The following is a 114,593-nucleotide window of genomic DNA, read 5'->3' as shown; positions in this document are numbered from 1 at the left end:
GACCAGGTTATCAGGCTCGATTGCAAACGCGCCAAGCCTGACGATCGCGAACAGTTTGCCCGCGCAGTCGCAAGGATCAAAGACCGCATCAGCTCGGTAACCACCGAGGGTGAGGTCCGAACCTACTCTTTTATCCGTTAAATTTTTCCATTTAGCCATTATTGATAACCCTGGGTTGTTAACCAACGATTTTAAAAGACCCGGCGTTAATTATCCCTGCGGGACCTGTCCCTTTGGGATAAGTTTCGCCTTACAGGAGAATGCATATCATGGGTGAGTCAGTAAAGATTACCGATGCTAATATAATCCACCCAAAGATCACCGCCCGAGCGGTGACCTTTAACGAGCTTCATAAAAACAGCACGCTGGCTCAGGTGCTTTCCTCCTTTGCTCGACACCGCATTGTTTTTAAGTATGCCCAGGCGCTTAGCGAAGATTATCACGGCGACTTATGGCAAACATGGCTGCTATCGAACGGCGGGTGGTTTATGACCCCCAAAACTCAGCAGAATTATCATGTGTGCGTGCCGGGTAATTATTACGATGGCGCCATGACCGCTGAAACTTTTGGCATCACTATCTCGCTGTATGCCCAGGGAGAGATTTGCTGGACCACCGAGCGTGACGTTGATGTAGATGCCTATCATGCCCTGCGTGATTTTGCATTGGAGCATGTCGAGGCGGCGGCAATTTTGGCCGCCATCGACTAATCGAAAACCGATGATAGGGCAATAATCCTCATCTTTTAACGTCTGCTGGCATTATTTTTGCCGGCAATCATTATCCACCCTGAACGGGAGTTGTCCCGTCAGGGGATGACTCCCTTTTTTCATAGAAGGAGCATCATCATGAATCACTCGACAACATTGGCCAAACCCCCTAAACGCCATAAATCTTCTCGCCGGCCATCGGCTCGGGAGGATTTATACCAAACGGTAACCGACAAAATCATCGCCGCCCTGGAAAAGGGTACCGTGCCTTGGCGTAAGCCATGGCGATCGGCAGAAAAGCAGGTCGGCAGTTCGCTGCCGGCGAATGCAATCACGGGACGTGCGTACAGTGGGGTGAATATCCCGCTGTTGTGGATGGCCGCCGAGGAGCGTGGTTTTCGCTCCGATCGCTGGCTTACCTACAACCAGGCACAACAGGCCGGTGGCCAGGTGCTTAAAGGTGAGACCAGCAGCCTTGCCGTGGTGTTTAAGCCGTTTGAAAAACAGGCTGAAGATAACAACGGCAACAAGCTGTTTGATGACAAAGGCAAACCGCTAATGGAATCTCGCGCCATGCTGAGGTCTCTTCAGCTGTTCAATACGGAACAATGCGAAGGCCTGCCGGAGCAGATGGCGGGGCAACCGGCCAAACACATGACGCAGGAGGAAACCGACACGCTCAGTGCGCCGGTGATGAACCGGGTGTTGGCCATATTCAACGCCAGCGGCGTGAAGTCCACCTCGCTGAGACAAAATCGGGCGTATTACTGGCCGGCAAGGGACGAAATTGTGATGCCCATGCCCAGCCAGTTTTTTACCGAAGCGGATTATTGGTCCACCTTGCTTCACGAACTGGTCCACGCCAGTGGCCATGAGACACGTCTCAACCGCGAAGGCATCACGTCCTCAACGCGAAAGTTTGGCGATCCGATTTATTGCGTCGAGGAGTTGATAGCGGAAATGGGCAGCGCGTTTCTTTGTGCCGAGCTCGGCGTGTACGGCGAGGTGCAACATGACAGTTACGTTGCCGGTTGGCTCAAGCATCTCCAAGCGGACAAAAAGGCGTTGTTCCGGGCCTGCCGACAGGCGCGCGAGGCCACAGAGTTCCTTCTTAACCCACAGACCGATGCGGGTCAGGTATTGCCGGCCGCAAAAGTGGCCTGACATCAGCGGCATTTTTTCACCTGAATAAGGCGATAAGCTGATTGCCGCCCGGCAGGCTGGCACAACTTTAACGAGAGCCAGCCACCTGGAGTGCGGGTGCTAGTCATCCTGTAACAACATTACCCATCGGGGGAGACCTGCCCCCGGTGGGCGGCTCCCTCTTTTTTATGTCCAAAAGAGGAGCAGTAACTATGTTTGAATGGTGCAAAAATCGTCTGGAAATCACCGGTCGTTCTGTTTTTGTTGATGTCATGCAGCAGTGGGTGACGGGACAGGAAATACCTCAGTACCGCCATGCGGTCCAACAGAGTATTCGGCTGTTTCTGGCCGGCGCGGCGGGGATACTAAAACCGGTGAAACCGATGGAGTATCGCCCTTTCCCTGGGCTGGTTTCTCACGGTACCGGCTCGGCGGTGGCGCAGAACCAGGCGTTTCAATACTGGCTGGAGTTGCTGCAACAGGATCCAGCGTTCAATGCGGAGGTTATCCGCCAGATTGATCGCATCTACCTGCAGTCGGGTATCGCGTCGGTAAAATGGGAGTCTCTTCCCGTCGACGCGCGCCAGGTAATGACGCAGCTCATGGTGCGTCAATACGCTGACTGGTTTGGTGTGGCCAACTGGTCATATTACATCGATGGCAGCGCGTGCTGGGAGCGACTGGGGATAATGCCGGAATGTGCCTGCAACTGCGACATGTTGATGGTGCTTCCTTCACGCCTGGCCGCAGAGCTAAACGGCAATGGCCGGCTGTTGGCCGGAATACCCACCACCGGCAGTCTTTATAGCCAACTTTATGGTACCGAGTGGCCGTCAGGCCACAACGTTCTCTGGTATCGAGACCGGATCAACAGCCTGCGGCTGGAGTTTGATACGCCGTCATACCCGCCGTCCAGCGAAGTGATGGGGGAGCTTTCGGCCGTTTTCGACTGTGAAATCCGTCATTGGTACCAAGAGCCGGTCAATGGCATTCGTGGCTATGACTGTTTTGACCGCGGGGACCATGTAGATAGCGCAGAGTATGGCGCCGGTCCGTTATCTAACGCGCTGAGTCCTTACCCTGCTGAATCCACGTTGGTTGCCGAACAGGGAAGTCTGTTGCTCAGCAAGGAGGCGTAACGTGATAGCTGGCCATCCTGCCTTATATCCCGTGGCAAAATGTGACATTCAACCGGAAGAGATTTATCGGTATGTCGTGTGCAGTACGGCTCACCTGACTGAACTTGACGGCGAGTTGTTGCACTGGTTGAGTCACCAACGGTGCGAGTGGGGCGACGCCGAATGGATACACTTCACCGGCACCGGTTATCTGATCCGTTTAAGCGCCTTTAGCTACCCGCTGCTGGTACTTAAGCGCCGAGGATTATCCCGTTCGGCACGCAGGGTGATCTCGGTGCTGATGACGCGGTTCGGCGTCTCACTGGTGCACTTCGACTGCTGTGGCGAGGTGTTAAGCGGGTTTGAGATCCATGACTGGTAACTATTCCATTCTGCGAGACTGAAACGTAAACCACCCCCGGGGGAAATGTATCCCCGGGTGATTTTCCCTTTGTCATCGTGAGGGGAAAATCATCATCGGCAGTTGTCTTTCATCTGCCACATACCGGGACGTTGTCCCGTCATTAAACCAGCCTGAAAGGGGGAATACCCCCTTCAGGGCGTATTTCCCCTATGGAGATGCGTTATGGCCATATTGGTCAACTACAAAAATCGATTTATTTCATTGTTTAATGAAACCGCCCGCTACCATCATCGGCTGCGGGTTTTTCGTGATTTTATTACCCTGGCGGCAGCATCGATTCATAACGGTATTCGTTTCGATGAGATGCTTGAGCAGGAATACAGGGAGACCATCCGCCACTATGAGGCAACAGATGCCGATCGCATGGCGCAACTGTTGGCTGAGGTCGTTATGGGGCTTGAAAACGAAGGCGGCGATTTTCTGGGTTCACTTTTTATGCAGCTAGAACTCGGCGACGCAGGGCGCGGCCAATTTTTTACCCCGATGTCCGTTTCAAGAATGATGGCAGAAATACAGATGGCTGACGTCGAGAAATTGCTTGAGGAAAAGCCGTATATTACCGTTTACGAGCCAGCCTGTGGTTCTGCCGGCATGCTCCTGGCTATTGCTGAAGTGATTAAGGACAAAGGCTTTAACCCCGCCAGATGTCTCTGGGTGTCCTGTACGGATATCGATTCGGTGGCCTCCGGGATGGCCTATATCCAGCTTTCCCTTATGGGGATTGCCGGGGAAGTGGTCACCGGGAATGCGTTAAGCGGAGAACGTCGACGCATAATGTATACGCCGGTGCATTGGCTTGAGAACTGGCCAATGCGTTTTAAAAGTTCTCTTCAAACATCAGTATAATTTACTGCCTCCGCTGTGCGGAGGCTTTTTTATCGATTTGCTGAGGTGGAAAAATTAACGGGAAGATAGCATCAAATTTTTATATTTGAAACATGTTGTGCCTTGGCATATTTCATCGAGATTTATCGTCTCGGTTCCCAAGGTCGCTTTACTATGACGTAATTCCATATTGCCGGCTGCGGGTGTGATAAGTTTTCCCACGGTAAATCCAGCTTTTTCTGTCATGATTTCAGTGCGCGTGGATTCAAAAAAGCCATCATAGGTCTTGGCTGAAACGACCTTACCCAAATCTTCTTTACTGACAACAGTGATTGTTGCCTTTTTCATAAATGATTTATCTAATTCATTTTCATAAAAACCAAACAAAAATATAAATAAAAAAAGAAGCATATACAAACCAAAAATACTCTCTAATAGAGATAATCGAAAATTTAACATTTTAAGTTCCTTTAGACATAATAAGGTTGATTGTTCAAATTATTAATTGCATGCACTCGCCCATTAGTTGTTGTCCTGTCGTCCCTCAGATATCCCTCAGCCTTTTAAAAATCGCCGCTTCCAGGCGTAGTGCGGTCAACGTTACGGGTTTTAGCGATTCCGGCGTGGTGTTGTACTGGCGCCGCGTCAGGTGCATGTGTTCGGCCTTGGTGATGAGTATCAAGTTATCGGGGAAGACATTCTGCTTATTGCCGTCGATGAACCGCACGACCATTCCGCGCGGCCGGGGGCCATTAGCTGCTTCCCATACGAGATGATGCTTGAACGCCCAGGTATTTGGCTCAGCGGTCTTTACCTGGATGTAGCCGTCTACATCAGTGATTTCGGTACCAACAGGCTTCCAGTTCGCCGGCCGTTGGCCTTTTTTGAAGGTGCCGGCATTATGTGTACCCTTCTGCGCGCCCGAGCCCGGATCGCGAACGTGCCCCTTTTCAAAACACCCGGTGCGCCCGGTCTTGAGACCGAAACGCAGGCACGCGCGTTTGATCATTTCTGCCGTGATATCGGTGCCAAAGTGTTCGTTGAACATCCTAGCCAGCTCGGCGCGCGGTAATGCGGAATGCCATTTGAGCCAAAGCTTTTGCTCAGCCGTGTAGACCTGGGCCGGGCGTTTCATTTGTTGCCAACTCTGAGCACGTCCGGTTTATCCTCCGGTTTGATTCCGCCCATCGCTTCCTGCGCATCCAATACCAGACGCGCGTTCGCGATGATTTCCTTCGATACCGCCGTGACGGCCTTGGTCCGACAAATTTCCTCTTTAAGTTTTTCGCCTGCCAGCGATTCTTCCGACAGGCGTTCAAGCTGTGCGAACAGGTGATTGTTTAAGTCTGACAGGCTGTTTTTCATATAAGCCCTCTCTACAGTGAAGTGATATTCCCCGCAGGATCTTCATGCGGGGGCATTATTTAAAAGGTGTAGGTCAGCTGTGCGACGACACCGTAGGTGCGGCCACTGCCAACCAGGCCGGTAAGGTCGAGATGAACCACATCGAACGGTGACAGGCCGATACCGGCGGTGAAGGCATTGTTGTCGCTATTGCGCATATCGGCACGATAGCCGGCACGCAGTTGGGCCCATGACCAGGCGTTCAATTCGGCGCCGATGCCGGCATACTGGCTTTTTTCCTCCGAGGCAAAACCGCTGGCCGGGGTCAGGTCAATATCCAGGGCGGTCGTCACGATGCCATTGCTCCATGCTGTACCGACGGTGGCCTGGGGCCTGACTTTAAAGCTGTCCTTGATACCATTGATTTCCTTGGTTTCCACGCTGCGCGCCACCAGGTTCTGCGCCACCAGGCCCACCGTCCATTCGGATGAGAGGTTAGTGGCCAATCCCACATCGACATTGCCGCCGGTCTCACTGCGTTCATAATCGCCGCCACGAAAATCAGACGTGCTGAAGTTGTTGATGGCGACGTTGTAGTTATAGGTCGAGACGCGTTGAACCTTGGGCGTGACCCCCACCGAAACCGGATGCCCGGCCAGGTCGAATTGATGCGCTACCGAAACACCGTATTCTGTGACCAAGGCGGCCAGACCCTCTGCGCGCGAGGTCAGCTTATCGAGATCTGCCTGGGTGGGTTGAATGGCGCCGGAGCCCACGGCATCGAGATAGGCGAGGTCGCTTTGGGTAACCGTTGCTTTGGCATTGGCGGTGCCCCATCCTTTGGCCACAAAAGCAAAGGGTAACGTGGCGTTCGGTACGGCGATCGCCGCTGAGGCGGCGGCTTCGGCTTTTCCCTGGTGCCCGGAAATGTCCTGCAGTTTTTGTTTCAGGTTCGTGGCCGAGCTGTCGGCACCGGTTCCGTCGCCGGCTTGGGCGTCGAAGGCGTCCCAGGCTGATTTGACGTCATCAAAGCCGTCGACAAGATTGTCCGGATCCGACACGCGAGCACCCACCGACGGCAGAATGATGCTGAGGTCATCTTTTGGGCCGAATTGGGTTAACAGGGCAGGGTTGACCAGGGGAGCCGAACCATAATGGGCGGATGCCACGCCGGTTCCGCCCATGGCGTCGTTGCGCGCCTCGGCCCAGGTGCCAGCCGCCAGTGCGGACGCGGAAAGCGTCAACAGGCCGGTGGAAAACAGACTGCGGGTAATCAAATTTGCTTTCATCATCTATTCCTTATTGCATGATTAATATTATTTAGGCAAAAGAATGCCCCGATGCTGGAGCACCATTAATTGAAACTTTATTTACTGAATGACAGAGTTAATTATTCAAAGTTGTTTTTTATCTGTGAGAGCCATTCCTCGGTTGCATATTTTTCAGGTAGCAGGATGGGCTGTATTTCTTCCGTCTGCCAATTGAGCGCTGTGGGTTCGCTGTTTATTTTATCCACTGCCATAATGGGCAGTGTTTTCCCATAAGAAAGCAGGTTGAATACGCCGGAACCGATCGCCTGAGTTCGGATGTGTGCCGTTCCATTTTTAAATAAATATCCGCAAAAGGTCATAAAATCCAGAAAAGGGTGTTGGTGTATCTCCGCAATAGATTGCTCGCCAAAACATTGCGCGACGCGCAGGGTAAAACCATTGATGACCCGATAATAAATAAGGATCACGCCTACCCAGGTGTCGGTTGAAAACATATCCACGGGTGGCGTCAAATCACCGCGATATAACATAATTTCTGGCGTATAGCCGGCTGCATTTTCGGCGATTTTATCGCGTAACGCGAACGCCAGTTCATGCCAATCGGTAATAGAGCAGGGCGTCACTATCTGGTGAGTCGCCTCTCCCCGCAGCCAGCCTAGACTGACGGAGAACCAGGCCGATATCGCCGTGAGGATCTCGGTGGTCAGATAGTCCAGGGTGCGCTCGCGGCTTTCCAACACGCTAAGACCAATATTCCAAGGAGACAGCAGGGTGGCCACGTCGGTCACGCTTAAGCCGTGGGCATCCATCACCAACTGGAAACGTTCAAGCACCTGCGTGGCCCGGGTTTGGAACGGCGACAGGGTTTGGCGAATAACGCCCTCAATCAGGATATTGATAAACTCGGACGATGAAATGCCGAGTTTTGCCGACACATGCGCGACATATTCACGAATACCCGGTTTGAACCTTACCGCGAGCGGAGCCCCGGATTTATTGCTTTCTTTTGCGGCGAGACTCAGTAACGCGTTGAGCTTATCGTCCTGCTCAAGGGCCAGGCGCGACAGCACTGATGTAACGGTAAGATCCATTTGTTTCCTCGAAAATAGACTAAAATGATGATTTAACTGATATTTTATGTTCTGTATTCACTGTGAATACGATAACGATTGATGACCCAGTTGTATAACGCACAATTTCGATCGTTCAGATCGACGCTGTTTATGTAGTTATTGTGAATACCGGTCGGTAAGGGCGGTAGAGTTAATTATTTATCCGTCGGTGATAATTCTTTTCGTCGGCGGATAACGACTACCGCACCACGTTCGGCAGGGGTAAACCAGCGCCATTCTCTCAACCAGGTATCGATTTGCAGTCCAACTCGCTCAGTACGTCCCACTGGCCGTTTAATGACATGAAACAGATAGTGCCTGGCGGGGAAATAGCGTCGTAGCCTGGCGATACGGTTTGGCCCGAACAGATGGGAGGACATGACTACAGGTAGAGCGCTGTCATCAAGTGACAGCCTGATCGTTGCGAGCAGCGACTGCCAGAGCAGACTAAGGCATCTGAGGCTCGGCCGGCCGGTGCTAAGCCAGGGATTAAGATGCAGCCAGTAACGATTTCGCTTTTTTATTAGCAGAAACACCGGCTTTCTGAACCGCGACATCATGCAGGACACTGGACGTAGCAGCAGCGGGGCCAAAAATAAAATGCTCAGGATAAGTAAACTTTGCAGGGTAAAGAAAGAAGAGGTGATGGTCGTTGCAAGAACGGCACATAGCGCCGCCCAGCAGACAGTGGTTAGCGCCGTAATGCCCGTATCGTTTTTCATGCCTGAGGCCCTCGTTAACGAAAAACGCATTCACGCACAACGTCGAACTGAGCGCCTGTAAAAACTCTTCATGCAGATCTGAAAAATAGATCAAGGATTTTATCGGCAAAACGGATAGCGAGTTTCCCCTTGCTGAACAGGCGCTACAACATGGCGTAATGTCTCTTTCCTGATGATTGGGGTGGAGGCACCCATGCTAAAATGGATGGCCGGCAAACTGAACTTGGCCAAGGACGGGCTGCCGCCGGCAGCGCCGATATCCAACTGTGCCGGGTCCGGTGGTGGGTATCCCCCGTTAAACGCGGACGACCTGCTCGCCGTGGGCAGCCGCAAACGATCGCTGCAGCAACTGTGGGACAACAGTCCGTTTTCGCGCCCGGTGTTTGACGCGTTCTGGTTAACGCCGGTCAGGGCGTTGGCCGTCAGGCTGCAGCAGCTCCCAGCCGCGCAAAGCGGCCCTTATGCCCGCGAGGGTGGGATGCTGGATGAAGCCCTCGACGTGGGGCTGTGCGCCGTGCGGTTGTCACGCGGCTGGATGCTGCCGCCCGGCGCCGCGCCAGAGGAGCAGGCCGCGCAGGGCGCCGCCTGGTGCACGGCGATCTTCTGGGCCGCGTTGCTGCATGATGTAGGTGCCCTCAATGCAATGGCGGCCTTTTATGACGACGGCACCCGCTGGTATCCGGGGATAGCTGTCCCTTCCGCGCCCTGGCGGCTCAGGTTTAGCCAGGATAACCAGGAGGGCGCCGTGCGTGCTGCCCTGGTTGCTTATCGTCTGCTGCCTGACGAAGGTCTGCGCTGGTTAGCGCGTTGGCCTGCGGTAGTGGATATGCTGCTGGTGTATTTGTCGGGGAATAAGCCGGCGGGTAAGATACTGCACGCCGCCGTGAATGAAGCTCGTCAAAAATGTGGCCTGCTGGCACCAGAGCTTGTTCCGTCACCCGCGCTGGCGCCAGTGGAAACGACTGACGCCATACCTCAGAATGAGGCAAAATCTTTTCCTGAACATGCGCTGCCAAATCCAACTCAGTCTCCTGTTGCAACGTTTACAAAGAGTTATTCTCATTCTCAAGCTTCGGATATCGCTTCAAGCGCGCCGGCGCTGGTCTCTGCTATTGAGCAAAATGAACCAGCAAACGATGCTGAAAATGAACTTACCAGGGCACAGGAAACCGGATGTACTCCTGGGGAACTGCTGAACATACTGGATCAACTGACGATTGAAGGGGGCGGGGTTTCCCAGGGAAATATGTCGACACCCGACACCACCGCGCTGATGGTGTCGTCTGATGACGCGCAGTGTCCCCCATCTCCTACGGTGGCGACGTTATCGCCGGGTGAACAGTTCTGGCAATGGCTGGTGTCGTCGGTGGCCGACGCTAGCTTGACCGTCAATGCCTCAGACAGCTTGCTACATGTGATGGTGCAGTATGTTTTTGTTCAGTCGCCGGAATGCTTTTACCGATATTTAGCCGCAGAGCACCGCACTGAAACGGGGAAGAATGATATTCAGAAAAACTTTGAAGCGTTAAACCACCATTATTCACGAAACGGTAAAGGTCTTTATATTTATCGACGCTATGAGAACGAAAAGAGGGAAGGCCGTTTTACCAAAATATCCGGCTATATGATCCCGCTGAGGCTTATTTTTACCCAGGAGGTTAACCTCTCCGACAGCCCTTGGCTGTCACCTAACAAATAAACATCTAATGCCTTTAATCATATTAATAGGAGTTGAAATGAATCAAATCAATTATGACGATATCCTTAAGGATTATTTTTTTAGTAAGTCTTTACGGCCGGCCACCGAGTGGAGTTATCTCAAAGTGACGAATTCTTTCAGGCGGTATACCGGTGACACGATGCTACCGGGGGAAGTGAATCGTACAACCGTACTGAACTGGCGCAGGCATGTGTTAACTGAGCAGGGGCTGTCGTCGAGAACCTGGAATAATAAGGTGGCTCATATGCGCGCCATTTTTAACCACGCGTTGTCGCAGGATTTTGTGTCACAGAAAGATAATCCATTTAATGGCGTTATCGCCCGACCGGACGTTAAGCGTAAAAAAACGCTGTCTGAGGCTGAAATCAAAAAAATATATCTGGTCATGGAAGCGAGAGAAAGCGGGGAGAATGTCGGTATTATTGAAAAATTACGCAGCGCCCTGCGCCCTTCATGGTTCTGGCTGACGGTGGTGGATACGCTGCGCTATACGGGCATGCGGCAAAATCAGTTGCTGCATGTCCGCCTGGGCGATGTCAACCTGGAAGAAGGATGGATAAACCTGCGGCCCGAGGCATCAAAAAATCATAAAGAACATCGGGTGCCCATTGTGTCCGCCCTGCGCCCCAGGCTGGAACGGTTAATTACCGCATCGTTGGCGCGGGGAGCGGAGCAGGGGGACCAGCTGTTTCACGTCGGCCGTTTTGACGGCAGAAAGGATGAAGTGACGGAAAATATGGACTATCCGCCGCTGCGCTCCTTCTTTCGGCGGCTCTCGGTGGAATGCCGCTGTACGGTCAGCCCGCACCGGTTTCGGCATACCATCGCCACGGAAATGATGAAATCCCCCGACCGCAATCTTAAAGCGGTGCAGACCCTGTTAGGGCATTCCAGCGTGGCGGTGACCATGGAGTACGTTGAAGGCAACATAGACAGTCTGCGGGTGGCGCTGGAGGAGACATTTTCAGGGCGAGTGTGACTTAAACCAAATCCACATGATTGAAAGCAAAAAAAGGGGATTTTTATTTACAGAAGATTGACATAGAGGAGTTGGATCGGTAAATATTCATTTCGGCAAGACGAGAGAAGTCCGAAGAGTGCTCAAATCACTCTCCGGACTCTTAGTCCCGTATGTTCAACCACAGTTGTGTATCAGGCTACAACAACTCGGTTTCAAATATGGGAACCATTTTTCATGCCCGTTAAGTTCTCATCTCTTAACGAACAGGCTCTGAAGACATGGTGCCCGGACTCGGAATCGAACCAAGGACACGGGGATTTTCAATCCCCTGCTCTACCGACTGAGCTATCCGGGCAACGGGGCGCATTAAACCGTATTGGCCGCATGACGTCAACGGCTTTATCACTTTTACCGGTTCGGTTGCCGAGATTTCGTCCGTTTGCGAAAATTCCCGCCCAACAGGCATAAATCCCTGGAATAAGCCCCTATTGGTATAATAAGTTATGTCATAATCTAACAAAACTAAATAATTTATATGTTTATCATTAGGTTGGGTGATTTTTATATTTTATTTATCACGCGATTTTTGCTTGAACCTGAGGGGAAAAAATGCAATTATTGCGCAAATTTCTCTAATTTCTACTGCAAGGTCTTTGGGAGCCGCCGGTATGAAACATTCCATGCTGCTGCGTAATAGCGTCGGGCATATATGCCTGGTGTTATCCTATCTTTGCCCAAACAACCTCGACCCCCGATGTACGCCCCTGCTCGCCATGCGGTGAGGTTATCTCCTGGCTCCCTGTTAAGCAGTCGTAAAAACAGAGGTTTGCTCTGCTTTTACTGATGCTTATCGGCTGCTGTTAATACCAGTATTTCCGATAGATTACCGTATCCACCGACGGAAGCGGTGATGACATCTTATGCGGGATGATTTGTTGTTCTCCCATCGCGTGCTCTCAGGCACATACACTCATCCTTAACCTTTGGGATTGGTGACATGAAATTATTAAAAATAGCAGCCAGCGCGGCCCTAGCGAATCGTTTGTTTACCGAACGGGAAATCGTATTGCTGGATAATACCGATTTTACCGATGTCGCAGCCTTGGTGGTGACCGTCGCCGATGCCCGGGCGGGCTTGCTCAGCGTCTTGCGTAACACCGGGCTGTCGTTACCGGCGTTTATCGCCGTGGACGCTCCGGCGCAAGCGGCCGACGTGACCCTGCCGCCGCAGACCGAACTGCTGATCCTGAGCGGCGCCGAACCCCATGGACCGATACTGGAAGCCGCCGCCGCCGGCTACCAGCAAAACCTGCTGCCGCCTTTTTTTGATACCCTGACCCAATATGTCGCCATGGGCAACAGCACCTTTGCGTGCCCGGGCCACCAGGGCGGCCAGTTTTTCCGCAAGCATCCCGCCGGCCGCCAATTTTATGAATTCTTCGGTGAGAACATGTTTCGCGCCGATATGTGCAATGCCGATGTAAAACTGGGCGACCTGCTGATCCATGAAGGTTCTGCCAAAGAAGCGCAAAAATTTGCCGCCAGGGTATTTAACGCCGATAAAACCTATTTTGTGCTTAACGGCACATCGTCGGCCAATAAAGTGGTCACCAACGCGTTGCTCACCCGTGGCGATTTAGTGCTCTTCGATCGCAATAACCATAAATCCGTTCATCACGGCGCATTGATCCAGGCGGGTGCGACCCCCGTCTATCTTGAAACCGCCCGCAATCCGTTTGGGCTTATCGGCGGTATCGACGCCCATTGCTTTGATGACCGCTACCTGCGCCGCCAGGTAGAGGAAATCGCCCCCTGGCGCGCCGAACAGCAGCGGCCGTTTCGCCTGGCGGTCATCCAGCTCGGCACCTATGACGGTACGATCTATAACGCCCGCCAGGTGGTGGATAAAATCGGCCATTTGTGCGATTACATCCTGTTCGATTCCGCCTGGGTTGGCTATGAACAGTTTATCCCAATGATGGAGCAGTGCTCGCCGTTGCTGCTCGACCTGAATGAACATGATCCGGGTATTTTTGTGACCCAATCGGTGCATAAACAGCAGGCCGGCTTCTCGCAAACCTCCCAGATCCATAAAAAAGACGCGCATATCAAAGGTCAAAAGCGCTTTTGTAATCATAAACGCTTCAATAATGCCTTTATGCTTCATGCGTCCACCAGTCCCTTTTATCCGTTATTCGCCGCGCTGGAAATCAATGCCAAAATGCATGAAGGGCCCGCAGGGCGACGCCTGTGGCTGGACTGCGTTAAATTGGGCATTGATACCCGCAAGGACATGCTGGCGCAGTGCCGCCTGATCCGGCCCTTTATCCCCGATCGCGTCGGCGGCAAGCGCTGGCAGGATCATGACACCGACGCCATGGCCCATGACGTCCGGTTCTTTAATTTCGTGCCGGGGGAGCCATGGCACGCGTTTAGCGGTTATACCCAAAATCAATACTTTGTCGATCCCTGCAAGCTGCTGCTGACTACCCCCGGCATTGACCGGGTGAGCGGCAATTATTCGGCGTTCGGCATTCCGGCCACCATCCTCGCCACCTACCTGCGTGAAAATAATATCGTGCCGGAAAAATGCGATCTGAATTCGATTTTGTTCCTGCTCACGCCGGCGGAAGACGAGCCAAAGATGCGTCGGCTGACGGCGGCGCTGGTGCGGTTCGAGCGTTATATCGAGCAGGATGCGCCGGTAAGTGAAGTGCTGCCCAGCATCTATGAGAAATATAACGCGCGTTACCGGGGCTATACGTTGCGTCGCCTGTGCCAGGAGATGCACGACCTGTACGTCAGCTTCGATGTGAAGCAGTTGCAGCGTGAGATGTTCCGCCGTGATCACCTGCCGCAGGTGGCGATGAACCCGCAGGAAGCCAATATGGCCTTTGTGCGCGGCGATGTGGAACTGGTTGCCGTCAGCAAGGCGGAAGGCCGTATCGCGGCGGAAGGCGCGCTACCCTATCCTCCGGGCGTGCTGTGCGTGGTCCCCGGCGAAGTATGGGGCGGGGCGGCGCAACGTTATTTCCTGGCGCTGGAAGAGGGGTTAAACCTGCTGCCGGGCTTTTCACCGGAATTACAGGGGGTATACGCGGTGCGGGAAGCGGATGGTGTACAACGGCTGTACGGCCACGTTATCGGTCATTAACCCGCTCCGGTAATAACAAAAACGGCCCCGGTATGCGGGGCCGTCAGGCTGCTGACAACATTGCCCGCCGGCACGCCTTGCCGGCAAACTCACCGTCCCGTTTAACAGGGCGGCGAGACGATGGCGAAGACCGTCAGCGGTAGTTTTTCTGCAAACTGCTTACCTTGTACAGGTACCGACGCGACTCGGCTGACGGGTGTTTGGTGGTCAGCTTCTCGTAAACCTCACCCGGATCCAGATCGTTGATCACCGAGAACGCCCGGTTCTTGTCGCTGGAGAATACCCGCAATACGCTGCCCGCGCCGCCGTTATAAGCGGTAATCACCGCGTAACGCCGGGAGGTCGGGTTAACGATCCCCGCCAGGTAGCTGGACTGCAGCAGCGCCAGGTAAGCGGTGCCCGTATCGATATTATTTTCCGGATCGAACAGGTAACTGCGGCTCGGCTGGCCCCATTTGCCCTTCATCTTGAACACGTCCCGCCCGGCGCTGTGCTGGACCACCTGCATCAGGCCCAGCGCGTCGGAGTGGCTGACCGCATAAGGGTTGAAGCTGGATTCGGTTTGCATGATCGCCAGGATCAGCGACTGGTCCACGCCGTATTTCAGCGACGCGCTACGCACCATCGGCAGATATTTATGGGCGCGTTTATCCAGGTGGTTAGCCACCAGCTGGATGGTCACCGACCAGATCTGGCGCAGGCCGGACGTGCGCTGTTGCAGCCGGGTTTGCAGCAGGTAGTCGGCGAAGTGGGCGGCGCGCCATTCCCAGCGGATGGCATCGCCGTTATTGTCCACCACCTGGCCGTACAGGAAGGGCTGCTTGCTGATCTTGATATCATTGACGTCGGAATACAGATCGATGGAGCCGGGGTTGTCACCCATCAGCAGCGTGCTGATGATCGCCTGGCGCAAATGCGCCGCCGGATCGCCGGCAATGGTCTCGATGGTAATGGTCCCGGCGTCAAAGTTGATATGGCTACGGGTTTGGTATTGATCGGTATATTTAACGTAATCCTTCGGTCCGGCAATCAGGACCTCGTTTATGCCCCAAATATTCTCGATGTTATTGGCGAACTGCCCCATCAGGATATCAAAACCATTAGTGTCTTTAATGTAGGCTTCGTTGTCCTCGCCCTTATGGCTGGAACAAGAAAACAACAAGGGCGCTATCAACAGCAAAGCTAAAATTTTCTTCATCTTACGGGCCGTGTCAGGACGAGATAGGCATAGGGGGCCGGTAACGGCCCAGATAAAAAATCATGGTTTTGGCGGGGTATACCCTTCGACGTGCACGTCCTGGCCTTCAAACAGAAACTTAATCATTTCCTGTTCCAATATCTTACGGTCGGCGACATTCATCATGCTGAGCTTTTTCTCGTTAATCAGCATGGTTTGCCGGGTCTGCCACTGCGCCCAGGCTTCCTTGGAAATATTGTCAAAGATGCGCTTGCCCAATTCGCCGGGATAGAACTGGAAATCCTGCCCTTCGGCCTCTCGTTTCAGAAAGGTACAATAGATGGTTCTGCTCATTGTTATTCCTCTTGGTTGCCAGGGCGACCCATGACCGGTTGACGCGGTTTGCCGGTTGGCGGTTTACCCACCTGCAATAATAAACGTTCGACCGGCGCGGCCAATCCCACTGAAGGCGGCTGCGCTAAGTTATACCAGAGTCCGGCGGCTTCATCCATGCAGCGCTGCGTGCCGTTCGTATTTAGCAGCACCGGGACGATATCCAGGTGGAAGTGGCTAAAGGTATGACGAAACGCCGTCATCTGCTCACCCCGGCTGATGTCCAGGCCGCGGCTTTGCAGCCAGCTTGCCAGCTCCTCGCGTTGCGCAAACTGCGGGAAGCAGAATAATCCGCCCCACAGGCCGACTCCCGGGCGCTGCTCCAGCCAAATCCGCTGCCCTGACTGCAGCAGCACGAACCAGGCGGTTCTTTCCGGCAGGACCTGACGGGGTTTCTTGCCGGGGTAAAGTGCCCAGCTGTGCGTGGCGTACGCCTCGCAGCCGGTATGCAGCGGGCACAGCTCGCATTTCGGCCGCGCGCGGGTGCAGACCAGCGCGCCCAGGTCCATCATGGCCTGGTTGAACTGCCCGACGCCCTCGGAGGGGGTCATCTCGGCGCTGAGGCGCCAGAGCCGCTGTTCGACCTCTTTTTTGCCCGGCCAGCCGGCCACGGCAAAATAGCGCGCCAGGACACGCTTCACATTGCCATCAAGGATAGGATAATGTTGGCCAAGCGCCAGTGATAATACCGCGCCGGCGGTGGAACGGCCGATGCCGGGCAGGGCGGTGACGTCGTCAAAGGCTGTGGGGAACTCGCCGCCGTGCCGTTCGGCGATAAGCTGCGCCGCCTTGTGCAGGTTGCGCCCGCGGGCATAATAGCCCAACCCGGTCCACAGATGCAGCACTTCATCCTGCGCCGCCGCCGCAAGCGATCCGACCGTGGGAAATTTGGCCATAAAGCGCTGGTAATAGGGGATCACCGTGGCGACCTGGGTCTGCTGCAACATGATTTCCGATAGCCAGACCTTATACGGCGTCTTGTCCAGCTGCCAGGGAAGGGTTTTGCGCCCGAAGCGCCGGTACCAGTCCAGCACTTGTTGCGCGAACGGTTGCGCTTGTCTCATCTGTGGGGTATTACTCTCCGGCGGGTCTTAGGGTCAAAATATCAGGCAGCGATTCCAGCACAGAGTTGTCATACTGTAAACAGGAACTTTCCGGCGCCGCCTACTTGCTAATCAACGCTATCTTTGCATAATGCGCGATTGCCAATCAATTTGTATAAAATGAAACTACTATGAGCAATGACGTTATCTCTCATGAATTTGACGACCAGGGGCGGCCGCTCCGGCGCATACGCAGTTTTGTCCGCCGCCAGGGCCGGCTGACCAAGGGCCAGCAGTTGGCGCTGGATACCCTGTGGCCGGCCATGGGCCTTGAGTACCAGCCCGCGCCGGTCTCGCTGGCTACGCTGTTCGGCCGCGAGGCCCCGGTAACCCTGGAGATTGGTTTTGGCATGGGCGCGTCATTGGTGGAGATGGCGGCGGCGCATCCGGAACAGGATTTTTTGGGTATCGAAGTGCATCTGCCGGGCGTTGGCGCCTGTTTGCTCAGCGCTCGTGACGCAGGCATCAGTAACCTGCGGGTCATGTGCCACGACGCGATTGAAGTGCTGGAACATATGATCCCGGACGAAAGCCTGGCCCTGGTACAGCTCTTCTTCCCCGATCCGTGGCATAAGGCCCGTCATAATAAGCGGCGCATCGTGCAGACGCCGTTTGCCGAACTGGTTCGCGGCAAGCTGAACGCCGGCGGCATATTCCACATGGCCACCGATTGGCAGCCCTACGCCGAGCATATGCTGGCGGTAATGAGCGAGGTGGGGCATTTCCGCAATCTGTCCGCACAGCAGGATTATGTGCCGCGTCCCGAATTCCGGCCGTTGACCAAGTTCGAACAGCGGGGCCAGCGATTAGGCCATGGCGTTTGGGATTTAATGTTCGAAAAAAGTGTCTGATACAGGTCACTTATCTTCAGGAGAGAATATGTTGCGCAAAGCAGTTCTGGGTATCTTGATGTTAACCGCCTGGCAGGCGCAGGCGGATTATCAGTGCCAGGTAAAACCGCAGGACGATATTTTCATCACCGCGCAGTCCGTGCAGGTGGTGGGCGCCAGCGGCAATGTGGCCATCGACCGTAACGGCGACGTGGTGCGTAACGGCCGGCAGGTGAGCCTGGACGCGCGCGCGCGGCGGCAGGCGGTGGATTACCAGGCGGAGATACGTCAACAGCTGCCCTGGATTGATAACGGCGCCCAGGCGCATCTGGAGAAGGGGCGCGTGGCGCTGGACCGGGTTATCGTGCAGCAGTTGGGCAGCGACAGCAACGTGCGCAACCGGCTGACCACGCTTGATAAACAGCTTAAGCAGCAGATGAACCGCATCCTGGAGCATCGCAGCGAAGGCCTGGCTTTCCATCATCAGGCCATTGATCAGGTGGAGCAGGACGGCCAGCGCATCGTGCAGCAAAGCATGGGCGGCGTGGTGCAGGACAGCCTGAACGAAATGGGCGTCAAGCAGACGGTGGACGCCGCAACGGGCAATAGCCCGCTGCAGTCGGTAATGGGTAACCTGGGTAATTTGCAAAAGGCGATCCAGGCTGAGTGGAGTAACCAGGAGCAGGAATTCAAGCAATTCGGCGACCAGGTGTGCCAACGGGTGACCAACCTGGAGCGGCAGCGCAGCGAACTGCTGAAATCTCTGCCGCAATAACGCGCTCAGTCCATAAACAGTTCCAGTAGCGGATTAAGGAACAGCTTTCCTTTTTCCGTCACCTGCCAGTCGGACGGGCTTTCAGTGATATACCCACCGGCCAGCGCGCGATCCAGCGCGCGGCGCGCCGTGCTTTCATCCAGCCCGGTGAAGGCGCCATACTCGCGGCGCGGCGTCGGTTCCAGTAACCGGAACCGATTCATGAAAAACTCAAACGGCAAATCATCCGGCTCCACCACATGACGCTTATCCAGGTATTTACCTTGCATATACCCCCGGGGATGACGCACTTTCACCGTGCGCAGCACGCGCCCGCCGGGCTGGGTTAATTTGCCGTGGGCGCCGCAGCCGATGCCCAGGTAATCGCCAAAGCGCCAGTAATTCAGGTTGTGCCGGCACTCGAAACCGGGCTTGGCATAGGCCGAGGTTTCATATTGCCGGTAGCCCGCCGCGCCAAGCAGCTCATTGCCCTGCTGGTAGATATCCCATAGCGCGTCGTCATCGGGTAATACCGGCGGCCTGGAGCCGAACAGCGTATTGGGTTCGATGGTCAGCTGATACCACGAAAGATGCGGCGGCTCGAGCAGTATGGCCTGGCGCAGGTCGTCCAGGGCCTGTGCCAGCGTTTGATCGGGCAGGCCGTGCATCAGGTCGAGATTAAAGCTGCGCAACCCCAGCCCGGCGGCCAGGCCGGCCGCGCGCCGCGCCTCCTCCGGTCCGTGGATGCGGCCCAGGCGCACCAGCTTTTCCGGCTGGAAGCTTTGTATCCCGATGGAGATGCGGTTAACCCCCGCCTGCTGGTAGCCGCGAAAGCGATCGGCCTCGACGGTGCCGGGGTTGGCTTCCATGGTGATTTCAGCCGTGGCGCTCACCGGCAGCCGCGCGCGCGCGCCGTCGAGCAGCTGTTGCATGGCCCGCGCGCTCAGCAGGCTGGGCGTGCCGCCGCCGATAAAAATAGTGCCGATTTCCCGCCCGCCGGTGTAGTCCTTGTCCAGATCCAGATCCGCGAGCAGATGGTCGACGTACTCTTCGTGCGGCACGTCGCCTTTCAACGCATGGGAATTGAAATCACAATAGGGACATTTTTGTACGCACCATGGAATATGGATGTACAGGCTGAGCGGCGGTAAATTATGCATGGCGCAGGGCGTTCAGCAGCAGCGACAGGGCCTGGCCGCGGTGGGATACGCGTTGCTTTTCCGCACGGCTCAGCCCGGCGGCGGTGCGCCCCTCGGCCGGCAGGTAAAATACCGGATCATAGCCAAAACCGCCCGTACCCGACGCTGCGCGGGCGATGACGCCGCGCCAACTGCCGTGGCAGACCAGCGGCGTGGGATCAAGCGCGTGGCGCAGGTAGACCAGCACGCAGTGAAAACTGGCCCCGCGCTGGTTATCCGGCACGTCCCTGACGGCGTCGAGCAGTTTTACCAGGTTCTGCGTATCGTCCGCGCCCGCGCCCGCATAACGGGCGGAATAAATTCCCGGCGCGCCGCCAAGGCAGTCCACCGCCAGGCCGGAGTCGTCGGCGATGGCCGGTAAGCCGGTAACGGCGGACGCGTGGCGCGCCTTGAGAATGGCGTTTTCGATAAAGGTCAGGCCGGTTTCCTCGGCGGAATCCACGCCCAGGGATGTTTGCGCCACCACGTCCAGGCCGAAGTCCGCCAATAGTTCCGCCAGCTCGGCCACTTTGCCGGCGTTACCGGTGGCCAGTACTACTTTTTGCATATCGTCTATCCGCAATAAGGGATGTTTCAGGTTCAGGCGGGGGGGAACCCCGCGCCGCCGATGCCGGGGCATGCCTCAGGCATCGGCGTTGTCGTCCGCCAGCAGCTGCGCGATAAGCGCGGGCAGCCGTTGTGGCTCGGCTATCCGCAGTTGCTTATGGCGGCCCAGTTCGCCTTTCTCGATAGTGACCCGGCTCCTGGCCACGCCGAACTGCCTGGCGATGAATCGGGTAAGATGTTCATTTGCCTGGCCGTCCACCGGCGGCGCGGTGATTGCGATCTTTATCTCGTCGCCGTGCGGGCCGACTATCCGATCGCCGCTGGCTTTCGGCTGGATATAAAGTCGCAGCACCACGTCGCCCGCGTCATGCCAGGCATAGATCACAGCCGGTACCACAGGGTCGGGAACAGGTCCATGCCCAGGTAGTTGAATACATACAGGATCAGGATCACCACCATGGCCGAGAAATCAATGCCGCCCATGGCGGGGATGATACGGCGCACCGGCGCCATCAGCGGTTCGCTAAGCTGGTATAACACCTGATCCATCGGGCTGCGCCCCTGGCTGACCCAGCTCATTAACGAACGGATGATAATGACCCAGAAAATCAGCTGCCCGGCGGATTTTACCAGCGTCAGCAGTCCGACCAGCAGATACAGGGGATCGGGCGACACGCCGCCAAGCTGGATCAGCATTTCCAACGGGAATTTCAGCGTGGCCAGGATAAATGCCAACAGCAGCGACGCCGTGTCGATAGGGCCCATCGAAGGAATAACCCGACGCAGGGGTTTGATCACCGGCTGGGTGATTTTAACAATAAATTGTGAAAACGGGTTATAAAAGTCGCAACGGGTCCACTGCATCCAAATCCGCAGCAGCAGCACCATGATATAAAAATCAAATAGCGTCTTGACCAGAAACGTCAGCGTCAGCATAAGAGGGTAATGTCCTTAATAACGTTAAAATGCACGATTACGGCAAAAATCAGAATAATTTTTCCATCTCTTCAGCACGCGCAACCGCGGCTTGCATGGCATCGGCTACGGTCTGCGCCAGCCGATGCTGTTCGAATACCTGTAATGCGGCGGCGGTGGTGCCCCCTTTAGACGTCACATTTTGCCTGAGCGTCGCAAAAGGCGTTTCGCTATTGGCTTCGGCCAGGGCGGCGGCGCCGGCGGCGGCCTGTCTTACCAGCAGGCCCGCCGTCTCCTGGTCAAATCCCATCCTGACCGCTTCCCGCTGCATGGCTTCCATAAACAGGAAAAAATAGGCCGGCGCGCTGCCCGCCGCCGCGATCACGCTGTTAATGCCGTTTTCCTGATCCACCCAGCAGACTTTACCCACCGCGCCCATCAGATCGGCGGTAAAGTTGCGATCCGCCCCGCCGACCTGGTCCGGCGCATAAAGACCGCTCATGCCCTTGCCGACCAGCGACGGGGTATTGGGCATTATGCGCACGATATTCAACGGCTCGCCGAGCAGGGCGTAAAACCGGCTCACGTTAACACCGGCGGCGATGGAAAGCACCAGTTTGCCGGAAAAATCCACCGCCGGGCGGAGCTGTCCGCAGACCTCGGCCATCAGCTGTGGTTTTACCGCCAGCACCACGACATCCGCCTGGCGCGCGCCGGCCAGGTTATCGGCGCTCTCGTGCACGCCCAGGCGTGCGGCCAGGGCGTTACGGTTAACCTCCGACGGGGCGCAGACGGTAATCAAACCGGCGGGATAGCCGGTGGAGACCAAACCGGCGACGATGGCCTGGGCCATGTTGCCCGCGCCGATAAAGGTAATTTTACGCTGTTGCATGCTATTCCTCATGGTAATGGTTATGCCGTCGGGGCCTGATAATCCCTTGCGCCGAAAATAGCGGTGCCGATACGCACCAGGGTACTGCCGGCGACTATCGCCGCCGGCATATCATCGGTCATTCCCAACGACAGCGTGTCGACGCCGGGATGACGCCGGCGCAGATCCCCGAATATTGCCGCCATCTTTTGGAACACCGCCAACTGCCGTTGATAATCCGCCTGCGGGGCGGGAATGGCCATCAGGCCGCGCAGCCGGAGCCGGGGCAGCTCCGCGACCTGGGCGGCCAGCTCCGCCAGGCCGGCCGGCAAAATCCCCGACTTGCTGTCTTCGCCGCTGATATTGATTTGAATCAGCACGTTGAGCGGCGCAAGCGCTTGCGGACGTTGGTTGTTGAGGCGTTGCGCCAGTTGCCGGCGATCCAGGGTATGCAACCAGTCAAAATGCTCCGCCACAAGCCGGCTTTTATTCGACTGTAGTGGGCCGATAAAGTGCCAGCTCAACGGCGTGGTAACCGCTTTTTGCTGAAAATAGCTGATTTTTTCTATGCCTTCCTGAACGTAATTTTCACCAAAGGCGGTTTGCCCCGCCCTGATGGCTTCTTCGATCACCGTCACAGGTTTGGTTTTACTTACGGCGAGCAGGGTGATTTCTTGCGGATCGCGGCCGCATTGACGCGCCGTCGATGAGATTCGCTCGGTTACCTGCTGTAGATTCTGCTCGATAGTACTCATGGTTTCAGGAGGTCATATGGATATTGATGAACTGGTGGCCCTTAGTGTAAAGCATAATGCATCCGATCTGCACCTTTGTCCCGGCCAGGTGCCAATCCTGCGTGTCGACGGCGGCCTGTGCTGCCTGGACAGGCTGCCGCCGGTGTGTGAGGCGTGGGTTATCGCCTGTAGCGATCGACTGCTGGATGCGCGCGGGCGCGGGCAGCTCAAGCTTGACGGGCAGGCGGACTGCGCGGCCACCTTATATGGCAGCCAGCGGCTGCGCTGCCATTTTTTCCGCCAGCGCACCGGGATGTCGGCCACTTTTCGCCTTATACCGTCACGGAGCCCGTCGCTGGCCGATCTGGGCATTCCGTCGGTTATTACGGGGCTGCTGAAGCAGCCGCAGGGCCTGCTGCTGGTGACCGGCGCTACCGGCAGCGGCAAATCAAGCTCCCTGGCGGCCATGGTGGACTACCTTAACCAGCACCGCCGGGAGCATATTATCACGCTTGAAGATCCCATCGAGTACATCCACTCGTCCGGCCGCAGCCTGATCCAGCAACGGGAGATCGGCGACCACTGCCTGGATTTCAGCGCCGGGCTGCGGGCCGCCATGCGCGCGGACCCGGATGTGATCCTGCTGGGGGAATTGCGCGATGAAGCGGGCATCCGGCTGGCCCTGAGCGCCGCCGAGACCGGCCATCTGGTGCTGGCAACGCTGCATGCCCGCCACGCCGCCCAGGCGGTGGATCGGCTGGTGGATGTGTTTCCCCCCCAGGAGCGCGCCTTTGTCCGCGGCCAACTGGCCGGCAGCCTGCTGGGGGTCATGGCGCAAAAGCTGGTCGCCAGGGAGCAGGGCGGGCGCATGGGGCTGTTTGAACTGATGATCGCCACTCCCGCAGTGCGCAATCTTATCCGCGACGGCAAAACCCATTTGCTGCCGGGGCTGCTGCAGACCGGCAAGGAGCAGGGCATGCAGACCTTTGAACAAAGTTACCGGCGCACTCTTTCCGGCAAATACCTCTATCAGTAAAAATATGTGATGCCGGCGTAACGACAAAAGCATAACGATTGCAAACGCGGGGAGGTAGTATAAAATCGCCGAAAAAGGGCGCGTATGGCAGGTTATACCCCAAAATATGCGTTTAGGAACGTCAATTCACGGAAAAAGATGAGAAAATTAACCTGGGTATTTATCCTGATTGCGCTGGCGGTATGGTACTTCACTTCAAAATGATAGCTATTTGTTGCAGGCAAATGCGCCTACCTCTCTGAAATTTAAGGCGGGTAGGGTGGAGCGCGGTATGGTCATTTAACCTGGATTTATCACCCTGCTTTTTTTAACGCCGCCGCCGCTATCTGCCAGGCAGAACAAGGGCATTTTCCGCCGTAGCGGGCTTTTTCCGCTCCTGGTTTTTCTGGAACCGCTGGCGATATTCCCGTGGCGAAACGCCGAAGGATTGGTTAAACACCACGGAGAAATAGTTACTGTCGTCAAAACCACAGCGTGACGCCACCTCGCCAATGGTCTGTTGCCCATGCCGCAGCAGATCCATGGCTTTGCACAGCCTTAGCTGGCGTAAATATTGATTAACGCCGATGCCGGTCTGTTGTTTGAACAACGTCTTCAGGCTACGGGCGTTAAGCTGGTGACGCCGGCAAAAATCATCCAGCCGGAAGGGCTGATCGATGCTGACGCGCAGCGCCATCAACAGTAAATCCAGCTGCTCGGCGTCGGAAAGCAACGGGCTGTCGGGTGCATGACGGAACCGCATCAACAGCAATGCCACCTGCAGGAACAATGTTTCGCTAAGCTGAATCGACAGCGGATCGGTTTTCATGCATTCCCGCGCCAGCGCGTCCACCACGTGGCGCAAAGCCGACATGCCGGGGGTGCTTAGCCGCCAGTAGCGCTTTTCCTGCACCACCTCTTCGCCCGGCAACAGCGCGTTCCAATCCGCGGATAAGGTCAGGCGCCGGCGGCTATATAAAATATTATCCAGCTCCAGTTCATTCACCGACTCATAGCTGTGGCGATCGCGCGCATTAACATAAAACAGATCGCCACAGGTAATGGCATAAGGCACATCATTAAGAATGTGCAGTCCGTTGCCGCGCCAGACAATCACCAACTCGTCAAAATCATGGAAATGAGTGGGGAATATCGGCTGCGGATGACGATCCGCCACGGTGATGGCGTTTTTATCCGTCAGGAAATAATCGGTGGTGCTCAGCTTCAGGTTAGACACCATCAGCCCCCTCAGCATGTGGGCAAGAGAGGAATAATGGCACGAACGGAAGATTAAAAGTTTGAGACTGGCGGCAGTTGTCATATTTTTGCGCCTGCTACCGGCGATCAGTGCTCGCCATTGCGCAGCATTTTGGGCGAATGGGAAAATTCGCGCCGGAATTGGGTGGAAAAATGATTGCTGTCGCTAAAGCCGCAGGCGTGGGCAATCTCGGTAATGGTTTTGTCGCTTTGCTGCAGACGCTTGCGGGCTTCCAACAGGCGCAGCCGGTTAAGATAACGTTGGGGCGTCATGCCGGTCTGCTGTTTTAACTGACGATGCAGCGTGCGCAGCGGCAGCGAAAACTGCTCGGCCAGCACCAGCCAGTCGACGTCATTGCAGAAATTATGCTGTAGCCAGCGCAGCAGATCGCGCAGGCGTTGCTCGCGATCCCCTTCGCCCTTGGTTTGAAAACAACCGTGGCGCAGCATAATCAATAACTGTAAAAACTGTCCTTCGCTGGCGGCAATGCCTTCGGGAGAAGTGTCCTTCGTCAGGTCGGAGAGCGTCTGGATAAAGCGTTTGGCCTGCTGCATGCCCGCATGGCTGATTTGCCAGTTGACCTGGCTGTCCGGCAGGTTTTGGGTCGGCAAAAAACGGCTGATATCGGTTAAAAAGCGAAAGCCGTGCGGCGAACGATAGAGCACATTGGTCATGATCAGATCATCGACATTTTCAAATAGATGATGATCGTCCGCGCGAATAAAACACACGGTACCGCTATTCAATACATAAGGCTGATCGTTGAAAACATGGATGCCGGAGCCTTTTTCCACCAGCACGATTTCCCAGAAATCGTGATAGTGCTCGGGGAAAGCCGCCTGGGGCACGCGGGGCTCAATGGTGACCGTCGCGTCTTTGGAAATAAAAAATTCATCACCACAAAGTAGCGTCATCTTCAGCACCTCGCCGTTATTCCGGGATTAATAGTATGGCGTTTGAATTATGATTCACCTTGAATAAATGACCGGCAACGCTGGCATTCCGGTTATTTTTTTAAGATCCGCCGGGCAATATGCAAAATTGCGGTCAAGATCACAGGCGGGTGGTCAATAATTTATTTCGCTGCGCGCGTTAATATCCTGTTATCAAGCCAATGCTATTTTTGTGATCGATTTCACATTCATCTTTACTATTCTGCCACCAGCCCTTCCATGTTGGCATTCACCGGAAGGTGGCGCCGCCTTATTCTACATACACTGCCGGTCATGGAATGAAAGAGGAACATTCACTATGGCCGTACGAAATATTGTAGCTGTCGACCTCGGTGCTTCCAGTGGACGGGTCATGCTGGCTCAATGGCATTCGGCAACGCAAAAAATAACGCTGCAACAGGTACACCGGTTTCCCAACACCTTTATTTCACAGGATGGCCAGGATTGCTGGGATCTGGACCGGCTTGAACGGGAGATCCTGTCGGGACTGACCACCCTGGATAACGCCGGCACGATTATCGACGGTATCGGTATCGATACCTGGGGCGTGGATTACGTATTACTGGACGAGCGGGGCGGGCGCGTAACCTGCCCGGTGTCGTATCGCGATCACCGTACCGACGGCATCATGGCCGGCGTGGCACGCGATTTGGGACGCGAGCATATTTACCAGCTTACCGGCATTCAGTTTTTATCTTTTAATACCCTGTATCAGCTGAAGGCCTGGCGCCGCCAGCAGCCCGAACGGCTGGGTCAGGTGGCCCATTTGCTGATGATCGCGGATTATTTTTACTTTCGGCTCACAGGAACGCTGAACTGGGAATATACCAACGCCAGTACCACCCAATTACTCAATCTGGCCACCCGCGACTGGGATCAATCGTTGCTGGATTACCTGGATATTCCCAGGGGCTGGTTGGGTAAACCCACGCCGCCCGGCAATATGCTGGGGCATTGGATCAGCCCGGGCGGCCGTGCCGTGCCGGCCATCGCCGTGGCGACCCACGATACCGCCAGCGCCGTGGTTGGCGCACCACTGCATGACGACGGCTGCGCCTACCTTAGCTCCGGCACCTGGTCGCTGATAGGACTGGACAGCGACCGGCCGTTTAACGACGCCGCGGCGTTGGCGATGAATATCACCAACGAAGGCGGCGTCGACGGACGCTACCGGGTACTGAAAAACATCATGGGGTTATGGCTGCTGCAGCGCGTCTGCGCGGAGCTGGCGGTGCCGGATCTCGAGGCGTTGCTGGCCGACGCCGCCGGTCGTCCGGCGTGCGCCAGTCTTATCAATCCCAACGATGAACGTTTTATCAACCCCCGCTCGATGGTGGACGCCATCCGGCAGGCCTGCCGGGAACACCAACAGCCGGTGCCGGAGGATGCCGCTTCGCTTGCGCGCTGTATTTTCGACAGCCTGGCCATGCTCTACCGGCAGGCGCTGCTTGAGCTGGGTATGCTGCGCGGCGCGGCGCTGACCCGGCTGTATATCGTCGGCGGCGGCTGCCGGAACCATTTGCTCAACCAGCTTTGTGCCGACAGTTGCCGGATACCGGTGACCGCCGGGCCGGTGGAAGCGTCGACGCTCGGCAATATCGGCTGCCAGCTGATGGCGCTTGGCGAGGTGACCGACGTCGCCCACTGGCGCGGCGCGGTGGAGGCGAATTTTCCGTTACGCCATTACAGCCCTGACCCCGATCCCCATTTTGCCACGCACTGGCAACGTTTTTTGGCGCTCTGCCATCTGAAAGAGGAAATCTTGTAATGAGTCAATCCATTGAACAAGCCTGGCTACTGGCAAAACAGCGGTTTGCGGATATTAACGTTAACGTCGAGGGCGCCCTGGAATTACTGGATACCCTGCCGGTATCCATGCACTGCTGGCAGGGCGACGATGTGGCCGGATTTGAAAATACGGGCGGCTCGCTGACCGGCGGTATCCAGGCTACCGGCAACTACCCCGGCAAGGCGCATAACGCCCAGGAGCTGCGCGCCGATCTGGAGCAGGCGTTCAGCCTGATTCCGGGGCCTAAACGGCTGAACCTGCACGCCATCTACCTGGAGGCCGACGGCAAGGTGGAACGTAATGAAATCGAGCCGCAGCATTTTGCCCGGTGGGTCAGCTGGGCGCGGGAGCAGCGCCTGGGCCTGGATTTCAATCCGACCTGCTTTTCCCATCCGCTGAGCGCCGACGGTTTTACCCTTTCCCATGCCGACGACGGCATCCGCCAGTTCTGGATTGAGCATTGCCAGGCCAGCCGCCGCGTCTCGGCCTATTTCGGCCGCGAGCTGGGCACGCCGTCGGTGATGAATATCTGGATCCCGGACGGCATGAAGGATCTCACCATCGATCGCCTGGCCCCCCGCCAGCGGCTGCTGGAGGCGCTGGACGCGGTAATGGCGGAAAAGCTGGACCGCAACCACCATATCGATGCGGTGGAAAGTAAATTATTCGGCATCGGCGCGGAAAGCTACACCGTCGGCTCCAGCGAATTTTATCTCGGTTATGCCACCAGCCGCGGCACCGCGCTGTGCCTTGACGCCGGGCATTTCCATCCCACCGAGGTGATTTCCGACAAAATTTCCAGCGCCATTTTGTTCGTGCCCCGCCTGCTGCTGCACGTCAGCCGCCCGGTGCGCTGGGATAGCGATCATGTGGTGCTGCTGGACGACGAAACCCAGGCCATCGCCACGGAAATCGTGCGCCAGAAGCTGTTCAACCGCGTTCATATCGGCCTGGATTTCTTTGATGCCTCCATCAATCGCATCGCCGCCTGGGTGATTGGCACCCGCAATATGAAAAAAGCGCTGCTCAGGGCGCTGCTGGAGCCTACCGAGCAATTACGCCAGTTGGAACAGCACGGCGACTATACGGCGCGCCTGGCGCTGCTGGAGGAGCAAAAATCACTGCCCTGGCAGGCGGTATGGGACAAGTATTGCCAGTTGCACAATGTACCGGTGGGTGGCGATTGGCTACAGGCGGTGCGTGAGTATGAAACCTCAATATTAAAAACACGCAAAGGATAACAAGCTATGCAGACAATACTTTCTTCCTGGTTCGTGCAGGGAATGGTGAAAGCGACCACCGACATGTGGCTGAAAGGGTGGGATGAGCGCAATGGCGGCAACGTCAGCCTACGCCTGGCTCCGGAGGATGTGGCGCCCTACCATGGGGAATTCGCCTCCCGTCCGCGCACCGAGGCGCTGACCCAGCCGGTGCCGGAATTAGCCAACACCTATTTCCTGGTCACCGGCTCAGGCAAGTTTTTCCGCAATGTCCAGCTATCGCCGTCGGATAACCTGGTGCTGCTGCAGGTGAACGCCGCCGGCAGCGCCTACAGCATCCTGTGGGGCCTGGCCGCCGGCGGCCTGCCGACCTCGGAACTGGCATCGCATTTCCAGTCCCATGTGGTGCGCAAACAGGTCACCCAGGATGCCAACCGGGTGATTATGCATTGCCACGCCACCAACCTGATTGCGCTGAGTTTTGTGCTGGAGCTGGACAGCGCGCGCTTTACCCGCGAACTGTGGGAAGGCAGTACCGAATGCCTGGTGGTATTCCCGGATGGGGTGGGCATCGTGCCCTGGATGGTGCCCGGCACCGACGGCATCGGCGCCGCGACGTCGGAGCAAATGCATTCCCATTCGCTGGTGTTATGGCCCTTCCACGGTATTTTTGCCAGCGGCCCGACCCTGGACGACGCCTTCGGCCTGATTGATACCGCGGAAAAATCGGCGGAAATCATGGTCAAGGTCCGGTCGATGGGCGGTAAAAGGCAGACCATCAGCCGCGACGAGCTGATTGCCCTGGGACAGCGCTTCGGCGTTATGCCGATGGCCTCGGCGCTGGACGTTGAGTGAGGCAATGATCATGATCAGGAAGGCTTTTGTCATGCAGGTCAATCCCGACGCCCACGAGGAGTACCGGCGGCGTCATAACCCGATTTGGCCGGAGCTGGAACAAATCCTTAAGGCCCATGGCGCCCATCACTACAGTATCTTTTTGGACGAGCGGCGCCATTTGCTGTTTGCCAGCGTGGAGATTGAGTCGGAGGCGCGCTGGGACGAGGTGGCCGGTACCGAGGTATGCCGGCGCTGGTGGAAACATATGACCGACGTGATGCCGGCCAATGCGGATAACAGCCCGGTCAGCGAGGCGCTGCGGCCGGTGTTTTACCTGGAATAAGCCATCTGGAAACGTATTGGGGATAAGTTGCCTGGAGTGAATTACCTGGCGTTAGGATGGCGCACGGCCAGCAGCTGTTCAAACCAGCTTTCCAGTATGACCACCGCGGAGCCGGCGTCGACCCGCCCTTTGCTTAGCGCGCGGTAGCCGCCGCGCTCGAACAAATCGGCGCGCGCCTCGACGGTGCTCAGGCGTTCATCGTGCAGCACCACATCAAAACCGAAACGACCGTGCAGCCGGTTGGCGAACTTGCGCGCCCGCACCGTGAGCGGCTGCTCGGTGCCGTCCATATTCAGCGGCAGCCCCACGACGATCACGTCCGGCTGCCATTCCCGCAATAATTTTTCCACCTGTTGCCAGTCGGGAACGCCTTCCTGGGCCTTAAACGCCGCCAGCGGACGGGCGGTGCAGGTGATCTCCTGGCCGATCGCCACGCCGATGCTTTTAGTGCCGAAATCAAACGCCATCATGGTACGGTTGGTCATCAGGCGTGGCCCGCTTCGTTGGCGATATTGTGGATATCGATACCCAGCTTTCTGGCCGCGTCCCGCCAGCGCGACGCGATGGGCGTGCGAAACAGGATATCGCCATCGGCCGGGATGGTCAGCCAGGCGTTTTCCAGCAGTTCCTGTTCCAGCTGTCCTTTGTCCCAGCCGGCGTAACCCAGCGCCACCAGCACATCCTGCGGCTGCTGCGCGGTGCCGAGCGTTTCCAGCACGTCCTTGGACGTGGTGATCATGGTTTCGTCGGAGATGCCGATGCTCGAGCCAAATCCTTCGCAGGGCGTATGCAGGATAAAGCCCCGATCGTCCGCCAGCGGACCGCCGGCAAACACCGGTTTATCCAGGCGGATCGCCGGATCGCGTTCGGCGGGCATGATCTTGAGCTTGAGCAGCACGGTTTCGACGGTGAACTGCTCAACCGGCTTGTTGATGACAAGCCCCATGGCCCCGTCATCGTTATGCTCGCAGATATAAATCACCGAGCGTTTAAACATGGGGTCTTGTAGCGAGGGCATGGCGATAAGAAAGTGATGCTGTAAATTCATGCTGTCTTTTTTTAAGGTAATTAGTTTAATAAATAGGCGAACAGCAGTATGCGGCTAAACGAAAGATATGTCACTGGCTGCAAGCGAAATCCGCCCGCAGCCGGCGCAAAATCAGTTTTTGCCCGGATGTCCCAGGCGTTTCTCGATGGCGTCCATCAGCATACCGGTTATGGAGACGGGGAAGGCGGCTTCGATCTCCCGTACGCAGGTCGGGCTGGTGACGTTGATTTCCGTCAGCTTGTCGCCGATGATATCCAGGCCGACAAAAATCAGGCCCTTTTCTTTTAGCACCGGACCGACATCGCGGGCGATTTTCCAGTCGCTTTCGGTCAGCGGCCGCGCTTCGCCACGGCCGCCGGCCGCCAGGTTGCCGCGCGTTTCGCCCGTTTTCGGAATACGCGCCAGGCAGTAGGGCACCGGTTCGCCGTCTACCACCAGCACCCGTTTGTCGCCATCCTTGATTTCCGGCAGGAAGTTTTGCGCCATGCAGAAATGCTGGCCGTAGCCGGTCAGGGTTTCAATGATAACCGACAGGTTGGGATCCTCTTTTTTTACCCGGAATATCGAGGTGCCGCCCATGCCGTCCAGCGGTTTGAGGATGATGTCGCCGTGCTCGCGCCAGAAGGCGCGGATATGATCGTCGCGGCGGCTGACCAGCGTATCGGGAGTGTGGTGGGCAAACCAGGCGGTAAACAGCTTTTCGTTGCAATCGCGCAGGCTGCGCGGCTTATTGACGATAAGCGCGCCTTTATCTTCCGCCCGCTCAAGGATGTAGGTGGCGTAGATAAATTCGGTATCGAACGGCGGATCCTTGCGCATCAGGATAACGTCCAGGGAGCCCAGCTCAATGTCCTGCTCGCCGTGGAAGCTATACCACTCGTCATAGTCCTGTTTGACGGCCAGCAGGCGGGTGGAGGCGCGGGCTTCGCCGCCGCGCAGGTAGAGCGAGCTCATTTCCATGTAATGAATTTGCCATCCACGGCGTTGCGCTTCGAGCAGCATGGCGAAACTGGTGTCTTTTTTGATATTGATGGAGGAAATAGGGTCCATCACAATGCCGAGCTTTAACATTTGTTCTCCTTTACCCCAGATCGCCGAAACGCACCTGCAGTGCGGTGATGGCGGTGAGAGCTGTGGTTTCAGTGCGCAAAACACGGGGCCCCAGCTGGATTTCGGTGAATCCGTGGCGTGAGGTCATGGCAATTTCCGCGGAGGACAGGCCGCCCTCCGGACCAATCAGCAGCCGCACCTTCTCGACCGGCAGCGGCAGCGTATTAATACTGTGCGCGGCGCGCGGGTGCAGATTAAGCTTTAACCCCTCGTCCCGCTCCGCGCACCATTCTTCAAGTTCCATGGCTTCCCGGATAAGCGGCAAGCTGTTACGGCCGCACTGTTCGCAGGCGCCGATGGCGATTTTCTGCCATTGCTGGATTTTTTTGGCCAGCCGTTCGTTATCCAGCTTGACCCCGCAGCGCTCGGAAAACAATGGCGTGATCACATTAACCCCTAATTCAATGGATTTTTGAATCGTGAACTCCATCTTCTCACCCCGGGACATCACCTGGCCTAAATGCAACTGCAACGGAGATTCAATGTTTGCCGGGCGCGAGGCGATAATATTTACGGTGACGTTTTTTTTGCCGGCGGCGGCAATTTCCGCTTCGAAAATATGATTGCCGCCGTCGAACAGATGCAACGGCTGGCCTTCGGACATGCGCAGCACGCGGGTCAAATGATGCGCGGCATCGTCGTTCAGGGCCACGCTACCGTTGGCCGGGAGTGGTCCGGGATGATAAATACGCGGTATTCGCATGTTGGTATCGTTTTTATCCTGGTTGGACACGGCGCGCACCATGAGAAACAAAGTCATGCAAGCCGGTGTGCAAATTTGTCGGCAGTCCGCGGCGCGCATCTGATATCAAATTGAACCGGTACCGATTTTCATGGCCCTATAGTAGGCAGCCGTTTTACGACTGGCAAGCCCGCTGAATATAGGGGTTGGCATTGCCCTGTACCTTTTCGATGCGCCGGTTGCGCTCGCACTCCCAGGCGGTGACCGGATACTGCCGATCCCAAACCTCGAACAGCTGGGTTTGCTGGTTCGACAGCCTGAGGTGATAGCGGTCGCGCATATAAAAATAGGTCCGGGCAATGGCGCCGCGGGCGCGGGCGGGCGGTTCGGCCTGTTTATTTTTAAAGTCGATTTTCATGGCGCACTGGCCGTACTGGCCCTCGCCGCCGCGCCACTGGCTGTACTGGAAATTGCCCCGATCGCCGTTGACTTCACCTATCGCCGGCTGCAGGTTATGCAGATCGGTTTCCATCTGGCGATAGCCGGCGTCCCCGGCGCAGTTTTTGCGGCCGCCGTCCTGCCAGCACTGGTGCTGGTGGCCGAATTCCCAGGCCGGCACCACGTGCTCCCATTCGATACGGTTGGCGCGCAGGGCGCTTTTACGCACCTGGTAGCCGCATGACTCCAGGTCCGGCGTGCCTTTTTTTCCTTGCCAGCTTATCTTGCAACCACAGTAAAACGAACCCGGCGCATCCTGGTTGATTTTCACCGCCGCTGCTTTTGCCTGGCTGAAATTATTGATGTTTTGCGCCAGCGTGGCGCCGGAGGCCAGCATAAGGAAAAAAGAAAGGAACCAAATTATCGTACGCGGCATCGTCGGGTATTCACTAAAAGGAAAAACGCAGGGTAGCGAATCCCGGCGCTCCAGGCAAATCGAAGCGGCAAAAATGCCCAGGCAAGGCTTTTTTTTCGGAACTGGATGATAAAGCGATAGTACTTGATTAGGGAATGATCATTTCCTATATTGGTTGCTGGTGTAGCGCGATATGGAGAAATGATATGACCGACCCGAAACAAGCATCGGCATCGAAGAACGATCTGAGGGTGGCCGGGGCCGCGCCCGCTGCCCGCGCGGTGCGTGACCTGGCGGGATTTGAGCATCGGTTTGCCATCGTGGCGGGCACCAGGCTGCACTATGTTAGTAACGGAAGTGTCGTTAACGGAGATGTCGTTAACGGAGATGTCGGTAGCGGCAGTATTTCCCTCGGAAAGGCGGCTGGCGGGGATGGCAATGGCGTAACTATTCCCGGCGGGGAAACGTCCGCTGGAGATGACCGCGCCGTGCTGGTGCTGCTGGCGGGGTTCCCCGAAAGCTGGTTTGCCTGGCGTAAAGTCATGCCGCTGCTGGCGCAAACCTACCGGGTTATCGCCCTCGACTTGCCCGGGCAGGGGGACTCGGATCGGCCGCAGGGTGGTTACGACACCGAAAGCCTGGCCAACGCGGTGCACGGCTTGCTAAGACAATTGGATATCCGGCAATATTTCCTTGCCGGCCATGATGTCGGCGCCTGGGTGGCCTACCCCTACGCGGCATTGTTCGGCGACGAAGTGCGCGCGCTGGCGCTGCTGGATGCCGGCATCCCGGGCATAACGTTGCCCGACATGCTGCCCACGGCGCCGGAGCGGGCCTGGCGCACCTGGCATTTCGCCTTTCACGCCATTGCGGATCTGCCGGAAGTCTTGATCAGCGGGCGCGAACGGGAGTACCTCGACTGGTTCTTGCGGCGCAAGACCGCCAACCCCCAGGCTTTCAGCACTACGGATATCGACGAATACCTGCGCATCTTTAAACAAGACGGCGCGCTGCGCGCCGGATTGGCCTATTACCGGGAGGCGGCCGTCTCCGCCGCGCAGAACCGGCGGCTGAGCACGGGCGGCAAGCTGACGATGCCGGTGTTGGCAATGAGCGCCGACTATGGCTCCATTGCCGATATGGCCGCGCCCCTACGGGCTTTTGCCGTCAACGTCCAGGGCGTGATGATGCCGCATTGCGGGCATTTCCTGCCGGAGGAGCAGCCCGAGGCGGTGGCCCGCGAACTGGCCGGGTTCTTTGCCGCCGGGTGAGGGCGGCGCGGCGCCGTCATTCCACGACGTTTTCGGGATTATTATCCCCGGCAAAACGCAGCACATCGCCGCATTGGCGGCAGCGATACAAGGATTCGCCGCGCATGATGCGGTTATGGCGGCGCACCGTCAGTTCATGGCGCTGGCATCCGCACAGATAATGAAAAGTAGTGGTGCGCACCGTCGCCAGGTCAAAGCCGTGGGTGCGGTGGGGCTCGGTATGCAGCACGTTTTCCATCATCCAGCGCCATTGCTTGCCATGGGGCGCCACGCGGCCGAACTGGCGAAACACCAGCAGATGGGCCAATTCGTGCGGGATGACTTCGTCGATAAAGGTGTCCCGGTTGGCCAGCAGCAATACCGGATTGAGCCGGATTTCCCATTTGTCCAGCCAGGCGGTGCCCGCCGAGGTGCCGCGTTGCTGATAGTTCAGCACCGGTTCGGGAAAAGTGGTGTTGAAATAGTCCCCGGCCTGACGCAGCTTGGCGCGCAGGCATGACATAACGGCCTGGTGAAGGGCGATGGGGATGCGGTTCGGTTTCATATCGGCAAGATTAACCGGCCGGGTAAACAGATGCAAGTGACGCAATACGTTGGGGGAATATCAGGATGCGCGGTAAAGGAGCCGGGTATGCCGCCGGAAATGGAGGGCGGTTCTTGAGGGAGAGTAGCGGTGTGCCGATGAGCGTTGGGGCGGCGCAAGCCGCCCCGGCCCCGCCAACCGGCTATTGCGCCGGCTGGACAGGCTGGCGATTATTTGTCGCCGATGTCGCGCAGGCGTTTGCCGGTCATCAGATTGCGCTCGATATGTTCGAGCGAAATGTTCTTGGTTTCCGGAATCAGCCAGTAAGTCAGCAGGATAAACAGGATATTCAGCCCGCCATAGACCCAGAACGTATTGGCGTTACCCAGTACGTCAAGCATGCTAAGGAAGGTGGCGCCGACAATCATATTGGCGATCCAGTTAGTGGCGGTGGAGACGGTGATGCCAAAATCGCGGCCTTTCAACGGCTGGATTTCAGAGCACAGTACCCAAATCAGCGGACCGGCGCTCATCGCGAAACCAACGATAAACATCATCAGCATGATAACGGCGAAGTATTTGCGGAAGTCGGTTTCAACGCCGATATGCAGCAATGCGCCAAGTACGCCCATGCCTATCGCCATCACCAGGAAGCCCAGCTTAAGGGTCGGTTTACGGCCCCAGCGGTCAACCAGTCCGATAGCGATAAAGGTGGCCAGTACGTTGACCAGTCCGACGATCACCGTGCCCCACATTTGATCCGTGGTGCTGGAGAAACCGGCGATGCCGAATATTTTCGGCGCATAGTACATGATGACGTTCATACCGGTGAACTGCTGCATAACCTGCAGCAGGATGCCGAGATAAACCACCCGGCGGAAGTTGCTGTTATTGGTAAACAATGACCAGCCGCTTTGTTTCACCTTCAGGCTTTCACGAATTTCTTCCAGTTCTTTCTTGGCCTGCTCGGACGTATCGCGCAGCATGTTCAGAACTTTCTGCGCTTCGATATAGCGTCCTTTCGCCGCCAGCCAACGCGGGCTGCCGGGCAGGAACAGCACGCCGATAAACAACAGTACCGCCGGGATGGTAATGATGCCCAGCATCCAGCGCCAGGAGCCGCTATAGCTAAACGCGGTATCCGACAGGTAGGCCGCCAGTATGCCGATGGTGATCATCAGCTGATACATGGAGATCATGCTGCCGCGAATTTTTTCCGGCGCGATCTCAGACAGATACAGCGGCGCGGTGTATGAAGCGACACCCACGGCCAGGCCCAGGATGATCCTGGCGACCACCAGCAGTTCCACGTTCGGGGAAAAGGCGGAGCATAACGAGCCGATGACGAATAACAATGCGCCAATCAGCAAACTGTATTTACGCCCGAGCTTGGCGGAAAGCCAGCCTGAACCTACCGCGCCGACGGCGGCGCCGAACATCATGGAACTGACCACCCATTCCTGTTGATGGGCGGTAATTTGCAGCTCATCGGCCAGGAACGGCAATGCCCCGGCAATCACGCCGATATCCAGGCCGAACAGCAGGCCGGCAAGCGCCGCCATGAAACAGACAAAAAAGGTGATGCGGGCATGAGAGCTACCGGATCGGGGTTTGGCAGCGCTTATATTGGCAGTACTCATAGTACCTCCCTAAAAACTACTTAATTATTAATTATGAATGTTAAGTAAATGTATGAGGATATAGTGTGCGCTGGATCACAACTATGTAATCGTTTACACAGACTTATCCAGGTTTCACAGTATTTAAATCCGTAGCCCAGCCGCTTGCCAATCTAAAATTATGTTTTAGAAAGCTGTTGCGCGTCTAACCGGACAATATCTAACATATAGCTGAAAACGAAGCGGTAGCAAGATTATTTTTCAAATATTAAAGCTATTAACTCGATGATAATATTGATTTTATTTTCTTGTAATCGCTTTCAGAGAGTATAAAAAAAAACGGCGATCCTGAGATCACCGTATATTAGTGTAGACGAAGAAATGTCTGGTTGTGCGACTTATCTCACGCGGGTTTTAATCCGGCGGCGTCGCGCAGCAGCGCGGCTTTATCGGTTTTTTCCCACGGGAAATGTTCGCGGCCGAAGTGGCCGTAGGCCGCCGTTTCACGATAGATCGGCTGCAGCAGATCCAGCATGGTGATAAGGCCGTGCGGACGCAGGTCGAAGAACTCGCGTACCAGCTGGGTCAGTTTTTCAATGGAAACTTTGCCGGTGCCGAAGGTTTCGATAGTAATGGATGTGGGTTCCGCCACGCCGATGGCGTACGAGACCTGGATTTCACAGCGGTCGGCCAGGCCGGCGGCGACAATATTTTTCGCCACATAGCGGGCGGCGTAGGCCGCGGAACGGTCGACCTTGGACGGATCCTTGCCCGAAAACGCGCCGCCGCCGTGGCGCGCCATGCCGCCGTAGGTATCAACGATGATTTTGCGTCCGGTCAGGCCGCAGTCGCCCATGGGGCCGCCAATGACAAACCGGCCGGTGGGGTTGATAAAATACTTGGTGGTGGGCGACAGCCACTCGGCGGGCAGGACCGGTTTGATGATCTCTTCCATTACCGCTTCCTGCAGGGAACTAAGCGACACGTCCTCGGAATGCTGGGTGGAGAGCACCACCGCGTCGATGCCGACGATTTTGTCGTTATCGTAGGCAAAGGTGATCTGGCTTTTGGCATCCGGGCGCAGCCAGGGCAGGGCGCCGCTTTTGCGCACCTGGGACTGGCGCGCCACCAGGCGGTGGGCGTAGGTGATCGGCGCCGGCATCAGCACTTCGGTTTCATTGGTGGCGTAGCCGAACATCAGCCCCTGGTCGCCGGCGCCCTGCTCGAGCGGATCGCTGCGATCCACACCCTGGTTGATATCGGGCGACTGCTTGCCGATGGCGCTGAGCACGGCGCAAGAGTTGGCGTCGAAACCCATATCCGAATTGATATAGCCGATTTCGCGGATGGTGCTGCGAGTCAGTTCTTCTATATCCACCCACGCGCTGGTGGTGATTTCACCGCCGACCAGCACCATACCGGTTTTTACAAATGTTTCGCAGGCCACGCGCGCCTTGGGATCCTGGGCCAGGATCGCGTCAAGCACGGCATCGGAAATCTGGTCCGCGATTTTATCAGGATGTCCTTCTGAAACGGATTCGGACGTAAATAGGTGTTTAGCCATCGGTCTCTTTACCTTAACATACGGGTTAGGAATGACTGCGTAGCGCTGGGATTGAGCCATCAGGGAAAAGCGATTTTCTGATGATGGCGTTACGCGTCCTGCAACGTCCCGCGGAAAACGTCGTTAGCAGTAAGTAATAACATTAAGTAATAAATAGTTAAGTTACCCAGTTTAGATGGATTAACTTCTGGATGGCTATTCTAGGACACCCGCTTGCCGAATTACCAGCAATTTTTTTGCGTTGTCGCCCAAGCGCAGGCCGTACCGGCACCCGATCGTGCGGTATACTGCCCGGCATTGATTTAAATTTTGCTTTTTTGCGGGGCAGGCTGTATAAATTCGCGCGCATGAACCGCGGTATGTGAAGGTCTTTCATTTACATCCGGTAACTTTTTATCTGTCCCGGCACGGCATAACCCGTCGGCAGTCGGAATTTGTGGGAGGTGGCACAGTTAATGATTTGTAATTCTCCGGTCATTCCTGACCGCACTCTTGCCTGCCCGGCATGTCCGGCGCACCCTGTTTCTCCAGCATTCCCGCTATTTCCACGCCGATGTTGCCCGCCAGGCTGTCGACATCCGGGCGCGACCCAGGATTCCAGGGCCGGCCGATCGTTTACCCTAAACTGAATCAGGGCTATTCGGCCTTTCATGCGGACCCCGATTAGGGGTATCCACCACCCTGTCTCACGGAGTTCATCAAGGTGTTTTACAATTACTGTACCGATGTACCGGATGCAGATTGCGTCCGGCGGCGTTTATTGCCGTTGGCAGGCTGCGGGCTAGCGCATAACAACCATGCCACCGACGGTGGTGTCCACGCTCTAACATTGATGAACGGGAACGCCAACGTGAACCCCGGGAGAGATTTACATCATGTCTGATGATCAAAAGTACCAAGGGTCGCACCGGGCCGGACCCCATGAAAACTTGCGTTCCATGCAGGAGGTAGCCATGAATGACAGCGATGCCAGCAAAATGATGCGCACCTACAATGTCGCGTATTGGGGCAACAACTATTTTGATGTCAATGAACTGGGCCATATCAGCGTTTGCCCCGATCCCGATTTTCCCGAGGCGCGGGTCGACCTGGCGGAACTGGTCAAGGAACGGCAAAACGACGGGCAACGGTTGCCGGCGCTGTTTTGCTTTCCGCAGATCCTGCAACACCGGCTGCGTTCCATTAACGGCGCCTTTAAGCGCGCCCGTGAATCCTTTGGTTACCAGGGCGACTATTTCCTGGTTTATCCCATTAAGGTAAACCAACATCGCCGGGTGATTGAATCCCTGGTGAATTCCGGCGAGCCGCTGGGGCTGGAGGCCGGTTCCAAGGCGGAACTGATGGCGGTGCTGGCCCATGCCGGCATGACCCGTACCGTGATCGTCTGTAATGGTTATAAAGACCGTGAATATATCCGTCTGGCGCTGATCGGCGAAAAACTGGGCCATAAGGTCTATCTGGTAATTGAAAAACTCACTGAAATCAAGCTGGTGCTGGAAGAAGCCGAGCGCCTGAACGTGGTGCCCCGCCTGGGCGTGCGCGCTCGCCTGGCTTCGCAGGGCTCCGGCAAATGGCAATCCAGCGGCGGCGAAAAATCCAAATTCGGGCTGGCGGCGGTCCAGGTACTGCAACTGGTGGAGCTGCTGCGCAGCAAGGGGCGTCTTGACAGCCTGCAGCTGCTGCATTTCCATTTGGGTTCCCAATTGTCCAATATCCGCGATATCGCCTCGGGCGTGCGGGAATCGGCGCGCTTTTATGTGGAACTGCACCGTCTGGGCGTCAATATCGAATGTTTTGACGTCGGCGGCGGTCTGGGGGTCGATTACGAAGGCACCCGCTCGCAGTCCGACTGCTCGGCCAACTACGGCCTGAACGAATACGCCAACAACGTGATTTGGGGCATCGGCGACGCCTGCAACGAATACAACCTGCCGCATCCGACGGTGATTACCGAGTCCGGCCGCGCGGTGACCGCCCACCATACGGTACTGGTGTCGAATGTCATCGGCGTGGAGCGCAACGAGTTCAGTGAACCGCTGCCGCCCGCCGAAGACGCGCCGCGCCCGCTGGAAAGCATGTGGCAGACCTGGCAGGAAATGCAGGAACCGAAAAACCGGCGCTCGCTGCGCGAATGGCTGCACGACAGCCAGATGGACCTGCACGACGTCCATACCCAATATACCCACGGCATGCTGGATCTGACCCAGCGCGCCTGGGCCGAGCAGCTCTACCTGAATATCTGCCGCATGATCCAGACGCAGCTGGATCCGAGCAACCGGGCGCACCGGCCGATTATCGACGAACTGCAGGAGCGCATGGCCGATAAGCTGTACGTCAACTTCTCGCTGTTCCAGTCGATGCCGGACGCCTGGGGTATCGATCAGCTGTTCCCGGTGCTGCCGCTGGAAGGGCTGGATAAACCGCCGGAAGGCCGCGCCGTGCTGCTGGATATTACCTGTGATTCCGACGGCACCATCGATCATTACATCGACGGCGACGGCATCGCCACCACCATGCCGATGCCGCCGTATGATGTCGACAACCCGCCGCTGCTGGGCTTCTTTATGGTGGGCGCCTACCAGGAAATCCTCGGCAATATGCATAATCTGTTCGGCGACACCGCCGCGGTGGACGTTTTTGTCTTCAAGGACGGCAGCGTGGAACTGAACGAATCCGACGAAGGCGATTCGGTGGCCGATATGCTGCAGTATGTTCAGCTGGATCCGGCGGTGCTGTTGACCCGTTTCCGCGATCAGGTCAAAGAAACCGATCTGGACGCCGCGCTGCAGGCGGAATTCCTCGAAGAGTTCGAGGCCGGCCTGTACGGTTACACTTACCTTGAAGATGAATAAGAAAGGACCGACTATGAGCACCCTGGGCCATCAATACGATAATTCCCTGGTTTCCAATGCCTTTGGCTTTTTGCGTTTGCCTTTGGAATTTAACCCCTACGACAGCGATGCCGATTGGGTGATTACCGGCATTCCCTTCGATATGGCCACCTCCGGCCGCTCCGGCGGCCGCCACGGCCCCGCGGCGATCCGCCAGGTGTCCACCAACCTGGCCTGGGAAGGCTGCCGCTGGCCGTGGGACTTCGACGTGCGCCAGCGTTTAAAGGTGGTCGACTGCGGCGACGTGGTATTTGATTTCGGCGATGCGCAGGACCTGAGCGATAAGCTGCAGCAGCATGCGGAGCGGCTGCTGGCGGCGGGCAAACGCCTGCTCTCCTTCGGCGGCGATCACTACGTTACATTGCCGCTGCTGCGCGCCCACGCCAAGCATTTCGGCAAGATGGCGCTGGTGCATTTCGACGCCCATACCGATACCTACAGCAACGGCAGCAGGTTCGATCACGGCACCATGTTCTATCATGCGCCCAATGAAGGCCTGATCGATCCCGCCCGTTCGGTGCAGATCGGCATTCGCACGGAATACGATCGCGATAACGGCTTTACGGTACTGGACGCGGCGCAGGTCAACGACCGTGGCGTCGACGATATCCTGGCCCAGGTGAAACAGATCGTCGGCGATATGCCGGTTTACCTGACCTTTGATATCGACTGCCTGGATCCGGCGTTCGCGCCCGGCACCGGCACGCCGGTGATCGGCGGCCTGACAACCGATCGGGCGCTGAAGCTGTTGCGCGGCCTGCAGCCGCTCAACATCGTCGGCATGGATCTGGTGGAAGTGGCGCCGGCCTACGATCATTCGCAGATAACCGCCCTGGCCGCCGCCACCCTGGCGCTGGAAATGCTGTATATCCAGGCGGCCAAAAAAGCGCGGTAAACCCTGAGCGGGCAGATGGGATACCCTTTAGGGTTCCGCCAGCCATGCCCGCGGATCCGGAGATCCTCCTCCGGACCCGCATCGGCTCCCCGGCATCAACCCGCCCGCATTCCCGCTATCCGCGCGCCTGAAAGACCGTCTTTATTCCCTCAGGCGTTGCGCGCCAACGGCCTTGCCCGGGTTTATCTGCCCGCCGCGATACGATCGCGAATGTGCTGCGCCCGCGCCTCGGACGTCGGGTGGGAATCAAACATGCCGCCCCCCTGGCCCTTTTCCAGGCTGGCCAGCTTTTCGAAGCTGGTCACCAGGCCCTGCGGGTCGATATGGCGTTTTTTCAGTAAATCGAACGAGTAGTCATCCGCTTCGCTTTCCTGGCGCTGGGAAAACTGCGCGCCCACCAATGCCTGCCCAAGCTCGCCCAACTGCGACTGCGATAACGCCGCCGTGACGCCGCCCACCGACGTGGCGGCGGTGCGCGCCGCGGTGGTGGCATAGGCCAACTGCATTGCCTTGCGGCTATGGCCCAGGGCGACATGGCCCATCTCATGGCCGACCACCGCCTCCACCTCATTATCCGTCATCAGATCCATCAGCCCGCTGTAGATCCGGATGCAGCCGTTGGCCATGGCCCAGGCGTTAACGTCTTTGGTCAGGTAAACCTTATAGTCGGCCGGCGTGCCGGCGATATTATCGCCCAGCGCGGCGGCAACGGTATTCAGGCGTTGGGCATAGGGACTGCCGGCGGGGGCGATTTGCGCTTTCTGGTCCATCTGCGCGCAGGATTCGGCGCTCAGCGTCTTGACCTGGCTATCGCTCAGGGTGGCCGCCACGAACGCCTGGCCGCCGGATTGCATCAGGGTATTTTGGTCGATGTTTTCACAACCGGTAAGCAGGCTGATGGCGATTATTCCCGCGCCGGCCCAGGGCATTAAAGATGAGGTCATTTTTTGTTTTCCCATAAGATATTAAGAAAAATTGTGAGACTGTTAACAGATTTTATTGCCGGGGCGATGCCTTTTTCCCCGTCGGTCCGTGTTGCCGCTCAGTCAGCGGATTATCACCTATTTATCGCGCATTCCCACATATACAATTATGGCCGTTTTAAGGTACATTTATCGATATTTTTCAGAGTCTCTGAAGTTAAGTGATTGATTTTATGATGGCTTGGTCAACGAGACACTATTCAATCCGAAACGGAGTAATTCATGACATCCCGAAAAGAGCTGGCGAATGCCATCCGCGCGTTAAGCATGGACGCGGTACAAAAAGCCAAATCCGGTCATCCCGGCGCCCCCATGGGCATGGCGGACATTGCCGAAGTGCTGTGGCGCGACTATCTTAACCATAATCCGTCCAATCCCAAATGGGCCGATCGCGACCGCTTTATCCTCTCCAACGGCCACGGCTCGATGCTGCTCTACAGCCTGCTGCACCTGACCGGCTACAACCTGCCGATCGAGGAGTTGAAGAACTTCCGCCAGCTGCATTCCAAGACCCCGGGCCACCCTGAATACGGTTATACCGACGGCGTGGAAACTACTACCGGCCCGTTGGGCCAGGGTATCGCCAACGCGGTGGGCATGGCGATAGCCGAGCGCACCCTGGCGGCGCAGTTCAACCGTCCGGGCCATGAGATCGTCGACCACCACACCTATGTGTTTATGGGCGACGGCTGCATGATGGAGGGCATCTCCCACGAAGTCTGCTCGCTGGCCGGCACCATGCGGCTCGGCAAGCTGATGGCGTTCTACGACGACAACGGCATTTCCATCGACGGGCATGTGGAAGGTTGGTTCAGCGACGACACCGCCAAACGCTTTGAAGCCTACGGCTGGCACGTGGTGCGCGGCGTTGACGGCCACGACGGCGATGCGTTGAAAGCGGCCATCGACGACGCGCGCGCCGTGACTGATAAACCGTCGCTGCTGATGTGCAAGACGGTGATTGGCTTCGGCTCGCCGAACAAGGCCGGTTCCCATGAAGCGCACGGCGCGCCGCTGGGCGAGGCGGAAGTGGCCGCCACCCGCGTGCAACTGGGCTGGAACTACCCGGCGTTCGAGATCCCGCGGGATATTTATGCCCAATGGGATGCCAAAGAAGCCGGCGCGGCCAAAGAGTCCGCCTGGAATGATAAATTCGTCGCCTACCAGCAAGCCTTCCCGGCGCTGGCGGCGGAATTCATCCGTCGGGCCGAAGGCCGCCTGCCGGCCGACTGGCGGGCGAAGAGCCAGGCGTATATCGAAAAACTGCAGGCCAATCCGGCCAATATCGCCAGCCGCAAAGCCTCGCAAAACGCCCTGGACGCCTTTGGCCCCGACCTGCCGGAGCTGCTGGGCGGCTCCGCCGACCTGGCGCCGAGCAACCTGACGATGTGGGCCAAATCCGTCTCCCTGGGCGATGATCAGGCGGGCAACTACATCCACTACGGCGTGCGCGAGTTCGGCATGACGGCGATAGCCAACGGCATCGCGGTGCACGGCGGTTTTGTGCCCTATACCGCCACCTTCCTGATGTTCGTGGAGTATGCCCGCAACGCGGCGCGCATGGCGGCGCTGATGAAAATCCGCTCCATCTATGTCTATACCCATGACTCGATCGGCCTGGGCGAGGACGGCCCGACGCACCAGCCGGTGGAACAGCTGGCTAGCCTGCGGCTGACGCCGAACATGCGCACCTGGCGCCCGTGCGACCAGGTGGAATCCGCCGTGGCCTGGCAGCAGGCCGTGGAGCATGCCACCGGCCCGAGCACGCTGGTGTTCTCGCGCCAGAACCTGGCGCAGCAGACGCGTAGCGCGCGGCAGCTGGCCGATATCGCCCGCGGCGGTTACGTGCTCAAGCAGTGCGATGGCCAGCCGGAGCTGCTGATTATCGCCACCGGTTCGGAAGTGGCGCTGGCGGTGTCGGCGTGGGAAACGCTGAGCGCCGAAGGCCGCCGGGTGCGGGTGGTGTCGCTGCCGTCGCCGGAGGTGTTCGACCTGCAGGACGCGGCGTACCGTGAAGCGGTGCTGCCGAAGGCGGTGAGCGCGCGGCTGGCCATCGAGGCCGGCATCGCCGATTACTGGTACAAGTATGTGGGCCTGAACGGCGCCATCGTCGGCATGACCAGCTTCGGTGAATCGGCCCCGGCCGAGGAGCTGTTTGCGCTGTTCGGTTTTACCGCCGAAAACGTGTTGGACAAGGCGCGCACGCTGCTGGCGTAAGCCATAAAGGCCGTCTTGCCCGTCATGAGCGCAAGCACGACTTTTACATCCATTAAGTCACTCTGCGGAGTGCTCAAGTTTGCTCTCGAGCCCCATGTTCCCCATGGGGCTTATTGTTAAGCGACCGAAGGTCGCGTTCGCGGTGGGTAAAGCGCTTGCTTCAACCTGCCGCTCATACTTTTCGCTGCCAGCCAGCCACGACGGATTTACCTGCCGCAGCGCCTGCAATTGCGAATCCGCCAGCGTGGAGGTCAATGGCGCCACCGATGCCATCAGGCTGTCCCGGTCCGGGTTGGTATCCAGCGAATAATGCCCCCACAACAGCAGGCCGCCCGCCAGTAAACTCATCATTACGCCGGCCGAGAACGCTTTCCACGCCGTAGCGGGTGCCGGCTGTGCAGCGATCGCCGCCACCTTTGCCCCGGGGACCGGCGGGACGACATACACCCACTTTGTACCGACCTGTTGCGGCGTCCCTTTGGCCAGATTATTCGCGCGAAATTCTGTCCTGGCCACCAGATGCGGCGAGCAGGCGGATAGCGCGACACCCGCTCCGGTACCTGCGGCATTAGGGTCTGCCGGGTCACTGTTTTCCAGTTTTATCGCGGCGTTATGCAGTTGGTGACGCAGTTCGTCCATCCGGCTTGCGTGTTTCAGGTCCAGGCGCTGCAATACCCTTCCAAGCGAGGCGAGATAGTGTTCCGCCTGATAAAGGTGAGCCAGGTCGGCATGGCTGAACGTAAAGGCGCGCATCACCTGCTGCAGGCGTTTACTCAGGCCGCTGATGATTTCCATGCGCGCATCTACCTGTTGCGGCCATACCGCCGGCCACTGATGAGTCAACAGCGCTTCCAGTATCGCCAAGCCTTCATTCAGTCCATGCAATGCGTCCAAATGGGTGCGCGCAAGTGTGTACCAGGCGGCGGTCTGTAATTCCGCGCCGTTTTGCGCAAATAACGACAGGCAGTTTTTTTCGGCGTGATGCCAGTTTACGTCCGGCCGCGCTGGATGCGTCAGTTTATTCAGCTCAGCGCGCAGTGCGGCATAATCGGGCAACGCGCGCGGGTCGCCGCCGGTTTTCAGTCGGCGTTCAGGTAAATGGGGCATGGGTAAAGGTTTTCCCGGAAACGGCCTGGTGTCGGCCTTTTTAATAATGTTGTGCCTGGTTCATAAAATTCTGTTGTTTCAGGTGATGGATAAGCACCCGGCCTTCAGGCATAAATTGCGTGCCGTAGCGGACCAGTCCCACGCCTTTCAGTTCGGCATCAATGGCATAGCGCAGTTCTCCCGGCATGCTCTGTTCAAGCAAAATCACCTCGATGCGCTTCAGGCGCGGTTCATATTTAAGCAGCACGCCGGAGAGCGCGCGCATCAGCTGATGCGCCGTTCCCGGCATCCCCTGCAGGATCCGGGTCATATCGGGCAGGCCGTAATCCGGCAGGTGGGCCAGGGTTCCGGCGCGGGCGTTAAGAATACGCTGCATATTATCCAGCACGGAGAGCACGACCTGCTCTTCCCCGCTGACCGCGTGCACTTCCAGCCCGCCGGTAAAATTCCCGAACAACGTCTCGTAGAGCGACGGGCTATGGTGATGGTCGGCCATGGCATCAGTCCTTTTCCGGTAACAACGTCAATACCTGCGCGTTCAGTTCAATCCGCCGCGGCGTATCGGGGGTAAGGTCTTCGCGCGCGAGCACCACGCGCCAGCTGTTATTAGCGGTATCCGGCGCCAGGAACATCGCCGCCACCGCCACGAATTGCGCGCTTTCTTCCATCGGCATATCCACCGCCACCGACTCGCCGGGGCGTACCCGGATATCTTTCTGCGCGACCAGATCGGATTTTAACGCCTGGCTGTCGTTGGCGAATAGCGAGGGATAATCACTGCTGTCCAGGGTTTTCCGGTCCTTCAGCTGATAAATACGCACCACGGTGGAAAGCGCCGCGCCGCCGTCGTTGTTGTTTACCGCCTCCCGGGCGCTGATATCCAGGTGCAGGGTTTTCACCTGCTGATAAAAAATGGCTTTGGCCACGGCCGCCGTGCCGTCGGTGACTTTCTGCGTCAGGCCGCAGCCGGCCAGGGTGGTGGTCAAAAACAGCGCCGGCAGGGCGCTGCGGTATTTACCAGCGATAATCGCCATACTCATCGGTTTCTCTCCGGTGAAAGTTTTCCTGAACACGCTGATAACGCCCCAGGCTGATAATAATGAAGTCATGGTCATGCTGACGAGGGATGAGAGCCTGACGACGCATGACGGCGGTGCGTCCCAGCCGCGCGCCGCTGAGCCCGGGCCGGCAGGACAGCGATGCGTCCGGCAGCAGCGAGCGGCGCAGGATTAACTGCAGCCGGAGATGCAGGCGGGCCCCCAGATAAACCTGGAGCAGCGCCAGCAGGTCCGTATGCAGTTGCCCGCCTGGCAACCATGCACGGGCTTCGTCCGGACCATCCGTGCTCAGCCGCAGCAGCGCCTGGCTATTGACCTCGGTTGCACAGGCGCCCATTACCGGACGTTGGGCGAGGCTGGCCGGTGACCGCGCATCCATCGTCAGCGGCCGGCGCAGTGGAATACGCAGCGGGTCATGGGGTATCACCTCCGCCCGGGTATCCGGCGCCAGCAGGCCAACCAGCGAGGCGATGCCCTCGGCCGTACGTCCGGGCAGGCGCATCGTGCCGGCCAGCGCCAGGAAGCGTGAGACCGGAGTGGCGATATTATCGGCGCACCCCGGGATGCCCAGGCCTGTCAGGCTCAGCAGGTATTGCGAGGTGGCATCCGTGCCGCCCGGCGCAAAGGTGGCCGGCCAGGAGTATTTACGCCAGATCCGGTAAAACTGGGTAATCAGCCGGTGGTTGAAGATATCCAGGAAGTCGCTGACGGCTTCATGGCCTTCGCGCCGCTGCGCGATATCATCGGTATAGGCCGTCGGCAGGGGGGATTGCACTCCGTAGAGCCCCATAAAGGTGACCCGGACCGTTGGCGGCTGATGGGGGTGTTCCGGCGGCTGCAGGGATTTCAGCTCGCCGGCCGGAAACCCCATGCCCGGATGTGGACGAAAGCGTACCGGTTCATGGCGAACCTGCCAGTCGCTGCCCGGCACCGGTTTATCCGGCCGGGTTTGTTCCAGTAACTGGCAGAAGCGGTAAAAATTAACGTACGGCAGCCGGTCGCCCAGTTGCGCCATCAGCCTGGCAGGCGTTGACTGTGATTTTCTTTCCACCGGATGCATTTTCCTTCAGGCTGGACAATCAGGGAGAGCTGGTTAAACAGATGGATGTCGGCGTACAGGGTAAAAAAACGGTTGAGCATTTCCCCGAACAGGTAGGTGTCCCCCTCGCCGGTAAACCCGTTCCCGTCAAGGGTGACTTCAATATCGATCCCCCGCAGCAGGAAACCTTTCTCAAACCGCTGTATCTGGTGATGCCGTACCTCCAGGATTGCGTCGAGCCGGCGGTTATTGAGTTCATCGCCTTGCCAGTTGTACAGTTCCAGCGTGCCGCGCAGCACCTCCGCGCTGTCCATCATATTGAGAAAGCTGGTGCCGAGGTGGCTCAGTACCCGCCAATGGAAACGGTCTTCCGCCGGCGGATAGGCCGGCAGGGTCGGCTTGCATAAATTGCGCACCTCAAGCGGGGTACGCAAAATTTGTTCGCAGCGATCCAGCAGCGTACTTTGCAACGCCCGACGCGGCAGCTGACCGTTGGTGCCGGTGACTCTCAGCGACAGGGTCTCATGCTCAACGCCGCGTTCCGCGTCCCACAGCCGGCCGCCGAGGATAAGCCAGGTATCGTGCAGGCCCGTTACGCCGCGCCGTACGCGCGTATGGTAATAACGTTCGGGGGCATGGCGGCGCTGCATCCCGCCTTGGTGGCGGAAACTGGTGAACGGCGCATACGCCGCGTCGCCGGTGCGCTGCGAGCCGGTCACGTTATCCACCGAATAAATTTCGGTATGCCCGTCCTGCAGGCGTCTGGGGCGCAGCAGATATTCGCTTTCCAGGCCGCTTATCACCAGCGGGTCGGCTTCGAGGGTAAAGAGATTAATCACCGGCACGCAGTGCAGGCGCAGGTCATCGTCGGTCACCGGTAAATCGCTTTGCCAGGGCGTGCTGAATACCACCTCCAGATCAAAATGGCTGATACCCGGCGGCAGCGTTACGCGCTCCAGTCCGTTGAGGTGCAGGAACATAAATTTTTCGCGGAAGGTGAAATATTCGAGCAGCAGCTGATAACCGCTGAACGCGCTTTCCCCTTGCGGCCACAGGCGGTCGTCCGCGTCAAAGCCCGCCGGGGAAAACCAGCCGTCAATCCGGCTTCTGTCCGCCTGGCCGGCCGGACGCAGGTAGATCGCGGCCTGCCGTCTGGTCAGCATCAGATGCAGGGCGCTGGAGACCGGCGCGTGCGCCGCCAGATACAGACTAAGACGATGTAAATTGACCTCCGGCCGGTCGCCCAGCCCGCCACAGGCAAAGCGGATGCGCAGCATGGAACGGCCGTCCGGCTCCGTCGTCATCATCACCCTAGCTATTTTCAGCGGATTCAGCACCGTCTCCCGGGTGGTGCGGTACTGGCAGACGGTGTTTTTCGGCCCCACCGGCTGTGAATAGACTTCCAGCCCGGCCGGTACGGCTTCAGCCATTTTCATGGCGGCCACCTCCGGCAGCAGCTCCACTACCGCCAGCGACGGGATGGTACGCAGGTAATGCGGCCAGAGCTGGCTGACCAGCCCTTCAGTGAACTCCGGCAGGTCATCATCAATCTTTTCACGCAGCCGCCCCACCGAGAAGGCAAAACCTTCAAACAAGCGCTCAACGTAAGGGTCCGGCGTGCCGGCCTTATCCAGATCCAGCGCCGCCGCCCGGTCAGGGTGGGTTTGCGCGAACTCTTTTGCCGCCTCGCGCAGATAGCGCATTTCGGCATCGAAATAGCGCAGGGTTAAATCGTCCATATCTTCCTGTTTCTGATGATGTTTTTTATTAACCGCATAGCACCATCGCCCGTGCCGGATCAATGGCGATTAATCCCGCGAGCAGCTGCTCCATGTCGGGCAGCAGGCGGGTTTTATCCGCTTCGCTGCGCCCGGCTTTTATGCGCAGCATCTTCAGGCGGCGGGCTTTGACCTCAAACAATAACGCCGGCTCCCAGCGCGCCAGCGTAAGCGAAGCGGCGTTATCGTCCAGTTCGTCCAGCAGATGGAGCGCCAGGTCATTACGGCCGTATTGCTCGGCCACGCGCGCCATCAGCAGCCTTATCAGCCATTGGTTGCGCGGCGTGGCGGCGCCGGGCCGCCGCTGCAGCCAGCCCAGCGCGGCCTCGGGGCCGTCGCTGTCGGCAAGCGCGATCGCTTCCGGCTCCAGTTGCATGATGTCGTTGTCTTCGTTTGTGGCGGCCGGGGCGACGCTATCATCGCCCCAGCCGATCCGGCTATCCAGCACTTGCCGGTTAATCCAGTTCAGAGTCACCTCATCGGCGAAGGGCGTGCCGTCGTTAAATGCCAGCGTTTCCAGCCCGGGCAGGCGCGTCAGCAGCCCCTTCAGGTTTTGCGCGATGATATCGGCCCACGTGTCGTGCGGGGGAGCTGCCCGGCTCAGGGCCTGGTGAAGGTACCATTGCAAATCCAGCCAGAGATGACAGGCGCCGCGTGAAAACAGGCTGTCGCCCTGCTCCAGCAGTTCCAGCCAGCTTTGCTGCAGGTACAGGCGTTTAAGCAGCGCGCGCTGGTCCGGTTTTGGTGGCTCGATCCGGGTACGCCCGTCCGCCGCCAGCGGCGGCAACTGGTGCAGGGTGTCGTGACGCACGCTTTTCATCAGATGATGGGCTGCCAGCCAGCCGTCCGGCTGACCGCGCAGATATTTGGCCAGCCCGCGAACCTGTTCAAGCAATTCCCGTCCCGAGGTGATGGCGGCGGCGCCGTTTTTACCGGCGGATGACTGACCGCCGTCGGCGCCGGCATTCTGCGGCACCACCGCATCCGGGCCGCCGGATCTTTCCAGCCGGATTTCCAGGGCGCCGTATAGCCCCCCCAGACAGGGCCGGGTACCATCTTCGGACCCTGCGGTTATCCGTTCGATTAACAGCAGCGCGCCGACAATGCGCGCCAGGTCATCCCCGGCCACTTCCGGATAAAGAGACAGGCTGTCCAGTACCCGCTGTCCCGCCAGCCACTCCAGTGCCGCCCTGCGGCTGCGGCTGCGCCGCGGATGCAGGGCGCCGCCAAAATGCTCCAGCAGCCCGGCCAGCAGTTCCAGCCCGTCGGCCAGTCCGTTTTCGCCATCGCGCCGCAACCGGGCCCAGATGTAATACGTGGCGACACGGATATCCTTGGTGGTGCCGGTGAGCAGCTTTTCCGCCAGCCGGCAGATAAGATCGGTATCCGCGCCGGAGAGCTTATTCACCTCCTCGCGCATTTGCTGGAAGTTGTCGTCATAGCCGGGGTCCTCGCCGGTGGGGGATGACGTGGCAATGGGCCTGAGCCAGTTTTCCCACCGGGCGATTTGCCGCCGCGCGGTATGTTGCAGAGCCTCGGCGTCCGTATGGCAGGCCAAAAGCAGGGATTGCAATGTCGCCATCAGTCGTCGAACTCCCCATGGTCTGTGGCTGCCTCTGCCGCGTTATTCACGCGGAATATCCGCGCGGGAAGCGTGAAGTTGCGCAGTTTAAGCAGGGCCAGCGGGCCTTCGCCGGCTTCGGTGCGCAGGGTGTAGTTAAGCGAGCGTCCATCCGGCGCTTTCCAGGCGAGGCTGAAGCTGCTGCCCACGCCCGGATAGGGCGTGACGCCGGCTTTATCCAATAAGCGTATCCAGCCCCAGGCGCCCGGCAGGTCCGCAAACTGGCGCGTTCCCGCCTGCGTGCTTACCCAGCTTAAACTGGCGCCCGGCGCTTCGGTATCCGCCGGCCAGGCAAAACGCTGCCATGCCGGTATCTGGTTAACATAGGTAAGTTTACGGCCATCGACGGTCAGCTTGGTTTCCATAACGCCCGCCGCCGTGCCCGGGCGTAGTTCAAAATGCAGGCCGGCTTCGCCGGTGGTGAATACCACATCGGCAAGGTGGCTGAGCAAATTGACGGCATTCAGGAATGCCGGATCAAAAGCCAGGCCCTGGGCGTTAATGCTGTCCGGTACCCAGCGGCTTCCCTCTTTATGCAGCACGCCGCCCAGCCGGGTCTGCAAAAAGCGTGTAATGCGTCCGCTGTCGGCATTCAGGTATTGGGCCAGCAGAGGCAATGAAGCTTCACTGCCGACGTTCTTAAACGGATAGCGTCCACCGAAGGTACTGTTCCAGTCTTCCACGATGGCGGCCCGCCATTGCGCGTTAAGGCTGGCGGCGGCGGGCAACAGCACTTTCTGCCATGACTGTTCCATCGGCTGCACAAATACCGTCTGGCCGAACCCGCTCCACTCCTGCCCGAGGCTGGCCGCCACCAGACTGCCATAATCCCGGGTGGCGGTTAAATCCACCGATTTTCCCTGGAATACCGTTTGCGCCAGCGCCTGCGTCATCGCCTGCGGGTCAGCGCCGCCTGTCGCCTGCTGCAGCCGCAGGCGCACCTGGGTTACCCGCGTCAGGAACGTCCGCAGGCTGAGCGTGGTGCTTTCCTGGCCATCCATCAGGGCCAGCAGCGGCCCGAAGGTTGCATCCATGGGGCCGCGCGCTTCGGCCTGCTGGTCTATCGCGGGCTGCGCATCACGGTTAAACAGCTCTTTCGCCGACTTCACCAGCGAGTCCGCCAGCGCGCGGCCGGTCTGGCCGGCGCGGCCCTGGAAACTTAACGTGTTCATCAGCGCCACCAGGGGTGACTGGCGCACGTCGGCCATCAGCGTCAGCTGGTCAACGGCGTCGGAAAGGGTGACCGCCCGCCGCCAGCGCAGGCTGTTAAGAAAACCCAGCCAACTGCCGGCGAAGTCGGCAAAATAGCGCTCCGTTAACCGCGCCCTTAGCGCCTCCGGCGAGGTTTGCTGTGCCGCCGGCTGGGCGTGGTCGCTCAGTACCCAGTCCATCTCTTCCCGGCGATCGGCGACCGTTTTATCGATGGCGGGCTGAACGGCTTCCTCCCAGGCCTGGCGGGTAAACATCCCCGGCACCACCTCATCGGTGGTGAACAGGCGCGCGGCGTCGGTATCGCCGGTCATGTCGCGCAGCCGCATGTCGGCGTACTGATTTGCTATCCGCGCCAGCATTTTCTGGTAGAGGGAGGCGTCGCTGTTGCGCATGCCCATCTGGCGCACCAGCAGGGTACGCGCCTGGGACACCAGATTGTCGTCCGCCCGCAGGCGCCACTCCGGATGCCGCGCCAGATTGGCGGCATAAAACGCCAGCAGGGCCGGTCCCTGGCCCTGCCAGGCGCCGTCCGGCACGCCGTCGCGTCGCGGCCAGTCTTTCAGCAGCGCGGAAGCAAACCACCCGGCTTCCATGCGCCCGGAGCGCGTGAGCATCAGATACAGTTTCAGCTGGTTGTAGGCAGGATTAAGCAACAGGGCGCGTAGCGGACTGTCCGGCGGGAGCTGTATCAGCGCATTCAACCGTTGCGCAAGACGTTCCGCCGCCGCGTCCCGCAGCAACGGCAGGGCGCCGCGCCCATAACGCGGCCACAGCGCCGCCAGCAGAGGCTCATTTTGACTCAGTCCGAAACGGGCATGCCAGGGCACGCCATGCTGTGAACGGTACTGAAGCCGATCCAGGGTTTGCTGGAGAACAAGCAGTGATTCCAGCCGCATGGGCAGGGGCAGCTGCGCGCTGGCCGCCTGCCGCGCCTGTTCCCGCGCATTCTCGACCATATGGCGGTTCACCAGAAAAGACATCGCCATGCCGGCCGCCCACAGTACCATTAGCGCAACCGCCGCCACCCGCAGCGCCCGCCCCCAGGCAAACCCCGTTTTCCGGGCTTTCAGCCCGGGGGGTAAAGACGGCAGGGCGCGCAGCAACAGATCCCAGCGGTTGTCCCGCCCCCAGTGATGTTGCACGCTGCGGGCCGCGCCGGCGCTGGCGGGGCTGAACATCACCCCCGCCAGCGCCAGCGGACGGTACGGGTTGAGCAATATAGCAAGCGGCTCCGTCATGCCGTCGGGTCGCCGCGTCAGCTGGTCCGCCAGGCTTAGCAGAAAAAGATGCCGGGAATTATCGCAGGCCTGCTGCGTTCCCTGGGCGGCCAGAGCGGGGATCAGCTCCGCCAGGAGACGCGCCATTGCCTGTGGCCGGCAGCCTGGCGGCAGCAGGCAGCCCACCGGCTGGGTTATACGTCCCGGCTGCCCGCCCGCGCCGGCGTGCAGCGACCAGACAAACAGCGGCAAACGCGCGCCCAGCGCTTCGCAACGCACGCTCAGTGCATGGGCGAGACGGTCCATGGCATCGGCGCAAAGCGTGGGCGCGTTTTCCGGCACGCCCAGAGACAACGGCCGGTCAAGCGTCGCGGTCACCCATACCAGGCCATCCAGGGGACGACGGCGCAGTTTACGCAGCGCGCCCAGCCAGGCGGCATCGGCGTCCTCGTCCGGATCGCCGCCCCACAGCAGCACGGTGCCCCGATCTTCCTGCCAGTACTGGGTGGTCAGACCCGGGGCCAGTTGCTCCACCTCGGCGGTGCGACCGGTCAGCAGCAGGAAGCGGGCGTTAAGGGGCCATAGGAGACCGTAGTGGTGGCGCAGCGTCTGGCGCAGTGCATTAATAGAAGCATGATGTTTTGGCATGGGGGCAGAGACTGTTTTTGGCAATTCTGGCTGAAGCGGTTGCTGTCTTTTATTTTGTTGCCAACGCCACCAGAACGGCATTACGGTCAAGGTAATAAGCGCTATTGCAAATATTACCCCCCATAAGGACCAGATAACAGATGACGGTAGTCCACGGCTGTTCAGATGTGCCATATTCATATACAGGATAAAGGCAGAGAGTCCTGCCATTCCCGCGATAAGCACAAAATAACCCCAAAAACCAAAATGGGGTATATGCGATGTTTTACCGGTATTCATGAAAACAATTCCCTGGTGATTAAACACATCCATCCTGATGGTTGTGGCATTTGACTGATGATTAATTGATCCTTGGATGTTAAGTCGGCCGCTTCCGCCAGCATTGCCAGCGTTATGGCAAAAGACAGCTCTCCCGGCGGTCCGAAAGTGAGATCAATATAATGAAACGGCTGCTTTAGGGGAAGACGCCAGTGCCGTTTGTAAGCAAACTGTGCAATCACGGGCTGTGTTCCCTCTATTTCACCTGACAGCCAGACATATTCTGGCGGCCTTGTGTCCAGTCCGTTATAATTAAATAACATCTTTAGTTCTTCGTTAAGATTTTTGTGTTCAAGAGGCATCATGCGGCCTAGTCCGGCTAGGCATTGCAACTTATGCTGAGAAACATATTCTGGCGACGTAATGAGCTGGGCTGAAATCAGCTCACTGGATTTTCGTGGGATATGGCCAGGCCAGTGCTGTAAGCAAAGGATCATAGCAATGCTATTTTTATCTTGAATATCGAACAGATCGGATATAAAACTGACATCTGTCATGAACTCCGGTATTAAATGCCACTGTTTGTAAACAGCAGAAGCGACAGATTTCTGGTTAGATTCAGCAGATAATAAAACATAAATCGTATTAAGATGATTCCGATATCCAGGAAACTGTTTTTTTAGTAATAAATCAATATCAACTAAATACCCATCTACTTCCTGAGGCATTCCGGCAAGTTGTCTGCCCCTTTTGGGAAACATCGATATATCAGCCGGGTTTCCGATTAATAACTGCATGCCAGCTGATTCAGGGGACAATAAAACGTTACCGGCTATAGCCAGTTGCCTCCGGCTCCATTGTTTCCACCGTGTTTGGGTATGTTCTGTTTCACTTTTCCAGTATTGGGCTGCGACCCTGGATTGTTCAAAACGATTTAAAGTCACGCCGAACGCACACATCCATAATAATAGACCCGGAAGCACCCCATATGACAATATTTGCCAATAATCAGTGAGCTTACCGATAAATAGGGCAGTTAACGCTCCCGCGGTCAGCAATAGCAATAGAATAATAACCCAAAGGCTATAGCGAGGTGGCGATATAGGCGGTTGCGGAGGAATTTCAGGAACAGGCCAGGCCATAATTATGCCTCGATACTTTCTTCGGGCCTGGAGCTGATCACCCGGCAGCCACATTCACACCGACAATCATTCACTACAACGGCTCTCCCCTCATCAAACGTTGTGAGCGATCCTTCCGTAATGGCATTTGTGCCATGTTCAGGACAGGAAACCAGATCGCCCACCAGCGCTGCGTTTATACCGTTAAAAGACAGGGTGGATGAAGCTGTTTTCACATTTCCACCGTGAGTAGTTGCATCACCTAAACAAACAATACCAGACATAGTTCCTCCTGGGTTTTATTAGCAGAATAAAGCGACCGGAGATGTAAAAGCAGCAGGATTAATCAGAACGCGTTTGGCCGCAGACGAAATGTTCTGGTAATACGTTCCCAGATATCCACCAGTTGGGCGGTGTTGTATGTATCTGACACCAGGCTCGCATTATGCAGTTGAACAGAAAGCAGAGGGTGATGATAATCTGCTATTGTTTCATTTGCATTAAAAATGAAGCGATATCCATCAACTATATTGCCACGTACTTCTTGCTTACCTTTTATTAACCATTCCTCTGCATCCATATCAGGCAATGACACTTTTCCTTTGTGTAACGTATGGGAGTGGAGCTTATTAAGGACAGGCTCAATATCCCTGCGTCCCCAATCCAGAAGACTTTCATTTCTTTTTAAGTAATTATTGGTTTTAGCATAGATAATGATGCCAGACTGCTGAAAAAAAAGAGTGCTATCTTCCTTGCCTTTGCCTTTTCCATCAGCAATAAACCCATCAGGAATGCAGGTTCCGGGCTGTACGGGGATGCTATCATCTTCGCGCCCGCTCAGGCGGGAGATCAAATCATGCATCTCAGCCAGATTTTGGGGTTTGGTATTCGCCGTCGCTGGGTTGGCCTCATCACGCAAAAAAAAATCGCGTTCTTTAGTAAAACGCTCATCTGAATAATCTGTAATCTCGCTATGCATGATAAAAGCTACATCATTGGAAAATAAATGCCCCTCCAAAATACGGCCAAAACCCGGGACGCTTTCATTTTCATTGCGGTCAAATATGATGGCATTGTCCTTTAACCGATAAACCTGCTTAAGGAAAGGCTGATCTATTACTCTCACGGTATGGCCTTTTGCCAGCTCCTGTTCGCGCAGGCGAATACGCTGTTCAAATGCCGGACGGCTGATGCGTTTACTGGTAATACGCATCTCGTTAATTTTTGCCGAGTCATGGCGGGTATTAATAAACGAATCGGGCACCTCAAAGATATAACGGCCGACGCACTGCGCTTTGGTTTTGGTAAATAAAAAATCAATCATATTTTTTTCCTCGGCAGTCAGGGGTTGCACCGACGTATTGCGATATAAAAACCAGCACACAATGCCGGCAATACTTACTATGCCAATCAGTGCAAGCAGGTCCTTTAGCCGCATGGCGGCACCTCCCGCACCATTTTTACAACAGAATAAAGAGTGAATTTCATGGCAACGGAGAGCGTGCCTCCCATGGCAATATTGCCGGCGTTATAGGCGCCCTCGTGGTCAACATCGGTCGCCAGCGATCCACGCAGCTGGTGTAAAGCTATCTTACCGCCCTTAACCGGCACGGTACCGTCCCCGGGACTACCCGATGAGGTCAGTTCAAACGTTTTCCCGGTTGCCTGACGGTAAGTGGGAAACTGCAAAATAGGACGACCATACACCGGCCTTTGAAACTGGCGTTCCCGCCATATCAGATATTCGTCGGAGGGTTTTTTTTCGCTGGCGCCGTAAAAAATCCAGGTTTGGGGATGGTATTTATTGCTTAAACCTTCAATAAAATTCTTAACTTTGTTGGTAATTATTTTTTCAAATTTATTCCACTCTACCTCCGGCCTTCCACCTGAAATACCGGCATCATACAGTCGCCACCAATCGTTTTTATTTAAATAGATTTCAGAATAGGGATCGGACACCGGCCAGCTCTCAATTTTATTCCCGTTTTGTATTTTCAGCCAGCCGGGGCCATATGCCGTGCCCGGCAGTAATTGTAATGGCCCCGGCGATTGCGCCAGCACCGGCATCAGGGCCTCTGCGTTCGGGCCAATAACCGCGCCGACGATGCCACGTTCACCGGTTTTCATCCGCCGATAGGTGGCGGGTGAGCCAAGGTCGGGCATTACGCCATGCACGATACCCAGGATATTTTCCCGGCCCCCCATATTTTCAGAATAATGACGGGCGACCAGGCCCCCCATGGAGTGGGTTATCAGTATAACTTTTTCCATGGCCAGGCGCCCATGGTACATCCCCAAAACCTGGGCGATATAATCCCCTAAACGCGTTGCCGACTCCGCATTGGACTGCAGCCAGTTATAGCCGAATACATGCAGCGGGAATAAAAAATCGTAACTGTGCCTGACTTCAGGTTCAGTCAGACACTGTTCTTCCTTTTGAGCCTGTTCTACTCCCAGCTTTTCACCGATAAGCTGCTGGCGGGTGGTTAATCGCCGTGTTCCGTGAAAAAGATTATCGAGAAGGATATGCCCATCGTTAAGCATCAACTGCAGAATATGCAGCGATTCGCCATAGTTTTTGAAAAGAGCCGTTCCCCAGCCGCGCTGCTCCCTTGATGGGAACATGGTGCCTTCTTGTTCGTTAAAGTGGATGAACCCGTCGTTATCGATATCAGTATTTGCCGGATCGAGCAGCAGCTTTCTTTCTACGGCACCTTTTTTTATCCATTTTAACGCATCTACTCCCTGATAAAGATTAGCATGCCATATTCTTTTATCCTTCCCGTTTTTCAAGTTTGTACCCATTACCCCCGGCAAAAAAATCACCGGAATAACCTTATCCGCGACTTTTGGACAAACAGCCACCAGGTTATGGTCTGCCCTGGCATTGGGTATGTTATAATAAGGCCGCCCCTGCGTGTCATATTCTGGCAGGACTACCACTTCATTTTCGGTTAGCAGGGTCATGGTTTAGTCCTTATCGCTAAATTTTAGTTGACTGATTTCCACGCCCGCCTGTTTTTGCAATGTGCCTTTCCCATCCCGATCGGCTGATAATTGACGCTCACCGGCGTCGTCGGACTGTAAAAACATTTTCTGATTGGCTAAGGCAGACCCATCGTAGGGATGCACAGCTTTTGGCGTTACGCTAAAAGCGGCTTTTTCCCATTTTTGTGCCATTTCACTGGCGCTCTGACCGCCAAATTTTTGCCACACCGCCCCGCGCTGGATAATTTTGTCCGGCGCGCCGCTCTCGACTTCGCCATTACCTATGCGGATGTATCCACCACCGCTGACCAGCAGGATTTCCTGCTTAGCGCTTATTACTACTTTTCCTTCGCTGCTGCTGATACGTAGATCTTTGAGTGCATCGAGCGCCATTTCATCTCCCTGCGCCTGTATTTCTACTTTGCCCCTAGCCGCAAACAGCTTTATTCCCAGCTTTTGGGCAAACAAGCTAATCACGTCGCCCGCCGCTACGGTAAATTTCTTCAGAACGCTGAAATCGCTGTTCCCGCCGCTATTTACCATCAGGCTCCCACCCGCCGCCAGCTGGATATGTTGCGGCGTGCTCCCGGCAATACCCGCTGGGGCCGACAGCAAAAGGGCTGGATTTTTCAGCTCTTTAAGCGTGTCCGCCAGCATGTTTTTTTGGGTCTGTAAGTCAGCCAGCTCAGCTTTTGCCGTTTCGGCGGCGTTACATAATGCTTCAGTGAGTGCTCTGGCTTTTTCCAGTTGTGATAAGGCTTCGCTCATCGCCAGCATCCCACCCCCCGCGCCCGGCTGTTTATCCGCCGTGATAAACACCCCCGCCCCGCCCCGGATGGCGATATGCCTGTCGGTGCGCAGCTCCGCGCCTTCCCCCCGCAGCGTGCGGTCAGCGTCCACATTGTGGCCGAGGTTGAGCTGGGTCTTGCCGCCGTATTCGGTGCCGAGCTTGATATGCTCCTCGCCGCGTTTATCCTCCATGCGCAGCTTGTTGTTGGCCGGCGTGCGCACCACGTTGCGGGTGCTGTTGTCCTGCGTTACCGGGTCCGGATGGCGCGAGTCGTGCAGCGCGTGGGCGATATAGGGCCGGTCCGGGTCGCCCTCATGGAAGGCGACGGCCACTTCGGTGCCCTGTATCAGCGGGAAGTGCAGGCCGCAGGCGTCGCCGCCGTAGGGTTTGGCCAGGCGCAGCGGCATGCTCTCCTGGCCCGGCGTTTTATCGTCCCGGTCGGCGTCGAACTTGACCCGGTACAGCCCGGCCGCATCCTGCCAGGCGTAGATATCATGTTCTCTGGCGCTGGTGATACGCGCCGTCAGGGTGCCGGCGACGGTCGGGCGCGGCTGCAGCGGCGGGCGCCAGCAGCGGGTTTCACTGTAGGGCGCGGCGGTAAGGCCGACCCGCAGCGCTTCCCGGCGGCTGGCGGTCAGGGTTAGGCCCAGGGTCACCAGCGGCGAGCGCAGCAGCTCCGGCAGGGTGGAGGGCAGGCTGTTATCGGTGATGGTCAGCACCTGCCCCGGGCGCAGCGTGGCGTCGGCGCTGGTGCCGGTGACCAGGGTTTGCTGCGATAAAAAACGCTCATGGTCGAGGCGGGCGAAGAAGTTGGCGCTCTCGGTTTCAGGCGCGAATTTATCGCCGGTGGCGCGGTGGCGGGCCTGATGGTGATAGACCTCGCCGTAGGTGATGCCCTCGCCGTCGCCGCGGGTCATGTCCGCCGGCGCGGAATCCAGCCTGTTTTGCGCTTCGCGGTGGTTATAGTCCCCGGCCGTGACCGAAGCCGCCGCCACGTTATGGCGAATGCCGAGCGCCCAGATCGCCTCGGCGCCGCCGTCGTTCATGCCGGACGGGCTGTTGAGGCTAAGCGTTTTGCCAAACGGCCACGCGCCCTGGCGGTCGGCGAAATGCACCACTTCGCCCCGGGTGTCCGGCTGCAGGGTGAAGAAATAAAATATCCCCACCTCCGCCAGGAGGCGCTGGATAAAACGCAGGTCGCTTTCCCGGTACTGGTTAATCTGCTCGCGCTGCGGATAGTCCGCCTGCAGTAAAAACTCATACTGCCAGCCCTTGAGGCCGTGTTCGTCCAGTATCCGCGCCACCACTTCCGGCACCGAGAGATTGACAAAAAAACGGTGGGTGCGGAACTGACGGTCCAGCAGGGCCAGGAACGGCTGCAGGGTGAGTTCATACAGCGTCTGGTCGCGGGAGCAGGCCAGTCGCTGAAAGGCGGTCGCCACGCCGGTGACGGTTTTTACGGTGACCGGCGCGCGCAGGGCGCCCAGGACCGTCTCCGGCAGGGTGCGCAGGGTGAGGACGGTGGTTTTGCGCAGCACCCGCCGTGCCTGGATATCGGGGTCGGGACTGGTAAAACGGATGGTGTAGCGGTAGGGCTCGCTTAAGGCCTCATGGCCGGCGAAGTCTTCCACATCCAGCGGCGCGGCGCATTCCTCAATCGCCAGATGGTAGCGGTTCAGGGTGGGGCCGGCGGTCGCCAGGCTGTTCAGGGTGTCCGTGATGCTCATGCTGTTGTTTCCCCGCCGTCGAATATCAGGTCGGCGCCGTCCTGGCCGCTCCATGCCAGGCGCAGGCGCGCGGGCTTTTGCCCGGCGGAGAGGTACTGCAGTAACTGCAGGCTCAGTACCGGCAAAATCTGCTGGTTCAGCAGGCTGTCGATATTGCGCGCGCCGCTGTCGGGGAGCAGGCAGGCCGCCGTCAGCGCATCATAAAGGGTATCGTCGATCTCTGTGCTGAGGCCGTAATGGCGTTGCAGGCGCCGGCACACCTGGGCGAGTTTCATCGCCGCAATGGCGCGCAGGGCCGTTTCCGCCAGCGGGCGGTAGATAACGGTCTGAAAGCGGGCCAGCAGCGCCGGCTGGAAGTGGTCGCGCAGCATGGGGCGCAGCAGTTCCTGTAAATCACCGTCCGTGGCCTGGGGACGTTGCGCCAGCAACTGCATCAGGCGATCGCCGCCGAGATTGGACGTCATCAGGATAACGGTATGGCGAAAGTCGATTTCCCGCCCTTCGCCATCGCGCATAAAACCGCGATCGAACACCTGGTAGAACAGGTTCATCACATCGCGGTGCGCTTTTTCCACCTCGTCGAGCAGCACCACGCTGTAAGGCCGTTTGCGCACCGCCTCGGTGAGGATACCGCCCTGGCCGTAGCCGACGTATCCCGGTGGGGAGCCCTTGAACTGGGAAACGGTATGGGGTTCCTGGTATTCGGAGAGGTTAATGGTGATCAGGGATTTTTCACCGCCGAACAGCTGGTCCGCCAGCGCCAGGGCGGTTGCGGTTTTGCCCGTGCCGCTCGGTCCCACCAGCAGGAAAACGCCCTGCGGCCCGTGCTCCGACGTCAGGCCGGTTTTCGCCGCGCGCAGGCGCTGGGCAACGGCGGTAAGCGCCGCGTCCTGGCCGACAACCCGCTTTCCAAGCTGGGCTTCGAGGCGCAGCAGTTCCGTCTGCTCATCCTTGATTAAGGAGGAGAGCGGCACGCCGGTCCAGTCGGCGATAACGTCGGCCACCGTGCGGGCATCCACGTCCAGGCATAGCATGGCATGGCCATGTTGCAGGATTTCCAGCTGATGGCGTAGTGTGGCTATTTCCCCCTGGCGGTGGGCATCGGCACGGCAGGCCAGCAATTGCTCCGTCAGGGATTTTTCCGCGCGATATTGTGTTGCCAAGGCGGCCAGGCGTTCATTCAGCGCCGCCGTTTGCTGTTCAATCTGCGCCAGCCGCTCGCCGGGGGCGGTAGTGCCCAAGGCGATATCCTTTAGCAGGGCCTGTTGTTCCAGCGCCAGCGCGGCTATCGCCGCTTGCAGGCGCGCCTGGCCTTCAGGCAGGGTGTCCAGGCTCATGCGTACGCGGGCGGCGGCGGTATCGAGCAGGTCCACCGCTTTATCCGGCAGTTGACGGCCGGTGAGATAACGACGTGAAAGCGTGACGGCGGCGCGCACCGCTTCATCGGTGATATGCACGCCATGGTGCCCGGCGTAGCGGGATTTCAGGCCGCGCAGCATCAGGCAGGCCGTTTCGTCGTCCGGCTCATCCACTTTTACCATTTGGAAGCGGCGCTCCAGGGCGGCGTCGCGCTCAAAGTACAGCTTGTATTCGCTCCAGGTGGTGGCGGCAATGGTTCTGAGCTCACCGCGCGCCAGGGCGGGTTTCAGCAGGTTGGCGGCGTCCGCGCCGCCGGCCTGGTTGCCGGCGCCGATAATGCTGTGGGCCTCGTCGATAAACAGCAGTACCGGCGCCGGCGAGCGCTGTACGGCTGTAATAATGTCCTTCAGCCGCTGTTCAAATTCGCCTTTTACGCCCGCGCCGGCTTGCAGCAGCCCCAGGTCCAGCATGCGCACCGTAACGGGTTTCAGTCCGTCCGGCACGTTGCCCGCCATGATACGCAGCGCCAGCCCCTCCACCAGGGCGGTTTTGCCGACGCCGGGTTCGCCGACCAGGAGCGGGTTGTTTTTTCTTCTGCGCGCGAGAATATCGACCATCTGGCGGATTTCATTGTCGCGGCCGAAGACCGGATCGATCTTGCCCTGGCGGGCGCGGGCGGTGACATCCACCGTAAACCGGTCAAGCACGGCGGTTCCTGCAGGCGGTGTAACCGTTATGCCCTCTACATCATGGGTCCCGGCGCATGCATCGGGGGTAAGCGCGCGGCCAATAAATGCCACTTCATCTTGCGGCGCCGGCATTTGCCCGACGGCGCTTTCATCAGACTGTGCGTCCAGTAAAGGCCGCAGCCGTTCAATCTGCGTTTTCCCCACGCTGAGCAGCGGCCAAAGAGCGCCGCATTTTAGCAGCGATGCGTCAGCCACCATGGCCAGCAGCAAATGGTAACCGCGGATATGTGATTCGTTATTTTCCAGCGAAGCGGACAGCCACGCCTGTTTCAGTAACGCCTGCATACCGTCCGACAGCCGCGGGCGGCTCCTGGCCGAACGCGGCAGCGTTTCGAGATGCGCGAGTAAATCCCGCCATAGCGTATCCATATCCCACGCGTAGCGCCGGGCAATCCAGGTGATGTCCCCCTCACCGGCTTCCAGCAGTTTCAGCAGCCAGTGTTCAGGGGTGATTTCGGCATGCGCCCGGGTCTGGCATAGCGATGCGGCCGCTTCCAGCGTGCGGGCGCAGTAAGGATTAAGGCGTCGCAACAGGACGGCTGACTGATGTTCCATTTTGCTGCATTCTCCTGTTCAGGCACGCTACCGCCCCTGGCCGTATACCGATGCCCATAAGGTCTGTTGCCGATGGTTTTTGTTCAGTCCCCGCCGCGCGGACGCTGAACAAGAAAAGCGGGCGGGAAGCTCCCGTCCGCATGAGCCTTATGCTATTGCGCGTTCGTTCCAGGAATCGGCATGAATGATGTTGCCGTCTTTATAGGTCCAGGTAATTTTTTCGTATCTCAGTTCCACCCGTTCCTGGTGGTTGTGTTTTTCTTTCGTCGGGTCCTTGACGTCGTGCATCGCCGGATTGACCTTCACCACCTTTACGTTTTCCAGTTTGGTATTGAAGTACTCCACCTCCTGGCCGGCGTCGTTGATTTTGTACCATTTGAACTCAGCTGATTTCAGCGTCTGGCCGGTGGTGACCGCCTTGTACAAATAGGGACTGGAGGCGTCGGTTTCCTTGGTGAACAGGAACGGCGTGTGGACGCGGGTGCCGGTGAGTTTGCCGGTATTGTTATCGGTCGGGATATACAGGCTGTGTTCCTGCGCCACTACCTCGATACTGCCTTCACGCTCCTGTACGTCCACGGACCCTTTGATTTCCGCGCCACCGTCGTCTTTCAGCCACAGATAAACTGGAATTGCCATTGGATAGTCTCCATTCAGTTGTCGGTATCGCCACCATCCTGCGGTGACATTATTGTTGCGTCCGGTATCCGGCAGGTATCGGCCTGCGGCACCAGACTGATTTCAACACGCCGGTTGGCCGCGCGGCCCTCGGCCGTGTCGTTGGTTTTCAGCGGGCGGCTTTCGCCATATCCCTGTACGGCAAAACAGCTTTCCGGCACGTCGCCGGTATCGCGCATCCAGTCGCGTACCGCCTGCGCCCGTTTCAGGGACAGCTGCTGGTTGGCGGCGCTGTTGCCGATATTGTCGGTATGCCCCGCCACGAGGGTAAGCCAGCCGGGTTTTGCCTTAATGCTGACCAGGGCGTTGACCAGCACCCGGGTGGAGCCGGGCTTCAACTGCCATTTGCCGGTGTCGAACAGGGACAGGCTGTCCAGGCGGACGGTTTTTGGCCCCGGCGGGATCTTATTGATTACCGGCGGCGCCCAGTCACTGATGGCCGCCCGCAGCGGCGCGATCAGCCTCATTCCCTGATACAGGCCCAGCCCGAAGCGCGCCGGCTCGCCGCCGCGCTGCCATGCTTCGAAAAAATCGGCATCGCGACGCAGCAGCGCCTGCGCCCGGAGTTTGGGTCCCGCCGGCTGCCCGTCGAGCTGCCGATACAACGCCAAACGATCGCCGGTGTTCTGGAGCAGTCGCCGGTTATGATGGTATGACGACGCCAGCGCCAGCAGCAGGAAGACGCCGCATATAAGGCCGGCCATACGCCACGCACGCATTTTTATGCTGATGCCCCGGCGCCTGGGAAACGTCGCCAGCAGGCAATCCGGCAATGGCGGCGCTTCATGCGATTGCCCGCCAGGCGGCGCCAGGCGCGTCACGGCGCAAAGATGCCGCTGCCAAAGATTTCCCGCCAGGGCGTTGATCGGCGTAAAGTTCCAGCCGCGGGCGCACGGCGTTAACGCCGGCAGCGTTCCCTGCCGTTGCCCGAGAATGTTATCCACATGTTCGTCAGCCCAGGTCAGGAGGCTGTCCAGCCAAAGCGACAGATAAAAACGAGCCTCGCGTTCCGCCGGGAGCGCCTCCAGAGACCAGCTTTTTTGCGACAACTCGCCCTGGCCGGGCTGAAAAATTTGCACGCCACGGCCTGCCGGGGTTGCCGCCAGCCAAACGTCCCGCATGCTGTCCGCCCCGTCCGGCGGCGTCAGCCAGGTGCTCACCAGCAACGGCGGAGGCCCGGGCAGCACGCGCCGGCAGGCAACGACCGCCCGGTGCCAGGCATGCAGGGAGTGTGATAGCGCATCCCGCTCCCGATGCCGCTCCGGAACCACGGCCAGCAGTAGCGCAACCTGGGCGGCAAGCGCGGGGCGGGTATCCGCTATCCGCCCGGCGAGGGGTAACAGCTGTTCCGGCGCGCCGACCGGCAGATACCATCCCAGGGACGTTTGCCGGTAGGGTTCGCCCGCCGGGAAAAGCGCGGCCGTGTCGCCGCAGACCAGCACCACCGCCCCCATAAAGTCCTCCGGCGGCAGGGTATTGTCGGTAACGGTTAACCCGATGTCCCGCCGGCCGGATGTCTGTCTCCGCGCGAAAAACAGTGCGCCGCCCGCCATCAGCAACACCAGCGTGACAAGCACCACGCGGCCGTCCAGGCGCGGCTGCCAAAATGACAGGACCAGCCACAGCGCCAGGCAGGTTGCCAGCAGTATCAGCAATGACCGCGTTAGCGTGCTCATGCGTTAGCGCAGCTCCGTAATATGCGCGACGAGCCGTTCAAGCGAAGACGAGAGCGCCAGCCAGAACCCGGCCAGCATGACGATACCCGCCGCCCAGGACAGCCAGTACCTCCGGCGCCCGGGGCGCAGCCGGCCGGCGCGCGACACCAGCGGGGCATCCTGGGTCAGCGCAAAAGGGGCGACCTGACGGCCCAGCGCCTGTATCACGTCTTCGAGGCGTTCATCGTCACGTTCGCGGTAGCGACCGGTAAAACCCAACTGCAGCACGCGGTAAAAGCAGGCCAGTACCGCCGGGTCCGGAGACGGTTCATGCAGCACGGCGCGGATACGCTCCCACAGTTCTTCACCCGCGTTCAGCATCCTGAAATATTTTGCCTGCAGCGGATTGGCCAGCCACGTGTGGAAACCGCTATCCTGTTGGTGGCGGTTCAGCACGCTTTCATCAAACAGGGCGCAGATCGCGTACAGCATATGTTCAGCGCTGGCCTCGCTGATGCCCGCAGCGGATAACTGCCCGCGCCAGCTGTCAATCCAGTCACAGGCGCGACGATAGAGCATTTGGCCGTCCGTAATTTCCTGCCCGTTACGCAGTTGGCTGACCATCAGCCAGCCGGGATAAAATATCTGGTCGACCAACGACGTGGCGTTTTCATTCATGATCGCAGTACCGCAAACAGTTCGAGGTGGATTTCACCGAGGGAGGAGGGAACATAAAAGGCGCATCGCCCGGCGTCCAGCATGGCTTGTGCGGCCGGGCCGTCCAGGCCGAGCGCAAAATACTGATTCTCCAGGCGCAGGGGAATGGCCGCCGGCACATGGGAGAGCGGCCTTATCGCCACGCCGTTCAATGCCACATTGACCACATCCGCGACGTCTTCCGGACTTCCCGCCTTGCAAAGCAGTGGGAACTGGGTCTGCAGCAGAGGGTTCGACAGGGAAGCGCGGACGGAAAGATAAAAATCGGCGCCTTCGCGCAAGCGCGCATCGCGCAGGGCGCCGGTCCAGAACTGCCCCTCGCGGGCCAGTTCAATCGCCACCACGCGTGACGGCAGGCTGGCCTCCAGCAGTTCATCCAGCAGCCTGAACAGCGGCGGGAACACCTCTTCAGGTTTATGATGCTGATAGGCCGGGATATCTTCAGGCTGATGCTCAAGCGAGAAGGTCAACAGGCTGCCCGCCAGCCTTGCCAGCTCGCGGTATAACATTTCCGGATGGCGCGATGGCGTTTGCCACAGCTCGCCGAGCACCGGCCCGGCGCTGTTAAGCGCGCTGAGCAGCCAGAACAGCGATACATCCGCAACGGCAAAGTCCGCCATGCGTTCATTGCTTTCCCGCCGCATCGCCATGAGCCGATGGCGCCTGGCCTGCAGGCGGTGAAGCAGTTCTCCCAGCCCACGCACCAGATGCGGGCTGGCCGATAGGGCAAGTAACGGCGGGAGGAAACTGTCATCCGCGGCCCACTGTCCCTGGCCGGCGCGCGCCAGACGCATTACCGGGCAGGTCAGCCAGGACCCGTTCTCCTGATGGGCAAAGCGCAGGGATAGGGCGTGGCGCAGTACCGCCAGCTCCGTTGTTTCATGACCGGCCAGCTCCTGTACGGTCACCCACTCCTGCTGCCAGCGTCGGGGCCGTTCGCTATCGCGGCCGTCCTGCAGATTGCCGCCGCCGGCCGACAGCAGCGGGAGCGCCAGCACCACCTCCACAGTGTCGCGGCCGGACAGATCCGACAGGTCACAGGCCGGCGGCAGATTATCGGACAGCGACGTATCCGTCAGCGTGCCGTCAGGGAAACGCACCACCAGGCGGGTGGCATTGAGGCGGCATAGGGACAGGGCGCCGTGGTCGAATTCCGCGCTGATCACTCCCCAGGGATGGGCCACCGCCATGGCGGCCACGGTATCGGCCACGTGGGCATCCCAGCGGGCCTGTTGCTGGAACTGCTGCGGGGCCAGAAAGGCCCCATCGGTCCATAAAGGACGATAAATATTCATCCCGGCTCCTATGGTCTTATGCTTTCGCTTTCGGCATTTGGGAAACCAGGGAAAGGCTAACGTCCATACCTTCTACCTGGAAATGCGGCACGGCGTAGAGTTTGACGCGGAAAAACCCCGGGTTGTCCTCGATGTCTTCCACCACGACTTTTGCGTCGCGCAGCGGATGGGAAGCCTGCAATTCGTCGCCCGGATCGGTCATTTCAGTCACCAGCCCGCGCACCCAGGTATTGAGTTCCAGCTCCAGCAGCCGGCGGTCCTTGGTGGTGCCGATATTTTCGCGCTGGATAAGCTTCAGGTAATGCGCAATACGCGACAGCAGGAAAATGTACGGCAGGCGGGCATTGATGCGGCTATTGGCCGCCGCGTCGGCGGTATCGTACTGGGCCGGCCTTTGCGCGGAGTTCGCGGAAAAGAAACAGGCGTAATCGCGGTTTTTGTAATAGGAAAGCGGGATAAAGCCCAGATTGGCGAACTCGAACTCACGGGTCTCGGGGAGCATCACTTCCGACGGGATCTTCATCTGATTGCCGGTGCCGAGATCAAAAAGATGGATCGGCAGATCGGTGACGGCGCCGCCGGCCTGCGGGCCACGGATCTGCACGCACCAGCCGTTGCTGATGAAACTGCGCACCATATTGGCGGCGAAGGCAAAAGACGCGTTGGTCCAGAGGTATTTTCCGTGGTCCGGTCCCTTCACCTCTTCCACATAGTTAAAGCTGCGCACCGGCACCGTGTCCGGACCATAAGGCAGACGCCCCAGCACGCGCGGCATCGTCAGGCCGATGTAGCGCGCGTCGTCGCTGGCGCGGAAAGATTTCCACTTAATGTATTCGGCCCGGTCGAAATAGTTACCGATATCCTTGATTGCCGCGACCTCTTCCATGGCGTCCTTCAGGAAGAATTGCGGTCCCACGGAGCCGATAAAAGGCATATGCGCGCAGGCCGCGACTTTTGAGATGTTACGCAGCAGCGCCACGTCTTGCGCGGAAGCGTCGAACTCATAAGCGGAAATTACCGCGCCAATCGGCTCGCCGCCCGGCGTGTCGTATTCCTGGATATAGGTATGGTGATATAAACCGCTTTGAATGATTTCCGGCGCGTCCTCAAAATCCTGGCGCAGGCCTTCCTTGGCGACGTCAAGGATTTCCAGCTTTACGTTCTGGCGAAAATCGGTTTTATCCACCAGGGATTTCAGGCCGCGCCACAGGGATTCCACTTTCTGGAACCCCTCATGATGCATCACCGCATCCAGCTGGCGGCTGATTTGCCAGTCCAGCTCCGCGATGTGGTGATCAAGCAGGGTTTTATCCAGTTTATCCACGGTTGAACCGGCCTGCTTCAGGCGCTCGAGGAAAACCTGCATGGCCGCCGTGACGCGCTCGTCGGCGCTGGCATCGGACATCGCCTGCGTGTCCTGCCAGATATTCAGGTCGCTTAACCGCGTTACCGGGCTGAGGTTAATCTTTTCGAACAGGGAAGTATAAACACTGCCCGTTTCCGGGCGCTCCAGCACGATGGTCTCACCGGCCGTTGAAATTTCATTCTGAACAGACATCAGCATAGTCTCATGTTAATCCGTTGATAACGGCGGCATTACGCCTTTTCCGGCCCCAGGGCAGACAATTCGCTACGTAATTCATCGCTTAGGGCGGGATCTTTCAGAATGGTCTCCAGTTCTTTGCGGAAGGTCACGTTATCCAGCAGGTTGGACTTGAGGTCGCGCAGTAAATTGCGCATGGCCAGCATGGCTTTAAGCTGCGGGATCTGACGGGCGACCTGCTCCGGTTCAAAATCCCTCATATCCCTGAAGGTAAGCCGCACGTTTTCTTCACAGGCATCCCCCGCCAGGGTATTAGGGACGGTAAGGCTTATCGCGGGGGAGTATTCGGTCAGGACACTATTAAAGTTATTTTTATTGACGTTAATTTTCTCGCGTTCGGATAACGCCCTTTCTTCCCGGCCATTACTGAAATCGCCGGCTACCAATAATTTAAGTGGTAATTCAACTTTTTTCCGCGCGCCGCCTGTGTGTAAATCTAATTTTATATTAACGCGCGCCTTGGGGATTTCGTTTTGGTAGGACTGGTCAGCCATGTTCACTCCTTTAAAAATGCAGACAATGCAAAATTATGAATAGCCGGTGGGTTGTCTGGGTATGGAGAAATGGACTTCATAGTAATAAAAAGTTTATATTGCTACTTAAACGGATTATAAACGAAATATAAATTAATAATTCTTAATGACTAAGTGTCGGTATGGAATGGTTTTTTTATTTTACCTGAGGGTAGCGTATGAAAGCTGGGTGAATAATTGATATGCTTTATTTATACAGAGATATTTGTTATTTAAAGAGGGATATTATTGATGACCTTCAATGATATTCATTGGCGGTATCTGCGGTAAGGTGGTGAAGATGAGCTGACAGGCGAAGAGCGGCGGTTACCGTATAGTTCAGTGATTTATTAAGTTTGAAACAGATGCGGATGTCTTTAAAAATAAATTATCCATAATCAAGTTCCATAAATACGCAAGATGAGTCTTTCGTTAAATAAACTAATTCCTTAATGATCCGTTGGAAATACTAAAGCTTTGGGTGGCATCAATAAAAAATATTATGGGGACTGCGTACGCGAGCAAAAGATTAGCCTATAAGACTTATTTCATTTTTTTATATGAATTGACAGACATGTGAGGTGGTATGATTTGATATGATGATATTTTACAGGCTTATTCCCCGTGGCTTTTAACCAGGTAAATTTGCCAGGTCGCCTGTTTTAAATTTGAATGATCTTATGAATCAACCTTAGGTTTTTACCATACCGTAAGAGGACGCCGCCACTCCGCTTTCATCGGCGATCGGTCAACCGGATGCGCCGCCTGCGTCTGGATATCAGCGCGGGCCGCGTTTGACCGACGGCGGGCAGGTGCTGGTTTCACTAAGCGTCAAGGGTGCCGATGTCAGGCACCGGCCTGGCCTTGCCAGGCAACAAGGGTTGTTCGCCGCCATGGATTGGCTGGCGCCCCAGGCCGTTTGGTGGGGTAATTCTGATTTTTTTTACCCTAATGCGCAAATAATCACCTGTTTAGCGCGCCAAAGCGGATCTTCGTCACATTTTCAGCAAAATTATTCCGCGGTATTGTATTTTTGATTATTCTAGCTGAAGCGTTTCAGTTAACGGTGCCGCACGCCGTTTCGCCAAAATGGATCACCGTCTGAAACATCTGGCGCCTATGCTGCCGCATCCCGCGCGGCCCAGGGTTTGCGGCCCGGTTTAGCGGCCGCCGGCCGGCGCGGAATTATCGCAAAAAGCGGCATGGGACGCATTTCGTGGTATAGTTGACTGTATAACATGCTCTACAATCATGACCGCTTTTCAACCTTATCCTCGCCCGTCCAGACGGACGGCGGCCATCAACGGGGCACGTGAGCACGACGCGCAACGATTCCCCCAGGCCGATATGTTAGAAATAACGGTTATGAAACAAGGGCGGAACATAACATAAATAGACACACGGCTCCGCCAATGGAGAGGCTCTCCCGGAAGGCGAAGACCGTAAGCGGCTTCTAGGCCGGCGGGTGGCGAGGCGTCTCCCGCCGTTCAGGCAATTTTCCAAGAATCAACAAGAGGGTTCACCATGGCTGTAATTAAGATGACCGATCTGGATCTGGCTGGTAAACGTGTGCTTATCCGTTCAGATCTGAACGTTCCGGTTAAAGACGGGAAAGTCACGTCCGACGCGCGTATCCGCGCGTCCCTGCCCACCATTGAAGCCGCCCTGAAACAAGGCGCGAGCGTCATGGTGACGTCCCATCTTGGTCGTCCGACCGAAGGCGAGTATAACGAAGAATATTCTTTGCTGCCGGTAGTCAATTACCTAAAGGAACACATGTCCTCGCCGGTACGTCTGGCCAAGGATTACCTGGACGGGCTGGAAGTTAAACCGGGCGAACTGGTGGTGTTGGAAAACGTCCGCTTCAACAAAGGCGAAAAGAAAGACGACGAAACCCTGGCGAAAAAATACGCCGCGTTATGCGACATCTATGTGATGGACGCCTTCGGCACCGCGCACCGCGCCCAGGCATCCACCCATGGCGTCGGCAAATTTGCGCCGATCGCCTGCGCCGGGCCGCTGCTGTCCAACGAACTTGAAGCGCTGGGCAAAGCCCTGGGCAACCCGGCGCGCCCGATGGTGGCCATCGTCGGCGGCTCCAAGGTGTCCACTAAGCTGACGGTGCTGGACTCCCTGTCCAAGATTGCCGATCAGCTGATCGTCGGCGGCGGCATCGCCAATACCTTTATCGCCGCCCAGGGCCACAACGTGGGCAAATCCCTGTACGAAGCCGACCTGATCCCTGAAGCGAAACGTCTGCTGCAAACCTGCCAGATCCCGGTCCCGACCGACGTTCGCGTCGCCACCGAGTTCTCGGAAACCGCGCCGGCCACCCTGAAATCCGCCAGTGAAATCAAAGATAACGAACAGGTGCTGGATTTGGGCGATGTGTCCGCGCAGCAGTTGGCCGATATCCTGAAAAAAGCCAAGACCATTTTGTGGAACGGCCCGGTGGGGGTGTTCGAGTTCCCTAACTTCCGCAAAGGCACCGAAATCGTGGCCAACGCCATTGCCGACAGCGAAGCCTTCTCCATTGCCGGCGGCGGCGACACTCTGGCCGCCATCGACCTGTTTGGCATTGCCGACAAGATTTCTTATATTTCCACCGGCGGCGGCGCGTTCCTTGAGTTCGTGGAAGGCAAGAAACTGCCGGCCGTGGTTATGCTTGAAGAGCGCGCAAAACAATAAATCATTAGCGAGCCGGGCGCGGTGGTAACGCGCCCGCAAACATCGTTGCGAACGCAGGCTAAGGCAACGGTATTTGACTCCCTCCATCAATGGCCTACAAAACAGGACAAAGCAATATGTCTAAGATTTTTGATTTTGTAAAACCAGGTGTTATCACCGGTGACGACGTACAGAAAGTATTTGCCGTGGCGAAGGAAAACCACTTTGCCCTGCCTGCCGTTAACTGCGTAGGCACGGACTCCATTAACGCCGCGCTGGAAGCCGCCGCGAAAGTGCGCGCGCCGATTATCGTCCAGTTCTCCAACGGCGGCGCGGCGTTTATCGCCGGCAAGGGCCTGAAGGCCGAAGGCCAGACCGCCGCGGTGCTCGGCGCTATCTCCGGCGCGCTGCATGTCCATCATATGGCCGAACATTACGGCGTGCCGGTTATCCTGCATACCGACCATTGCGCCAAAAAACTGTTGCCTTGGCTTGACGGCCTGCTGGACGCTGGCGAAAAACACTACGCCGCTACCGGTAAGCCGCTGTTCTCCTCGCATATGATCGACCTGTCCGAGGAATCACTGGAAGAAAATATCGAGATCAGCAGCAAGTACCTGACCCGCATGGCGAAGCTGGACATGACGCTGGAAATCGAACTGGGTTGCACCGGCGGTGAAGAAGACGGCGTGGACAACAGCCATCTGGATAACTCCGCCCTGTATACCCAGCCGGAAGACGTGGCTTACGCTTATGAAAAGCTGAACGCCATCAGCCCGCGTTTCACCATTGCCGCCGCTTTCGGTAACGTGCATGGTGTTTACAAGCCGGGTAACGTTAAGCTTACGCCGAAAATTCTCGATAACTCGCAGAAATTCGTTGCCGAAAAATTCGGCCTGCCGGCTAATTCCCTTAACCTGGTGTTCCACGGCGGTTCTGGCTCCACGCCTGAAGAGATCAAGGAAGCCGTGGGTTACGGCGTCGTGAAGATGAACATCGATACCGACACCCAATGGGCAACCTGGGAAGGCATCCTGAAGTATTACCACAAAAATGCCGGCTACCTGGAAACCCAGCTGGGCAACCCGGAAGGCGAAGACAAGCCGAACAAGAAATTCTACGATCCGCGCGCCTGGCTGCGTGCCGGGCAGGCCTCCATGGCTACCCGTCTGGAACTGGCATTTCATGAGCTGAATGCGGTAGACGTGCTGTAACTTCCCCCACGTTATCGTTATGTCTGCAAAGGCCTCCTGTTTGGAGGCCTTTAACATTTTGATAAGCGGGCTTTTTCCAGGCCGCGTTCCTGAGTTAGGTTGGCAGTGCCCCGATTTTTGGTTACGCTTAAAAGGCTCCGTTGTTGCCGGCAAGTCAGGGTCGGCAGGTTTTTTTTTGCAATACACCAGAGTGGGATGACCTAAATGGAAGATCTAAACGTAGTCGATAAAATCAATGACGCCGGCAGTTGGCTGGCCAATAACCAGCAATTATTGATCCATTACGCGGTGAATATGGTCGCCGCCATCATTATCCTGATTGTCGGCATGCTGATCGCGGGCGTGATCTCGCGTACCCTCAATAAAGTGATGAAAGCGCGCCATATCGATATCACCGTGGCGGACTTTCTTTCCGCCATCGTCCGTTACGGTATCGTTATTTTTACCATTATCGCGGCACTGGGACGCATCGGCGTGCAGACCGCCTCGGTGATTGCGGTTATCGGCGCCGCCGGCCTGGCAATAGGCCTGGCGTTGCAAGGATCGCTGTCCAACTTTGCCGCCGGGGTCCTGCTGGTGACCTTTCGGCACTTTCGCGCCGGGGAGTATGTCGATTTCGCCGGCACCGCCGGCACGGTGCTGGTGGTGCAGATTTTTTCCACCACGCTGCGCACCTTCGACGGTAAAATGATCGTGGTGCCCAACAGCAAGATCTTATCGGGCAATATTACCAACTTCTCCCGGGAACCGAACCGGCTGATCGATTTGATCATCAGCGTCAGCTACGACGCCGATATCGAACAGGTGAAAACCCTGCTGACCGATATTATCGCCGCCGACAGCCGCGTGCTGCAGGACAAGGGCATTACCGTGCGCCTGAACGCCCTGGGCGCCTCGTCGATGGATTTTATGGTGCGCGCCTGGGTGCCGCGGGATACGCTGCAAAACGCCACCTTCGATTTGCTGGAAAGCTTTAAACGCGTGCTGGATGAGCACGGGATTGGCATTCCTTACCCGCAAATGGATGTGCACATGTATCGCACCGCCAAACCCAAAGCCTGTCCGGCAGACGACGCTGATAAGAAGCCGCTGGCAGCGCCCGCGCCGCAGTAGGCTTGCGTACCTGCTGATCCTAGGCCCATAAGATTATAAGCACCGCTAATGCAATATTAGTTTATTCCATTTCAACTGATATCTGCTTCTGATTACACTAGCGCTACTTTCTCTAAAGACAGGCAGGTAAGCAGCGTGTTAGTCATTTTTATGCAAGGCTTTGCGTTGGGCATGGCGACCATTGTTCCCCTCGGTCCGCAAAATATCCTGGTGATGAACCAGGGCATACGGGGGCAGTATCATTTGCTGATTGCCACCCTGTGCCTGTTAAGCGATATGGTGCTGATCATGGCCGGGGTGTTTGGCAGCAGCGCGCTGCTGTCGCGCTCGGAGGTGTTGCTGCAGGCGGTGACCCTGGCGGGCGCGGCGTTTCTTGCGGCCTATGGTTTTTGCGCGCTGAGAAGCGCCTGGAGCGGGGCAGGGACGGGGGGTACGAGCGTCCAGGGCGCGGGCTTACGCCCGTCGCGACGACGCATTGTTATTACCATGCTGGCGGTGACCTGGCTCAATCCCCATGTTTACCTGGATACGCTGGTGGTGCTGGGCAGCATCGGCGGCCAGCTGGAGCCGCTGGCGCGGCGCTGGTTTGCCGGCGGCACGATGGGAGCCTCGCTGGTATGGTTCTACGGCCTGGCCGTGCTGTCGGCGCGCCTGGCGCCCTGGCTGAACCGCAGCCGGGTGCAGCGGTGGATACACTTGTTTGTCGGCGTGGTGATGTGGCTGGTGGCGCTGCAGCTGGCGCGCCGGGCCTGGAATATGTTTTTTGCGGCGGCGGCTTAGTCTCCGGTCAAACCGATGCATCCGGTTATTGAGAATTTATCCTATATTTTAACGCAGCGGCAACGTCTATGCTGGGGGCCGAAAACCACGTAACGGTAAATAAGCGCAAAGGGTATTGTTTTTAGATGAAAATCCGTAATCATATGCGGTGCTTTCTTTTATTTGCAGTGGATTTTGTCGCACAGGAGACGTCATGAAGGTCAAAGCATTGCTGTTCACCACCCTGTTGGGATTAGGATCGTTTGCGACCCAGGCGCAGGCCGCCGAGCTTCCCGCCGGGCCGCACGTGATCACCTCGGGTACGTCAAGCGTCGAGGCCACGCCGGATATCGCCACCCTGAGCATCGAAGTATCGATTTCATCGAAAGACGCCGCCGACGCCAAAAGGCAGGTGGACGCGCGCGTGGCGCAATATTTTGATTTCCTGAATAAAAACGGTATCGAAAATAAAGATATCGACGCCGCCAATTTGCGTACTCAGCCCGAATACGACTTTTTGAAAACCGGCGAGTCGGTGCTGAAAGGATATCGCGCCGTACGTCAGGTGCAGGTCACGCTGCGCCAGCTCGATAAGCTCAATGAGCTGCTGGACGGCGCGCTGAAATCGGGCCTGAATGAAATCCGCTCGGTGGAACTGGGCGTCGCCAATCCGGATGCTTTCCGGGATCGGGCGCGCAACAAGGCGATTGAAAACGCCACCGCGCAGGCCCGTTCGCTGGCCGAAGGCTTTAAAGCCACCCTGGGACCGATTTTCAGCATCCGTTACCATGTGGCCAACTATCAGCCGGTGCCGGTGGCGCGCATGTTTAAAACCAACGACGCCATGTCGCAAACCGATGCCGCCCAGACTTATGTGCAGCAGACCATCCATTTCGACGATCAGGTGGATGTGGTATTCGAGCTCCAACGCCAGCCTTAAGCCGCCAACCTTAACGAGGCGTCCCGTCCTGGGGCGCATCGGCGCCGTGCGACCCTCAGGCCTGGCGCAATACCTTCCGGCCGTGGGATAGCAGGGCGTCGGTCACCTTGCGCATCATGCGGCTCTCCGGCGCGAAACGATGCCAGAACAGCATGCGGCGCTGGTAGAGGCCCGGCGTCAGGTCAATCAGCTCGCCTATCGCCAGCTCACGTTCAATTTGCAGATGTGGGATCATGCAGCAGGTGGTGCCCTGGCGCGCAAGCTGCACAAAGGCCTCCGAGGAATTGACGATATGGCAGGGCACGCTGCCCGGCGGCAGGTCAAAATTCTGCTGCAAAAATGCCTGGTGCATATCGTCCAGATGGTCAAACGCCACCGCCGGCGCTTTGAGCAGCGCGCTGCGGGTCACGCCGTTGGGAAAATAACGATCGGCAAAGGGTTGGGACGCCACGAACAGATAATCGAGGGCGCCCAACTGATCCACCAGGCAGCTCGGCAGCGGCTGGGGCTGGATACTGACCGCGCCCACCACTTCGCCGCGCCTTAATCTTTCCTGGGTGCGGGTTTCGTCCTCCACCTGCAGGTTGAGGCGGATGGGGGAGTCGGTTAGCACCGGTTTCAGCGCCGGCAGCAGCCAGGTCGCCAGGCTATCGGCGTTTACCGCCAGCGACAGCAGCAGCGGCGTGTCGCTGCCGTTGTCGGTGCCCAGCCATTCATCCTCCAGCAGTTCCACCTGATGCAGCAAGGCCAGCAGCTTTTGCCCTTGCTCGGTCGGACGGGGGGGAATGGTACGCACCAGCAGCGGCTGGCCGAACAGGTTTTCCAATTGTTTTATTCGTTGCGATACCGCGGACTGGGTAATGCACAATTTCTGCGCGGCACGTTCAAAACCTCGTTCACGAATTACGGCGTCGAGCGCCTGCAGCGTCCGATAATCCGGGCGTTTCATTCTTTATCCCCTGCGTCGATATATCTTTGCACTATGCATGTACTTTTCTGTAGCCGGCTTTCACTCTGCGCCGGTTTTACTATGCCATAGAATTGCCCTGGCGCGGGTGCAAAATTTCACCCGCGCCAGGCGAGGGTATAGGGGCGGCGGCGGGTTGTGGCGGAATTCACGCCATCGGGGGTGATATTGTTTTATAATACCGCCAACTCTCCGTATCCAAAGGCTTAGCTATTTATGACGCAGGATGAATTGAAAAAGGCGGTTGGCTGGTCGGCGCTGAAATATGTCCAACCGGGCACGATTGTCGGGGTGGGCACCGGATCCACCGCCGCGCATTTTATCGATGCCCTCGGCAGCATCAGGCATCAAATCGAAGGGGCGGTGTCCAGTTCGGACGCGTCGTCGGCCAGGCTTAAAAGCCTCGGCATTCCGCTGCTGGATTTGAACAGCGTCGACGTGCTGGACATCTACGTCGACGGCGCCGATGAAATCAACGGCCAGATGCAGATGATCAAGGGCGGCGGCGCGGCCCTGACGCGCGAAAAGATCATCGCGGCGGTGGCGCGCAAATTCATCTGTATCGTCGATGGCTCCAAACAGGTGGACGTGCTGGGTGATTTTCCCCTGCCGGTGGAGGTGATCCCGATGGCGCGCTCCTATGTGGCGCGCGAGCTGGTGAAGCTGGGCGGTTTGCCGGAATATCGCCAGGGCGTGGTGACCGATAACGGTAATATTATCCTCGACGTGCGTAATTTACGCATTCTGGACGCGGTGGCGCTGGAGGACAAAATCAACAGCCTGCCCGGCGTGGTGACCGTAGGCCTGTTTGCCCGGCGCGGCGCGGATGTGGCGCTGATCGGCACCGCCGAGGGCGTTAAGGTTATCGAGTAAAACGCCGGCTGTAGCGGCGGAGCTTTTGCCGCCGCTACAGCCCGTGCCGGCGGATGTTAATTTTATTTACATAGCATCTTTTATCGCCGCTAATGAAATTCAGTGATAAATGTCACATTTAAGCCATACGCCTGTTATAAATGTGACGCTTAATCGCCAGGCCAGAGGATTTATCCATAGCAATCGCTTATGGTTGCGTCTTATGCTGTCGGCGGGGCCGGGAGCCCGGTTGCCGCCACGGTAATTTTTGTTATTTTGTCCGGGTGCTGTGTGTTGCAGTCGCATCTGAAGTTTCACAAAGGGTCGGGAAATGGCAAAAGTATCGCTGGAAAAAGATAAGATCAAATTTTTGTTGGTTGAAGGTGTTCATCAGAGCGCGGTGGATAACCTGAAACGCGCCGGTTATACCAATATTGAATATCATAAAGGCGCATTGGATTCCGCGGCACTCAAAGCATCCATCCGCGATGCGCATTTTGTCGGCATTCGATCCCGCACCAACCTGACGGAAGACGTCTTTGCCGCGGCGGAGAAACTCGTCTCGGTCGGCTGCTTCTGTATCGGCACCAACCAGGTTGATTTGAAAGCCGCGCTGAAAAGAGGTGTTCCGGTATTCAATGCGCCTTTCTCCAATACCCGCTCGGTGGCTGAATTGGTGCTCGGCGAGATGCTGCTGATGATCCGCGGCGTGCCCGAAGCCAACGCCAAGGCCCATCGCGGCCAGTGGAACAAGCAGGCGCGGGGCAGCTACGAAGCCCGCGGCAAGAAGCTGGGCATTATCGGCTACGGCCATATCGGCACCCAATTGAGTATCCTGGCGGAAGGCCTGGGCATGCAGGTGTTTTATTATGATATCGAGAGCAAGCTGTCGCTGGGCAACGCGCGCCAGGTGGATTCGCTGCCGGAATTGCTGAATATGAGCGATGTGGTCTCCCTGCATGTGCCCGATACCCGGTCCACCCGCAATATGATGGGCAAGGCGGAATTCGGCCACATGAAGCCGGGCGGGCTGTTTATCAACGCCTCGCGCGGCACGGTGGTGGATATTCCGGCCCTGTGCGATGCCCTGGCCAGTAAACACGTGGCCGGCGCCGCCGTCGACGTGTTCCCGGAAGAGCCGGCGACCAACAGCGATCCCTTTACCTCGCCGCTGTGCGAGTTCGATAACGTGATCCTGACGCCGCATATCGGCGGGTCAACCGAGGAAGCGCAGGAAAATATCGGCGTGGAAGTGGCGGGCAAGCTGGCCAAATACTCCGATAACGGTTCCACCCTGTCGGCGGTGAATTTCCCGGAGGTATCGTTACCGGAACATGGCGATCGCGTCAGCCGTTTATTGCATATCCATGAAAACCGTCCCGGCATCCTGACCCGCATCAACCAGATATTTGCCGAGCAAAGCATCAATATCGCCGCCCAGTATCTGCAAACCACCCCCGAAATCGGTTATGTGGTGATTGATGTGGAAACCGATGCCGAAAACACCGCCCTGCAATTGCTGAAGGCGATACCCGGCACTATCCGCGCCCGTTTGCTGTACTGACATCAACGGCGCTTAGCGCGCGGTTAAGCCCAACCCGGCCCTGGTGCCGGGTTTTTTTGCATTCTGATGCGGTTGGATCCTGCGCGTGCCGGATAAACATCCCGATTTGCCGGCTGAAATCCGTGGCTAAGGCCGGCCGGCCCTTTTTACCAGCGCCAGTGCCGCGACGGGGTGAAAATTTCAGGCAGCGGGATATCCCAAGGCTCGACCGGTATGGCGTCCACCTGCTGGCAATCGTGGGCCAGGCCGATGGGATAGAAGCCGGCGTCGCGCCGCCAGTGCCGAAGGGTGCGGTCGTAAAAACCGCCGCCCATGCCCAGGCGCTGGCCCCGTGCGTCAAAGGCCACCAGCGGGGTAAACAGGATATCCAGACGCGCCAACGGCAGCAGTCGGGTCACGTCTAATCGCGGCTCGCTGATATGCAGCCGGTTAACCACCAGCGGCGTATCGGCCTCATAGCGCAGGAACAACAGATGACCCGGGCTGAACGGATGCAGCGCCGGCAGATAGACGCGTTTATTGCGCTGCCAAAGCGCCTCGACCAGCGGGCGGGTATCCAGCTCGCCGTCAAAGGACAGGAACAGAGCCAGGCTGTCGGCGGCGGTGATGCGGGGGTCGGCCAGCAGGCGCTGCGCCAGCGCGGCGGCGGCGGCGGCCTGTTGGCTTACGTCCAGCGCGCGTCGTTGCCGACGGATATGGTTGCGGATAGTCTGCCGCTGGAGCGAGAGTTCGGGTGACTGGGGCATGGATGATTAAGGGTATGCTTTAAAAGGATGCTGGCAAGTATGTCATAAAGTCACAGCGAGGGTATGAAAACAGGGGGCTTAACACAAGCTGCACGACGTTCTGCAGGCGCTACACGCACGTCGGCTTAAGGCGCAAGCCGACACTACGCTTTGAATGGATCTCCGAGATGCCGCCGCAGGCTGTAACCCTTGAACCCATGGTTCAAGGTGAACGCAGCGTTATAACCTTAAGGCTTCTCGGACGAGCCGAGCTTGCGCACCAGTTACAGATCGCCACATTCTTGTGGTAAAAATTATCGGCTCAGGGGACGGGCCCGCTGGCGAACACCTCAGAGAAATTTTGTATTCTTGTTCCGCGAGACTCACTCCCGGCGGCTATCGTTACTCGAACTGCGTACCTGGTCGCTCGGAGATCCGGCCCTGTTCTACCAGTGCCTGCTCAATCGTCTGCTGCAGTAACCGGATACGCTGTTCCATGTTGGCGGCGTAATCACGCGTTTTAACTCTTTCCTGCGCCAGTTCGTGGCAAACGTTCAGCGCCGCGATAAAAACAAGCTGTTCTGTATTGGTGACTCTAGTGCGAACTTTAAGATCTTGCAACCGTTGATTAAGGTCATCCGCCGCCAGGTTCAACGCTTCTTGTTGTTCCGGCGGGCAATTTACCCTTAACGTGCGGCCAAAAATTTGAATATCTACCGGTTGTGCGGACATACCACCTTCCTGCTTTGTTACCGCGCCGACGCCCGGACACCCCCGTTTCACCATTGCGGGAGCGCAGAGCGGGCGCAACTATACTCTATATCCATGCGCTATATCAAACAGAAGAATCCATATAAAACAGAAGATACACGCCCTTTCTGGTATAGCTACGGACCTTGGTGGTAGCATAACACGAACTTATCCTGCCAACGACGATGAAAGCGCATGTCTATACAAAATACCTTTCCGGACTACGAAAACCTCAACCAACTGCTGAACCAGCAGGCCGTGGCGCTGACACCGGCGGAAATGCATGGTTTGATAAGCGGCATGCTGTGCGGCGGCAATAAAGATCACAGCTGGCAGACCCTGGTGCATGAGCTGACCAACGAAGGTATGGCCTTTTCGCAAACCCTGGCCGACCCGCTGCGCCAACTGCACGAAGCCACCGCGCACTCGCTCGACGACGAGGAGTTTATGTTCCAGCTGATGCTGCCCGACGACGATCGCTCCACGGTGTTTGAACGCGTGGACGCGCTGGCCGGCTGGGTGAACCATTTCCTGCTGGGACTGGGCGTGATGCAGCCGCAGCTCGATAAGATCAAAGGCGAACTGAAGGAAGCCATCGACGACCTGCGCAATATCGGCCAGCTCGGTTATGACGAAGATGAAGATCAGGAAGAGCTGGCGCAGTCGCTGGAGGAGGTCGTCGAATACGTGCGTATGGCCGCGATTCTTTGCCATAATGGATTTACCCATCCGGAACAGCCCGACCCGTTGGAAAAGCCGAAACCGACGCTGCACTGAATAGCGTAACAGGGTCAGCGCAACCGGCACGGCAATCCGATGAATGTTTTTTAGCATGATCACGCAGGGGAAAGTGATGACACCACAAGAATATTTACGCCGTCGTCAGGCATTGCTGGCGAAAATGGCTCCGGCCAGCGCCGCCGTGATTTTTGCCGCGCCGGAGGCGACACGTAACGCCGACAGTGAATATCCTTATCGTCAGAACAGCGACTTCTGGTATTTCACCGGTTTCAACGAGCCCGAGGCGGCGCTGATACTGATCAAAAGCGACGCGACCCACTACCACAGCGTGCTGTTTAACCGGGTGCGCGATCCCGGCGCGGAAACCTGGTTCGGCCGCCGCCTGGGCCAGGAAGCGGCGCCCGCCAGGCTGGGCGTGGACCGGGCCTTGCCCTGGGGCGAGATCGGGCATCAACTGCATCTGCTGCTGAACGGCCTGGATGTGGTGTACCACGCCCAGGGTGAATATGCCTTTGCCGATACCCTGGTATTTAACGCCCTTGATACCCTGCGTCGCGGCTACCGTCAGCATTTGCGCGCGCCCGGCACCATTACCGACTGGCGTCCGTGGGTGCATGACCTGCGTCTGTTTAAATCGGCGGAAGAACTGGCGGTGATGCGCCGCGCCGGTGAAATCACCGCGCTCGGGCATGCCCGCGCCATGCAAACCTGCCGTCCGGGCCAGTATGAATACCAGCTTGAAGGCGAAATCCTGCATGAGTTCAACCGGCACGGCGCCCGCTATCCCTCCTACAATACCATCGTCGGCAGCGGCGAAAACGGCTGCATCCTGCACTACACCGAAAACGAGGCGCGGATGCGCGACGGCGATCTGGTGCTGATCGACGCCGGCTGTGAATACCGGGGTTATGCGGGCGACATTACCCGCACCTTTCCGGTGAACGGCACCTTCAGTCCCGAACAGCGGGCGGTGTACGACATCGTGCTGGCCATGCTGGATAAATCCCTTGAGCTATACCGGCCCGGCACCAGCATCCGCGAGGTCAACGAACAGGCGGTGCGGATCATGGTGGCCGGGCTGGTGGCATTGGGCGTACTGAAGGGCGAGGTGGCCGGGCTGATCGCCGCCCAGGCCCACCGGCAGTTCTTTATGCACGGCTTAAGCCATTGGCTGGGCCTGGATGTGCATGACGTCGGCGATTACGGCGCCCCGGAGCGGGGCAGGATCCTGGAACCGGGCATGGTGCTGACCATCGAGCCGGGCATCTATATCGCCATGGACGCGGACGTGCCGCCGCAGTATCGCGGCATCGGCATCCGCATCGAGGACAATATCGTTATCACCGAACAGGGCAACGAGAATCTCACCGATTCGGTGGTCAAGGACCCGGATGCCATTGAAGCGCTGATGGCGGCGGCGCGCTAGCCTATGTCGGTGATTATTATCGGCGGCGGCATGGCCGGCGCCACGCTGGCCCTGGCCTTATCCCATATGACCGGCGGGCGGCTCGATATCGATCTGGTGGAGGCCGCCGCGCCTGAAAGCCGCCGGCACCCGGGTTACGACGCGCGCGCCATCGCCCTGGCCCAGGGCACCTGCCGGCAGCTGACCGCCATCGGCGTCTGGCCTTCGCTGATGTCCTGCGCCACGCCCATCGCCCGGGTGGAGGTCAGCGATCGCGGCCACGCGGGCAAGGTACGGCTGGAGGCGCGCGATTACCGCGTGCCCGCGCTGGGTTATGTGGTGGAATTGCATGACGCGGGGCAGCGGTTGTTCGCCCTGCTGCGCCAGGCCCCCGGGGTGAGGCTGCATTGTCCCGCCATGCTTCGGGATATTACCCGCCGGCAGGACGATATCCAGGTGACGCTTGATAACGGCGCGCGGCTGGCCGGCTCGCTGCTGGTGGCGGCGGACGGCTCCCACTCCCTGGCGGCGCGCCATTGCGATATCCAGTGGCGCCAGGAAGACTACGGGCAGATGGCGATTATCGCCAATGTCACCACCGCCATAGCCCATCAGGGCCGCGCCTATGAGCGCTTTACGGAGCATGGGCCGCTGGCCATGCTGCCTATGTCGCAGGGCCGCAGCTCGCTGGTATGGTGCCTGCCGCAGTCCCGGCGGCATGAAATAACCGACTGGAGCGACGCCCGGTTTATCGATGCGCTGCAAACCGCGTTCGGCTGGCAGCTCGGACGTATCACCGCCTGCGGGCAACGGCATGGTTATTCGTTGCAGCTGCGTACCGCCACGCGCCATATCAGCCACCGGCTGGCGCTGGTGGGCAATGCGGCGCAGACCCTGCATCCGATTGCCGGCCAGGGGTTCAACCTGGGGCTGCGCGACGTGATGACGCTGGCGGAAATCCTGGCCGCCGCCCTGGCGCGGGGCGAGGATCCGGGCGCTTATGCCACCCTGCAGCGCTACCAGCGGCGCCGTTTGCCCGATCAGGCCGGCACCGTGGGCATTACCGACGGCTTGATCCATCTGTTTGCCAACCGGCATCTTCCGCTGGTGGTCGCGCGCAATCTCGGCCTTGCCACCATGGCCTCCTCGTCGGTGCTGCGCGACGCGCTGGCGCGGCAAACGTTAGGCTGGGTGATACGTTAACTAAGGATATAACTGTTATGCAAGCATTCGACGTGGTCATCAACGGCGGCGGCATGGTAGGCCTGGCGCTGGCCTGCGGGCTCCAGGGCAGCGGCATGCGGATTGCCGTGCTGGAACAACAGGCGCCGGAGCCGGTTTCGCCGGCCGACCGCCCGGCGCTGCGGGTGTCGGCCATCAATGCCGCCAGCCAGCGCCTGCTGGAGCATGTGGGAGCCTGGGACGATATCGTCGCGCTGCGCGCCAATCCCTATCAGGGCATGCAGGTCTGGGACAACGACAGTTTCGGCAATATCGCCTTCGACGGGCAACAGCTGGGCTACGCGCATCTGGGTCATATCGTCGAGAACCCGGTCATGCACCAGGCGCTGTGGCGCCGGGCCGCGGGGTCGTCCGATGTGACGCTGCTTTGCCCGGCCGCGCCGCGCCAGATCGCCTGGGGCGAAAACGAGGCGTTTATTACCCTGGACGACGACCGGATGCTTACCGCCCGGCTGGTGGTGGGCGCGGACGGCGCCAACTCCTGGCTGCGCCGCTATGCCGATATCCCGCTGACCTTCTGGGATTACCAGCATCACGCCCTGGTGGCCACCATTCGCACCGAACTCCCGCACGGCGGCATTGCGCGCCAGGCGTTTCATGGCGACGGCATCCTGGCATTCCTGCCGCTGGGCGATCCGCATCTGTGCTCCATCGTCTGGTCCCTGCCGCCGGACGCGGCACAACGGCATCAGGCGCAGGCGCCGGCCGAGTTCAACGCGCGACTGGCCGCGCATTTCAACCTGGTCCTGGGCTTATGCGAGTTGCAAAGCGAACGGTTAACCTTCCCCCTGACCGCCCGTTATGCACGGGATTTCGCCGCGCACCGACTGGTATTGGTGGGGGATGCGGCCCACACCGTCCACCCGCTGGCCGGGCAGGGGGTAAACCTGGGCTTTATGGACGTGGCCGAACTGCTGTCGGAGCTGCGCAGGCTACAGCAGGCCGGCAAGGATATCGGCCATCATCCCTACCTGCGCCGCTATGAGCGCCGCCGCAAGCACAGCGCCGCCGTGATGCTGGCCGGCATGCAGGGATTCCGGCAGTTGTTCGACGGTAATCATCCGCTGAAAAAATGGGTACGCGATGCCGGGCTCCGGCTGGCCGATACGGTACCCGGCGTCAAGCCCCGTTTAATCCGCCAGGCGATGGGACTTAACGATCTGCCCGAGTGGCTGGAGCAGGGCGGCGTTTGATTGAAATAATCTAATTTAACCTGATAATTTGCATTATATTTTCTAATCCGACATCGGTAAAAAATATTTTTCCCCCGACCAAAGTCAGGGTTTTTTGTTATCATATTTTGCTTTTGCCGGCGCGCCTTTGTCGTTTGTGCGCCGTATAACGCTATTTGCCAGTATAACGTGCTGATCGGCACCGCTCCCTTTCCCGCGACCATCGCCCCCGGCAGGATAATTTAATTTATGGTTTCCCCCGGGATTCAGTGGTAACTTCTGGCAAAAGGTATCGTTTGCGCCGAGGGTTCAATAAGAGCGGCGTGACGTAACATTCAATTTGATTGCTCCTGATTTGACCACAAAGAGGACGAGATGGCCCAGCTGACATCGCTATATGAACAGCACATTGCGTGCGGCGCTAAAATGGTGGATTTCCACGGTTGGATGATGCCGCTGCACTATGGCTCCCAGCTGGAGGAGCATCACCAGGTGCGCCGCGACGCGGGCATGTTTGATGTGTCCCACATGACCATCATCGATTTGAAAGGGCCCCGAGTTCGTGAATACCTGCGCTACCTGCTGGCCAATGACGTGGCCAAGCTCATCGTGCCCGGCAAGGCGCTCTACAGCGGCATGTTGAACGCGTCCGGCGGCGTTATCGACGATCTGATTGTCTATTTCCTGGATGAAACCTATTTCCGCCTGGTGGTGAACTCCGCCACCCGCGAAAAGGACGTGACCTGGGTTACCGACCATGCGGCGCCTTACAACGTGTCGGTCCAGGTGCGCGACGACCTGGCGCTGATTGCCGTCCAGGGGCCGCAGGCCCAGGAAAAGGCGCGCACGTTGTTCACGCCGGCGCAACAGGCGGCGGTGGCCGGGATGAAACCTTTCTTTGGCGTACAGTCGGGCGAGCTGTTTATTGCCACCACCGGTTATACCGGCGAGGCGGGGTTTGAGATTGCGTTGCCGAAAACCGAGGCGGAAGCCTTCTGGCAAAAACTGCTGGCGGCGGGCGTGAAACCCTGCGGCCTGGGCGCGCGCGATACGCTGCGCCTGGAGGCCGGCATGAACCTGTACGGCCAGGAAATGGATGAGCGCATCTCGCCGCTGGCCGCCAATATGGGCTGGACCATCACCTGGCAGCCGGAAGATCGCGATTTTATCGGCCGCGAGGCGCTTGAAGCCCAGCGCCGCGCCGGCACCGACCAACTGGTCGGCCTGGTGATGACCGAAAAAGGGGTGCTGCGCAACGACCTGACGGTGCACTTTACCGATGCCGACGGTAATATGAAAACGGGCGTGATAACCAGCGGTTCGTTCTCGCCCACCTTAGGTTTCAGCATTGCCCTGGCCCGCGTGCCCGCCGGTATCGGCGAGCACGCCATTGTATTAATCCGTAACCGCGAGATGCCGGTTAAGGTCACCAAACCTGGTTTTGTACGCGCCGGTAAACCGGTCGTTCAATAATTAACTTTGCAAGAGTGAGGAAGGCAATGAGCAATGTGCCGCAAGAACTAAAATATACTAATTCCCATGAATGGGTGCGCAATGAAGGCAACGGCGTGTACACCGTCGGCATTACCGAGCATGCCCAGGAGCTGCTGGGCGATATGGTCTTTATCGACCTGCCGGAAATCGGCACCGCTTTTTCCGCCAGCGATGATTGCGCGGTGGCCGAATCGGTAAAAGCCGCATCGGATATCTACGCCCCTATCGGCGGCGAAATCGTGGCGGTGAACGAAGAGCTGGAAGCTTCGCCGGAGCTGGTGAACAGCGCTCCGTACACCGACGGTTGGCTGTTCCAGATTAAAGCCGACGACGAAAGCGAAGTTGCCGGTTTGCTTGACGCCGAGGCCTATGAGGCCACGCTCGACGAAGACGAGTAACCTATCGGCTTTCGGTAAGATACCTGGCTCCGGACTATTGCAAATTGTCCCGGCGCCAAAAAGACGTGACAGGATGATCCCTGTCACGTCGAGCACGTTGCCATTTCCCCGTCCCATGCCCGATGCAGGAATTGCTGTTTATGACCCAGACTCTCAGCCAGCTTGAACACCATGACGCCTTTATCAAGCGCCATATCGGCCCCAGCGCGCAGCAACAGGCGCATATGCTGTCGGCCATCGGCGCCGGTACGCTCGACGCGTTGATTGGACAAATCGTCCCGGCCGACATCCAACTGCCGGCGCCTCCCGCGGTCGGGGATGCGGCCACCGAATCCCAGGCGCTGGCCGAACTCAAGGCCATGGCGGGTCTTAACCAGCGTTTTAAAACCTATATCGGCATGGGCTACAGCGCGGTGGTCACCCCGCCGGTGATCCTGCGCAATATGCTGGAAAACCCGGGCTGGTATACCGCCTATACCCCCTATCAACCGGAAGTCGCGCAGGGCCGCCTGGAAGCGCTGCTCAACTTCCAGCAGTTGACCCTCGATCTGACCGGACTGGATATCGCCTCCGCCTCGCTGCTTGACGAGGCCACGGCGGCGGCGGAAGCCATGGCGCTGGCAAAACGCGCCAGCAAGCTCAAACAGGCCAACGTATTTTTTGTCGCCGAAGACGTCCATCCGCAAACGCTGGATGTGGTGCGCACCCGCGCCGGTACCTTCGGTTTTGACGTGGCCACCGGCCCGGCGGCACAGGCGCTGGAACATCCGGGCGTATTCGGCGTGCTGGTGCAACAGGTCGGCACCACCGGCGAATTGCATGATTACCGCGCGCTGCTGGCTGAACTGAAAAACCGCAAAATCATCAGCTGCGTGGCGGCCGACATGATGGCGCTGGTACTGTTGGCGGCGCCGGGCGCGCAGGGCGCCGACGTGGTATTCGGCTCCTCGCAGCGTTTTGGCGTGCCCATGGGCTATGGCGGCCCGCACGCGGCGTTCTTCGCCGCCCGCGATGACGTCAAACGCTCCATGCCTGGACGGATTATCGGCGTGTCCCGCGACGCGGCCGGCAGCATCGCCCTGCGTATGGCGATGCAAACCCGCGAGCAGCATATCCGCCGCGAAAAAGCCAACTCCAACATTTGTACCTCGCAGGTGCTGCTGGCGAATATCGCCGGCCTGTACGCGGTATACCATGGTCCGGAAGGGCTCAAGCGCATCGCCGCCCGCATCCACCGCCTGACCGCCATCCTGGCCTCCGGCCTGACGGCGGCGGGGATGACGCTGCGCCATGCCCAGTGGTTCGATACCCTCGCGGTCGAAGTGGCGGATAAAGACGCGGTGATTCATCGCGCGCTGGCCCGCGGCATTAACCTGCGCGCCGATCTGGATGGCGCGGTGGGGATCACGCTGGATGAAACCACCGGCCGCGACGATATCGCCGCGCTGTTCGGCGTGCTGACCGGCGGCGACGCCGTGCTGGATATCGACGGGATCGACCGCGCCGTCAAGGAAACCATTCCGGCGGATCTGCTGCGCGCCACGCCTATCCTGACGCATCCGGTCTTCAACCGTTACCACAGCGAAACCGAAATGATGCGTTATATGCATCAGCTGGAACGCAAGGATCTGGCGCTGAACCAGTCGATGATCCCGCTTGGCTCCTGCACCATGAAGCTGAACGCCGCCGCCGAAATGATCCCCATCACCTGGCCGGAATTCGCCGAATTGCATCCGTTCTGTCCCGTCGGGCAGGCGACAGGTTACCAGCAGATGATTGCCCAGCTTTCCCGTTGGCTGGTGCAGCTTACCGGCTATGACGCGCTGTGCATGCAGCCCAACTCGGGCGCGCAGGGCGAGTATGCCGGCATGCTGGCCATACGTCGCTATCATGAGAGCCGTAACGAGGGCGGGCGCCATATCTGCCTGATCCCCAGCTCCGCCCACGGCACCAACCCGGCCTCCGCGCAGATGGCCGGCATGTCGGTCACCGTGGTGGCCTGCGACAAAAACGGCAATATCGATTTACACGACCTGCGCGAGAAAGCCGGGCAGGCCGGGGAGCAACTGGCATGCATCATGGTGACCTACCCGTCGACCCACGGCGTGTATGAAGAGACCATCCGCGAAGTCTGCCAGATCGTGCATCAGTTCGGCGGCCAGGTTTACCTGGACGGCGCGAACATGAACGCGCAGGTGGGCATTACCTCGCCGGGCTTTATCGGCGCCGACGTTTCGCACCTGAACCTGCATAAAACCTTCTGCATCCCCCACGGCGGCGGCGGGCCGGGCATGGGCCCCATCGGCGTCAAAGCGCATCTGGCGCCGTTTGTGCCGGGGCATTCCGTGCTGCGTATCGACGGCGTGCTGACGCGACAGGGCGCGGTGGCCGCCGCCCCGTTCGGCAGCGCCTCGATCCTGCCGATCAGCTGGATGTATATCCGCATGATGGGCGCCCAGGGACTTAAGCAGGCCAGCCAGGTGGCGATCCTCAACGCCAACTATATCGCCAGCCGCCTGCAGTCTGCTTTTCCGGTGCTCTATACCGGGCGCGACGGCCGGGTGGCCCACGAATGCATCCTTGATATCCGTCCGCTGAAGGAAGCGACCGGCATCAGCGAGATGGATATTGCCAAGCGCCTGATCGACTACGGCTTCCATGCGCCCACCATGTCCTTCCCGGTGGCGGGAACGCTGATGGTCGAGCCGACCGAATCGGAAAGCCAGGTGGAACTGGATCGATTTATCGACGCGATGCTGGCCATCCGCGGCGAAATCGACCGGGTCGCCGGCGGCGAATGGCCGCTGGCGGATAATCCACTGGTGAACGCGCCCCATATCGAGCGCGAGCTGACCGGGGAATGGTCCCATCCGTACAGCCGTGAAACAGCGGCGTTCCCGGCGGGCTTCGGCAATAAATACTGGCCGAGCGTAAAGCGTCTGGACGATGTGTACGGCGACCGCAATTTATTCTGCTCCTGCGTGCCGATCGAGGATTACGAATAGGCCATCACCGGCGCATTTCCCGCGCCATCCCAGCACTATCCCCGCCCCGTCCGCGCCGGTAAATCACCGGAACGGCCGGGGGCCGGGGGTTGCGAACCCCGGACCGAGCCCCGCCCGCGCGGTCATGAGCGGGGCGGCGCTCACCCGCCTGTTTATGTCTTATTGCTATTGATGCGCGCATGTCCCGGTTGGCAACATGTATTGTTACATCATAACGTCTCATATTTGTCATACTTTATGAACCACCTGTGGCATAAGCGGGTCCGATAGGGATTGTCTTATCCATTGTCTGATATTCCGAAGGCATCAAAGATGGCCCGGCGGAGGTTGATTAAGTGCGGAGCGTGCTTATCCGCGGTCATTTATACTGAGAAAAACATAATTAATGAGAAAGCTTCTTCAACTATCACAACTGAAAATATCCCTGTTTATTGCCTTTTATATCGGGATTATCCTTAACATACCCATTTTGTTCCGCCGCTATCAGCACCTGCAATATGACAATGCCCTCTCGGTGGGTATCGAGGTGCTGGCGTTGTTTTCACTGGTGTTTTTCTTGACCATGCTGCTTTCGCTGGTGGGAAGCACGGTGTATCGCGTATTGGTCAGCCTGGTGGTGGTGAGCTCGGTGGCCGCCAGTTATTACATGGTGCTGTATAACGTCGATATCGGCTACGGCATCCTGGCCGCCGTGATGACCACCGATGTGGACCTGTCGAAGGAATCGGTGGGTTACCACTTCTTTATCTGGGTTATCCTGGTCAGCCTGATCCCCCTGGCGCTGATCTGGCTGGCGCCGATGCCCGAGGCGGCGCTCAGGCGCAGCAGCGCCAGGCATATTTCCAGAAAAGGCCTGCTGATCCTGGCCGCCGCCCTGTGCTGCTGGCTGCCGCTTAAGCTGATGGGGCAGATACAGGACCGGCACGATCGCGAGAGCAACCGCACCATGGCCAGCTATGGCGGCGTGGTCGCCGGATCCTACTCGCCGTCAAACTGGCTGTCGGCCCTGGGGATGCTGATCTACAGCTCTTATAGCCAGGCGGAGGACAGTCGCAAGCTGTTTGATCCCGCTGAGCATTTTACCTATGCGCCGCCGAAGGATGTGAACGATCTCTATGTGGTGTTTATCATCGGCGAGAGCGCCCGTCGCGACCATATGGGCGCTTATGGCTACCGGCGCGACAATACGCCAAACCTGGACAAGGAAAAGAACCTGGCGTTGCTGCAGGGCTATTCCTGCGATACCTCCACCAAACTCTCCCTGCGCTGTATGTTTGTGCGCGAGGGCGGGGCGTCCGAAGCGCCGCAGCGCACCCTAAAAGAGATGAACGTCTTTTCCGTTTTAAAAAAGCAGGGTTTCAGCTCCGAACTGTTTTCCATGCAGAGCGAGGCCTGGTTTTATAATAAGGTGATGGCCGATGACTATGCCCTGCGGGAAACCATCCAGGCGGAAAAACGCAACGCGGGCCAACCGGTGGATGATATGGCGCTGGTGGCTGAACTGCGCGACTCCATGGCGCGCCATCCCGACGGCAGGCATCTGATCGTGCTGCACACCAAAGGCTCCCATTATATGTATACCGAGCGCTATCCGCGCGCGTTTGCCCGTTACCAGCCGGAGTGCCAGGGCATCGACGATGCCTGCTCGACCGAGGAACTGGTCAACTCCTACGACAACAGCCTGCTGTATACCGACTATTTCCTCAAACAGGTGTTCGATCAGCTGCGCGATCGCCAGGCGATCGTGTTTTACGCTTCCGACCACGGGGAATCCATATCGGAGAATATGCATTTCCACGGCACGCCGCGCGATCGCGCGCCGATCGAGCAACGCACGGTTCCCATCATGGTCTGGGCCTCGGACGGCTTCCTGCGGGAGAGCGACCACCAGGCGGCGTTCAGCCGGCTGCGCGCCATGGCGGCGGCCAAAACCCCGGTGTTCCATGAAAAACTCTACGACAGCATCCTGGGCTGTATCGGTTTTACCTCGCCCGACGGCGGCATCGTCAAGCCGCATAACTGGTGCCAGGCGCAATAAGTGTAACCCTTCAGGCCGGGGAAGGCCTGAAGATCGGGTTGGCCGTTTCAACAGGGAGCGGGGTTTCGCCCACTATCAGGCGATGACGCCGCTCGGCCGGGTTTTTCGCCTGGCGATGCGGTAGATCTGCGCCACCACAAACAACATGGCCTGGATGATAACGATGCAGGGGCCGGTGGCGCCGTCGATATAAAAGCTTATCAGCGTGCCGCTAACGCACGAGAATACCGAGACCAGCGCCGCCACCAGCAGCATCCTGTCGAACCGGCGGGCAAGCAGCGAGGCGGTAATGCCGGGTGAAATCAGCATGGCAATCACCAGTATCACGCCCACCGCCTGCAGCGCGGCGACGATGGTCAGCGCCAGCAGGCACAACAGGCCGTAATGCAGCGTCTTCACCGACAGGCCCAGCACCCGGGCCTGGGCCGGATCAAAACAGTACAGCATCAGGTCCCGGCGTTTAAGCAGGATAATCAACGACACCGCGCCGGCGATCAGCAGCACCTGCCGCAGTTCCGCGGGCGTAATGCCCAGCACGTTGCCGAACAGGATATGGCTCAGGTGCTGGTCGGTGTCGATGCGTGAAAACAGCACCAGGCCGAGGGCGAACATGCCCGAGAAGACAATCCCCATCACCGTGTCCTCCTTGACCCGGCAGTGATCTTTGATATAACCGGTGGCCAGGGCGCAAAATATGCCCGATCCAAAGGCGCCGATGATAATCGGCAGCCCGGCGATATAGGCCAGGATAATGCCCGGCAACACCGCATGGGAAATGGCGTCGCCCATCAGCGACCAGCCCTTGAGCACCAGGAAGCACGACAGTATGGCGCAGACCACGCCGGTGGCGACGGCCGCGATAATCGCCCGTTGCATAAACGGGAAACCGAGCGGTTCGGTCACATAGGCGAGCAGGTAATCCAGCCATTCCATCATCGGGCGCTCCGCGGTTTTTTGCTGCGCATCCGGTTACGCATTTTGGCGGCCAGCAGTCCGTGCTTGGGGGCAAACAGGAACGCCAGCAGGAAGACCAGGGTTTGCAGGGTGACTATTACCCCGCCGGTGGCGCCGTTAAGGAAATAACTCAGCCAGGCGCCGCAGGCGCTGGTCAGGGTGCCGGTGACCACGGCGATCGCTATCAGGCGCGGGAAACGATCGGTCAGCAGATACGCCGTGGCGCCGGGAGTGATCACCATGGCAATCACCAGGATGGCGCCGACCGTTTGCAACGCGGCCACGGTACAGGCGCTCAGCAGGGTGAAAAAAATGATTTTCAGGCGCAGCGGGGACAGGCCGATGGAGACGGCATGGCTCTCGTCAAAAAAAGCCGCCAGCAAATCTTTCCAGATCGCGCACAGCACGATAAAGGACACGCCGCTGATAATCTGCACCTGCAGCACATCCGCATCGGCGATCCCCAGTATATTGCCGAAGATAATCGACTGCACGTTGACCGAGGTGGGATTGAGCGACACGATAAGCAGCCCGACGGCAAAAAAAGTGGTAAACACAAAACCGATAATCGCGTCCTCGCGCAGCCGGGTAAAATGGCGCACCAGCGTCATCATCAGCGCCGCCAGCATGCCGGTCAGGAACGCGCCGGCGGCGATAGGCAAACCCAGCGCATAGGCGCCCGCGACGCCCGGTACCACCGAGTGGGATAACGCATCTCCCATCAGCGACCAGCCCTTGAGCATCAGGTAAGCCGACAGAAAGGCGCAGACCCCGCCGACAATGCCGCTTACCCAGATGGCCTTGAGCATATAGTCGTATTGAAACGGCTGCAGCAACAGCGCCATCATCACGACACCCGCTTATCGGCGTCGACCGCGCGCAGATTAGCCCGCGGCGCGGCGGCGGCCGCCACGTTAAGGTGGCGCAGCCTGCCGCCGAACACCAGATCCAGGTTGTCCTGGGTAAAGGTGGCGGCGGTGGGACCGGCGGCCAGTACCGTGCGGTTAATCATCACCACCCGATCGCAAAATTCCGGCACGCTGGCCAGGTTATGGGTCGAGACCAGGATCAGATGGCCTTCCGCGCGCAGCGATCCGAGCAGCTCGATAATGGTATTCTCGGTCTGCACGTCGATACCGGTAAAAGGCTCGTCCAATAGCATCACGCGCCCCTGCTGCGCCAGCGCCCGCGCCAGGAATACCCTTTTTCGCTGGCCGCCGGACAGTTCGCCTATCTGGCGGTGACGGAATTCCGTCATGCCGACCCGCGCCAGCGCCCGCTCCACCTGGGCCTTATCCACGGCGGAGGGGATGCGCAAAAAGGACATTTTGCCATACCGGCCCATCATCACCACATCCGACACCAGCACCGGGAAATTCCAGTCCACCTCTTCGGTCTGCGGTACATAGGCAATCAGGTTTTTACGCAACGCCTTCGCCACCGGCAGGTTATCCAGGGTGACCTTGCCGGAGGAGGGACGCACCATGCCCATGATGCTTTTGAACAGCGTGGATTTGCCGCTGCCGTTGATGCCGACCAGCGCGCAGACGGTGCCGCCGGTAAGCTGGAAACTGGCGTTGCTGATGGCGGTATGGCCGTTGTTATAAGTGACAGTTACGTCGTTCACTTGCAGATCGGGCTGATAGCCGGGGTCGTTCATTGTCCGAATCCTTTGGCGATGGTGTCCACCGTCACGTTAAGCAGGCTGAGATAGTCGGGCACCGGCCCATCGGCCGCCGACAGCGAATCGACATAAAGCACGCCGCCGTAGCGCGCGCCGGTTTCCTTGCTGACCTGCCGGGCGGGTTTATCCGAAATGGTGCTTTCGCTGAATACCACCGGCACCTGCTGTTCCCGCACCAGATCGATCACCCGGCGCACCTGCTGGGGCGTGCCCTGCTCCTCGGCGTTGATCGGCCACAGGTAAGCCTCGCGCATGGCGTAATCCCGCGCCAGGTAGCTGAAGGCGCCTTCGCTGGTGACCAGCACGCGCCGGGCTGCGGGAATATTGGCCAGCCTGGCGCGCAGCGGGGCATCCACGGCGGCGATTTTTTCCGCATAAGCCTTGGCGTTGCGGTTGTAGGCGTCGGCGTTGGCCGGATCGTAATGCACCAGCGCCTTGCGGATATTCTCTATGTAAATCAGCGCGTTGGCGGGCGACATCCAGGCGTGGGGATTGGGGTTGCCATTATAGGGGCCCTCGCGGATGGGCAGCGGCTCGATGCCTTGCGTCACCACCGCCGACGGCACGTCATGGATATTGTCGAAAAAACGCGCAAACCAGCGCTCCAGGTTCAGGCCGTTCCACAAAATCAGGTCCGCCGATTGGGTCTTGACGATATCGCGCGGGGTGGGCTGGTAATCATGGATTTCCGCGCCGGGCTTGGTAATGGATTCCACCACCGCCGCGTCGCCGGCCACGTTGCGGGCCATATCCTGGATAATGGTAAAGGTGGTAATCACCTTGAATTTTGCCGCCGCCATGGCGTGGGCGCCGGTAAGCGATAGCGTCATGCCAAGCAGCAGGCTCCAGGGCGCCAGGGCGGAAAATCGTAACGTTGTCAAAGGCGAATACATACTGGTGATCTCCAAAAACCAATCCGGGAAACGGGCCTGCCCAGGCGTTATCAGCATCATACGTCGGCGCACTATGAGGATGTCCGAACGGCCGGGGAGTAATTACCCTTGTATCAATATAATTAACAAGTGTTGGTTTAATGTTCATATATAGCATGAGCTATACTGTATAGCAAAGGCAAACTTAATCTGTTTGTTTTTATCCGCCATTACCGGCATGCCCATTTTGTTTATCAACGCCTTTGGTAACAATGCTATGCTTTATCTCGCCATCGTCGGCCGATGGACTATTTCAGCCGTAAATCAAGAGGAAGGATTATGACCACCCCTGAAAAAGCGGATTTCCCCGTCCGTACCACTCAACTTGTGGATGTGCAGGAACATGCGCAGGGTTTTCTTCAGGTCAGAGCGGCCCATCGTTCCGAGTTGATGGATGACTACGTGGAGCTTATTGACGATCTCATCAGGGATTTCGGCGAGGTACGCCAGGTGGAGCTGGCCGCGCGGTTGGGCGTATCGCAGCCAACGGTGGCAAAAATGCTGAAAAGGCTGGCCGCCGCGGGGCTTATTCGCCAGTTACCCTACCGCGGGGTGTTTCTCACCACCGAAGGCGAGGAGATGGCGGCCCGCAGCCGGGAAAGGCATCAGGTGGTCGAGTCCTTCCTGCTGGCGCTCGGCGTCAGCCCCGAGACGGCGCGCCTGGACGCCGAAGGGCTGGAACACCACGTCAGCGAGGAAACGCTGGCTATTTTCCGCGCGTTTACCGAACAGGCCGACCGGCAAAAATAGCAGCCGTCACTCATCCCAATCCTTCTCTTCGTCCCGCAGGCAAAAGATGCGGCAAAGATCTGGTCTTTAGTTATTGTTATGTTATAACATAATTACTGTGACTGGAGATGGCCTCCCCGTCATTTTACCGACCTCAACACTGATTGGAGTGATAAATGCGTGCGACAGATAAGATGCCCGGCATAACCCGGATGAGTGAAGGGCGTGCGTCCGGCCCGCTGCCGGTGACCGTGCTCTCGGGTTTCCTTGGCGCGGGTAAAACCACCCTGCTTAACCATATCCTCAACAATCGGCAAGGCCGTCGCGTAGCGGTGATCGTTAATGATATGTCGGAGGTGAATATCGATGCCGCCCTGGTGCGCGACGGCGGGGCGGAGCTGTCCAGAACCGATGAAAGGCTGGTGGAGATGAGCAACGGCTGCATTTGCTGCACGCTGCGTGAAGATCTGCTGCTGGAAGTCGGCCGGCTGGCGAAAGAGGGCAGATTCGACCAGTTGGTCATTGAGTCCACGGGCATTGCCGAACCCCTGCCGGTGGCCGAGACCTTTACCTTTACCGATGACGACGGCCTGAGCCTGTCGGACGTCGCCCGGCTGGACACCATGGTAACGGTGGTGGATGCGTTTAACTTCCTGCGCGATTACGGTTCGCGGGACAGCCTGTTCTCCCGGGGCGAATCCCTGGGCGCGGAGGACCCGCGCACGGTGGTGGATCTGCTGATCGAACAGATCGAATTCTGCGATGTGCTGGTGCTGAATAAAACCGACCTGATCGATGAGGAAGAGCGCCTGCGCCTGATGGCTATCCTGCGCGGCCTGAATCCACGGGCAAAACTGGCGGTGGCCGAATTCGGCCGGGTGGCGCTGGATAAAGTCCTGGACACCGGGCTGTTTGATTTTGACCAGGCGGCGCAGGCGCCGGGCTGGCTGAAGGAATTGCGCGGCGAGCATACGCCTGAGATCGAAGAGTACGGCATTACTCACTTTGTCTATCGCGCCCGCCGGCCGTTTCATCCAGAGCGCTTCTCCGCCTGGCTTGCGCAGGATTGGCCGGGGGTGATGCGTTCCAAAGGTTTTTTCTGGCTGGCCACCCGCCCGGCGTATGCCGGTTCCTGGTCCCAGGCCGGCGGCGTCAGCCGGCATGCCCCGGCCGGCTGCTGGTGGGCCGCCATACCTCGTGAACGCTGGCCCGGCGATCCCGAGACGTTAGCGTTTATCCAGGAAAACTGGGTTGATGGGGTAGGCGATGCGCGGCAGGAACTGGTGCTGATCGGCATCGGCATGGATGAGGCGGGTTTAAGGGAACGTTTTGACGCCTGTCTGTTAACCGATCGGGAAATGGCGCAGGGACCGGAGATGTGGTTCTGGTACAGCGATCCGTTCCCGGAATGGCAATAACCGATCGTTTCGCTCCTGTTAAACGGAAAAGCCCGCAATACTGATAAAGATCCCTGCTTATTTCGCCGGGTACGCGTATAATCGCCGCCCGGCGAATTAACCTGATAAAGAGTAAATGTATGGCGTCCACCAGCCTGATCCAGCCCGAACGCGGCCTGTTTTCCTATCCGCCTTACTGGGCGGAATGTTACGGCACCGCGCCGTTTTTGCCGATGTCGCGCGCCGAAATGGATCAACTGGGGTGGGATAGCTGCGATATGGTGATTATCAGCGGCGACGCCTATGTCGATCATCCCAGCTTCGGTATGGCGATTATCGGCCGCATGCTGGAATCCCAGGGTTTTCGCGTCGGCATCATTGCCCAGCCGGACTGGACCAGCAAGGATGACTTTATGCGTCTCGGCAGGCCGAACCTGTTTTTCGGCGTCACCGCCGGCAATATGGACTCCATGATTAACCGTTATACCGCCGATCGCAAGCTGCGCCATGACGATGCCTACACTCCCGGCAACGTCGGCGGCAAGCGGCCGGATCGCGCCACCATGGCCTACAGCCAACGCTGCAAGGAAGCCTATAAAGAGGTGCCGGTGATCCTGGGCGGCATCGAGGCCAGCCTGCGGCGCATTGCCCATTACGATTACTGGTCAGATACCGTGCGCCGGTCGGTGCTGGTGGATTCGAAGGCCGATATGCTGGTCTACGGCAACGGCGAGCGGCCGTTGGTGGAGCTGGCGCACCGGCTGGCGGCGGGGGAGGCGATCGGCGCTATCACCGATGTGCGCAATACCGCCATGATGCGCCGGGACGCGTTGCCGGGCTGGAGCGGCGTGGATTCCACCCGGCTGGACCAGCCCGGCCGTATCGAGCCGATCCTCAACCCCTATGGCGACGATCTGCCCTGCGCCGACAGGGCGGCGCAGGCGCCGCGGACCACGCCGGTGACGGTGCGCGCCGCCAAACCCAAACCCTGGGAAAAAACCTACGTGTTGTTGCCCTCGTTTGAAAAGGTCAAGGGCGACAAGGTGATGTATGCCCACGCCTCGCGCATCCTGCATCACGAAACCAACCCCGGCTGCGCGCGGGCGCTGATGCAAAAGCATGGCGATCGTTATGTATGGATCAACCCGCCGGCGATTCCGCTGACCACACCGGAGATGGACCAGGTGTTTGCCCTGCCGTTCCAGCGCGTGCCGCATCCGTCCTACGGCAAGGCGGCCATCCCGGCCTACGAGATGATCCATTCCTCGATCAATATCATGCGCGGCTGTTTCGGCGGTTGCTCGTTCTGTTCGATTACCGAACATGAAGGCCGCATTATCCAAAGCCGATCGGCGGATTCCATCGTGCGCGAGATCGAAGCGATCCGCGACAAGGTGCCGGCGTTCACCGGCGTGATTTCCGATCTGGGCGGGCCCACCGCCAATATGTATATGCTGCGCTGCAAATCGCCCCGGGCGGAACAAACCTGCCGCCGCGCCTCCTGCGTCTATCCCGAAATCTGTACCCATATGGACACCGACCATGAGCCGACCATCGCGCTCTACCGGCGGGCGCGGGCGGTCAAAGGCATCAAGAAGGTGCTGATCGCCTCCGGCGTGCGTTACGATCTGGCGGTGGAGGACCCGCGCTATATCAAGGAGCTGGCGCTGCATCACGTGGGCGGTTACCTGAAAATCGCGCCCGAGCATACCGAGGCCGGGCCGCTGTCGAAGATGATGAAGCCGGGCATGGGCAGCTACCATCGTTTTAAGGAGCTGTTCGACAGGTACTCCGCCGAGGCGGGCAAAAAGCAGTACCTGATCCCTTATTTTATTTCAGCGCATCCCGGCACGCGCGATGTGGATATGGTCAACCTGGCGTTATGGCTGAAGAAAAACCGTTTTCGGCTCGATCAGGTGCAGAACTTCTATCCGTCGCCGTTGGCCAGCGCCACCACCATGTACTACACCGGCAAGAACCCGCTGGCCAAGGTGGACTACAAGAGTGAAGAGGTCGTGGTGCCGCGCGGCGATCGCCAGCGCCGTTTGCATAAGGCGCTGCTGCGCTATCACGATCCGGCCAATGCCACGCTGATACGCGCCGCGCTGGAGGATATGGGGCTGAAACATCTGATCGGCGGCGGCGGGGAATGCCTGGTGCCGGGAGCGGGCGGCGGGGAACAACGCGCCGGGCGCGACCAGGCGCGCCGCCTTCGCCCCGCGCTGACCCGGCACACCGATATCACGCGCCAGCGTACGCCGGCGCAAGCGGAAAAACTTACTTCAGCCAGCCGTCCTGATGGGCGGCGTCAAGATGGCGTTTCAGATGCTCCCAAAGTGCAGGGTAAACGTCGCCGATAAAGGCATTGCGCGACAGCACCTGCTCCAGCCGGATGCCGTTTTCCACCCAGCTCTGGCCGCGGTTATGCAGGTTCATCAACACCGGCATCAGCCTGTCGAGCATCAGGGCAAACTGGGCGTTGGGGGTTTCACCCGCCTCGTATTCCAGCCACAGCTGGTGGAAGTGCCCGCGCTGCGGTTCGGGCAGCAGGCCGAACAGCCGCTCGGCGGCCGCTTCCTCCCGGGCGTGGACCGCCGCCCGCCCGGCCAGATCGTAGACCAGCACGTCGCCGGCGTCGATTTCGACGATATCGTGCACCAGCGCCATCTGAACCACGCGGTTGATATCGACCTTATCGCCGGCGTAGGGCGCGAGCGCCATCACCCCGACGGCAAAATGCCAGCTGTGCTCGGCGGTATTTTCCTGACGTTGGGTGCCCAGTACCTTGGTGCGGCGCTGGATGCTTTTAAGCTTGTCGATTTCCATCAAAAAGGCGACCACTTCGGTCAGTTCACCGAAGGCTAATTCAGGCGTTGCTTCAGACATACCGATTCCAACCACGCTAGCGTAAAGCGCAACATTGTAGGGCAAAAACGCGGCGAATTCGAATTATGTGATGCGGCCCCGTTGCCCGGCGGAGATAGGGGCGCTAAAACACCGCTAACAATCCGATCGGGCCAGGCGGATAGCTGAGCCGCCATTAACATTATTTTTCAGCTTACACGTGTACACTGGAATAATTCTCAGCTAATCTATGTGCGGTTGGTGAAATTCATAGCGGGTCACGCTCGGGGATGCATTAGATATGGCTAATAAACTATTAGCTCAAGGATATTCACTGGCGGAAGAGATCGCCAATAGCATCAGCCACGGCATTGGTTTGATCTTCGGCATCGTCGGCCTGGTGCTGCTGCTGGTGCAGGCCGGCAACGTCGGCGCCGACGTCACGGCCATTACCAGCTACAGTTTGTACGGCGGCAGCATGATCCTGTTGTTTCTGGCCTCCACCCTCTACCATGCCATCCCCCATCCGCCCGCCAAGCGCTGGCTAAAAAAAATGGACCACTGCGCCATTTATCTGCTGATCGCCGGCACCTATACTCCGTTCCTGCTGGTGGGGCTGGCGTCGCCATTGGCCAAGGGACTGATGATTGTCATCTGGAGCATGGCGCTGCTGGGGGTGATCTTCAAACTGGCGTTTGCCCATCGTTTTGAAGTCGTGTCGCTGATTACCTACCTGACCATGGGCTGGCTGTCGCTGGTGGTGATTTACCAACTGGCGCAGCGCCTGCCGGTGGGCGGCCTGACGCTGCTGGCGGTGGGCGGGCTGGTATATACCGTGGGGGTGATTTTTTACGCCTGCAACCGTATTCCCTTCAACCACGCCATCTGGCATGGGTTTGTCCTGGGCGGCAGCCTGTGCCATTTCCTGGCAATCTACCTGTATATTTGATACCCATGCCTGGCCGCGCCGCCCCCTGCTCGAGGGCGACAGGCAGAGGTTTAGGTTACTCGATCTCGTAAGGCAGGGGCTGGATCGCCAGCGCGCCGGCGGTATCGTCCTTGACCCGCAGCCGGCTATCCGCCGCCAGATCGTTATTAAGCACCGCCTGCACCCAGACGCTGCCGTCCTCCAACTGCAGGGCGGCCAGCACCGTGCCGGTACGCCGCCAGTTGTCGCCGAGCTGCAGCTCCAGGTCTTCTCCCGCCGCCGGAACGCGTCCGGCTTTACCGGCCAGCCAGTATAATGCCCGTTTGTTGGCGCCGCGGTACTTGGCGCGCGCCACCATTTCCTGCCCGGCATAACAGCCCTTGCTGAAACTAATGCCGCCCAGCGACTGCAGGTTGGCCGCCTGGGGAATAAACTGCCCGCTGTTAACGCTGTCGATCACCGGCAGTCCCGCCTCGATATTCAGCGCCAGCCACTGCCGGCTATCGGTCAGCTGCGCCTGGCCTTCGAGCTTTTGCAGCAATTGGTCCAGCACCGCCGCCGTGGTCACCAGCAAAAAGCGCTCGGCGGGCAGGCTAAAGTGCAGTATCGACGTCTCGCCGTCCTCGACCACCGGGTGCTCCGCGTCGGGCAGGGTGGCGAACAGTCCGTTCAGCGCCGCCCGCGCCTGGAATCCGGCCAGGCCCAGCAGCAGCGCGTCGTCGTCCGCCGCCATGGTGACTTTGGAAAATACCGCGTATTTTTTCAGTTCGCCAAGCTGGGTATCGCGTACGCTGCGGCGCTCGATAAAGGCCATGCCCCCGCCGCGGTGGAAAATGCGCAGGTTGCTGTACATTTTGCCTTTCGCATCGCAATGCGCGCCCAGGATATGCTGATCCTTCGCCATCGACTCGACATCGGTGGTGACCTGGCCCTGGAGGTACTTAAGGGTATCCGGCCCGGTCAGCCTGACCTGCGCCCATTCCTCGAGAGACATCAGCGTCAGGGGCAGACGGCTGGAGGGCGAAGGTAAACGCGGTGGAAAAGGAACTTTAGGTGTCATGAAACACTCCTATCCTGTAATGCAGAACAATAGCCTAATGGTAAAAGAGCCAAGGGGCTTTGCAAGCGGTTATTGCATCGGCATTGTGCCGAAATGTGCGATGCGTGCCGATCGAAAATTCTCGGGACATGTCGAAATGTGTCGTTTTATGTAATGCCGGCCGGCAAAACGGGTTAAACTACGCCCTGGCCGGGCGGATATGAGGTAAAAAATACATATGGATATCGATAACAAAGCGCGCATTCACTGGGCCTGCCGCCGTGGCATGCGCGAACTGGATATCTCGATAATGCCGTTTTTTGAACACGACTATGACACTCTTGGCGACGATGACAAAGCCTTGTTCGTCCGCCTGCTGGAATGCGACGATCCCGATCTTTTCAATTGGCTGATGAATCATGGCGAACCCCAGGACAGCGGATTAAAAAAAATGATAACCATGATACAACTGCGAAATAAAGCCCGTGGCCCTCTGGCGATGTGACATACGGGTTTCCTGGCGCACGCAGATTTTTTCCCTGACGCTTCACGGGATCCTGACCCTGTTGATCCTGCTTTCTCCCTGGCCGGAAAATTACGGCCTGGTCTGGGTCACGCTGATTACGCTTGTGGTGTTTGAATGCATCCGCAGCCAGAGAAATATCATGGCCTGCCGTGGCGAGCTGGTGCTGCAAAGCGACCGGCACATACGCTGGCACCAGCAGGAGTGGGCGGTCGCGGGAAAACCCTGGATGATCAAAGGCGGGGTGCTGCTGTGCCTGCGGCAGGTGGGAGGCAAGAAAAAACGCCGGCTGTGGCTGGCGGCGGACTGTATGGACCAACGCGAGTGGCGCAACCTGCGCCAGGCGCTGCTCCATCACGGCTCGCACGAAACGCTTGATTAATCCGGACCGCCCAGGCGCCCGGGGCAAAAGTGACGGCCCGGGCGTAAGACAAGGGATGTGGCATCGACGCGGGATGACCGCAACCTTTTACCCTGCGGCAAAATACTATAATAACGCCGCCATTTCGTTCAGGATCTGCTCGCACCACAGCTGCAGGCGCTCTTCGCTTAATTCGTACTGATTCACCTCATCCAGCGCCAGGCCGACAAAATGCTGTCCGTCGGCGGCCAGCGCCTTGGGGCTGGTGAATTCATAACCGTCGGTGGGCCAAAAGCCGATAAAGGTGGCGCCCCGGGGGGCCAGCACATCGTGCAGGTAGCCCAGCGCGTCCAGGAACCACTCGCCGTAGCCGAGCTGATCGCCCATGCCGTACATGGCGATAATCTTGCCCGCCAGGTCCAGCCCGGCCAGCTGCGACCACACGGCGTCCCAGTCTTCCTGGATTTCGCCGAAATCCCAGGTGGGGATGCCGAGGATCAGCACGTTGTACTCTTCCATACGCTGCGGCGGCACGTCTTTGACGTTATGCACATCGACCAGATCCGGGCCCAGGATATCGCGGATTTTCTCCGCCGCCATTTCGGTGTAGCAGGTGCTGGAGCCATAAAATAAACCGACTTTCATCTTTACTCACACTCTTGACCTTCAACCTGATGACATCAAGTGTACCAGATTCACCCCGTAATCAGGCATAATGCAGGCATGAAAAAACACCGGGGGCGCGGATGCAGCAGCAAAATAAGCCAGGGCAAAATAACCCATGGATTGAGCAGTTCCTCGACGCCCTGTGGCTGGAGCGCAACCTGGCCGAAAACACCCTGTCGGCCTACCGTCTCGATTTACAGGCCCTGGCCGATTGGCTCACCGCCCATCGGTCGGGCCTGTTAACCGCCGGGCCGGCGGATTTGCAATCTTTCCTGGCCGACCGGCTGGAGCACGGCTATAAAGCCACCAGCTCCGCCCGCCTGCTCAGCGCCATGCGGCGCTTTTTCCAGTATCTGTATCGCGAAAAAGCGCGCGACGACGACCCGAGCGCCGCGCTGGCGGCGCCCAAGCTGCCGCAGCGCCTGCCCAAGGGGCTAAGCGAAGACCAGGTCGGCGCGCTGCTCAATGCGCCGGTGCTCGGACAGCCCATCGAGGTGCGCGACAAGGCGATGCTGGAAGTGCTGTACGCCACCGGCCTGCGCGTCTCGGAGCTGGTGGGGCTGACCATGAGCGACGTCAGCCTGCGCCAGGGCGTGGTGCGGGTAATCGGCAAAGGCGACAAGGAGCGGCTGGTGCCGCTGGGCGAGGAAGCGGTGTATTGGGTGGAGTATTACCTGGAGCACGGACGCCCCTGGCTGATGAACGGCCAGAGCGCCGATGTGCTGTTCCCCAGCAACCGCAGCCGGCAGATGACCCGGCAGACTTTCTGGCATCGCATCAAGCATTATGCGATCCTGGCGGGTATCGACGGCGAGCGGCTCTCACCCCATGTTTTGCGGCACGCTTTCGCCACGCACCTGCTTAATCACGGCGCGGACCTGCGCGTGGTGCAACTCCTGCTGGGCCACAGCGACCTGTCCACCACCCAGATTTATACCCATGTCGCCACCGAGCGTCTTAAACTGATTCATCAGCAGCATCATCCCCGGGCCTGACCGGGGTAAGCGTACCGACGGCCACCTGCGTGGAATGACCCGATAAGACCCATTTAGGATAAAGAGATAAGGACTGACAATGAAACCAAGCCTGGTAATGCTTTCTTTCGCGGCGCTGGCGCTTTCCCGCCTGGCCTATGCCGACGACGCCGCCATCACGCACGCCCTGGCGCGCCTGGGCGTGCATAACGCTGAAATCCAGCCCGCGCCGGTGGCGGGGCTGAAAACCGTGCTGACCGAAAGCGGCGTGCTGTACGTTTCCGACGACGGCAAACATGTGATCCAGGGTCCGATGTACGATGTCGGCGGCAGCCAGCCGGTCAACGTCACCAACCAGCTGCTGGGCAAACGGCTGGACGCGCTGCAAAGCCAAATGATCGTCTACAAGGCGCAGCAGCAAAAGCACGTTATTACCGTCTTTACCGATATCACCTGCGGCTACTGCCATAAGCTGCATGAGCAGATGAAAGACTACAACGCGCTGGGCATTACCGTGCGCTACCTGGCATTCCCGCGCCAGGGGGTTAATTCACAGGCGGAAAAAGACATGGTCTCGGTATGGTGCAGCGCCAATCCCAACGCCGCCTTCGATAAAGCCATGAACGGCGACGCGGTGCCCGCCGCCATCTGCAAGACCGACATCGGCAAGCATTATCAATTGGGCGTGCAATACGGTATCCAGGGCACGCCGGCGGTGCTGCTGGACAACGGCACCATGGTGCCGGGATATCAAAGCCCGAAAGAGATGGCGGCGATGCTGGACCAGCAGCAGGCGGGCGGTTGACGGCACCGTGAAAATCAAAACTGAACTACGGCGCCGCCCCGAGGCGAGCGCCGAAGGACTGCTCGGGGCCGATATCCATCCGTTGCTGCGGCGTATCTATGCCCAGCGCGGCGTCAAAGGCGCCGACGAACTGGAGCGCGGGGCCAAGGGGCTGCTGGCTTACGGACAGCTGGACGGCATCGAGGCCGCGGTGGATTTGCTGGCGCGCGCGCTGGCCGACGACCGCCGCCTGATGGTGGTGGGCGACTTTGACGCCGACGGCGCCACCAGCACCGCGTTGATGGTGATGGCGTTGCGGCAGATGGGCGCCGGCCATGTGGATTTCCTGGTGCCCAACCGGTTCGAGGACGGCTACGGCCTCAGCCCCGAGGTGGTGACGCAGGCGCTGGCGCGCAAGGCCGAGATTATCGTCACGGTGGATAACGGCATCTCCTCGCATGCGGGGGTCTCCCTGGCCCATCGGCACGGTATCCCGGTGCTGGTCACCGACCACCATCTGCCCGGCGATACGCTGCCGGACGCCGACGCCATCGTTAACCCGAATCTTACCGGCTGCGCCTTTCCGTCCAAATCCCTGGCCGGGGTCGGCGTGGCGTTTTACCTGATGCTGGCGCTGCGCGCCCGGCTTAATGACAGCGGCTGGTTTACGCAAAAAAATATTCCGACGCCCAAGCTGGCCGAACTGCTGGATCTGGTAGCGCTGGGCACGGTGGCCGACGTGGTGCCGCTGGACGCCAATAACCGTATCCTGGTGCATCAGGGCCTGAGCCGCATCCGCGCCGGCCGCTGCCGCCCCGGCATCCGCGCGCTGGCGGAGGTGGCCAACCGCGACGCCACCAGGCTCAGCGCCGGCGATCTGGGTTTTGCCCTCGGGCCGCGGCTCAATGCCGCCGGCAGGCTGGACGATATGTCGGTGGGCGTGGCGCTGCTGCTGACCGACGACCTGGCCCAGGCGCGCGGGCTGGCCGGCGAACTGGACGCCCTGAACCAGACCCGGCGCGAAATCGAGCAGGGCATGGAAGTGGAGGCGCTGGCGCTGTGCAGCCAGATGGAGCTGAGTGAAAACGACATGCCTTATGGCCTGGCTATCTACCACGCCGAATGGCACCAGGGCGTGGTGGGCATCCTGGCCTCGCGCATCAAGGAGCGTTTCCATCGCCCGGTGATCGCCTTTGCCCCGGCGGGCGACGGTATCCTGAAAGGTTCGGGCCGCTCGGTGGCGGGCCTGCATATGCGCGATCTGCTCGAACGGCTGGATACGCTGCATCCCGGCATGATCATGAAGTTCGGCGGCCACGCCATGGCGGCCGGCCTGTCCATGGAACGGTCGCAGTTTGAACCTTTCCGCCGGCGTTTTGCCGAGCTGGTCAACGAGTGGCTGGACCCGGCGCTGCTTGACGGCATCATCTGGTCCGACGGCGAACTGGGCGGCGGCGAACTGTCGCTTGCCACCGCCGAAATCCTGCGCGACGGCGGCCCCTGGGGCCAGTCGTTCCCAGAACCGCTGTTCGACGGCAAATTCCGCGTGCTGCAACAGCGGCTGGTGGGGGAAAAACATCTGAAGCTGATGGTTGAACCTCTGGCCGGCGGCCCGCTGCTGGACGGCATTGCCTTTAACATCGATAACAGTATCTGGCCCGACAACAGCGTGCGTATCGTCGAGCTGGCCTACAAGCTGGATGTGAACGAATATCGCGGCAACCGCACGGTACAATTATTAATCCAGCATCTATGGCCGCTGTAAGCGCAAGACGCTACACACCGGGGTGCGGATCCGTTAGAATACCGGGCTTATATATGCCCATCACTTCTTTACGAGCTAACTGAACTCATGTTTGAAATTAATCCGGTAAAAAACCGCATCCAGGACCTGTCTGAACGGACGGAAGTTCTCAGGGGGTATCTTTGACTACGATCTCAAGCGCGAACGCCTGGAAGAAGTCAACGCCGACCTGGAACAGCCCGATGTCTGGAACGACCCCGAACGCGCCCAGGCCCTGGGCAAGGAACGCTCCTCCCTCGAGGCCATCGTCGACACCATCGATCAGATGACCCGCGGGCTGGACGATGTGTCCGGCCTGCTGGAACTGGCGGTGGAGGAAGACGACGAAGAAACCCTTAACGACACCATCGCCGAGCTCGATCAGTTGGAAGGCAAGCTGGCCCAGCTGGAGTTCCGCCGCATGTTCTCCGGCGAGTACGACAGCGCCAACTGCTACCTGGATATCCAGGCCGGATCCGGCGGCACCGAAGCCCAGGACTGGGCCAGCATGCTGCTGCGCATGTACCTGCGCTGGGCCGAGGCCCGGGGTTTTAAAACCGAGATTATCGAAGAATCCGACGGCGAAGTGGCCGGCATCAAATCGGTCACCATCAAGGTCATCGGCGAATACGCCTTCGGCTGGCTGCGCACCGAAACCGGCGTGCACCGCCTGGTGCGCAAAAGCCCGTTCGACTCCGGCGGCCGTCGCCATACCTCGTTCAGCTCCGCCTTTGCCTATCCGGAAGTGGACGACGATATCGATATCGAAATCAATCCGGCGGATTTGCGCATCGACGTCTACCGCGCCTCCGGTGCCGGCGGCCAGCACGTAAACCGTACCGAATCCGCGGTGCGCATTACCCATCTGCCGACCAATATCGTCACCCAGTGCCAGAACGACCGCTCGCAGCATAAAAATAAAGAACAGGCGATGAAGCAGCTGAAGGCCAAGCTGTATGAGTTTGAGCTGCAGAAGAAAAACGCGGAAAAACAGGCGCTGGAAGACACCAAGTCCGATATCGGCTGGGGCAGCCAGATCCGTTCTTATGTCCTGGACGATTCCCGTATCAAGGATTTGCGCACCGGCGTGGAAACACGCAATACGCAGGCGGTACTGGATGGCGATCTGGATAAATTTATCGAAGCAAGTCTTAAAGCCGGGCTATGAGGAACCAAGATGTCTGAATCACAATCACAGGGCGGTGCACCTCTGGCGCCGGATTTAAACAACGAACTGACGGCGCGCCGCGAAAAACTGGCGCTGCTGCGTGAACAGGGCAATGCGTTCCCCAACGATTTTCGCCGCGATGCCACTTCCGATAAGCTGCACGCCGCCTATGACGCCAACAGCAACGACGAGCTGCAGGAACTGGGCCTTGAGGTCAGCATCGCCGGGCGCATGATGACCCGCCGCATCATGGGCAAGGCGTCCTTTGTGACCCTGCAAGACGTCGGCGGCACCATTCAGCTGTATGTCGCCCGCGACGAACTGGCCGCAGGCGTCTACAACGAGCAGTTTAAAAAATGGGACCTGGGCGATATCCTCGGCGCGCGTGGCCAAGTGTTCAAGACCAAGACCGGCGAACTGTCGATCCATTGCACCGAGATCCGCCTGCTGACCAAAGCCATGCGCCCGCTGCCGGACAAATTCCACGGCCTGGTGGATCAGGAGAGCCGCTATCGCCAGCGCTACCTGGATCTGATCGCCAACGACGAATCCCGCCATACCTTTAAGGTGCGCTCGCAGATCATGGCGGAAATCCGTCGCTTCATGGTGGACAAGGGCTTTATGGAAGTGGAAACGCCGATGATGCAAAGCATCCCCGGCGGTGCCGCCGCCCGGCCGTTTGTCACCCATCACAATGCGCTGGATATCGATATGTTCCTGCGCATCGCGCCGGAGCTGTACCTTAAGCGCCTGGTGGTCGGCGGGTTTGAACGGGTGTTCGAAATCAACCGCAACTTCCGCAACGAAGGCATCTCGCCGCGTCATAACCCCGAGTTCACCATGATGGAACTCTATATGGCCTATGCGGACTACCGCGATCTGATTGTGCTGGTGGAAGAGCTGTTCCGCACCCTGACCGAACGTGTGCTGGGCAGCAGCGTCGTGCAATACGGCGACCAGACCTTTGATTTCGGCAAGCCCTTTACCCAGATGACCATGCGCGAAGCCATTTGTCACTATCGCCCGGAAACCATCGCCGCCGATTTGGACGATCTGGACAAGGCCGGCGCCATCGCCGCGTCGCTCGGCATCAAGCTTGAGAGAAGCTGGGGCCTGGGCCGTATCCAGACCGAGATTTTTGAAGAGACCGCCGAAAGCCACCTGATCCAGCCGACCTTTATTACCGAATACCCGGCCGAGGTCTCGCCGCTGGCGCGCCGCAACGATGAAAACCCATTTTTCACCGACCGGTTTGAGTTCTTTATCGGCGGCCGCGAAATCGGCAACGGCTTCTCCGAGCTGAACGACGCCGAAGACCAGGCGGCGCGCTTTGCCGAACAGGCCAGCGCCAAGGATGCAGGCGACGACGAAGCCATGTTCTATGACGAAGACTACGTTATCGCCCTTGAACACGGCATGCCGCCGACGGCGGGCCTGGGCGTGGGCATCGACCGGATGATGATGCTGTTTACCAACAGCCACACCATCCGCGACGTGATATTGTTCCCGGCGCTGCGTCCGCAGAAGTAAGCCGCCGGCGCATAAGTCATAGTCCGCTGAGCCGGTGGGGTTAGAAAACCGCTGGATGTGGATAAACGGCGCCCTGAAGGTTGGAAGACATCCAACCGGTAAGGGCGCCGTTTTTATTCCGGGATAACTGCTTAAAACTCACGCGGTTAATCACCGCGCCGCTTGCCAGCCACCGGCATAAGGTTATAATGCCTCTCGCACTTTCCCTGAGTGCGGCCGTTGCGGGTGTAGTTCAATGGTAGAACGGCAGCTTCCCAAGCTGCATACGAGGGTTCGATTCCCTTCACCCGCTCCAATCATGCTTCCAACACCATCCGCAAACGTCCAAAAAATCCAGTATTATCAACCTATATTGCCTTACTACTGTCCGCTCCCGTCCGAGTGCATCCCTTGAAAGCCGGTAGTATATGTGTATATGATCGCGCATAGTTTTTCTATACACCCGGATTTCTATACACAATGCCTCTGACAGAGCTACAAATCAAAAAAGCCAAGCCCACTGAAAAGCCTTATACCCTGAGTGATGGCCTCGGCCTGTCGCTTCTTATTGAGCCTAACGGCAGCAAAGCCTGGCGCTTTCGTTACCGGTTTGATGGCAAACCCAAAATGCTGTCGCTTGGCACCTATGAGCACGTTTCCCTGGCCGATGCCCGGCAAAAACGTGACGAATCCCGGCGGTTAGTTGCTTCAGGTGTCAATCCCAGTACGGTGCGTAAAGAGCAAAAGGCGGCAAAAATAATGACCGCAACCAATACCTTTGAAGCGTTAACCCGCGAGTGGTATGAGCATCGATACGATCGCTGGTCGGCGTCCTATCGCGAAGAGATGATGGATACCTTCGAGAAAGATGTTTTCCCTATCCTGGGTTTTCGGCCTATAGCGGAAATTAAGCCATTGGAGCTGCTTGCCATGCTGCGAATTGTTGAGGGCAGGGGAGCTACCGAAAAGGTGCGCAAAGTTCGGCAGCGCTGCGGCGAGGTGTTCCGTTATGCCATCATTACCGGCCGGGCCGAATACAATCCCGCGCCGGATCTCGCTTCGGCCATGAAACCCCATAAAACGCAAAATTACGCTCACTTGGCCGCGCATGAATTGCCTGAATTCCTGGCAGAGTTAAATGCCTACAGCGGCAGTGTGGTAACCAAAATCGCCACCAAACTGCTTATTATCACCGGATTGCGCCCCGGTGAGATACGGCGGGCGCAATGGTCAGAGATTGATTTTCAGAACAAGATTTGGGAAGTGCCGGTGGAGCATATGAAAATGGGACGCGCTCATTTGGTCCCACTGTCCACACAGGCATTAAACCTGCTTGAGCAAATTAAATGTGTCACGGGAAGGTATTGTAAACATCCCGATGTTAAAGCCATGCACTTTTTGAGATCATCGGCGAACTTCGGGTTATCCGATACTCTTCCGGCGTCAGGTTTCCCAGTGATTCATGAGGCCGTTCCTGGTTATACTCAT

102 protein-coding genes, 2 tRNA genes, 1 other RNA gene and 1 pseudogene (1 of these 106 running past the window's edge) are annotated in these 114,593 nt (G+C 58.3%); 48 read left to right on the top strand and 58 right to left on the bottom strand.

What is annotated here, in order from left to right; all coding sequences use genetic code 11:
* The 6 genes from GRH90_RS15995 to GRH90_RS15970 form a co-directional block, all read left to right on the top strand.
* On the top strand, positions 1-141 hold the 3' portion of the coding sequence (locus GRH90_RS15995; protein ID WP_162366959.1) for a hypothetical protein. It extends 465 nt beyond the left edge of the window; 141 of the gene's 606 nt are visible here — the last part of the coding sequence; its start codon lies off the left edge, out of view; it ends in the stop codon at positions 139-141.
* Positions 142-269: 128 nt separating this feature from the next.
* Positions 270-710 (top strand): antirestriction protein, encoded by a 441-nt coding sequence (locus tag GRH90_RS15990; protein WP_162366958.1) that lies wholly within the window; start codon positions 270-272, stop codon positions 708-710.
* A 138-nt stretch (positions 711-848) separates the two neighbouring features.
* Positions 849-1,874, top strand: coding sequence for an ArdC family protein (locus GRH90_RS15985; protein ID WP_162366957.1), 1,026 nt, complete (start codon positions 849-851; stop codon positions 1,872-1,874).
* A 191-nt stretch (positions 1,875-2,065) separates the two neighbouring features.
* A complete protein-coding gene (locus tag GRH90_RS15980) occupies positions 2,066-2,992 on the top strand; it encodes a DUF1281 domain-containing protein (RefSeq protein ID WP_162366956.1) in 927 nt (308 codons plus the stop codon).
* Between the two features lie 76 nt (positions 2,993-3,068).
* Complete coding sequence (locus tag GRH90_RS26535) at positions 3,069-3,353, top strand: DUF5983 family protein (RefSeq protein WP_178113170.1); 285 nt, start codon at positions 3,069-3,071, stop codon at positions 3,351-3,353.
* Positions 3,354-3,557: 204 nt separating this feature from the next.
* The gene (locus GRH90_RS15970; RefSeq protein WP_162366955.1) at positions 3,558-4,241 is read left to right on the top strand and encodes an N-6 DNA methylase; all 684 of its coding nucleotides are present in this window, start codon (positions 3,558-3,560) and stop codon (positions 4,239-4,241) included.
* Positions 4,242-4,295: 54 nt separating this feature from the next.
* Here GRH90_RS15970 and GRH90_RS15965 read toward each other — a convergent pair whose 3' ends face one another.
* From GRH90_RS15965 to GRH90_RS15940, 6 genes are all read right to left on the bottom strand, one after another.
* Positions 4,296-4,679, bottom strand: coding sequence for a hypothetical protein (locus tag GRH90_RS15965; RefSeq protein ID WP_162366954.1), 384 nt, complete (start codon positions 4,677-4,679; stop codon positions 4,296-4,298).
* An 85-nt stretch (positions 4,680-4,764) separates the two neighbouring features.
* A complete protein-coding gene (locus GRH90_RS15960) occupies positions 4,765-5,355 on the bottom strand; it encodes an HNH endonuclease signature motif containing protein (RefSeq protein WP_162366953.1) in 591 nt (196 codons plus the stop codon).
* Positions 5,352-5,585, bottom strand: a complete 234-nt coding sequence (locus GRH90_RS15955; RefSeq protein WP_162366952.1) for a hypothetical protein — start codon at positions 5,583-5,585, stop codon at positions 5,352-5,354. Before GRH90_RS15955 ends, GRH90_RS15960 begins: the two co-directional genes overlap by 4 nt.
* 59 nt (positions 5,586-5,644) lie before the next feature.
* Positions 5,645-6,853 carry a conjugal transfer protein TraF gene (locus GRH90_RS15950; protein WP_376766088.1) on the bottom strand — a complete coding sequence of 403 codons (1,209 nt, stop codon included), beginning with the start codon at positions 6,851-6,853 and terminating at the stop codon, positions 5,645-5,647.
* A gap of 101 nt (positions 6,854-6,954) precedes the next feature.
* Positions 6,955-7,926 (bottom strand): hypothetical protein, encoded by a 972-nt coding sequence (locus tag GRH90_RS15945; protein ID WP_162366950.1) that lies wholly within the window; start codon positions 7,924-7,926, stop codon positions 6,955-6,957.
* A 176-nt stretch (positions 7,927-8,102) separates the two neighbouring features.
* The gene (locus GRH90_RS15940) at positions 8,103-8,669 is read right to left on the bottom strand and encodes a hypothetical protein (protein WP_162366949.1); all 567 of its coding nucleotides are present in this window, start codon (positions 8,667-8,669) and stop codon (positions 8,103-8,105) included.
* Positions 8,670-8,862: 193 nt separating this feature from the next.
* Between GRH90_RS15940 and GRH90_RS26280 the strand changes: the two genes are divergently transcribed.
* Together GRH90_RS26280 and GRH90_RS15930 are read left to right on the top strand one after the other, a co-directional pair.
* Positions 8,863-10,368: a TraI domain-containing protein gene (locus GRH90_RS26280; RefSeq protein WP_246236089.1), complete on the top strand. Its 1,506-nt coding sequence runs from the start codon at positions 8,863-8,865 to the stop codon at positions 10,366-10,368.
* Positions 10,369-10,405: 37 nt separating this feature from the next.
* On the top strand, positions 10,406-11,368 hold the full coding sequence (locus tag GRH90_RS15930) for a tyrosine-type recombinase/integrase (RefSeq protein WP_162366948.1): 963 nt from the start codon (positions 10,406-10,408) through the stop codon (positions 11,366-11,368).
* Positions 11,369-11,629: 261 nt separating this feature from the next.
* Here the strand turns inward: GRH90_RS15930 and GRH90_RS15925 are convergent.
* Positions 11,630-11,705, bottom strand: a tRNA-Phe gene (locus GRH90_RS15925).
* 642 nt (positions 11,706-12,347) lie between these two features.
* Between GRH90_RS15925 and GRH90_RS15920 the strand changes: the two genes are divergently transcribed.
* Complete coding sequence (locus GRH90_RS15920) at positions 12,348-14,504, top strand: ornithine decarboxylase (protein WP_162366947.1); 2,157 nt, start codon at positions 12,348-12,350, stop codon at positions 14,502-14,504.
* A 133-nt stretch (positions 14,505-14,637) separates the two neighbouring features.
* Here the strand turns inward: GRH90_RS15920 and mltC are convergent, their stop codons facing one another.
* The 3 genes from mltC to mutY are packed head-to-tail and all read right to left on the bottom strand — an operon-like array spanning position 14,638 to position 17,138.
* The gene (gene mltC, locus GRH90_RS15915) at positions 14,638-15,702 is read right to left on the bottom strand and encodes a membrane-bound lytic murein transglycosylase MltC (protein ID WP_162366946.1); all 1,065 of its coding nucleotides are present in this window, start codon (positions 15,700-15,702) and stop codon (positions 14,638-14,640) included.
* Between the two features lie 60 nt (positions 15,703-15,762).
* Positions 15,763-16,035, bottom strand: coding sequence for an oxidative damage protection protein (locus GRH90_RS15910; RefSeq protein ID WP_162366945.1), 273 nt, complete (start codon positions 16,033-16,035; stop codon positions 15,763-15,765).
* A 2-nt stretch (positions 16,036-16,037) separates the two neighbouring features.
* Entirely contained in the window at positions 16,038-17,138 is a 1,101-nt protein-coding gene (mutY, locus tag GRH90_RS15905; RefSeq protein WP_162366944.1) for an A/G-specific adenine glycosylase, read from the bottom strand.
* 170 nt (positions 17,139-17,308) lie between these two features.
* Between mutY and trmB the strand changes: the two genes are divergently transcribed.
* On the top strand, positions 17,309-18,028 hold the full coding sequence (gene trmB / locus GRH90_RS15900; protein WP_162366943.1) for a tRNA (guanosine(46)-N7)-methyltransferase TrmB: 720 nt from the start codon (positions 17,309-17,311) through the stop codon (positions 18,026-18,028).
* A 28-nt stretch (positions 18,029-18,056) separates the two neighbouring features.
* Positions 18,057-18,782: a YggN family protein gene (locus tag GRH90_RS15895; RefSeq protein ID WP_162366942.1), complete on the top strand. Its 726-nt coding sequence runs from the start codon at positions 18,057-18,059 to the stop codon at positions 18,780-18,782.
* Between the two features lie 5 nt (positions 18,783-18,787).
* Here GRH90_RS15895 and hemW read toward each other — a convergent pair whose 3' ends face one another.
* From hemW to GRH90_RS15865, 6 genes are all read right to left on the bottom strand, one after another.
* Positions 18,788-19,921 (bottom strand): radical SAM family heme chaperone HemW, encoded by a 1,134-nt coding sequence (hemW, locus tag GRH90_RS15890; protein WP_162366941.1) that lies wholly within the window; start codon positions 19,919-19,921, stop codon positions 18,788-18,790.
* Positions 19,914-20,507 carry an RdgB/HAM1 family non-canonical purine NTP pyrophosphatase gene (gene rdgB / locus GRH90_RS15885; RefSeq protein ID WP_162366940.1) on the bottom strand — a complete coding sequence of 198 codons (594 nt, stop codon included), beginning with the start codon at positions 20,505-20,507 and terminating at the stop codon, positions 19,914-19,916. The genes hemW and rdgB overlap by 8 nt, the downstream gene beginning before the upstream one ends.
* 75 nt (positions 20,508-20,582) lie before the next feature.
* Complete coding sequence (gene yggU / locus GRH90_RS15880) at positions 20,583-20,891, bottom strand: DUF167 family protein YggU (protein ID WP_376766087.1); 309 nt, start codon at positions 20,889-20,891, stop codon at positions 20,583-20,585.
* Entirely contained in the window at positions 20,888-21,442 is a 555-nt protein-coding gene (locus GRH90_RS15875) for a YggT family protein (protein ID WP_162366938.1), read from the bottom strand. The genes yggU and GRH90_RS15875 overlap by 4 nt, the downstream gene beginning before the upstream one ends.
* Positions 21,443-21,491: 49 nt before the next feature.
* Positions 21,492-22,313: a pyrroline-5-carboxylate reductase gene (proC, locus tag GRH90_RS15870; protein WP_162366937.1), complete on the bottom strand. Its 822-nt coding sequence runs from the start codon at positions 22,311-22,313 to the stop codon at positions 21,492-21,494.
* Positions 22,314-22,333: 20 nt separating this feature from the next.
* Positions 22,334-23,047 (bottom strand): YggS family pyridoxal phosphate-dependent enzyme, encoded by a 714-nt coding sequence (locus tag GRH90_RS15865; RefSeq protein ID WP_162366936.1) that lies wholly within the window; start codon positions 23,045-23,047, stop codon positions 22,334-22,336.
* Between the two features lie 16 nt (positions 23,048-23,063).
* On the opposite strand from GRH90_RS15865, the gene GRH90_RS15860 reads away from it, so the two are divergent.
* Positions 23,064-24,062 carry a type IV pilus twitching motility protein PilT gene (locus tag GRH90_RS15860; RefSeq protein ID WP_162366935.1) on the top strand — a complete coding sequence of 333 codons (999 nt, stop codon included), beginning with the start codon at positions 23,064-23,066 and terminating at the stop codon, positions 24,060-24,062.
* A gap of 322 nt (positions 24,063-24,384) precedes the next feature.
* On the opposite strand, the gene rhaR is transcribed toward GRH90_RS15860, so the two are convergent.
* Together rhaR and rhaS are read right to left on the bottom strand one after the other, a co-directional pair.
* Positions 24,385-25,281 carry an HTH-type transcriptional activator RhaR gene (rhaR, locus tag GRH90_RS15855; protein WP_162366934.1) on the bottom strand — a complete coding sequence of 299 codons (897 nt, stop codon included), beginning with the start codon at positions 25,279-25,281 and terminating at the stop codon, positions 24,385-24,387.
* Between the two features lie 104 nt (positions 25,282-25,385).
* Positions 25,386-26,213, bottom strand: a complete 828-nt coding sequence (gene rhaS / locus GRH90_RS15850) for an HTH-type transcriptional activator RhaS (RefSeq protein WP_162366933.1) — start codon at positions 26,211-26,213, stop codon at positions 25,386-25,388.
* A gap of 337 nt (positions 26,214-26,550) precedes the next feature.
* Here rhaS and rhaB point away from each other — a divergent pair, with 337 nt between their 5' ends.
* The 4 genes from rhaB to rhaM are packed head-to-tail and all read left to right on the top strand — an operon-like array spanning position 26,551 to position 30,441.
* Positions 26,551-28,020, top strand: coding sequence for a rhamnulokinase (gene rhaB / locus GRH90_RS15845; RefSeq protein ID WP_162366932.1), 1,470 nt, complete (start codon positions 26,551-26,553; stop codon positions 28,018-28,020).
* Positions 28,020-29,282, top strand: a complete 1,263-nt coding sequence (locus tag GRH90_RS15840; protein WP_162366931.1) for an L-rhamnose isomerase — start codon at positions 28,020-28,022, stop codon at positions 29,280-29,282. The genes rhaB and GRH90_RS15840 overlap by 1 nt, the downstream gene beginning before the upstream one ends.
* 6 nt (positions 29,283-29,288) lie before the next feature.
* The gene (gene rhaD, locus GRH90_RS15835; protein WP_162366930.1) at positions 29,289-30,116 is read left to right on the top strand and encodes a rhamnulose-1-phosphate aldolase; all 828 of its coding nucleotides are present in this window, start codon (positions 29,289-29,291) and stop codon (positions 30,114-30,116) included.
* A 10-nt stretch (positions 30,117-30,126) separates the two neighbouring features.
* The gene (rhaM, locus tag GRH90_RS15830) at positions 30,127-30,441 is read left to right on the top strand and encodes an L-rhamnose mutarotase (RefSeq protein ID WP_162366929.1); all 315 of its coding nucleotides are present in this window, start codon (positions 30,127-30,129) and stop codon (positions 30,439-30,441) included.
* Positions 30,442-30,482: 41 nt separating this feature from the next.
* On the opposite strand, the gene ruvX is transcribed toward rhaM, so the two are convergent.
* The 5 genes from ruvX to endA all read right to left on the bottom strand — a co-directional run bounded on the left by ruvX (position 30,483) and on the right by endA (position 34,155).
* Entirely contained in the window at positions 30,483-30,926 is a 444-nt protein-coding gene (gene ruvX / locus GRH90_RS15825; RefSeq protein WP_162366928.1) for a Holliday junction resolvase RuvX, read from the bottom strand.
* Positions 30,926-31,489 carry a YqgE/AlgH family protein gene (locus tag GRH90_RS15820; protein ID WP_162366927.1) on the bottom strand — a complete coding sequence of 188 codons (564 nt, stop codon included), beginning with the start codon at positions 31,487-31,489 and terminating at the stop codon, positions 30,926-30,928. The genes ruvX and GRH90_RS15820 overlap by 1 nt, the downstream gene beginning before the upstream one ends.
* Before the next feature lie 111 nt (positions 31,490-31,600).
* Positions 31,601-32,560, bottom strand: coding sequence for a glutathione synthase (gene gshB, locus GRH90_RS15815; RefSeq protein ID WP_162366926.1), 960 nt, complete (start codon positions 32,558-32,560; stop codon positions 31,601-31,603).
* Positions 32,561-32,570: 10 nt separating this feature from the next.
* Positions 32,571-33,302 carry a 16S rRNA (uracil(1498)-N(3))-methyltransferase gene (rsmE, locus tag GRH90_RS15810; RefSeq protein WP_162367050.1) on the bottom strand — a complete coding sequence of 244 codons (732 nt, stop codon included), beginning with the start codon at positions 33,300-33,302 and terminating at the stop codon, positions 32,571-32,573.
* A 154-nt stretch (positions 33,303-33,456) separates the two neighbouring features.
* Positions 33,457-34,155: a deoxyribonuclease I gene (endA, locus tag GRH90_RS15805; protein WP_162366925.1), complete on the bottom strand. Its 699-nt coding sequence runs from the start codon at positions 34,153-34,155 to the stop codon at positions 33,457-33,459.
* 185 nt (positions 34,156-34,340) lie between these two features.
* Here endA and GRH90_RS15800 point away from each other — a divergent pair, with 185 nt between their 5' ends.
* Complete coding sequence (locus GRH90_RS15800; RefSeq protein ID WP_246236087.1) at positions 34,341-35,405, top strand: alpha/beta fold hydrolase; 1,065 nt, start codon at positions 34,341-34,343, stop codon at positions 35,403-35,405.
* 16 nt (positions 35,406-35,421) lie between these two features.
* On the opposite strand, the gene GRH90_RS15795 is transcribed toward GRH90_RS15800, so the two are convergent.
* The 3 genes from GRH90_RS15795 to metK all read right to left on the bottom strand — a co-directional run bounded on the left by GRH90_RS15795 (position 35,422) and on the right by metK (position 39,111).
* Positions 35,422-35,949 (bottom strand): SprT family zinc-dependent metalloprotease, encoded by a 528-nt coding sequence (locus GRH90_RS15795; protein WP_162366924.1) that lies wholly within the window; start codon positions 35,947-35,949, stop codon positions 35,422-35,424.
* Between the two features lie 209 nt (positions 35,950-36,158).
* Positions 36,159-37,568, bottom strand: a complete 1,410-nt coding sequence (locus GRH90_RS15790; protein WP_162366923.1) for a sugar porter family MFS transporter — start codon at positions 37,566-37,568, stop codon at positions 36,159-36,161.
* Positions 37,569-37,950: 382 nt separating this feature from the next.
* Positions 37,951-39,111 carry a methionine adenosyltransferase gene (gene metK, locus GRH90_RS15785; RefSeq protein WP_162366922.1) on the bottom strand — a complete coding sequence of 387 codons (1,161 nt, stop codon included), beginning with the start codon at positions 39,109-39,111 and terminating at the stop codon, positions 37,951-37,953.
* 875 nt (positions 39,112-39,986) lie between these two features.
* On the opposite strand from metK, the gene speA reads away from it, so the two are divergent.
* Both speA and speB read left to right on the top strand, forming a co-directional pair.
* Positions 39,987-41,963, top strand: coding sequence for a biosynthetic arginine decarboxylase (gene speA / locus GRH90_RS15780; protein ID WP_162366921.1), 1,977 nt, complete (start codon positions 39,987-39,989; stop codon positions 41,961-41,963).
* A gap of 13 nt (positions 41,964-41,976) precedes the next feature.
* Positions 41,977-42,897 (top strand): agmatinase, encoded by a 921-nt coding sequence (gene speB / locus GRH90_RS15775; protein ID WP_162366920.1) that lies wholly within the window; start codon positions 41,977-41,979, stop codon positions 42,895-42,897.
* Between the two features lie 182 nt (positions 42,898-43,079).
* Here speB and loiP read toward each other — a convergent pair whose 3' ends face one another.
* Positions 43,080-43,826: a metalloprotease LoiP gene (gene loiP / locus GRH90_RS15770; RefSeq protein ID WP_162367048.1), complete on the bottom strand. Its 747-nt coding sequence runs from the start codon at positions 43,824-43,826 to the stop codon at positions 43,080-43,082.
* 276 nt (positions 43,827-44,102) lie between these two features.
* Here loiP and tkt point away from each other — a divergent pair, with 276 nt between their 5' ends.
* Positions 44,103-46,097, top strand: a complete 1,995-nt coding sequence (tkt, locus tag GRH90_RS15765; RefSeq protein ID WP_162366919.1) for a transketolase — start codon at positions 44,103-44,105, stop codon at positions 46,095-46,097.
* A 57-nt stretch (positions 46,098-46,154) separates the two neighbouring features.
* Here the strand turns inward: tkt and GRH90_RS15760 are convergent, their stop codons facing one another.
* The 19 genes from GRH90_RS15760 to tssB all read right to left on the bottom strand — a co-directional run bounded on the left by GRH90_RS15760 (position 46,155) and on the right by tssB (position 71,766).
* A complete protein-coding gene (locus tag GRH90_RS15760; RefSeq protein ID WP_162366918.1) occupies positions 46,155-47,204 on the bottom strand; it encodes a type VI secretion system ImpA family N-terminal domain-containing protein in 1,050 nt (349 codons plus the stop codon).
* Between the two features lie 40 nt (positions 47,205-47,244).
* Positions 47,245-47,700 (bottom strand): type VI secretion system baseplate subunit TssE, encoded by a 456-nt coding sequence (tssE, locus tag GRH90_RS15755; protein WP_162366917.1) that lies wholly within the window; start codon positions 47,698-47,700, stop codon positions 47,245-47,247.
* Between the two features lie 4 nt (positions 47,701-47,704).
* On the bottom strand, positions 47,705-48,238 hold the full coding sequence (gene tssJ, locus GRH90_RS15750) for a type VI secretion system lipoprotein TssJ (protein WP_178113176.1): 534 nt from the start codon (positions 48,236-48,238) through the stop codon (positions 47,705-47,707).
* Positions 48,219-49,322, bottom strand: a complete 1,104-nt coding sequence (gene tssG / locus GRH90_RS15745; RefSeq protein ID WP_162366915.1) for a type VI secretion system baseplate subunit TssG — start codon at positions 49,320-49,322, stop codon at positions 48,219-48,221. The genes tssJ and tssG overlap by 20 nt, the downstream gene beginning before the upstream one ends.
* Positions 49,277-51,040, bottom strand: a complete 1,764-nt coding sequence (tssF, locus tag GRH90_RS15740; protein ID WP_162366914.1) for a type VI secretion system baseplate subunit TssF — start codon at positions 51,038-51,040, stop codon at positions 49,277-49,279. The genes tssG and tssF overlap by 46 nt, the downstream gene beginning before the upstream one ends.
* A 28-nt stretch (positions 51,041-51,068) precedes the next feature.
* Entirely contained in the window at positions 51,069-52,661 is a 1,593-nt protein-coding gene (tssA, locus tag GRH90_RS15735) for a type VI secretion system protein TssA (protein WP_162366913.1), read from the bottom strand.
* Positions 52,661-56,056: an ImcF-related family protein gene (locus GRH90_RS15730; protein ID WP_376766086.1), complete on the bottom strand. Its 3,396-nt coding sequence runs from the start codon at positions 56,054-56,056 to the stop codon at positions 52,661-52,663. Before GRH90_RS15730 ends, tssA begins: the two co-directional genes overlap by 1 nt.
* On the bottom strand, positions 56,053-57,177 hold the full coding sequence (locus tag GRH90_RS15725; RefSeq protein ID WP_162366912.1) for a KPHS_23130 family T6SS system protein: 1,125 nt from the start codon (positions 57,175-57,177) through the stop codon (positions 56,053-56,055). Before GRH90_RS15725 ends, GRH90_RS15730 begins: the two co-directional genes overlap by 4 nt.
* A 2-nt stretch (positions 57,178-57,179) precedes the next feature.
* On the bottom strand, positions 57,180-57,440 hold the full coding sequence (locus GRH90_RS15720; protein ID WP_162366911.1) for a PAAR domain-containing protein: 261 nt from the start codon (positions 57,438-57,440) through the stop codon (positions 57,180-57,182).
* A gap of 62 nt (positions 57,441-57,502) precedes the next feature.
* On the bottom strand, positions 57,503-58,594 hold the full coding sequence (locus tag GRH90_RS15715) for a Tli4 family immunity protein (RefSeq protein WP_162366910.1): 1,092 nt from the start codon (positions 58,592-58,594) through the stop codon (positions 57,503-57,505).
* Positions 58,585-60,123 carry a Tle4 family T6SS lipase effector gene (locus GRH90_RS15710; RefSeq protein ID WP_162366909.1) on the bottom strand — a complete coding sequence of 513 codons (1,539 nt, stop codon included), beginning with the start codon at positions 60,121-60,123 and terminating at the stop codon, positions 58,585-58,587. Before GRH90_RS15710 ends, GRH90_RS15715 begins: the two co-directional genes overlap by 10 nt.
* A 3-nt stretch (positions 60,124-60,126) precedes the next feature.
* Positions 60,127-62,661 carry a type VI secretion system Vgr family protein gene (locus tag GRH90_RS15705; protein ID WP_162366908.1) on the bottom strand — a complete coding sequence of 845 codons (2,535 nt, stop codon included), beginning with the start codon at positions 62,659-62,661 and terminating at the stop codon, positions 60,127-60,129.
* Positions 62,658-65,324: a type VI secretion system ATPase TssH gene (gene tssH, locus GRH90_RS15700; RefSeq protein ID WP_162366907.1), complete on the bottom strand. Its 2,667-nt coding sequence runs from the start codon at positions 65,322-65,324 to the stop codon at positions 62,658-62,660. The genes GRH90_RS15705 and tssH overlap by 4 nt, the downstream gene beginning before the upstream one ends.
* 147 nt (positions 65,325-65,471) lie before the next feature.
* Positions 65,472-65,963 carry an Hcp family type VI secretion system effector gene (locus tag GRH90_RS15695; RefSeq protein ID WP_162366906.1) on the bottom strand — a complete coding sequence of 164 codons (492 nt, stop codon included), beginning with the start codon at positions 65,961-65,963 and terminating at the stop codon, positions 65,472-65,474.
* 14 nt (positions 65,964-65,977) lie between these two features.
* Positions 65,978-67,678, bottom strand: coding sequence for an OmpA family protein (locus GRH90_RS15690; protein ID WP_162366905.1), 1,701 nt, complete (start codon positions 67,676-67,678; stop codon positions 65,978-65,980).
* Positions 67,679-67,681: 3 nt separating this feature from the next.
* Entirely contained in the window at positions 67,682-68,335 is a 654-nt protein-coding gene (gene tssL / locus GRH90_RS15685) for a type VI secretion system protein TssL, short form (protein WP_162366904.1), read from the bottom strand.
* Positions 68,332-69,669 (bottom strand): type VI secretion system baseplate subunit TssK, encoded by a 1,338-nt coding sequence (gene tssK / locus GRH90_RS15680; RefSeq protein ID WP_162366903.1) that lies wholly within the window; start codon positions 69,667-69,669, stop codon positions 68,332-68,334. Before tssK ends, tssL begins: the two co-directional genes overlap by 4 nt.
* A gap of 16 nt (positions 69,670-69,685) precedes the next feature.
* Positions 69,686-71,233, bottom strand: a complete 1,548-nt coding sequence (gene tssC, locus GRH90_RS15675; protein WP_162366902.1) for a type VI secretion system contractile sheath large subunit — start codon at positions 71,231-71,233, stop codon at positions 69,686-69,688.
* Positions 71,234-71,265: 32 nt separating this feature from the next.
* On the bottom strand, positions 71,266-71,766 hold the full coding sequence (tssB, locus tag GRH90_RS15670; RefSeq protein ID WP_162366901.1) for a type VI secretion system contractile sheath small subunit: 501 nt from the start codon (positions 71,764-71,766) through the stop codon (positions 71,266-71,268).
* A gap of 1,542 nt (positions 71,767-73,308) precedes the next feature.
* Here tssB and pgk point away from each other — a divergent pair.
* The 5 genes from pgk to GRH90_RS15645 all read left to right on the top strand — a co-directional run bounded on the left by pgk (position 73,309) and on the right by GRH90_RS15645 (position 78,477).
* On the top strand, positions 73,309-74,472 hold the full coding sequence (pgk, locus tag GRH90_RS15665) for a phosphoglycerate kinase (RefSeq protein ID WP_162366900.1): 1,164 nt from the start codon (positions 73,309-73,311) through the stop codon (positions 74,470-74,472).
* Between the two features lie 116 nt (positions 74,473-74,588).
* Positions 74,589-75,665: a class II fructose-bisphosphate aldolase gene (gene fbaA, locus GRH90_RS15660; protein ID WP_162366899.1), complete on the top strand. Its 1,077-nt coding sequence runs from the start codon at positions 74,589-74,591 to the stop codon at positions 75,663-75,665.
* A 204-nt stretch (positions 75,666-75,869) separates the two neighbouring features.
* Positions 75,870-76,778 carry a small-conductance mechanosensitive channel MscS gene (mscS, locus tag GRH90_RS15655; RefSeq protein WP_162366898.1) on the top strand — a complete coding sequence of 303 codons (909 nt, stop codon included), beginning with the start codon at positions 75,870-75,872 and terminating at the stop codon, positions 76,776-76,778.
* A gap of 150 nt (positions 76,779-76,928) precedes the next feature.
* Positions 76,929-77,558, top strand: a complete 630-nt coding sequence (locus tag GRH90_RS15650; RefSeq protein ID WP_178113175.1) for a LysE family transporter — start codon at positions 76,929-76,931, stop codon at positions 77,556-77,558.
* A 193-nt stretch (positions 77,559-77,751) separates the two neighbouring features.
* Entirely contained in the window at positions 77,752-78,477 is a 726-nt protein-coding gene (locus GRH90_RS15645) for an oxidative stress defense protein (protein WP_162366896.1), read from the top strand.
* Between the two features lie 55 nt (positions 78,478-78,532).
* Here the strand turns inward: GRH90_RS15645 and GRH90_RS15640 are convergent, their stop codons facing one another.
* A complete protein-coding gene (locus GRH90_RS15640; protein ID WP_162366895.1) occupies positions 78,533-79,426 on the bottom strand; it encodes a LysR family transcriptional regulator ArgP in 894 nt (297 codons plus the stop codon).
* Positions 79,427-79,660: 234 nt separating this feature from the next.
* Between GRH90_RS15640 and rpiA the strand changes: the two genes are divergently transcribed.
* Together rpiA and serA are read left to right on the top strand one after the other, a co-directional pair.
* Entirely contained in the window at positions 79,661-80,317 is a 657-nt protein-coding gene (gene rpiA / locus GRH90_RS15635) for a ribose-5-phosphate isomerase RpiA (protein ID WP_162366894.1), read from the top strand.
* Positions 80,318-80,627: 310 nt separating this feature from the next.
* On the top strand, positions 80,628-81,860 hold the full coding sequence (serA, locus tag GRH90_RS15630; RefSeq protein ID WP_162366893.1) for a phosphoglycerate dehydrogenase: 1,233 nt from the start codon (positions 80,628-80,630) through the stop codon (positions 81,858-81,860).
* 146 nt (positions 81,861-82,006) lie between these two features.
* Here serA and GRH90_RS15625 read toward each other — a convergent pair whose 3' ends face one another.
* The 3 genes from GRH90_RS15625 to zapA all read right to left on the bottom strand — a co-directional run bounded on the left by GRH90_RS15625 (position 82,007) and on the right by zapA (position 83,317).
* Positions 82,007-82,606, bottom strand: coding sequence for a 5-formyltetrahydrofolate cyclo-ligase (locus tag GRH90_RS15625; protein ID WP_162366892.1), 600 nt, complete (start codon positions 82,604-82,606; stop codon positions 82,007-82,009).
* 155 nt (positions 82,607-82,761) lie between these two features.
* A non-coding RNA gene (ssrS, locus tag GRH90_RS15620) (6S RNA) lies at positions 82,762-82,945 on the bottom strand.
* Positions 82,946-82,987: 42 nt separating this feature from the next.
* Entirely contained in the window at positions 82,988-83,317 is a 330-nt protein-coding gene (gene zapA, locus GRH90_RS15615) for a cell division protein ZapA (RefSeq protein WP_162366891.1), read from the bottom strand.
* A gap of 213 nt (positions 83,318-83,530) precedes the next feature.
* Here zapA and GRH90_RS15610 point away from each other — a divergent pair, with 213 nt between their 5' ends.
* The 8 genes from GRH90_RS15610 to eptB all read left to right on the top strand — a co-directional run bounded on the left by GRH90_RS15610 (position 83,531) and on the right by eptB (position 94,830).
* Positions 83,531-84,112 (top strand): YecA/YgfB family protein, encoded by a 582-nt coding sequence (locus tag GRH90_RS15610; protein ID WP_162366890.1) that lies wholly within the window; start codon positions 83,531-83,533, stop codon positions 84,110-84,112.
* A 76-nt stretch (positions 84,113-84,188) separates the two neighbouring features.
* Entirely contained in the window at positions 84,189-85,502 is a 1,314-nt protein-coding gene (gene pepP / locus GRH90_RS15605; RefSeq protein ID WP_162366889.1) for a Xaa-Pro aminopeptidase, read from the top strand.
* A 3-nt stretch (positions 85,503-85,505) separates the two neighbouring features.
* Positions 85,506-86,684, top strand: coding sequence for a 2-octaprenyl-6-methoxyphenyl hydroxylase (gene ubiH / locus GRH90_RS15600; protein WP_162366888.1), 1,179 nt, complete (start codon positions 85,506-85,508; stop codon positions 86,682-86,684).
* A gap of 17 nt (positions 86,685-86,701) precedes the next feature.
* Positions 86,702-87,916, top strand: a complete 1,215-nt coding sequence (ubiI, locus tag GRH90_RS15595) for an FAD-dependent 2-octaprenylphenol hydroxylase (RefSeq protein WP_162366887.1) — start codon at positions 86,702-86,704, stop codon at positions 87,914-87,916.
* Between the two features lie 354 nt (positions 87,917-88,270).
* Positions 88,271-89,368 (top strand): glycine cleavage system aminomethyltransferase GcvT, encoded by a 1,098-nt coding sequence (gene gcvT, locus GRH90_RS15590; RefSeq protein ID WP_162366886.1) that lies wholly within the window; start codon positions 88,271-88,273, stop codon positions 89,366-89,368.
* A gap of 26 nt (positions 89,369-89,394) precedes the next feature.
* Positions 89,395-89,787 carry a glycine cleavage system protein GcvH gene (gene gcvH / locus GRH90_RS15585; RefSeq protein ID WP_162366885.1) on the top strand — a complete coding sequence of 131 codons (393 nt, stop codon included), beginning with the start codon at positions 89,395-89,397 and terminating at the stop codon, positions 89,785-89,787.
* 140 nt (positions 89,788-89,927) lie between these two features.
* Positions 89,928-92,792 (top strand): aminomethyl-transferring glycine dehydrogenase, encoded by a 2,865-nt coding sequence (gcvP, locus tag GRH90_RS15580; RefSeq protein ID WP_162366884.1) that lies wholly within the window; start codon positions 89,928-89,930, stop codon positions 92,790-92,792.
* A 385-nt stretch (positions 92,793-93,177) separates the two neighbouring features.
* A complete protein-coding gene (gene eptB, locus GRH90_RS15575; RefSeq protein WP_162366883.1) occupies positions 93,178-94,830 on the top strand; it encodes a kdo(2)-lipid A phosphoethanolamine 7''-transferase in 1,653 nt (550 codons plus the stop codon).
* Between the two features lie 75 nt (positions 94,831-94,905).
* On the opposite strand, the gene GRH90_RS15570 is transcribed toward eptB, so the two are convergent.
* Genes GRH90_RS15570 through GRH90_RS15555 form a run of 4 tightly spaced genes read right to left on the bottom strand, consistent with a single transcriptional unit; the run spans position 94,906 to position 98,298 of the window.
* On the bottom strand, positions 94,906-95,766 hold the full coding sequence (locus GRH90_RS15570) for a metal ABC transporter permease (protein WP_281352768.1): 861 nt from the start codon (positions 95,764-95,766) through the stop codon (positions 94,906-94,908).
* Entirely contained in the window at positions 95,763-96,632 is an 870-nt protein-coding gene (locus tag GRH90_RS15565) for a metal ABC transporter permease (protein ID WP_162366882.1), read from the bottom strand. Before GRH90_RS15565 ends, GRH90_RS15570 begins: the two co-directional genes overlap by 4 nt.
* Positions 96,632-97,444 carry a manganese/iron ABC transporter ATP-binding protein gene (locus GRH90_RS15560; RefSeq protein ID WP_162366881.1) on the bottom strand — a complete coding sequence of 271 codons (813 nt, stop codon included), beginning with the start codon at positions 97,442-97,444 and terminating at the stop codon, positions 96,632-96,634. The genes GRH90_RS15565 and GRH90_RS15560 overlap by 1 nt, the downstream gene beginning before the upstream one ends.
* Positions 97,441-98,298, bottom strand: a complete 858-nt coding sequence (locus GRH90_RS15555; RefSeq protein ID WP_246236103.1) for a metal ABC transporter substrate-binding protein — start codon at positions 98,296-98,298, stop codon at positions 97,441-97,443. The genes GRH90_RS15560 and GRH90_RS15555 overlap by 4 nt, the downstream gene beginning before the upstream one ends.
* 381 nt (positions 98,299-98,679) lie before the next feature.
* Between GRH90_RS15555 and mntR the strand changes: the two genes are divergently transcribed.
* The 3 genes from mntR (at position 98,680) to GRH90_RS15540 (ending at position 102,886) form a co-directional block, all read left to right on the top strand.
* Complete coding sequence (gene mntR / locus GRH90_RS15550; RefSeq protein WP_162366879.1) at positions 98,680-99,150, top strand: manganese-binding transcriptional regulator MntR; 471 nt, start codon at positions 98,680-98,682, stop codon at positions 99,148-99,150.
* 191 nt (positions 99,151-99,341) lie between these two features.
* Positions 99,342-100,547 carry a zinc metallochaperone GTPase ZigA gene (zigA, locus tag GRH90_RS15545; protein WP_162367045.1) on the top strand — a complete coding sequence of 402 codons (1,206 nt, stop codon included), beginning with the start codon at positions 99,342-99,344 and terminating at the stop codon, positions 100,545-100,547.
* Positions 100,548-100,666: 119 nt separating this feature from the next.
* Positions 100,667-102,886: a YgiQ family radical SAM protein gene (locus GRH90_RS15540; protein WP_162366878.1), complete on the top strand. Its 2,220-nt coding sequence runs from the start codon at positions 100,667-100,669 to the stop codon at positions 102,884-102,886.
* On the opposite strand, the gene GRH90_RS15535 is transcribed toward GRH90_RS15540, so the two are convergent.
* On the bottom strand, positions 102,804-103,412 hold the full coding sequence (locus GRH90_RS15535; RefSeq protein ID WP_162366877.1) for an HD domain-containing protein: 609 nt from the start codon (positions 103,410-103,412) through the stop codon (positions 102,804-102,806). The two genes, GRH90_RS15540 and GRH90_RS15535, sit on opposite strands and share 83 nt — an antisense overlap.
* A gap of 259 nt (positions 103,413-103,671) precedes the next feature.
* Between GRH90_RS15535 and trhA the strand changes: the two genes are divergently transcribed.
* On the top strand, positions 103,672-104,319 hold the full coding sequence (gene trhA / locus GRH90_RS15530; RefSeq protein WP_162366876.1) for a PAQR family membrane homeostasis protein TrhA: 648 nt from the start codon (positions 103,672-103,674) through the stop codon (positions 104,317-104,319).
* Between the two features lie 55 nt (positions 104,320-104,374).
* Here the strand turns inward: trhA and ygfZ are convergent, their stop codons facing one another.
* Positions 104,375-105,358, bottom strand: a complete 984-nt coding sequence (gene ygfZ / locus GRH90_RS15525; protein WP_162366875.1) for a tRNA-modifying protein YgfZ — start codon at positions 105,356-105,358, stop codon at positions 104,375-104,377.
* A 217-nt stretch (positions 105,359-105,575) separates the two neighbouring features.
* On the opposite strand from ygfZ, the gene sdhE reads away from it, so the two are divergent.
* Positions 105,576-105,842: an FAD assembly factor SdhE gene (gene sdhE / locus GRH90_RS15520; RefSeq protein ID WP_162366874.1), complete on the top strand. Its 267-nt coding sequence runs from the start codon at positions 105,576-105,578 to the stop codon at positions 105,840-105,842.
* Complete coding sequence (locus tag GRH90_RS15515; protein ID WP_162366873.1) at positions 105,823-106,242, top strand: protein YgfX; 420 nt, start codon at positions 105,823-105,825, stop codon at positions 106,240-106,242. The genes sdhE and GRH90_RS15515 overlap by 20 nt, the downstream gene beginning before the upstream one ends.
* A gap of 105 nt (positions 106,243-106,347) precedes the next feature.
* Here the strand turns inward: GRH90_RS15515 and fldB are convergent, their stop codons facing one another.
* Positions 106,348-106,866 carry a flavodoxin FldB gene (gene fldB / locus GRH90_RS15510; RefSeq protein WP_162366872.1) on the bottom strand — a complete coding sequence of 173 codons (519 nt, stop codon included), beginning with the start codon at positions 106,864-106,866 and terminating at the stop codon, positions 106,348-106,350.
* A 101-nt stretch (positions 106,867-106,967) separates the two neighbouring features.
* On the opposite strand from fldB, the gene xerD reads away from it, so the two are divergent.
* From xerD to GRH90_RS15475, 7 genes and pseudogenes are all read left to right on the top strand, one after another.
* Positions 106,968-107,882: a site-specific tyrosine recombinase XerD gene (gene xerD / locus GRH90_RS15505; protein WP_162366871.1), complete on the top strand. Its 915-nt coding sequence runs from the start codon at positions 106,968-106,970 to the stop codon at positions 107,880-107,882.
* Between the two features lie 79 nt (positions 107,883-107,961).
* Entirely contained in the window at positions 107,962-108,666 is a 705-nt protein-coding gene (gene dsbC / locus GRH90_RS15500) for a bifunctional protein-disulfide isomerase/oxidoreductase DsbC (protein WP_162366870.1), read from the top strand.
* Between the two features lie 7 nt (positions 108,667-108,673).
* Positions 108,674-110,410 (top strand): single-stranded-DNA-specific exonuclease RecJ, encoded by a 1,737-nt coding sequence (gene recJ / locus GRH90_RS15495; protein WP_162366869.1) that lies wholly within the window; start codon positions 108,674-108,676, stop codon positions 110,408-110,410.
* A gap of 87 nt (positions 110,411-110,497) precedes the next feature.
* Positions 110,498-111,596, top strand: a protein-coding gene (gene prfB / locus GRH90_RS15490; RefSeq protein ID WP_162366868.1) for a peptide chain release factor 2 whose coding sequence is annotated in 2 segments (ribosomal slippage) — positions 110,498-110,572 and positions 110,574-111,596 — 1,098 coding nt in all. Because the reading frame shifts where the segments join, the coding sequence is not laid out codon by codon here.
* 9 nt (positions 111,597-111,605) lie between these two features.
* A complete protein-coding gene (gene lysS / locus GRH90_RS15485) occupies positions 111,606-113,126 on the top strand; it encodes a lysine--tRNA ligase (protein WP_162366867.1) in 1,521 nt (506 codons plus the stop codon).
* Positions 113,127-113,347: 221 nt separating this feature from the next.
* Positions 113,348-113,421, top strand: a tRNA-Gly gene (locus GRH90_RS15480).
* A gap of 164 nt (positions 113,422-113,585) precedes the next feature.
* Positions 113,586-114,470: pseudogene (locus GRH90_RS15475) on the top strand (tyrosine-type recombinase/integrase); the annotation flags it as partial.
* 16 nt (positions 114,471-114,486) lie between these two features.
* Here GRH90_RS15475 and GRH90_RS25940 read toward each other — a convergent pair.
* A partial coding sequence (locus tag GRH90_RS25940; protein ID WP_512698839.1) for an integrase core domain-containing protein occupies positions 114,487-114,593 on the bottom strand: 107 nt, incomplete at its 5' end.

This window comes from Acerihabitans arboris (genome assembly GCF_010131535.1).
GTDB lineage: Bacteria > Pseudomonadota > Gammaproteobacteria > Enterobacterales > Enterobacteriaceae > Acerihabitans > Acerihabitans arboris.
Note: the sequence above shows the minus strand (reverse complement) of the source record. Positions and strands in the feature narration are given on the sequence as shown.

Bases quoted from the DNA above. Each gene is read 5' to 3' on its own strand.
- GRH90_RS15990 (WP_162366958.1), top strand. From the start codon at position 270: ATGGGTGAGTCAGTAAAGATTACCGATGCTAATATAATCCACCCAAAG.
- GRH90_RS15985 (WP_162366957.1), top strand. From the start codon at position 849: ATGAATCACTCGACAACATTGGCCAAACCCCCTAAACGCCATAAATCT.
- GRH90_RS15980 (WP_162366956.1), top strand. From the start codon at position 2,066: ATGTTTGAATGGTGCAAAAATCGTCTGGAAATCACCGGTCGTTCTGTT.
- GRH90_RS15970 (WP_162366955.1), top strand. From the start codon at position 3,558: ATGGCCATATTGGTCAACTACAAAAATCGATTTATTTCATTGTTTAAT.
- GRH90_RS15965 (WP_162366954.1), bottom strand. From the start codon at position 4,679: ATGTTAAATTTTCGATTATCTCTATTAGAGAGTATTTTTGGTTTGTAT.
- GRH90_RS15960 (WP_162366953.1), bottom strand. From the start codon at position 5,355: ATGAAACGCCCGGCCCAGGTCTACACGGCTGAGCAAAAGCTTTGGCTC.
- GRH90_RS15955 (WP_162366952.1), bottom strand. From the start codon at position 5,585: ATGAAAAACAGCCTGTCAGACTTAAACAATCACCTGTTCGCACAGCTT.
- GRH90_RS15950 (WP_376766088.1), bottom strand. From the start codon at position 6,853: ATGAAAGCAAATTTGATTACCCGCAGTCTGTTTTCCACCGGCCTGTTG.
- GRH90_RS15945 (WP_162366950.1), bottom strand. From the start codon at position 7,926: ATGGATCTTACCGTTACATCAGTGCTGTCGCGCCTGGCCCTTGAGCAG.
- GRH90_RS15940 (WP_162366949.1), bottom strand. From the start codon at position 8,669: ATGAAAAACGATACGGGCATTACGGCGCTAACCACTGTCTGCTGGGCG.
- GRH90_RS26280 (WP_246236089.1), top strand. From the start codon at position 8,863: ATGCTAAAATGGATGGCCGGCAAACTGAACTTGGCCAAGGACGGGCTG.
- GRH90_RS15930 (WP_162366948.1), top strand. From the start codon at position 10,406: ATGAATCAAATCAATTATGACGATATCCTTAAGGATTATTTTTTTAGT.
- GRH90_RS15920 (WP_162366947.1), top strand. From the start codon at position 12,348: ATGAAATTATTAAAAATAGCAGCCAGCGCGGCCCTAGCGAATCGTTTG.
- mltC (WP_162366946.1), bottom strand. From the start codon at position 15,702: ATGAAGAAAATTTTAGCTTTGCTGTTGATAGCGCCCTTGTTGTTTTCT.
- GRH90_RS15910 (WP_162366945.1), bottom strand. From the start codon at position 16,035: ATGAGCAGAACCATCTATTGTACCTTTCTGAAACGAGAGGCCGAAGGG.
- mutY (WP_162366944.1), bottom strand. From the start codon at position 17,138: ATGAGACAAGCGCAACCGTTCGCGCAACAAGTGCTGGACTGGTACCGG.
- trmB (WP_162366943.1), top strand. From the start codon at position 17,309: ATGAGCAATGACGTTATCTCTCATGAATTTGACGACCAGGGGCGGCCG.
- GRH90_RS15895 (WP_162366942.1), top strand. From the start codon at position 18,057: ATGTTGCGCAAAGCAGTTCTGGGTATCTTGATGTTAACCGCCTGGCAG.
- hemW (WP_162366941.1), bottom strand. From the start codon at position 19,921: ATGCATAATTTACCGCCGCTCAGCCTGTACATCCATATTCCATGGTGC.
- rdgB (WP_162366940.1), bottom strand. From the start codon at position 20,507: ATGCAAAAAGTAGTACTGGCCACCGGTAACGCCGGCAAAGTGGCCGAG.
- GRH90_RS15875 (WP_162366938.1), bottom strand. From the start codon at position 21,442: ATGCTGACGCTGACGTTTCTGGTCAAGACGCTATTTGATTTTTATATC.
- proC (WP_162366937.1), bottom strand. From the start codon at position 22,313: ATGCAACAGCGTAAAATTACCTTTATCGGCGCGGGCAACATGGCCCAG.
- GRH90_RS15865 (WP_162366936.1), bottom strand. From the start codon at position 23,047: ATGAGTACTATCGAGCAGAATCTACAGCAGGTAACCGAGCGAATCTCA.
- GRH90_RS15860 (WP_162366935.1), top strand. From the start codon at position 23,064: ATGGATATTGATGAACTGGTGGCCCTTAGTGTAAAGCATAATGCATCC.
- rhaR (WP_162366934.1), bottom strand. From the start codon at position 25,281: ATGGTGTCTAACCTGAAGCTGAGCACCACCGATTATTTCCTGACGGAT.
- rhaS (WP_162366933.1), bottom strand. From the start codon at position 26,213: ATGACGCTACTTTGTGGTGATGAATTTTTTATTTCCAAAGACGCGACG.
- rhaB (WP_162366932.1), top strand. From the start codon at position 26,551: ATGGCCGTACGAAATATTGTAGCTGTCGACCTCGGTGCTTCCAGTGGA.
- GRH90_RS15840 (WP_162366931.1), top strand. From the start codon at position 28,020: ATGAGTCAATCCATTGAACAAGCCTGGCTACTGGCAAAACAGCGGTTT.
- rhaD (WP_162366930.1), top strand. From the start codon at position 29,289: ATGCAGACAATACTTTCTTCCTGGTTCGTGCAGGGAATGGTGAAAGCG.
- rhaM (WP_162366929.1), top strand. From the start codon at position 30,127: ATGATCAGGAAGGCTTTTGTCATGCAGGTCAATCCCGACGCCCACGAG.
- ruvX (WP_162366928.1), bottom strand. From the start codon at position 30,926: ATGACCAACCGTACCATGATGGCGTTTGATTTCGGCACTAAAAGCATC.
- GRH90_RS15820 (WP_162366927.1), bottom strand. From the start codon at position 31,489: ATGAATTTACAGCATCACTTTCTTATCGCCATGCCCTCGCTACAAGAC.
- gshB (WP_162366926.1), bottom strand. From the start codon at position 32,560: ATGTTAAAGCTCGGCATTGTGATGGACCCTATTTCCTCCATCAATATC.
- rsmE (WP_162367050.1), bottom strand. From the start codon at position 33,302: ATGCGAATACCGCGTATTTATCATCCCGGACCACTCCCGGCCAACGGT.
- endA (WP_162366925.1), bottom strand. From the start codon at position 34,155: ATGCCGCGTACGATAATTTGGTTCCTTTCTTTTTTCCTTATGCTGGCC.
- GRH90_RS15800 (WP_246236087.1), top strand. From the start codon at position 34,341: ATGACCGACCCGAAACAAGCATCGGCATCGAAGAACGATCTGAGGGTG.
- GRH90_RS15795 (WP_162366924.1), bottom strand. From the start codon at position 35,949: ATGAAACCGAACCGCATCCCCATCGCCCTTCACCAGGCCGTTATGTCA.
- GRH90_RS15790 (WP_162366923.1), bottom strand. From the start codon at position 37,568: ATGAGTACTGCCAATATAAGCGCTGCCAAACCCCGATCCGGTAGCTCT.
- metK (WP_162366922.1), bottom strand. From the start codon at position 39,111: ATGGCTAAACACCTATTTACGTCCGAATCCGTTTCAGAAGGACATCCT.
- speA (WP_162366921.1), top strand. From the start codon at position 39,987: ATGTCTGATGATCAAAAGTACCAAGGGTCGCACCGGGCCGGACCCCAT.
- speB (WP_162366920.1), top strand. From the start codon at position 41,977: ATGAGCACCCTGGGCCATCAATACGATAATTCCCTGGTTTCCAATGCC.
- loiP (WP_162367048.1), bottom strand. From the start codon at position 43,826: ATGCCCTGGGCCGGCGCGGGAATAATCGCCATCAGCCTGCTTACCGGT.
- tkt (WP_162366919.1), top strand. From the start codon at position 44,103: ATGACATCCCGAAAAGAGCTGGCGAATGCCATCCGCGCGTTAAGCATG.
- GRH90_RS15760 (WP_162366918.1), bottom strand. From the start codon at position 47,204: ATGCCCCATTTACCTGAACGCCGACTGAAAACCGGCGGCGACCCGCGC.
- tssE (WP_162366917.1), bottom strand. From the start codon at position 47,700: ATGGCCGACCATCACCATAGCCCGTCGCTCTACGAGACGTTGTTCGGG.
- tssJ (WP_178113176.1), bottom strand. From the start codon at position 48,238: ATGGCGATTATCGCTGGTAAATACCGCAGCGCCCTGCCGGCGCTGTTT.
- tssG (WP_162366915.1), bottom strand. From the start codon at position 49,322: ATGCATCCGGTGGAAAGAAAATCACAGTCAACGCCTGCCAGGCTGATG.
- tssF (WP_162366914.1), bottom strand. From the start codon at position 51,040: ATGGACGATTTAACCCTGCGCTATTTCGATGCCGAAATGCGCTATCTG.
- tssA (WP_162366913.1), bottom strand. From the start codon at position 52,661: ATGGCGACATTGCAATCCCTGCTTTTGGCCTGCCATACGGACGCCGAG.
- GRH90_RS15730 (WP_376766086.1), bottom strand. From the start codon at position 56,056: ATGAATACCGGTAAAACATCGCATATACCCCATTTTGGTTTTTGGGGT.
- GRH90_RS15725 (WP_162366912.1), bottom strand. From the start codon at position 57,177: ATGGCCTGGCCTGTTCCTGAAATTCCTCCGCAACCGCCTATATCGCCA.
- GRH90_RS15720 (WP_162366911.1), bottom strand. From the start codon at position 57,440: ATGTCTGGTATTGTTTGTTTAGGTGATGCAACTACTCACGGTGGAAAT.
- GRH90_RS15715 (WP_162366910.1), bottom strand. From the start codon at position 58,594: ATGCGGCTAAAGGACCTGCTTGCACTGATTGGCATAGTAAGTATTGCC.
- GRH90_RS15710 (WP_162366909.1), bottom strand. From the start codon at position 60,123: ATGACCCTGCTAACCGAAAATGAAGTGGTAGTCCTGCCAGAATATGAC.
- GRH90_RS15705 (WP_162366908.1), bottom strand. From the start codon at position 62,661: ATGAGCATCACGGACACCCTGAACAGCCTGGCGACCGCCGGCCCCACC.
- tssH (WP_162366907.1), bottom strand. From the start codon at position 65,324: ATGGAACATCAGTCAGCCGTCCTGTTGCGACGCCTTAATCCTTACTGC.
- GRH90_RS15695 (WP_162366906.1), bottom strand. From the start codon at position 65,963: ATGGCAATTCCAGTTTATCTGTGGCTGAAAGACGACGGTGGCGCGGAA.
- GRH90_RS15690 (WP_162366905.1), bottom strand. From the start codon at position 67,678: ATGAGCACGCTAACGCGGTCATTGCTGATACTGCTGGCAACCTGCCTG.
- tssL (WP_162366904.1), bottom strand. From the start codon at position 68,335: ATGAATGAAAACGCCACGTCGTTGGTCGACCAGATATTTTATCCCGGC.
- tssK (WP_162366903.1), bottom strand. From the start codon at position 69,669: ATGAATATTTATCGTCCTTTATGGACCGATGGGGCCTTTCTGGCCCCG.
- tssC (WP_162366902.1), bottom strand. From the start codon at position 71,233: ATGCTGATGTCTGTTCAGAATGAAATTTCAACGGCCGGTGAGACCATC.
- tssB (WP_162366901.1), bottom strand. From the start codon at position 71,766: ATGGCTGACCAGTCCTACCAAAACGAAATCCCCAAGGCGCGCGTTAAT.
- pgk (WP_162366900.1), top strand. From the start codon at position 73,309: ATGGCTGTAATTAAGATGACCGATCTGGATCTGGCTGGTAAACGTGTG.
- fbaA (WP_162366899.1), top strand. From the start codon at position 74,589: ATGTCTAAGATTTTTGATTTTGTAAAACCAGGTGTTATCACCGGTGAC.
- mscS (WP_162366898.1), top strand. From the start codon at position 75,870: ATGGAAGATCTAAACGTAGTCGATAAAATCAATGACGCCGGCAGTTGG.
- GRH90_RS15650 (WP_178113175.1), top strand. From the start codon at position 76,929: ATGCAAGGCTTTGCGTTGGGCATGGCGACCATTGTTCCCCTCGGTCCG.
- GRH90_RS15645 (WP_162366896.1), top strand. From the start codon at position 77,752: ATGAAGGTCAAAGCATTGCTGTTCACCACCCTGTTGGGATTAGGATCG.
- GRH90_RS15640 (WP_162366895.1), bottom strand. From the start codon at position 79,426: ATGAAACGCCCGGATTATCGGACGCTGCAGGCGCTCGACGCCGTAATT.
- rpiA (WP_162366894.1), top strand. From the start codon at position 79,661: ATGACGCAGGATGAATTGAAAAAGGCGGTTGGCTGGTCGGCGCTGAAA.
- serA (WP_162366893.1), top strand. From the start codon at position 80,628: ATGGCAAAAGTATCGCTGGAAAAAGATAAGATCAAATTTTTGTTGGTT.
- GRH90_RS15625 (WP_162366892.1), bottom strand. From the start codon at position 82,606: ATGCCCCAGTCACCCGAACTCTCGCTCCAGCGGCAGACTATCCGCAAC.
- zapA (WP_162366891.1), bottom strand. From the start codon at position 83,317: ATGTCCGCACAACCGGTAGATATTCAAATTTTTGGCCGCACGTTAAGG.
- GRH90_RS15610 (WP_162366890.1), top strand. From the start codon at position 83,531: ATGTCTATACAAAATACCTTTCCGGACTACGAAAACCTCAACCAACTG.
- pepP (WP_162366889.1), top strand. From the start codon at position 84,189: ATGACACCACAAGAATATTTACGCCGTCGTCAGGCATTGCTGGCGAAA.
- ubiH (WP_162366888.1), top strand. From the start codon at position 85,506: ATGTCGGTGATTATTATCGGCGGCGGCATGGCCGGCGCCACGCTGGCC.
- ubiI (WP_162366887.1), top strand. From the start codon at position 86,702: ATGCAAGCATTCGACGTGGTCATCAACGGCGGCGGCATGGTAGGCCTG.
- gcvT (WP_162366886.1), top strand. From the start codon at position 88,271: ATGGCCCAGCTGACATCGCTATATGAACAGCACATTGCGTGCGGCGCT.
- gcvH (WP_162366885.1), top strand. From the start codon at position 89,395: ATGAGCAATGTGCCGCAAGAACTAAAATATACTAATTCCCATGAATGG.
- gcvP (WP_162366884.1), top strand. From the start codon at position 89,928: ATGACCCAGACTCTCAGCCAGCTTGAACACCATGACGCCTTTATCAAG.
- eptB (WP_162366883.1), top strand. From the start codon at position 93,178: ATGAGAAAGCTTCTTCAACTATCACAACTGAAAATATCCCTGTTTATT.
- GRH90_RS15570 (WP_281352768.1), bottom strand. From the start codon at position 95,766: ATGATGGAATGGCTGGATTACCTGCTCGCCTATGTGACCGAACCGCTC.
- GRH90_RS15565 (WP_162366882.1), bottom strand. From the start codon at position 96,632: ATGATGGCGCTGTTGCTGCAGCCGTTTCAATACGACTATATGCTCAAG.
- GRH90_RS15560 (WP_162366881.1), bottom strand. From the start codon at position 97,444: ATGAACGACCCCGGCTATCAGCCCGATCTGCAAGTGAACGACGTAACT.
- GRH90_RS15555 (WP_246236103.1), bottom strand. From the start codon at position 98,298: ATGACGCTATCGCTTACCGGCGCCCACGCCATGGCGGCGGCAAAATTC.
- mntR (WP_162366879.1), top strand. From the start codon at position 98,680: ATGACCACCCCTGAAAAAGCGGATTTCCCCGTCCGTACCACTCAACTT.
- zigA (WP_162367045.1), top strand. From the start codon at position 99,342: ATGAGTGAAGGGCGTGCGTCCGGCCCGCTGCCGGTGACCGTGCTCTCG.
- GRH90_RS15540 (WP_162366878.1), top strand. From the start codon at position 100,667: ATGGCGTCCACCAGCCTGATCCAGCCCGAACGCGGCCTGTTTTCCTAT.
- GRH90_RS15535 (WP_162366877.1), bottom strand. From the start codon at position 103,412: ATGTCTGAAGCAACGCCTGAATTAGCCTTCGGTGAACTGACCGAAGTG.
- trhA (WP_162366876.1), top strand. From the start codon at position 103,672: ATGGCTAATAAACTATTAGCTCAAGGATATTCACTGGCGGAAGAGATC.
- ygfZ (WP_162366875.1), bottom strand. From the start codon at position 105,358: ATGACACCTAAAGTTCCTTTTCCACCGCGTTTACCTTCGCCCTCCAGC.
- sdhE (WP_162366874.1), top strand. From the start codon at position 105,576: ATGGATATCGATAACAAAGCGCGCATTCACTGGGCCTGCCGCCGTGGC.
- fldB (WP_162366872.1), bottom strand. From the start codon at position 106,866: ATGAAAGTCGGTTTATTTTATGGCTCCAGCACCTGCTACACCGAAATG.
- xerD (WP_162366871.1), top strand. From the start codon at position 106,968: ATGCAGCAGCAAAATAAGCCAGGGCAAAATAACCCATGGATTGAGCAG.
- dsbC (WP_162366870.1), top strand. From the start codon at position 107,962: ATGAAACCAAGCCTGGTAATGCTTTCTTTCGCGGCGCTGGCGCTTTCC.
- lysS (WP_162366867.1), top strand. From the start codon at position 111,606: ATGTCTGAATCACAATCACAGGGCGGTGCACCTCTGGCGCCGGATTTA.